82 protein-coding genes, 5 pseudogenes and 1 riboswitch (2 of these 88 only partly in view) are annotated in these 115,343 nt (G+C 71.4%); of the genes and pseudogenes, 25 read left to right on the top strand and 62 right to left on the bottom strand.

The annotated features are described in order from the left end of the window. The 8 genes from SACTE_RS25175 to SACTE_RS25135 all read right to left on the bottom strand — a co-directional run. Positions 1-302: the beginning of a non-ribosomal peptide synthetase gene (locus tag SACTE_RS25175; protein WP_014048831.1), read on the bottom strand. Its footprint begins 7,249 nt before the window's first position; only the first 302 of its 7,551 coding nucleotides appear in the window; its start codon is at positions 300-302; its stop codon lies beyond the left edge, outside the window. Continuing rightward, entirely contained in the window at positions 299-14,698 is a 14,400-nt protein-coding gene (locus SACTE_RS25170; protein ID WP_014048830.1) for a non-ribosomal peptide synthetase, read from the bottom strand. The genes SACTE_RS25175 and SACTE_RS25170 overlap by 4 nt, the downstream gene beginning before the upstream one ends. Positions 14,699-15,115: 417 nt before the next feature. Further along, entirely contained in the window at positions 15,116-15,334 is a 219-nt protein-coding gene (locus SACTE_RS25165; protein WP_014048829.1) for an MbtH family protein, read from the bottom strand. A 563-nt stretch (positions 15,335-15,897) separates the two neighbouring features. Next, positions 15,898-16,503 carry a DUF4126 family protein gene (locus SACTE_RS25160; RefSeq protein WP_014048828.1) on the bottom strand — a complete coding sequence of 202 codons (606 nt, stop codon included), beginning with the start codon at positions 16,501-16,503 and terminating at the stop codon, positions 15,898-15,900. Then, complete coding sequence (locus SACTE_RS25155) at positions 16,500-16,967, bottom strand: hypothetical protein (RefSeq protein WP_014048827.1); 468 nt, start codon at positions 16,965-16,967, stop codon at positions 16,500-16,502. The genes SACTE_RS25160 and SACTE_RS25155 overlap by 4 nt, the downstream gene beginning before the upstream one ends. Positions 16,968-17,279: 312 nt before the next feature. Further along, positions 17,280-17,753: a hypothetical protein gene (locus SACTE_RS25150; protein ID WP_014048826.1), complete on the bottom strand. Its 474-nt coding sequence runs from the start codon at positions 17,751-17,753 to the stop codon at positions 17,280-17,282. Positions 17,754-17,804: 51 nt separating this feature from the next. Next, positions 17,805-18,917 (bottom strand): ABC transporter substrate-binding protein, encoded by a 1,113-nt coding sequence (locus tag SACTE_RS25145; protein WP_014048825.1) that lies wholly within the window; start codon positions 18,915-18,917, stop codon positions 17,805-17,807. 586 nt (positions 18,918-19,503) lie between these two features. Then, a complete protein-coding gene (locus SACTE_RS25135; protein ID WP_014048824.1) occupies positions 19,504-19,926 on the bottom strand; it encodes a helix-turn-helix domain-containing protein in 423 nt (140 codons plus the stop codon). A gap of 85 nt (positions 19,927-20,011) precedes the next feature. On the opposite strand from SACTE_RS25135, the gene SACTE_RS25130 reads away from it, so the two are divergent. The 3 genes and pseudogenes from SACTE_RS25130 to SACTE_RS25120 all read left to right on the top strand — a co-directional run bounded on the left by SACTE_RS25130 (position 20,012) and on the right by SACTE_RS25120 (position 22,822). Next, on the top strand, positions 20,012-20,827 hold the full coding sequence (locus tag SACTE_RS25130) for an NAD(P)H-binding protein (RefSeq protein ID WP_014048823.1): 816 nt from the start codon (positions 20,012-20,014) through the stop codon (positions 20,825-20,827). 5 nt (positions 20,828-20,832) lie between these two features. Further along, positions 20,833-21,684: pseudogene (locus SACTE_RS25125) on the top strand (leucine zipper domain-containing protein). A 247-nt stretch (positions 21,685-21,931) separates the two neighbouring features. Beyond that, the gene (locus SACTE_RS25120) at positions 21,932-22,822 is read left to right on the top strand and encodes a LysR family transcriptional regulator (RefSeq protein ID WP_014048822.1); all 891 of its coding nucleotides are present in this window, start codon (positions 21,932-21,934) and stop codon (positions 22,820-22,822) included. Between the two features lie 205 nt (positions 22,823-23,027). Here the strand turns inward: SACTE_RS25120 and SACTE_RS25115 are convergent, their stop codons facing one another. Further along, on the bottom strand, positions 23,028-24,767 hold the full coding sequence (locus SACTE_RS25115) for a VCBS repeat-containing protein (protein ID WP_106707963.1): 1,740 nt from the start codon (positions 24,765-24,767) through the stop codon (positions 23,028-23,030). A 1,596-nt stretch (positions 24,768-26,363) separates the two neighbouring features. Here SACTE_RS25115 and SACTE_RS35190 point away from each other — a divergent pair. The 4 genes from SACTE_RS35190 to SACTE_RS25095 all read left to right on the top strand — a co-directional run bounded on the left by SACTE_RS35190 (position 26,364) and on the right by SACTE_RS25095 (position 36,118). Further along, positions 26,364-28,412: an FG-GAP-like repeat-containing protein gene (locus tag SACTE_RS35190; protein ID WP_202434920.1), complete on the top strand. Its 2,049-nt coding sequence runs from the start codon at positions 26,364-26,366 to the stop codon at positions 28,410-28,412. A gap of 484 nt (positions 28,413-28,896) precedes the next feature. Then, positions 28,897-34,110 carry a DUF6531 domain-containing protein gene (locus tag SACTE_RS25105; RefSeq protein ID WP_202434950.1) on the top strand — a complete coding sequence of 1,738 codons (5,214 nt, stop codon included), beginning with the start codon at positions 28,897-28,899 and terminating at the stop codon, positions 34,108-34,110. Beyond that, on the top strand, positions 34,110-34,376 hold the full coding sequence (locus SACTE_RS25100; RefSeq protein ID WP_014048818.1) for a hypothetical protein: 267 nt from the start codon (positions 34,110-34,112) through the stop codon (positions 34,374-34,376). Before SACTE_RS25105 ends, SACTE_RS25100 begins: the two co-directional genes overlap by 1 nt. 1,211 nt (positions 34,377-35,587) lie before the next feature. Next, entirely contained in the window at positions 35,588-36,118 is a 531-nt protein-coding gene (locus tag SACTE_RS25095; protein WP_014048817.1) for a hypothetical protein, read from the top strand. 12 nt (positions 36,119-36,130) lie between these two features. Here SACTE_RS25095 and SACTE_RS25090 read toward each other — a convergent pair whose 3' ends face one another. The 4 genes and pseudogenes from SACTE_RS25090 to SACTE_RS25080 all read right to left on the bottom strand — a co-directional run bounded on the left by SACTE_RS25090 (position 36,131) and on the right by SACTE_RS25080 (position 39,121). Further along, positions 36,131-37,336: an erythromycin esterase family protein gene (locus SACTE_RS25090; protein ID WP_014048816.1), complete on the bottom strand. Its 1,206-nt coding sequence runs from the start codon at positions 37,334-37,336 to the stop codon at positions 36,131-36,133. Positions 37,337-37,412: 76 nt separating this feature from the next. After that, positions 37,413-37,814, bottom strand: a complete 402-nt coding sequence (locus tag SACTE_RS35185; RefSeq protein WP_019993309.1) for a hypothetical protein — start codon at positions 37,812-37,814, stop codon at positions 37,413-37,415. 98 nt (positions 37,815-37,912) lie between these two features. Beyond that, positions 37,913-38,338: pseudogene (locus tag SACTE_RS35180) on the bottom strand (LLM class flavin-dependent oxidoreductase); the annotation flags it as partial. Between the two features lie 36 nt (positions 38,339-38,374). Continuing rightward, on the bottom strand, positions 38,375-39,121 hold the full coding sequence (locus SACTE_RS25080; RefSeq protein WP_019993308.1) for an ATP-binding cassette domain-containing protein: 747 nt from the start codon (positions 39,119-39,121) through the stop codon (positions 38,375-38,377). Positions 39,122-39,254: 133 nt separating this feature from the next. On the opposite strand from SACTE_RS25080, the pseudogene SACTE_RS25075 reads away from it, so the two are divergent. Then, a pseudogene (locus tag SACTE_RS25075) lies at positions 39,255-39,857 on the top strand (contact-dependent growth inhibition system immunity protein). 559 nt (positions 39,858-40,416) lie between these two features. Here SACTE_RS25075 and SACTE_RS25070 read toward each other — a convergent pair. After that, positions 40,417-41,760, bottom strand: coding sequence for a TRAM domain-containing protein (locus SACTE_RS25070; RefSeq protein WP_014048815.1), 1,344 nt, complete (start codon positions 41,758-41,760; stop codon positions 40,417-40,419). 208 nt (positions 41,761-41,968) lie between these two features. Beyond that, entirely contained in the window at positions 41,969-44,041 is a 2,073-nt protein-coding gene (locus SACTE_RS25065) for an APC family permease (RefSeq protein ID WP_019993305.1), read from the bottom strand. A gap of 401 nt (positions 44,042-44,442) precedes the next feature. On the opposite strand from SACTE_RS25065, the gene SACTE_RS25060 reads away from it, so the two are divergent. Further along, on the top strand, positions 44,443-45,111 hold the full coding sequence (locus SACTE_RS25060) for a TrkA family potassium uptake protein (RefSeq protein WP_014048813.1): 669 nt from the start codon (positions 44,443-44,445) through the stop codon (positions 45,109-45,111). Then, a complete protein-coding gene (locus SACTE_RS25055; RefSeq protein WP_014048812.1) occupies positions 45,111-45,788 on the top strand; it encodes a TrkA family potassium uptake protein in 678 nt (225 codons plus the stop codon). Before SACTE_RS25060 ends, SACTE_RS25055 begins: the two co-directional genes overlap by 1 nt. An 84-nt stretch (positions 45,789-45,872) precedes the next feature. Here the strand turns inward: SACTE_RS25055 and SACTE_RS25050 are convergent, their stop codons facing one another. From SACTE_RS25050 to SACTE_RS24995, 13 genes are all read right to left on the bottom strand, one after another. Next, a complete protein-coding gene (locus tag SACTE_RS25050) occupies positions 45,873-46,631 on the bottom strand; it encodes a DUF3159 domain-containing protein (protein WP_014048811.1) in 759 nt (252 codons plus the stop codon). A 3-nt stretch (positions 46,632-46,634) separates the two neighbouring features. After that, on the bottom strand, positions 46,635-47,051 hold the full coding sequence (locus SACTE_RS25045) for an OB-fold nucleic acid binding domain-containing protein (RefSeq protein ID WP_078492659.1): 417 nt from the start codon (positions 47,049-47,051) through the stop codon (positions 46,635-46,637). Positions 47,052-47,154: 103 nt separating this feature from the next. Further along, complete coding sequence (locus SACTE_RS25040; protein WP_014048809.1) at positions 47,155-47,847, bottom strand: response regulator; 693 nt, start codon at positions 47,845-47,847, stop codon at positions 47,155-47,157. Between the two features lie 55 nt (positions 47,848-47,902). After that, a complete protein-coding gene (locus SACTE_RS25035) occupies positions 47,903-50,446 on the bottom strand; it encodes a sensor histidine kinase KdpD (RefSeq protein WP_014048808.1) in 2,544 nt (847 codons plus the stop codon). Positions 50,447-50,622: 176 nt separating this feature from the next. Beyond that, positions 50,623-51,357 (bottom strand): ABC transporter ATP-binding protein, encoded by a 735-nt coding sequence (locus SACTE_RS25030; RefSeq protein ID WP_014048807.1) that lies wholly within the window; start codon positions 51,355-51,357, stop codon positions 50,623-50,625. A gap of 170 nt (positions 51,358-51,527) precedes the next feature. Further along, entirely contained in the window at positions 51,528-52,205 is a 678-nt protein-coding gene (locus tag SACTE_RS25025; RefSeq protein WP_014048806.1) for a potassium-transporting ATPase subunit C, read from the bottom strand. 21 nt (positions 52,206-52,226) lie between these two features. Next, positions 52,227-54,365 carry a potassium-transporting ATPase subunit KdpB gene (gene kdpB, locus SACTE_RS25020; protein WP_014048805.1) on the bottom strand — a complete coding sequence of 713 codons (2,139 nt, stop codon included), beginning with the start codon at positions 54,363-54,365 and terminating at the stop codon, positions 52,227-52,229. Continuing rightward, the gene (kdpA, locus tag SACTE_RS25015; protein ID WP_014048804.1) at positions 54,362-56,026 is read right to left on the bottom strand and encodes a potassium-transporting ATPase subunit KdpA; all 1,665 of its coding nucleotides are present in this window, start codon (positions 56,024-56,026) and stop codon (positions 54,362-54,364) included. Before kdpA ends, kdpB begins: the two co-directional genes overlap by 4 nt. A gap of 7 nt (positions 56,027-56,033) precedes the next feature. Then, positions 56,034-56,123: a K(+)-transporting ATPase subunit F gene (kdpF, locus tag SACTE_RS32680; protein ID WP_019993304.1), complete on the bottom strand. Its 90-nt coding sequence runs from the start codon at positions 56,121-56,123 to the stop codon at positions 56,034-56,036. Then, positions 56,120-56,245 (bottom strand): hypothetical protein, encoded by a 126-nt coding sequence (locus tag SACTE_RS35440; RefSeq protein WP_256059231.1) that lies wholly within the window; start codon positions 56,243-56,245, stop codon positions 56,120-56,122. Before SACTE_RS35440 ends, kdpF begins: the two co-directional genes overlap by 4 nt. Positions 56,246-56,489: 244 nt before the next feature. Next, complete coding sequence (locus SACTE_RS25005) at positions 56,490-57,263, bottom strand: DUF3710 domain-containing protein (protein WP_014048803.1); 774 nt, start codon at positions 57,261-57,263, stop codon at positions 56,490-56,492. A 1-nt stretch (position 57,264) separates the two neighbouring features. Then, on the bottom strand, positions 57,265-57,795 hold the full coding sequence (dut, locus tag SACTE_RS25000) for a dUTP diphosphatase (RefSeq protein WP_014048802.1): 531 nt from the start codon (positions 57,793-57,795) through the stop codon (positions 57,265-57,267). Continuing rightward, positions 57,792-58,379: a PaaI family thioesterase gene (locus tag SACTE_RS24995; protein ID WP_026359128.1), complete on the bottom strand. Its 588-nt coding sequence runs from the start codon at positions 58,377-58,379 to the stop codon at positions 57,792-57,794. The genes dut and SACTE_RS24995 overlap by 4 nt, the downstream gene beginning before the upstream one ends. A gap of 58 nt (positions 58,380-58,437) precedes the next feature. Here SACTE_RS24995 and SACTE_RS24990 point away from each other — a divergent pair, with 58 nt between their 5' ends. Beyond that, the gene (locus SACTE_RS24990) at positions 58,438-58,893 is read left to right on the top strand and encodes a DUF3093 domain-containing protein (RefSeq protein ID WP_014048800.1); all 456 of its coding nucleotides are present in this window, start codon (positions 58,438-58,440) and stop codon (positions 58,891-58,893) included. Positions 58,894-58,904: 11 nt separating this feature from the next. On the opposite strand, the gene SACTE_RS24985 is transcribed toward SACTE_RS24990, so the two are convergent. The 4 genes from SACTE_RS24985 to SACTE_RS24970 all read right to left on the bottom strand — a co-directional run bounded on the left by SACTE_RS24985 (position 58,905) and on the right by SACTE_RS24970 (position 62,476). Beyond that, positions 58,905-59,861 (bottom strand): hypothetical protein, encoded by a 957-nt coding sequence (locus SACTE_RS24985; RefSeq protein WP_014048799.1) that lies wholly within the window; start codon positions 59,859-59,861, stop codon positions 58,905-58,907. Positions 59,862-59,873: 12 nt separating this feature from the next. Then, the gene (locus SACTE_RS24980; RefSeq protein WP_003965732.1) at positions 59,874-60,170 is read right to left on the bottom strand and encodes a DUF4193 domain-containing protein; all 297 of its coding nucleotides are present in this window, start codon (positions 60,168-60,170) and stop codon (positions 59,874-59,876) included. A gap of 403 nt (positions 60,171-60,573) precedes the next feature. Beyond that, positions 60,574-61,815: an ATP-binding protein gene (locus SACTE_RS24975; protein WP_014048798.1), complete on the bottom strand. Its 1,242-nt coding sequence runs from the start codon at positions 61,813-61,815 to the stop codon at positions 60,574-60,576. 7 nt (positions 61,816-61,822) lie between these two features. Further along, a complete protein-coding gene (locus SACTE_RS24970) occupies positions 61,823-62,476 on the bottom strand; it encodes a response regulator transcription factor (protein ID WP_014048797.1) in 654 nt (217 codons plus the stop codon). Positions 62,477-62,834: 358 nt separating this feature from the next. On the opposite strand from SACTE_RS24970, the gene SACTE_RS34675 reads away from it, so the two are divergent. Continuing rightward, the gene (locus tag SACTE_RS34675; protein WP_014048796.1) at positions 62,835-63,008 is read left to right on the top strand and encodes a hypothetical protein; all 174 of its coding nucleotides are present in this window, start codon (positions 62,835-62,837) and stop codon (positions 63,006-63,008) included. A 98-nt stretch (positions 63,009-63,106) separates the two neighbouring features. Here SACTE_RS34675 and SACTE_RS24965 read toward each other — a convergent pair whose 3' ends face one another. Both SACTE_RS24965 and SACTE_RS24960 read right to left on the bottom strand, forming a co-directional pair. Then, complete coding sequence (locus tag SACTE_RS24965; RefSeq protein ID WP_014048795.1) at positions 63,107-63,907, bottom strand: inositol monophosphatase family protein; 801 nt, start codon at positions 63,905-63,907, stop codon at positions 63,107-63,109. 79 nt (positions 63,908-63,986) lie between these two features. Further along, positions 63,987-65,114 (bottom strand): ferrochelatase, encoded by a 1,128-nt coding sequence (locus SACTE_RS24960; protein ID WP_014048794.1) that lies wholly within the window; start codon positions 65,112-65,114, stop codon positions 63,987-63,989. 125 nt (positions 65,115-65,239) lie between these two features. Between SACTE_RS24960 and SACTE_RS24955 the strand changes: the two genes are divergently transcribed. Both SACTE_RS24955 and SACTE_RS24950 read left to right on the top strand, forming a co-directional pair. After that, positions 65,240-66,484 carry an MFS transporter gene (locus SACTE_RS24955; protein WP_014048793.1) on the top strand — a complete coding sequence of 415 codons (1,245 nt, stop codon included), beginning with the start codon at positions 65,240-65,242 and terminating at the stop codon, positions 66,482-66,484. Then, positions 66,444-67,763 (top strand): D-arabinono-1,4-lactone oxidase, encoded by a 1,320-nt coding sequence (locus SACTE_RS24950; RefSeq protein WP_014048792.1) that lies wholly within the window; start codon positions 66,444-66,446, stop codon positions 67,761-67,763. Before SACTE_RS24955 ends, SACTE_RS24950 begins: the two co-directional genes overlap by 41 nt. A gap of 34 nt (positions 67,764-67,797) precedes the next feature. Here SACTE_RS24950 and SACTE_RS24945 read toward each other — a convergent pair whose 3' ends face one another. Further along, positions 67,798-68,937 (bottom strand): hypothetical protein, encoded by a 1,140-nt coding sequence (locus SACTE_RS24945; RefSeq protein ID WP_014048791.1) that lies wholly within the window; start codon positions 68,935-68,937, stop codon positions 67,798-67,800. 495 nt (positions 68,938-69,432) lie between these two features. Here SACTE_RS24945 and sepH point away from each other — a divergent pair, with 495 nt between their 5' ends. Beyond that, positions 69,433-70,488, top strand: a complete 1,056-nt coding sequence (gene sepH / locus SACTE_RS24940; RefSeq protein WP_014048790.1) for a septation protein SepH — start codon at positions 69,433-69,435, stop codon at positions 70,486-70,488. Between the two features lie 70 nt (positions 70,489-70,558). Here the strand turns inward: sepH and SACTE_RS24935 are convergent, their stop codons facing one another. Beyond that, positions 70,559-71,386, bottom strand: coding sequence for a sulfurtransferase (locus SACTE_RS24935; protein WP_019993298.1), 828 nt, complete (start codon positions 71,384-71,386; stop codon positions 70,559-70,561). A gap of 264 nt (positions 71,387-71,650) precedes the next feature. Between SACTE_RS24935 and SACTE_RS24930 the strand changes: the two genes are divergently transcribed. Continuing rightward, complete coding sequence (locus tag SACTE_RS24930; protein ID WP_014048788.1) at positions 71,651-72,427, top strand: VOC family protein; 777 nt, start codon at positions 71,651-71,653, stop codon at positions 72,425-72,427. Between the two features lie 63 nt (positions 72,428-72,490). On the opposite strand, the gene SACTE_RS24925 is transcribed toward SACTE_RS24930, so the two are convergent. From SACTE_RS24925 to SACTE_RS24910, 4 genes are all read right to left on the bottom strand, one after another. Further along, on the bottom strand, positions 72,491-73,141 hold the full coding sequence (locus SACTE_RS24925) for a thymidine kinase (RefSeq protein WP_014048787.1): 651 nt from the start codon (positions 73,139-73,141) through the stop codon (positions 72,491-72,493). 49 nt (positions 73,142-73,190) lie between these two features. Further along, on the bottom strand, positions 73,191-74,378 hold the full coding sequence (locus SACTE_RS24920; RefSeq protein ID WP_014048786.1) for a nucleotide pyrophosphatase/phosphodiesterase family protein: 1,188 nt from the start codon (positions 74,376-74,378) through the stop codon (positions 73,191-73,193). Next, a complete protein-coding gene (locus tag SACTE_RS24915) occupies positions 74,378-74,974 on the bottom strand; it encodes a DUF5998 family protein (RefSeq protein WP_014048785.1) in 597 nt (198 codons plus the stop codon). The genes SACTE_RS24920 and SACTE_RS24915 overlap by 1 nt, the downstream gene beginning before the upstream one ends. A gap of 72 nt (positions 74,975-75,046) precedes the next feature. Then, the gene (locus tag SACTE_RS24910; protein ID WP_014048784.1) at positions 75,047-78,016 is read right to left on the bottom strand and encodes a GNAT family N-acetyltransferase; all 2,970 of its coding nucleotides are present in this window, start codon (positions 78,014-78,016) and stop codon (positions 75,047-75,049) included. Between the two features lie 216 nt (positions 78,017-78,232). Here SACTE_RS24910 and SACTE_RS24905 point away from each other — a divergent pair, with 216 nt between their 5' ends. Next, the gene (locus SACTE_RS24905; RefSeq protein ID WP_014048783.1) at positions 78,233-78,514 is read left to right on the top strand and encodes an HPr family phosphocarrier protein; all 282 of its coding nucleotides are present in this window, start codon (positions 78,233-78,235) and stop codon (positions 78,512-78,514) included. A 181-nt stretch (positions 78,515-78,695) separates the two neighbouring features. On the opposite strand, the gene SACTE_RS24900 is transcribed toward SACTE_RS24905, so the two are convergent. The 4 genes from SACTE_RS24900 to SACTE_RS24885 form a co-directional block, all read right to left on the bottom strand. Next, positions 78,696-79,400: a GntR family transcriptional regulator gene (locus SACTE_RS24900; RefSeq protein ID WP_014048782.1), complete on the bottom strand. Its 705-nt coding sequence runs from the start codon at positions 79,398-79,400 to the stop codon at positions 78,696-78,698. Between the two features lie 235 nt (positions 79,401-79,635). Beyond that, entirely contained in the window at positions 79,636-80,427 is a 792-nt protein-coding gene (locus SACTE_RS24895) for a M23 family metallopeptidase (RefSeq protein WP_014048781.1), read from the bottom strand. A 12-nt stretch (positions 80,428-80,439) separates the two neighbouring features. Next, positions 80,440-80,606, bottom strand: a riboswitch (cyclic di-AMP (ydaO/yuaA leader). A 189-nt stretch (positions 80,607-80,795) separates the two neighbouring features. Continuing rightward, the gene (locus SACTE_RS24890; RefSeq protein ID WP_014048780.1) at positions 80,796-82,178 is read right to left on the bottom strand and encodes a pitrilysin family protein; all 1,383 of its coding nucleotides are present in this window, start codon (positions 82,176-82,178) and stop codon (positions 80,796-80,798) included. Positions 82,179-82,204: 26 nt separating this feature from the next. Continuing rightward, positions 82,205-83,584 (bottom strand): pitrilysin family protein, encoded by a 1,380-nt coding sequence (locus SACTE_RS24885; RefSeq protein WP_014048779.1) that lies wholly within the window; start codon positions 83,582-83,584, stop codon positions 82,205-82,207. Between the two features lie 245 nt (positions 83,585-83,829). On the opposite strand from SACTE_RS24885, the gene SACTE_RS24880 reads away from it, so the two are divergent. Further along, positions 83,830-86,286 (top strand): DNA topoisomerase IV subunit A, encoded by a 2,457-nt coding sequence (locus tag SACTE_RS24880; RefSeq protein WP_014048778.1) that lies wholly within the window; start codon positions 83,830-83,832, stop codon positions 86,284-86,286. A gap of 29 nt (positions 86,287-86,315) precedes the next feature. Here the strand turns inward: SACTE_RS24880 and SACTE_RS24875 are convergent, their stop codons facing one another. Continuing rightward, positions 86,316-87,443: a GTP-binding protein gene (locus SACTE_RS24875; RefSeq protein WP_014048777.1), complete on the bottom strand. Its 1,128-nt coding sequence runs from the start codon at positions 87,441-87,443 to the stop codon at positions 86,316-86,318. 21 nt (positions 87,444-87,464) lie between these two features. Further along, complete coding sequence (locus SACTE_RS24870; protein WP_014048776.1) at positions 87,465-88,628, bottom strand: citrate/2-methylcitrate synthase; 1,164 nt, start codon at positions 88,626-88,628, stop codon at positions 87,465-87,467. A gap of 171 nt (positions 88,629-88,799) precedes the next feature. Between SACTE_RS24870 and SACTE_RS24865 the strand changes: the two genes are divergently transcribed. Beyond that, the gene (locus SACTE_RS24865; RefSeq protein WP_019993294.1) at positions 88,800-90,137 is read left to right on the top strand and encodes a citrate synthase; all 1,338 of its coding nucleotides are present in this window, start codon (positions 88,800-88,802) and stop codon (positions 90,135-90,137) included. 53 nt (positions 90,138-90,190) lie between these two features. Here SACTE_RS24865 and SACTE_RS24860 read toward each other — a convergent pair whose 3' ends face one another. The 7 genes from SACTE_RS24860 to SACTE_RS24830 all read right to left on the bottom strand — a co-directional run bounded on the left by SACTE_RS24860 (position 90,191) and on the right by SACTE_RS24830 (position 98,234). Further along, on the bottom strand, positions 90,191-91,201 hold the full coding sequence (locus SACTE_RS24860) for a LacI family DNA-binding transcriptional regulator (protein WP_037759055.1): 1,011 nt from the start codon (positions 91,199-91,201) through the stop codon (positions 90,191-90,193). A 219-nt stretch (positions 91,202-91,420) separates the two neighbouring features. After that, entirely contained in the window at positions 91,421-93,013 is a 1,593-nt protein-coding gene (locus SACTE_RS24855) for a cation acetate symporter (RefSeq protein ID WP_014048773.1), read from the bottom strand. Then, positions 93,010-93,483 (bottom strand): DUF485 domain-containing protein, encoded by a 474-nt coding sequence (locus SACTE_RS24850; RefSeq protein WP_014048772.1) that lies wholly within the window; start codon positions 93,481-93,483, stop codon positions 93,010-93,012. The genes SACTE_RS24855 and SACTE_RS24850 overlap by 4 nt, the downstream gene beginning before the upstream one ends. A 97-nt stretch (positions 93,484-93,580) precedes the next feature. Then, positions 93,581-94,261, bottom strand: a complete 681-nt coding sequence (locus tag SACTE_RS24845; protein ID WP_019993292.1) for a response regulator transcription factor — start codon at positions 94,259-94,261, stop codon at positions 93,581-93,583. Further along, the gene (locus SACTE_RS24840; protein WP_014048770.1) at positions 94,258-95,421 is read right to left on the bottom strand and encodes a histidine kinase; all 1,164 of its coding nucleotides are present in this window, start codon (positions 95,419-95,421) and stop codon (positions 94,258-94,260) included. Before SACTE_RS24840 ends, SACTE_RS24845 begins: the two co-directional genes overlap by 4 nt. Then, positions 95,418-95,957 (bottom strand): DUF1453 family protein, encoded by a 540-nt coding sequence (locus SACTE_RS24835; RefSeq protein WP_014048769.1) that lies wholly within the window; start codon positions 95,955-95,957, stop codon positions 95,418-95,420. Before SACTE_RS24835 ends, SACTE_RS24840 begins: the two co-directional genes overlap by 4 nt. Positions 95,958-96,107: 150 nt before the next feature. Then, a complete protein-coding gene (locus SACTE_RS24830; protein ID WP_014048768.1) occupies positions 96,108-98,234 on the bottom strand; it encodes a DNA topoisomerase IV subunit B in 2,127 nt (708 codons plus the stop codon). A gap of 433 nt (positions 98,235-98,667) precedes the next feature. Between SACTE_RS24830 and SACTE_RS24825 the strand changes: the two genes are divergently transcribed. Beyond that, complete coding sequence (locus tag SACTE_RS24825; protein ID WP_014048767.1) at positions 98,668-98,898, top strand: hypothetical protein; 231 nt, start codon at positions 98,668-98,670, stop codon at positions 98,896-98,898. 102 nt (positions 98,899-99,000) lie between these two features. Here the strand turns inward: SACTE_RS24825 and SACTE_RS24820 are convergent, their stop codons facing one another. The 8 genes and pseudogenes from SACTE_RS24820 to SACTE_RS24785 form a co-directional block, all read right to left on the bottom strand. Continuing rightward, complete coding sequence (locus tag SACTE_RS24820; RefSeq protein WP_014048766.1) at positions 99,001-99,831, bottom strand: serine protease; 831 nt, start codon at positions 99,829-99,831, stop codon at positions 99,001-99,003. 136 nt (positions 99,832-99,967) lie between these two features. Further along, positions 99,968-101,515 carry an RNA polymerase sigma factor gene (locus SACTE_RS24815; RefSeq protein ID WP_014048765.1) on the bottom strand — a complete coding sequence of 516 codons (1,548 nt, stop codon included), beginning with the start codon at positions 101,513-101,515 and terminating at the stop codon, positions 99,968-99,970. Between the two features lie 324 nt (positions 101,516-101,839). Next, complete coding sequence (locus SACTE_RS24810; RefSeq protein ID WP_019993289.1) at positions 101,840-102,706, bottom strand: FadR/GntR family transcriptional regulator; 867 nt, start codon at positions 102,704-102,706, stop codon at positions 101,840-101,842. Between the two features lie 181 nt (positions 102,707-102,887). Further along, a complete protein-coding gene (locus SACTE_RS24805) occupies positions 102,888-104,636 on the bottom strand; it encodes an ABC transporter ATP-binding protein (RefSeq protein WP_014048763.1) in 1,749 nt (582 codons plus the stop codon). A gap of 169 nt (positions 104,637-104,805) precedes the next feature. Beyond that, positions 104,806-105,570 carry an NUDIX domain-containing protein gene (locus SACTE_RS24800; protein WP_014048762.1) on the bottom strand — a complete coding sequence of 255 codons (765 nt, stop codon included), beginning with the start codon at positions 105,568-105,570 and terminating at the stop codon, positions 104,806-104,808. Between the two features lie 190 nt (positions 105,571-105,760). Beyond that, a complete protein-coding gene (locus tag SACTE_RS24795) occupies positions 105,761-107,134 on the bottom strand; it encodes a DUF4192 domain-containing protein (RefSeq protein ID WP_014048761.1) in 1,374 nt (457 codons plus the stop codon). Positions 107,135-107,508: 374 nt separating this feature from the next. Next, positions 107,509-107,937, bottom strand: a pseudogene (locus SACTE_RS24790) (TetR-like C-terminal domain-containing protein); the annotation flags it as partial. Between the two features lie 51 nt (positions 107,938-107,988). Continuing rightward, positions 107,989-110,148, bottom strand: a complete 2,160-nt coding sequence (locus SACTE_RS24785; RefSeq protein WP_019993288.1) for a DEAD/DEAH box helicase — start codon at positions 110,146-110,148, stop codon at positions 107,989-107,991. 358 nt (positions 110,149-110,506) lie between these two features. Here SACTE_RS24785 and eno point away from each other — a divergent pair. Next, a pseudogene (gene eno, locus SACTE_RS35175) lies at positions 110,507-110,743 on the top strand (phosphopyruvate hydratase); the annotation flags it as partial. 66 nt (positions 110,744-110,809) lie between these two features. Here the strand turns inward: eno and SACTE_RS24780 are convergent. Next, positions 110,810-111,853: a sodium:calcium antiporter gene (locus tag SACTE_RS24780; RefSeq protein ID WP_019993286.1), complete on the bottom strand. Its 1,044-nt coding sequence runs from the start codon at positions 111,851-111,853 to the stop codon at positions 110,810-110,812. Between the two features lie 368 nt (positions 111,854-112,221). Here SACTE_RS24780 and SACTE_RS24775 point away from each other — a divergent pair, with 368 nt between their 5' ends. The 4 genes from SACTE_RS24775 to SACTE_RS24760 all read left to right on the top strand — a co-directional run. After that, positions 112,222-113,109, top strand: coding sequence for an SDR family NAD(P)-dependent oxidoreductase (locus SACTE_RS24775; protein ID WP_014048757.1), 888 nt, complete (start codon positions 112,222-112,224; stop codon positions 113,107-113,109). Between the two features lie 277 nt (positions 113,110-113,386). Further along, the gene (locus tag SACTE_RS24770; RefSeq protein ID WP_019993284.1) at positions 113,387-113,986 is read left to right on the top strand and encodes a TetR/AcrR family transcriptional regulator; all 600 of its coding nucleotides are present in this window, start codon (positions 113,387-113,389) and stop codon (positions 113,984-113,986) included. Between the two features lie 38 nt (positions 113,987-114,024). Continuing rightward, on the top strand, positions 114,025-114,699 hold the full coding sequence (locus SACTE_RS24765) for a pyridoxal 5'-phosphate synthase (protein ID WP_014048755.1): 675 nt from the start codon (positions 114,025-114,027) through the stop codon (positions 114,697-114,699). Positions 114,700-114,811: 112 nt separating this feature from the next. Then, positions 114,812-115,343, top strand: the 5' portion of a protein-coding gene (locus SACTE_RS24760) for a molybdopterin-dependent oxidoreductase (RefSeq protein ID WP_014048754.1). 113 nt of this gene lie beyond the right edge of the window; only the first 532 of its 645 coding nucleotides appear in the window; the start codon lies at positions 114,812-114,814; its stop codon lies beyond the right edge, outside the window.

The following is a 115,343-nucleotide window of genomic DNA, read 5'->3' as shown; positions in this document are numbered from 1 at the left end:
CCCTCTCCCGTGGCCCCCGGGCTCAGGTCCAGCTCCTCCAGCGGCACGGGCACCTCGCGTGCGACGGCCTGCACGGGCTCGTCCAGTCCCTCGTGCAGGAAGCCGACCCGCAGATTGGCGTGGCGCCGCAGCAGCCCGGCGACGGCGGCGCGCAGGGCGAGGACGTCGACGGCGCCTTCGAGGTCGAAGACGAACTGCGCGGTGTAGACGTCCACGGCGTGGGAGTCGTACAGCGCGTGGAAGAGCATGCCCGCCTGCAACGGCGTCAGTGGCAGTACGTCCTCCAGCTGGAAGTCGGTCACTTGCGTCCACCCCACTTGTTCTGCAGTCGGTCGATCTGGGTCTGGCTGAGCGAGACCAGAGGAAGGTCGGACGGCGTCCAGCCGCCCGCGTCGGGCCGTTCGGCGAGTTCGGCGACGGCGCGCAGGGCGCGGGTGAAGGCGTCGGCCAGGGCCTGGACGTCCCTCTCCGCCAGGAGTTCGCCGGGCCAGGTCCAGCGGGTCACCAGGCTCGGACCGTCCGGCAGGTCCTCGGTGTGCGCGTTGATGTCGAGGACGTGGTGCACGGGCATGTCCGGGTCCTGGCTGCGCGGCCCGCCGCCGTCGAGCAGTACCTCCCAGTCGGTCCCGTCGTCCGCTCCCGCGCCGGGCGGGGCGGCGTACCGGCCCAGGTAGTTGAAGCCGATCTGGGGCTGGGGCGCCGGGGCGAGCAGCGGGCGGGTCGCCGGGTTGAGGTGGCGCAGCATCCCGTAGCCGACGCCGTGGTCGGGGACGGTCCGCAGGTGCTCCTTGACGCGCTTGAGGGCGCGTTCGACCTGCGCGGTGTCGAAGCGTGACGGATCACGGGGGTCGGCGGGCCCGGGGTCGAGCCGGACCGGGTAGAGGCTGGTGAACCAGCCGACCGTACGGGAGAGGTCGAGGTGGTCGGCGATCTGCTCGCGGCCGTGGCCCTCCAGGTCGAGGAGGACTCCGGTGTCGCCCGGCAGGTGGCCTCCGGTCGTCCCGGTCCGTTCCGCACGCCAGGAGCGGACCGCGAGGGCGAGGGCGGTGAGCAGGACGTCGTCGACCCCGGCGTGGAAGGCGGTGGGGACGGTGGTGAGCAGGTCCTTCGTCCACGCGGAAGGCAGCCGGGTGACCAGGGTGCGTGTCCGGTCGGCGGTGTCCCGTCCCGGGTCGAGCGGGCGGTGGCCCAGCTGCGGGTCGGGTGTTCTCGACGCGGCTTCCCAGAGCGGGAGTTCCGCCTCGCGCGCCGCCTCCCCCGCCTGGGCGGCGAGCAGCCGCGCCCAGTGTCGGTAGAACGTGGGGACCGGGGGCAGCGCCGGTGCCCCCGGCCCGTGGGTGACGGCCTGCCAGGCGGCCGCCAGGTCGTCGGCGAGGATGCGCCAGGAGACGGCGTCGACGGCCAGGTGGTGCACGACGAGCAGCAGCCGCCCGCGGGTGTGCGGTCCGGCGTCGCACCAGACGGCCTCGACTACGTCGCCCTGGGCGGGGCGCAGCCGCCTGCGGGCCTGCTCGCCGGCCTCGGTGAGGGCGGCTCGGACTTCTTCGGGGCGGAGTCCCGCCACGTCGAGGCGGGTGAGGTGGCGGTCGGCCCGTACGGTACCGGCCGGAAGCGCTTCGAGGACCGGGTCGCCCTCGGCCGGGCGGGTGGCCCGCAGGCGGAGCATGTCGTGGTGGTCGATGAGGAGCTGAAGGGCCGCGACGAGGGTTTCCTCGTCGGCACCGGCGGGTGTGCGCAGCACCCCGGACTGGTTGTAGCCGTCGACGGGGCCGGGCCGCCGAAGGAGCCAGGCCGCGATGGGGGTCGGCGGCATCACGCCGGTTCCCTCCCCCGTCCGCGCGGTGGCGGCCTGGTCGAGCGGGGTGGCGACGGCCGCGATGGCCTCGGGGGTGCGGTGGACGAAGACGTCGCGCGGGGTGACGGCGAGACCGGCCTTGCGGACGCGGCTGACGAGCTGGATGGAGAGGATGCTGTCTCCGCCGAGCGCGAAGAAGTCGTCGTCGGTGCGGACGTCGGGGGCGCCGAGGACGGAGGCGAACACGTCACGGACGACGCGTTCCTCCTCGGTGCGCGGCTGCCCGCCCGGCCGGGTGGCGTCGGGGCGCGCGGGAGCGGGCAGGGCCCGCCGGTCGGTCTTGCCGTTGGGCAGCAGCGGCAGGGCGTCCAGGGTGACGAAGTCGGCCGGCACCATGTACGGCGGCAGCGCCGACGTCAGCCGGGCGCGCAGCTCGGCGTCGGACGGGGTCGCGGCACCGCCCCGCTCGGCGGGGACGATGTAGGCGACCAGGCGCCGTTCGCCCGGCCGGTCCTCGCGGACGAGGGCACAGGCCGAGGTGACGGTGCCGAGCGCGGTGAGGGCGGCCTCGATCTCGCCGAGCTCGATCCGGAAGCCGTGCAGCTTGACCTGGTCGTCGGCGCGGGAGACGTAGCTGAGCAGTCCGTCGGCGCCCCGCCGCACCAGGTCGCCGGTGCGGTACATGCGGTCCCCCGCAGGGCCGTACGGGTCGGCGACGAACCGTGCGGCGGTGAGGCCGGGGCGGCCCAGGTAGCCGCGCGCGAGGCCGTCGCCCGCGACGTAGAGCTCACCGGTGACGCCCGGCGGTACCGGCCTCAGGCCCGCGTCCAGGACGTAGGCGCGGGTGTTGTCGACGGGGAGGCCGAGCGGCACGCCGCCGTCCGCCGCCGACGCGTCCGTCTCCTCGGGCCGGTAGCGGTGGGCGGCGGTGTCGATGGTCGCCTCGGTGGGCCCGTACAGGTTGTGCACCTGGGCCCGCCAGTCCCGCCCGGCGCGCGCGGCCAGGGAGCGGGGCAGGGGTTCGCCGCCGCACAGGACGGCCCGCAGTGACGCGGGCGCCTCGTCGGGGCCGGTCTCGGCGAGGACGACCGAGAGGTGCGAGGGCACGAACTGCGCGAGGGTCACGCCCGCCGCACGCATGAGGGACAGCAGGCGGGCGGGGTCGTGGTTGGCGGCGGGTGGCACGGGGCAGGTGGAGCCGCCGTGCAGGAGCGGCAGCCAGGTCTCCCAGACCGAGGCGTCGAAGCTGGGCGAGGTGCGCGCGAGGACCCGGTCGTCGTCGGTGAGGCCGAGGTGCCCGGCCATCCACGCCATGTGGTTGGTCAGGGAGGCGTGGGTGACGACGACGCCCTTGGGGCGTCCGGTGGAGCCCGAGGTGTAGATCACGTACGCGGCGTCGCGCGGGTCGGGGGCGGCCGCGGGCGGCGCCGCGCGTCCGGTGGACCAGGCGGCCCGGTCGTCGAGCTCCAGGCGGGGCACGGACGGGACGTCCCGTGCCCCGCGCCGGGTCAGGAGCAGCGCCGGGCGTGCGTCGTCGAGAACGAAGGCGATCCGCGCCTCGGGGTACTCCAGGTCGAGCGGGAGGCAGACGGCCCCGGCCTTGGCCACCGCGAGCATCGCGACGGCCTGGTCGGCGGTGCCCTCCAGGCCGAGGGCGACGAGGTCACCGCGGCGGACCCCCCGGCTGTGCAGATGGTGCGCCAGGTCGTCGGAGAGCGCGTCGAGTTCGCGGAAGGTGAGGTGCTGGTCGGTCGCCCGCACGGCGACGGCGCCGGGCGTGCGGGCGCACTGGGCACGGAACGCCTCGGGCGCCGTGCGCGCGGTCACGGCCCGGTCCCGGCCGTCCGCGACGTTCCTCAGGCTCTGCCGCTCGGCCGGGTCCAGGACGTCGACGGAGTGGACCCGCACGTCGGGGTCGGCGGTGAGCGAGGCGAGCAGGCGGGTCAGCCGGTCGGCCAGCGCGTGTGCGGTCGCGGGGAGGAAGAGCTCGGTGGAGAACTCCAGGACGCCGTCGAGGCCGGCGGGCCGGCCGGCGCCGTCGAAGGTCTCGGTGAAGGTGAACGTCAGGTCGAACTTGCTGATGCCGGTGTGCACGGGCTGTGCCGCCACCGTGAGACCCGGCAGGTCGATCGTGGTGTCCGCCTGGTTCTGGAGGACGAGCATGGTCTGGAAGAGCGGGTGGTGGTTCTGGGCGCGGGCCGGGCTGAGCAGGTCCACCAGCCGCTCGAACGGCACGTCCTGGTGGGCGTAGGCGGCGAGGTCGAAGTCCCTCACGCGCTCGACGACTTCGCCGAAGGTGGGGTCTCCGGTCAGGTCGGTGCGCAGGACGAGGGTGTTGACGAAGAAGCCCACCAGGTCGTCGAGCGCCTCGTCGGTGCGTCCGGCGACGGCGGTGCCGAGCGGGATGTCCTCACCGGCGCCGTGCCGGGACAGGAGAACCGACAGGGCGGCCTGGAGCACCATGAAGAGGCTGCTTCCGCGGCTGTGGGCCAGCCGGGCGAGGGCCCGGTGGGTGTCCGCGCCGACGGGGAAGGTGAAGGCGTCGCCACGGTAGGCCGTGACGACGGGCCGTGGCCGGTCGCAGGGCAGTGCGAGCAGTTCGGGGGCGCCGGCGAGGGCGGTACGCCAGAAGTCCAGCTGCCGCGCGGCCCGGCTCGCCGGGTCGTCCTCGTCGCCCAGCAGCGCACGCTGCCACAGGGTGTAGTCGGCGTACTGGACGGCGAGTTCCGTCCAGGAGGGCTCCTCGCCCTCGGTACGGGCCCGGTAGGCCTCGCCCAGGTCGCGGGCGAGCGGGGCGAGGGACCAGCCGTCGCCCGCGATGTGGTGGACCAGCAGCACGAGGACGTGCGCCTCGGCGCCGAGCCGCAGCAGTCGTGCCCGTACGGGGAGTTCCGCGCCGACGTCGAAGGGGTGCGCCACCTCGGTGGCCAGGACCTCGTCGAGGCGGTCCGGTTCGGTGTAGCGGGGTGTCAGGTCGAGGTCGGCGCCCTCGGCGTCGCGGACGGCCTGGCGGGCCACTCCGTCGGTGTCCGGGAAGACGGTGCGCAGGCTCTCGTGGCGTTCGATGACGTCGCCGAGGGCGCTCTCCAGGGCACCCGCGTCGAGCGGTCCGTCCAGGCGGAGCACGAGCGGCACGTTGTACGTGGCGCTCGGCCCCTCCAGCCGGGCGAGGAACCACAGCCGCTGCTGGGCGAAGGACAGCGGCAGCGGATCGGGGCGCACGGCGACGCGTTCCAGCCGGGTCCTGGCCTCCTCGGCCCCGTCCAGCGCTGCGGCGAGAGCGGCCGGTGTGGGGTGCTCGAAGAGGGCCTTCACCTGGACCTCCACCCCGAGGACGGTACGGATCCGCGCGGCGAGGCGGGTGGCGAGCAGCGAGTGGCCGCCCAGGGCGAAGAAGTCGTCGTCGGTCCCCGCCCCGTCGAGGCCGAGCACGTCGGCGAAGAGTCCGCACAGGAGCTCCTCGCGGGCGGTACGGGCTCCGCGTCCACGGGCCGGCGCGTGCTGCCCGGGCTCGGGCAGGGCATGCCGGTCGACCTTGCCGTTGACGGTCAGCGGCAGAGCGTCGAGCAGCACGAAGGCGGAGGGGACCATGTAGGCGGGCAGGGACCGGCCGACGGCCCGGGCGAGCTCTGCCGGCTCGGGCCGGGCCCCGGCCGCGGGAACCACGTAGGCGACGAGCCGGCGGTCGCCGGGGACGTCCTCGCGTACGACGGCGAAGGAGTCGGCGACACCGTCGCAGCAGGCCAGCACCCCCTCGATCTCGCCGAGTTCGATGCGGTAGCCGCGCAGCTTCACCTGGCCGTCGGCGCGGGCGACGTAGGCGATCTCGCCGTCGTGGGTCCACCGGACGAGGTCGCCGGTGCGGTACATGCGTCCGCCCGCCGGGTCGAACGGGTCGGCCACGAAGCGGGTGGCGGTCAGTCCCGGAAGCCCGGTGTACCCGCGTGCCACTCCGTGTCCGGCGAGGTACAGCTCGCCCACGACGCCGGGCGGCACGGGACCCAGGGATCCGTCGAGGACGTAGGCGCGCATCCCGTCCAGGGGGCGCCCGACCGGCGGCGGGCCCGCCGGCAGGTCGGCCGCGACCTCGTGCCGGGTGGCGAAGGTGGTGGTCTCGGTGGGCCCGTAGACGTGCAGGACGCGCACCCCGGGGGCGGAGCCCGCGACCCGCTGCATCGCGTCCGGGGAGGCGAGCTCGCCCCCGGCGCAGACCAGTCGGAGACCGGCGAAGGCGCCCGGATCGGTCTCGGCGATCACGTTGAACAGGGCGGTCGTCAGGAAGACGGCGGTCACCCCGTGCTCGTGGACGGCGTCGCCGAGGACACGGGCCTCCAGGACGCCCTCGGGTGCGACCACGACGCGGCCGCCGTTCAGGAGCGGGGCCCAGATCTCGAAGGTGGAGGCGTCGAAGACGTACGCCGAGTGCATCAGCACCGCCTCGGCGGCGCCCCCGCGCCAGGCGGCGTCCGCCGTGAGCGCGGCCACGTCGGCGTGCGTGACCCCGACGCCCTTGGGCAGACCGGTCGAGCCGGAGGTGAACATCACGTAGGCGAGGGCGCGGGGGCCCGGCACGGCGGCCGGGCGGACCGGCTGTCCGGGCGCGCCCCGCAGGACCCGGCCGAGCCGGTCCACGACCACCACCGGTCTGCGGCCGGCGGCCGAGGCCACCCACGGCGAGGCGGCGGCGTCCTCGTCGACGACGAGGACCCGTACGTCGGCCACCCCCGCTACCTGGTCGAGCCGCTCCGTGGGCCAGCGCGCGTCCAGCGGGACGTAGGCGCCCGCCGCGCGGACGGTGCCGAGCGACACCGACACCACGGCCGGCGACCGGCCGAGCAGCACCCCGACGCCGGACTCGGGGCCGACGCCGAGGCCCGCGAGGCAGTGGGCGAGGCCCTCGGAGATCCGGTCGAGCTCGGCGTAGCTGAGGGTGGTGCCGTCGGCGGTGACGGCCGCGGCGTGCGGCGTGCGGTGCGCCTGGGCCGCGAAGAGCGCGGGCAGCGTGGCCTCCACGGCGGTCGCGGGCAGGGGGGCGCCGGTCCCCCGGTGCGTGACGCGGGCCCGTTCGCCCGGTGTCATCACGTCGTAGCCGGCCAGGGGCAGACCGGGATCGGCGGCCACCTGTTCCAGGAGGCGCACGAGACGGTCGGCGACGGTTTCGACGGTGGTCCGGTCGAAGAGGGCCGTGGCGTACTCGATCCCGGCGGTGAGCCCGGCGAGGCCGTCCTCGCCCGGCTCCTCGGTGAAGGCGAAGGTGAGGTCGAACTTGCTCAGGCCGTTGTGGACGAGCCGGTCCTCGACCGTGAGGCCCGGCAGATCGGGGCGGGCCGTCTCCTGGTTCTGCAGGACCAGCATGACCTGGAACAGCGGGTGGTGGTCGCGCGCCCGGACGGGGTTGAGGCTCTCCACCAGACGCTCGAAGGGCACGTCCTGGTGCGCGTAGGCGGCGAGGTCGAACTCGCGCACCCGCGCGAGGAGTTCGCGGAAGGTGGGATTGCCGGAGAGGTCGGTGCGCAGGACGAGGGTGTTGACGAAGAACCCGACCAGGTCCTCCAGCGCCTCGTCCGTGCGCCCGGCGACGGGCGAGCCGAGCGGGATGTCGTCCCCCGCGCCGTGCCGGTGCAGCACGGTGGCCACCGCCGCCTGGAGCACCATGAACAGGGTGCTGCCCGACTCCCTCGCCAGGTCCAGCAGCCGGGCGTACAGCCCGGGCGGGAGTCCGAAGGTGTGGACGGCTCCTCGCGGATCCGCGGCGACCGGACGCGGCCGGTCCAGCGGCAGCTCGGTCAGCCCGGGCATGCCCTCCAGGGCGGTGTGCCAGTGGTCGAGTTGCCGCCGCAGCAGGCTCTGCGGCGCGAGCCCGTCCCCCAGCACCTCGTGCTGCCACAGGGTGTAGTCGGCGTACTGGAGCGGGGAGACGGCCGCCGGTTCGGGTGCCCGCCCCTCGATACGGGCCCGGTAGGCGTCGCCGAGGTGGCGGGCGAGCGGGGCGAGTGACCAGCCGTCGCCCGCGATGTGGTGCAGGACGAGCACCAGGACGTGGTGGGCGGGTGCGGAGCGCAGCAGCAGGGCCCGTAGCGGCAGGTCCTCGACGATGTCGAACGGCTCGCGCACGGCGTCCAGGACCACCGCCTCCAGATCGGCGGGGGCCGTGCCCACGACCGGCAGCCGGGGCGTGGCCGCGTCGGCCGGCAGCACCACCTGGTGGGGGACGCCGTCTCGTTCGGGGAAGAGGGTGCGCAGCGCCTCGTGCCGCTCGACGACGTCGCGCAGCGCCTGCCGCAGGGCGTGGGTGTCCAGGGCGCCGTCGAGTTCCAGGACGAGCGGGATGTTGTAGGCGGAGCCGGGTCCTTCGAGCCGGTTGAGGAACCACAGGCGCTGCTGGGCGTAGGACAGCGGCAGCGGGTCGGGCCGTCGCACCGCGGCGGCGATCGGCGGGCGGGCCCGTCCCGAGGCGTCGAGGACACGGGCGAGACCGGCCGCGGTGGGGTGCTCGAAGAGGGTGCGCACCGCGATCTCGGCCCCCAGGAGGGCGCGGACCCGGCTGACGACGCGCATCGCGAGGAGCGAGTGGCCGCCGAGGTCGAAGAAGCTGTCGTGCGGGCCGGCCAGGGGGCGGTGCAGGACGTCGGCGAAGACACCGGCGAGCAGGTCCTCCTGGAGGGAGCCCCTCCCTGCTCCGCCGGGCGCGCCGGTGTCCCGTTCCGGCTCGGGCAGGGCCCGCCGGTCCACCTTGCCGCTGGGCAGGAGCGGGAGACGCTCCAGGACGACGACGGCACCGGGGACCATGTGGTGCGGCAGGGTCTCGGCGAGGGCGTCGCGGAGGGCCGTGGGGCGCGGGGCCGGGTCGCCGGTGGCGTAGGCGACGAGTTCGCGCCGGCCGGGTACGTCCTCGCGGATCACCGCACAGGCGGCCGTGACACCGGGGCGCGCCAGGAGCGCCGCCTCGACCTCGCCCAGTTCGATGCGGAAGCCGCGCAGTTTGACCTGGTCGTCGGCGCGGGCCACGTAGTCGAGCAGCCCCTGCCCGTTCCACCGTACGAGGTCGCCCGTGCGGTACATGCGGGAACCGGCGCCGTCGAACGGGTCGGCGACGAACCGTGCCGCGGTCAGGCCCGGTCGGTTCAGGTAGCTGCGGGCCAGGTTGGGGCCCGAGAGGTACAACTCGCCGGTGACACCCGGGGGTACGGGCCGCAGCCGGTCGTCGAGGACGTAACCGCGCATGCCGTCGACCGGGCGGCCGATCGGCACGGTCTCGGACGGGGCGCCGGCGGGACCGCCCGCTTCCGGGCCGGGGGCGCGGTGGACGGTCGCGTCGATCGTCGCCTCGGTCGGCCCGTACAGGTTGTGCACCTCGGCACCCCACCGGCGAGCGACGTCGTCGGCGAGGGCGCGCGGCAGCGGTTCGCCGCCGCACAGGACGGCGCGCAGGGCGGACGGCCGTGCGGCGTCCGGCGCCGAGGAGAGGACGAGGTTCAGGTGGGAGGGCACGAACTGGGCGACGGTGACGCCGTACCGGCTCATCCAGGAGACCAGTGCGTCCGGTTCGCGGTTGGCGCCGTGCGGCAGCACACAGACCTGGGCGCCGTGCATCAGCGGGAGCCACAGCTCCCACACGGAGGCGTCGAAGCTGGTGGAGGTGCGGGCGAGGACCCGGTCGTCCGGGGTGACGGCGAGGTGACGTGCCATCCAGGCCATATGACCGGCCAGGGCGCCGTGCGGCACGACCACGCCCTTGGGACGGCCGGTGGAGCCGGAGGTGTAGATGACGTACGCGGGGTCCGCCGGGCGGGGCGCGGCGGAACCGGCCGGGAGCGTGTCCGTGTCGTCGAGCGCGCCGAGGGCGTCGAGGGCCAGCCACGGTACGTCGCAGGGGGGCAGGTCCGCGTGGACGTCCGTGGTGGTGAGCAGCAGCACGGGCCGGGCGTCGTCGAGCATGTGCCGGATGCGGGCGGGCGGGTACTCCGGGTCGACGGGCAGGTAGGCGGCCCCGGCCCGCAGCACGGCCAGCATGGCCACGACGGTGTCCACGGACGGGGGCGCGGCGACGGCCACCCGGTCCTCCCGGCCTGCGCCCCGCTCGCGCAGGGCCTGGGCGAGGGCGTCGGCGCGGGCGTCGAGCGCGGCGTAGGTGAGGCTCGTGTGCGCGTCGCGCACGGCGGTCAGATGCGGTGTGCGGGCGGCCTGCTCCCGCACCGCCTCCGGGACGGAGGGGACGCGGCGGGGCAGCGCGGCGCCGCGTCCCTGGGCCAGGAGGCGGTCCCGCTCGCCCGGCGCGAGCGGGTCGAGGTCGCCGAGCGTCCGGCCGGGGTCGGTGACGGCAAGGGTGAGGACGCGGGCGAAGCGGTCGCACAGGGCGCGGGCGGTGCCGGCGTCGAAGACGTCGGTGGCGTACTCCAGGTATCCGCCGAGCCCGGCCGGGGCGCCGGGGGCCGGGGCCGCCTCGGTGAGCGAGAACGTCAGGTCGAACTTGCTGATCCCGGTGTGGCGGGTCCGGTCGTGGACGGTGACGCCGGGCAGGTCGAGCTGTGCCCGGCGCTGGTTCTGGAGGACCAGCATGGTCTGGAAGAGCGGGTGGTGGTCGCCGGACCGCTCGGGGTTGAGCGCCTCCACGATCCGTTCGAAGGGGAGGTCTCCATGGCTGAACGCGGCGATGCCGAACTCCCGCACACGATCGAGGAGTTCACGGAAGGTCGGGTTCCCGGACAGGTCCGTCCGCAAAACGACGGTGTTGACGAAGAAGCCGACCAGGTCGTCGAGTGCCTCGTCGGTGCGCCCGGCCACCGCCGTGCCGACCGGAACGTCGGTCCCCGCGCCATGGGCGTGCAGCGTCACGGCGAGGGCCGCCTGGAGCACCATGAACGGCGTGCAGCCCGCGGTACGGGCCAGCCGCCCCAGCCCGGCGTACGTGGACGCGGGCAGGGCGAAGGGGACGGTGTCGCCCCGGTGGTCGCGCACCGCGGGCCGGGGCCGGTCCAGGGGCAGGTCGAGCAGTTCGGGCGCCCCGCGCAAGGTCTCGGTCCAGTGGGCGAGCTGACGCGCGGCCAGGCTGTCCGGGTCGCGGGCGTCGCCGAGCAGCCGGCGCTGCCAGAGGGCGTAGTCGGCGTACTGCACGCGCAGGGCGGGCAGGTCGGGCGTCCCCGAGCCCGTGGTCCTGGCGCGGTAGGCGGCGCCGAGGTCTCGGCTGAGCGGGGCGAGGGACCAGCCGTCGGCGACGACGTGGTGGAGGACGAGGACCAGGACGTGCCGGCCGGGGCCGGGGCGGAGGAGGCGGGCCCGGACGGCGATGTCGCCGGTGAGGTCGAAGGGCGCGGCGGTCAGACGGCGTACCGTCTCCTCGGCCCACACGTCGGCGGGTTCCCCGGCCGGGGGCTCCTCTACGGCGAGGGGGACGAGCGTCGGGGCGGCAGCCGCGTCCAGGACGTCCTGCCGGGCGACGCCGTCGTGTTCGGTGAAGACGGTGCGCAGGCTCTCGTGGCGGGCGACCACGTCGGCCAGGGCGCCCCGCAGCGCCTCCGTGTCCAGCGGACCGTCGAGTCCGAGGACGAGCGGGACGTTGTAGGTGTCGCCGTCGCCCTCCGTCCGGTTGAGGAACCAGAGGCGCTGCTGCGCGAAGGACAGCGGTACGGCGCCGGGCCGCCGCTGCGGGGAGAGGACGGGCCGGGCCGCCCCGGTGGAGTCGAGGGCGGCGGCCAGCGAGGCGACCGTCGGGTGGTCGAAGAGCGTACGCAGGGCGAGTTCGGCGCCCAGTGCCGCCCGCACCCGGCCGATGAGGCGGGTGGCGAGCAGGGAGTGGCCGCCCAGGGAGAAGAAGTTGTCGTCGACGCCGACGGCGTCCACGCTCAGGACGTCGGCGAACAGCCCGGCCAGGATCTCCTCGTCGGCCGTGCGCGGGGCGCGGCCCGTGGAGGTCGCCACGCGGGGGGCGGGCAGGGCCTTGCGGTCGACCTTGCCGTTGGCGTTCAGCGGCAGGGCGTCGAGGGGGACGAACACGGACGGAACCATGTAGGCGGGCAGGGCCCGCCCGACGCGTCGGGCCAGCCGGAAGCCGTCCGGCCGGGTGTCCGGGGCGTGCACGACGTAGGCGACCAGTGAGCGGTCACCGGGTGCGTCCTCGCGGACCAGGACGCAGGCGGCGCGCACGTCCGGGTCGGCGAGGAGGACGTTCTCGATCTCGGTGGGCTCGATGCGGTACCCGCGGAGCTTGATCTGCCCGTCCGCGCGGCCTACGTACTCGATGTCACCGCGCGCGGTCCAGCGCACGAGGTCGCCGGTGCGGTACATGCGCCCGCCGTCCGCGTCGAACGGGTCGGCGACGAACCGGGTGGCCGTCAGCGCCGCACGCCCCTGGTAGCCGCGGGCGACGCCGAGGCCGCTGACGTACAGCTCCCCCACGACACCGGCGGGCACCAGGCCGAGTGCCTGGTCGAGGACGTACAGCCGCCTGCCGTCGAGGGCTCGGCCGATGGGCGGTACGCCCGTCGTGTCCGCGTCCACCGGGTGGCGGGTGGCGAAGGTCGTGGTCTCCGTGGGGCCGTACACGTGCAGGACGCGGGTACCGGGCGCGGCGGCCGCGACGCGCCGCATCAGGTCCCCGGTGGCCGCCTCGCCGCCGGCGGCGATCAGCCGCAGTCCGGCGAACGCCGCCGGATCCGCCTCGGCCACCACGTTGAACAGGGCCGTCGTGAGGAACAGCGCGGTCACCCCGTGCCGGTCCACCAGGTCCCGGAGCACCCGGGCCTCCAGCACGCCGTCCGGGGCGACGACCACCCGGCCGCCGTGCAGGAGCGGCACCCAGATCTCGAACGTGGAGGCGTCGAAGACGTAGGCGGAGTGCATCAGGACCGCGTCGGACACACCGCCGGACCAGGTGGTGTCGGCGGTCAGCGCGAGGACGTCGGCGTGGGTGACGCCGACCCCCTTGGGCAGACCGGTGGATCCGGAGGTGAACATCACGTAGGCGAGCCGGTCACCGCGGGACACGCGCGGCAGCGGTCCCGGATTCGGCGGGGCGCCGCGAACGACGCGGCCGATGCGGTCGACGACGATCAGCGGCAGACCGGCGGCCCGCTCCCGCACCCAGGGCCGGGCGGCGGTGGCCTCGTCGGCCACCAGGGCGCGGACACGGGCGACGTCCGCGACACGGCCGAGCCGTTCGGCCGGCCAGGCCGCGTCCATCGGCACGTACGCGGCTCCCGCTCCGACCACGCCGAGGGTGGCGGACACCACGGCCGCCGAGCGGCCCACGAGGACGCCGACACCGTCCTCCGCGCCCACGCCCCAGCCGGCCAGGGCGCCGGACAGCTCCGCGGCCACGCCCGCCAGTTCCCGGTAGGAGAGCGTGGCGGAACCGTCCGTCACCGCCGGGGCGTCCGGCGTCCGGCGCGCCCGCTCGGCGAAGGCCTCCGGCAGGCTCGTCGCCACGGCCGGTGCGGGCAGGGGCGCGCCGCGCCCCTGGGCGAGGAGGGCCCCGGCGGCGGTGTCGTCGACGAACGGCAGGTCGCCGACGAGGGCGTCCGCGTCGGCACCGGCCAGGACGGAGAGGAAGGAGACCACGGCCTGCTGGTGCGGCAGCACGTCCTCGGGGCGGTACAGCTCCGGGTTGGCGTCGAAGCCGATCAACGGCCCGGTGCCCTCGGACCGTTCGGAGACGAAGAGGGACACGTCGTCGACCGGGCCGACGGACAGGACGCGGGAGGCGCCGGGGCTTCCGGCGAAGTCGAGGCCGTAGTCGTAGCCCATGATGTTGACGACGATGCCCGCCAGGCGCGCCGGGTCGTCCGTCATGTTGAGCTCGCGGGCGAGCTGTTCGCGGGAGAAGCGGCGGTGGCGCAGGGCTCCGCGCATCTCGGTGGCGGCCGCGCGCACGAGAGTGCCGACCGTCATGTCCGGGGTGAGGCGCAGGCGTAACGGCAGGATGTTGGCGGTCATGCCGATGATGTGCCTGAGCCCGCCGTGGCGGCCGTTGGAGGCGAGGCCCACCGTGACGTCCCGCGTCCCGGTGGCCCGGCCGACGTAGGCGGCGACCGCGCCGACGAGGACGGCGGTCCAGGTGGTGCGGTGGGCGGCGGCCAGTCTCCGCAGGTCGTCGAGGACGGCGAGGGGCAGCGTTTCGCCGGTGTGCAGGCGCACGTCCGCAGCGTCGGGCGTGCCCGGTGCCGGGGTGTCGGTACGCCGGCGGATCAGCTCCCCGCCACCGCCCGCGTCCTCGACCAGGGCGCCTGCCGGGCCCGCCGGGGGGCCGTCGGCCAGGTCCGCGAACTTGCCGGTCCAGTAGGCGCGGTCGGCCTCGTGGCGCTCCGACGCGCGGTAGGCCGCCTCGTCGGCCATGAGCTCCCGCAGGGGCGCGGCGGGCAGCTCGGCCGTGGCGGGGTCCTCGCCGTGTACGGCACGGGTGTAGAGGTCGGCCACGGTGCGGGCGAAGACGGCACCGCCGAGGCCGTCGATGGCTATGTGGTGATAGCGGACGTACCAGTGGTGCAGATCGGGAGCGAGGCGCAGCAGCGCGAAGTGGTGGTGCGGGGCGTCGAGCCGGTCGACGGCGGCCATGTCGTCGGCCAGGTAGCGCTCGGCGGCGGCGACGGGGTCGTCGGCGCCGGTCAGGTCGACGAGGCGCAGCCTGCCGGCCCCGGCGGACGGACGGCGGACGACCCGTTGGAGGACCGTGTCGCCCTCGGTGACGAACTCGGTGTTGAGGCTGTCGTGCGCGGCGACGGTCCGGTCGACTGCCGCGGCGAACAGTTCCTCGTCGAGGCCGCCACGGATCTCGAAGCACTCCCCGATGTTGTATTTGGGGCTGTCCGGGTCGACCAGTTGCCCGTACCAGACACCCTGCTGGGCAGGGGTCAATTCGAAGAAGTCTTCGGAAACCGCGCGTGAGGGGACGGAGCCGTTTTCGTGCATGCCGATCTACACCTTTGGGGAGAGTTTTCGGGGACGACGAAGAAGGCGGGCGGAGCCGCCCACACCGGTGCAGCAACGATCGCCGACAACGGACCGGCGAGAACTCCGAGGAACGTCGCCGGACCCGCGTCGTCAGGAACTACCGGGCTCCACGGGCACATTCGGCCCGCCGGGAGACCTGCCGAGTAACCTCGTTCTCTTCGTGCACCGAGGACGGGCCACCCGGCAGTCCACAGGTAGCCCATAAGAGGTCGATGAATGGCTCATCGCGGTGAAGTGATCACTCGCGGCCGAAGAAGCAGTCGATTTCCGCTCACGCGTGATTACTTCTGACCGAAACAGACGGAAGTCGATCAGGCCAGAGGCGGCGGCACCTCGCCGACCTGAGGCGACTCCGTTCGCCGGCCCAGGGCGGCCCTAGCCGGCGTCCGCCTCCGTCGCCCGCACCAGACCGGCGGGGCGCATATCGGTCCAGACGCTCTCGACCGCCTCCAGACACTCCTGGCGCGACCCTTCCCGCCCCTCGATACGCCAGCCACCCGGGATGTCGATGTGCGCGGGCCAGAGCGAGTACTGGCCCTCCTCGTTCACCAGGACCACGAACCGCCCCGACTCGTCATCGAAAGGATTGGTCATGACCGTCCCCCACCTGTTCTGTTCCTGCTCTTTTCCACGGCACGTTCATCGATCGTTCACGCGTATCCGCACCGAATTGCTCGGCAGCCTCACCACCGAGCAATCCCCACGTGGTGGGTCTCGACCCCATGGGCGGAGATACGTTACGCCTCCGGATTCGACGGCGCACCGGCGACCGCGCCGGGTTCCTCCCGGCTTCCCCCGTACACGCCAATCACACTAGAGGACCCCAGGCGGCTGTAGATGCGAATTCGCCTGCTTACTTATGAGTACTTAATCGAACACCGAAAAATCAGCCTCGCCGGGGACATATGCCAACCCTTGCCTAAGGGAAACAATCAGCCACCCGATGTCCGCATCATCCCACTATCACCTCATATGAACCATGGCATTCCGGATAACCGCCGGCGTACGCCCGCAGAGAGCGCAGCACACGGAGATCGCCTCGCGCTCCCATGCGCCGGGCGCGTGCGCCCCGCGCACCGGCCGCCTGTGCCACGGACGGGCACCGGCCGCCTGTTTCACGGACGCGAGGCGCGGGGGCGCGAGGCCTTGCCCCGCCGTCAGTCGCCGGGCCGGTCGGGGTACGCCTGCGTCCGCGACGCCTCGGCGCCGTCGGGAGCGTCGTCGACACCGGGAGCACCGGCCCCTACGAGCTCCGAGTCGTCACGGGGGCGGCCGCGGCCGTGCGGCGGGCGGACGGCGTCGGCGCAGGCGGCCCAGGCCAGGGCCGCGGCCAGAACGTCTTCGGCGGCAGCGGCGACGGCGTCGGTGCGGGCACCCGCCGTCCGGCGCCATCGAACTCCGGCCACCGCGAACGCACCGGCCGTGGCGGCCCCGGCCACCGCGGCGGCGATGGGCGGAACGGCCGGGCGCCGGCGCCCGGCCAGCGCCACGCCGGACAGGGCGCCCAGCACCAGACGGGGAATTAGACCTGCGGGAGCGAGACGGCTCGGGGTGCTCGGCGCCTTGTCCGCGACGAACTCCCCGGCGGCGGCGGCCAGCACGGCCCCGCGCACCCACGGCCGGGACAGCAACCGCTGCGCCGCGAAAGGGGTTTCGCCGGGCCGGGCACTCAAGGAGACCGCGGCGATCCCCCACTGGCTGCGCAGGCCGCTGACCGCGCCGATCAGTCCGGCCCTGGCGAGCGCCCCCACCGCCGGGTTCACGACCGGTCCTCCCCGGCCGTCACGACGGCATAGGTCACGAGCCCGTAGACGAGGTGCGGCACGGCGTCCGACACCCAGTCCTTGGCCGACCAGGTCGTCGGGTCACTCACGCGCAGTCCCGCCATGGGCAGGTCCGTCGCGGCCATGGCCAGGGCGCCGGTGACCACGCCGCCCAGCCACCACGGCAGGCGGACGCCCACACGCCGTAGCGCGGAGACGGCCACTCCGGTTCCACAGCCCACGGAGATCCCGGACAGGGCGCCGAGCCCGGTGAGCCGGTTGTCCCGGGTGTCCCCCGAACCGGTGACCGGATGCCCCACAGCCTGGGCGAGCTTCTCCACCACCTGGGCGGGGGCATCGCTGGCACCCCTCCCCCGCCACGCCATGTCGGCGTAGGTGACGGCGTTCAGTACGGTCGTTCCGGCGGCGCCGGCGACGCCACCTCGCACAAGGTTCTGAATCATGCTGGACTCGATTCCCTTGCTGATATGTCTGAAACATGATGATCTGCACCGTCAGGCGCCCATCCGGGGCCGCCCTCCGAGGCCCGCCGGGGAGTGCACACGGCGGTGACGCCGCGGCGGGGCGGTGGTGCCTCCCGCGCGTGCCCCGCCGTACCGGCCCCATGCGGCGGCGCCGGTCAGGGCACCGACCGCGGACGGCGAGGCCGGAGGCCGGCACACCGGGCAGCCGCCACCGCCCGCGTACGACGCGGAAACGACGGAGCCCGGGCGACCTGACCGTGGCCGTACGGACCACGGTTCGCCGGAAGGTGATCAGCGTTCCGGGAAGGCGCCCAGGGCCTGGTCCCACCCGTCGGCCGCCCGAAGCACCGCAGACGTGTCCAGCCGCACGTCCAGGGCGTACTGGTACACGTCCTCGTCCCGCCACCCCGGGGGAGCTGCCGCCAAGGACAGGTGTACGCGAAGCACCGCCCCGTCCTCGGTCCGGTCGACGAGGTCGAACGCCAGGACGGGTTCGAGGAACTCCAGGCCGGGGGAGGACTCCTCACCGTCCTCCGGTCGGGCCACAGCCACCCGTCCCGCTGCGACCGCGCGGAGCCAGTGAGCGATCTCGCGCGCCTCCTGGGTCAGCAGGCAGGGATCGGCGAAGGCCCATCGACCGCCGGGGGTGGTGACCGACCCCGCGATGACCAGCCAGTTGTCGTCGTAGGGGTCACCGCTGGCGGTGGGGAACTGGTAGCGCAGCGGACGAAGGCTGACGCCGTTGACGTGGTCACTCAGTCGCACGGCAGCAGGTTGCCCTCCTCCGGTGCGCCACCGGAAGCCCGGGCTCACCTGTCAGCCGGCGTGGAGGACGCGAAAGCGATCGGGGTCGGCCGGGTCCCGGTCGACGACCTGGACGGGTGCCCAGGCCCATTGCCGTACGCCGACACCCGGCGTACGGGAGAACCGGATCGGCCCACGGGTGCCCTCGACCGCCACGCCGGGCCATGCCGCGGCGACGGCCGAGCGGTCCGTCCCGTGGGACCGCAGTACCGCCGCCATGACGGCGACGGTGTCCCACCCCTCGAAGGCGACGAAGGAGGGCGCCTCGCCCAGCCGTTCGCCCAGCTCCCTCCGGACGCGTTCGCCGAGCGGGCCGAGGCGCTCGGGCAGATAGCGGAGGAACGGGATCCCTGCCCCTTCCCCGCCCAGCGCCGTGAGCCATTCGGTGAGCTCCGGCTGTCCGGCAGGAGCACCGATCAGGATCTTCCCGAGTCGTCGGTCGCCCCGGACGGCCCTGACGATCGGCACCGCCGGTTCCGGATGGCCGACCAGCAGCAGGAGCGCCGTCGCACCGTGGTCGACGAGCGCGTCGCACAAGGCGTCCGGGGTGAGTGCGTTCGCGTCGAGTTCGAGGACGCTGCCGCCGTGGGCGGCGAGGTGGTCCCTCAGGATGCGGGTGCCGGACGCCCAGTAGACGCTCGGCTGGGTCGCCACGGCGATCCGGCGTCGGCCGGCGCCCAGGAGGAAGTCCGCGTAGATCCGCCAGCCGTGGGACTGAGCCGGTGCCAGGCGCGCGACCCACTCGGTCGGTTCCTCGGTGAGCGTGTCGAGCACGGCGGACGAGCAGAGGAACGGCACGCCGAGGGCGTCGGCCCGGGTGGCGGCGGCGCGGGCGACGACGCTGTGGTACTCGCCCACCACCGCGGCCACGCCCAGAGCGGCCAGTTCGTCCACGGCCGCCGCGGCCCGCTCCGGATCTGCCGCGGTGTCCCGGACCACCAGTTCCAGTGGTCTGCCGTCGATCCCGCCGGCGCCGTTGACCTCACGGACGGCCAGGTCGAGTCCCGCGAGGAGGTGTCGGCCCGACTCGGCCCAGCCGGGCCGTGTCAGGGGCGCGAGGGCGCCGAGACGGACGGAGTACCCATCTGCGTGCTCGGCTCCGGACGGCAGCGGTGGCGTGTTCATCGGGCGGCGTCTCCCCTCGGACGATGCGGTCGCGGTCCGCCCGGCTCCGCGCCGGGCGGGGCCGGCGGTTCGCGTCTCCCCCGTCTCACCGAGGCGGACGCGCCCGCGTGATCTCGCCGGTCATTGGACACACCACCACCGCCGACGGGCAACCGGTTATGTGCGAGACGGCCACGACCCGCCCGGTCAGGCTCAGCAAGCCTGCACCCGCTGGTCGGTCCGGCAACTCACCGACCACCTGCGGCGCGACGTCGCCCGTCCGATACAGATCGGCCGCGAGGCCTTGCAGACGCTGCTGGTCCGCCGCGGAACCACCTTCCAGCGCACGAGGAAGGAGTCCACTGCCCCTGGCTTCGACGCCGAGCTGGACCGGACCGAGTACGCGCTACCCCGGCGCCCCGACCGCACCTTCACCTCGACGAGTACGGACCGCTCGGCGTCCCGACCGACCGCCGGCTCCTGCTGGGCCGAGCGGGGCGGCCCGACCGGCTGCCGGCGGCCTTCCACCGCACTCATGGAGTCACCTGCCTCCACGACTCCTGATGAGCCTCGTTGTTGCGGGTCATGACGTTGTTGACGCCGATGGTCATCGGATCTCGTTGTCGGGATGCTGCGCGTCGTAAGCCTGGCGGGCTTGGGCGATGGTGTCTCGGTGCTCGAGTGACCAGTCGGCCAGTGCCTTGACGAGGTGGGTCAGGCTTGCGCCGGTCTCGGTGAGTCGGTAGTCGACCTGGGCAGGCACGGTTGGGTAGACGGTCCGCATCACCAGTCCGTCGCGTTCCAGCCGGCGCACGGTCAGCGTCAGCATCCGCTGGGAGATTCCGTCGATGGCGCGCTGGAGTTGCCGGAAGCGCCGCGCCCCGTTCGCAAGCTCGACGATCACGAGGACCGACCACTTGTCGCCCACGCGGTCGAGAACGTCGCGGATTCCGCAGTCGGGGTGGTCCGGTTGCCCGCACGGTTCCAGCGCTGCGGGGCCAGCGGTTACATCGGTGTGCGTCACTGACATGGAACTGCCTCCTTGTGGGCCGACCGCGGTCGGTTCAGGATCGCCGTAGTTACTGAAGAGAACCACGGTAGGAGATTGAACGACAGTGATCATGGTGACCGGCGCGAACGGACAGCTTGCCTCCCTCACGCTCCAGGAGTTGGCCGACCGGAAGGTGCCCGCTCTGGGCGGCAGCCGAACACCCGCCGTCGGGCAGCGCCGACTGGACTTCGACGACCGGACCAGCCTGGACCTCACCGGTGTCTCGACGCTGGTCTTGGTCTCGGCCGGGTATGCGGAGGACGACCAGGTCATCGCTCGTCACCGGGCCCTTCTTGACGCTGCGGTCCGGGACGGCGTCGCGCACGTGATCTACACCAGCCTGACCGGCGCCGGGGATCATCTTGGGTTCGCGCTCGCCCACCGCGCCACTGAGGACCTGGTCAAGGCCAGCGGTCTCGGATGGACGATCTTGCGCAATGGTCTCTACGCCGAGCTCTTCGGAGGGTTGTTGACGTGGACACCCGATGGCCTGGAGTCAGCTTTTGGTGATGGCGCTCTCTCTGCGGTGGCTCGGGCGGACCTGGCCGCAGCCGCAGCCGTCGTTGCCAGCCACCCGACCGCGCACGTCGACAAGACCTATGACCTGGTCGGCGACCCGATCACCGCCGGTGACGTCGCCGAACGTCTCGACGTCGCCCACCGAGCGATCGGGCTCAGCGAGTACCGCGCCCGGCTCCTCGCGGACGACGCACTGCTGCCGTTCCAGCCGCCGATGCTCGCCTCGATCGCCAGCAGCGTCCGCCATGGGTTCCTCAGCAACTCCAGCCCCGACCTTGTGGGACTGCTCGACCGATCGCCCACCGATGCGCTGGCCGTCGCGGTGGACACCGCGGCTGCGATGCGTCCCGGAGCACGCTGACGCGGATGGTTCATCGCAACGCGCCGCTGTCCCTCGAAGGTCGTCGGCGGCTGGTCGAACGCTGCCGTACCCGTCCCATCACGCATGTGGCCGCCGAGATGGGCATCTCTCGTGCGTGCGCATCGAAGTGGGTCAACCGCCACCGCCAGGACGGGGAGCTCGGCCTCCTGGATCGTTCCTCGGCCCCTCACCGCCAACCGGCAGCAGTCTCTGCGGACGCCGTGGCACGGATCGAGGACCCACGGCGCACGCAGAAGTGGTCAGCCTCCTGATCGCCTTCGAACTCCGAGCCGAGGGCATCAAGGTCAGCTGTCGCACGGTCTCTCGTCACCTTCTCGCTCTCGGGCTGAACCGCCGCAAGTTCATTGACCCGAACGGCTCCTCAAACCGCGACCCACGCAAGATCATCGCTCGGCGGCCAGGCCAAGGCAGCCGAACGTTCCAAGAGGAGGACGAAGCGGGGCGGCAACGTCTACCTGCACTCCGCGGTCGACGGTTACCCCCGACTCGCCTGCACCGAGGCTTTGCCTAACGAGAAAGCAGTTACTGCGATGGCATTCACGCACCGCGCCGAAGCCTTCCCACGGGCGCCGCCCGGCTCGCGTCACCAGCGGATGACGCCTTGCACGCCGCGCCACAACGGGAAGGTGGAGCGCTACGACCGGATCATCTCCGAGGAGTTCCTGTACGCCCGCACCTGGACATCAGAAGACCAACGCCGCGACGCTCTCGGCGTCTGGAACATCCACTACACCTACCACCGGCCCCACACCTCCAGCGGGAACCAGCCCCCGGCGGCTCGACTACGAGACGGCGTAACCAACGTCCTGACCTCGTACACCCAGTCAGCCACCTGAACCTCGTCGGCCTCCCTCTCACGAGGGGGGGGGACGAGGCGAGTGACAACGATGCCGGAAGCGGCCGAGGTTCAGGCTGCCCGCGCTCCCGCCTACGCCGTCGCGGAACGCCCCGCGTCCCCGAGCCGCACCACGCGTCCCTTCGGGCCGGGTGCCGCGACCGGGTGAGGCGAACGTGTGAACACCCGCCGGTTCCGCATGATCAGATAACCGTGGAGTTGTCGGAGGCGGTTGTTGGGGGACGAAAGTGGAGCTGCGCGACATAGAGATCTTCTTGGCGCTGGCCGAGGAACTGCACTTCGGCCGGACCGCGGAACGCCTGCACGTGTCGCAGGCACGCGTGAGCCAGTCCATTGCCAAGCAGGAGCGGCAGATCGGCGCCCCTCTGTTCGCCCGGAGCAGCCGCCGCGTCGAACTGACGCCTATCGGTGCCCGAATGCGCGAAGACCTCAGCGCCGGCTACCAGCGGATACGTGATGGCATCCATGATGCGACCAACGCCGCCCGCAGTGCCGCGACCACACTCACTCTTGGCCTCCACGGTCCCCAAGCACACGACCAGGCCGACCTCTTGAACTTGTTCCGCAACCGCAATCCCGACGTCGAGCTGCGCATACGGGAAATGCTTTTCACCGACCCCTTCGGCCCGCTGCGCGACGGCACCGTTGAAGTCACATCCGCATGGCTGCCCGTCCGAGAGCCCGATCTCACCGTCGGTCCCGTGATCGACGCCGAACCACTGCTGCTCATGGTGGCCACCGATCACCCGCTGGCAGCTCGGGACGAGGTGGGCATGGAGGACCTCGCGGACTGGGTTCTTCCCTACTCCGGACCGCCCACGCCCGAATACTGGCTGCAGACTCTCGTCCCCACCCATACTCCCAGCGGTCGTCCCATCCGACGAGGACCGAAGGTCACCACCTTCCAGGAAGTCGCAGCGGCCGTCGCCGCAGGCCACGCCGTCAGTCTCGTCCACGGCGACGCCGCTCGCTATTACCGCTGGCCCGGCCTGCGCTACCTCCGCCCGTACGACGCACCGACAGGGGAATGGGCCCTGATCTGGCCCACAGCCCAGGAAACCGACGCCATCCGGGCACTGGCACAGGCCGCACGGGATACCGGCCCACGAACCGGCTGACTTGCCCACGAAGGCCCGCCGACACACGACAGCACCCGTCCGGGTGCGCCATGAGCTGTCCCGTAATACCTGGCGGGCGGCACAGGTGAGGTGGTAGATGAGCTATTTCCAGGTACCGCCATCAGACCTGAGCAGTTTGTTTTCAGGAACGGTGAGGTCGAAGGTGCGCAGGCATGTAAACGGTCAACGCTTTCGCGGTGCGGTGTCAGCCGAGTTTTACGTGTTCGCCCCACCATTGCTTGGCGGGAACGTTCCAGCTCTTGACGGGTGCGGCGAATTTGCCAGTGGTGTCCGACTTGAAGGTGAAGAGGGCGGCGCGGGCGTCGTCGTAGCCGTAGAAAGCGGCGACGTCGTCGCGGCCGTTCCCGTCGTAGTCACCCGAGACCAACTGCACGTGTTCCGGGTACCAGTTGCCCGGTGCGGTCTCCCACGACTTCCGGGGCGCGAGGAAGGTGCCGTCGGTGTCGCTGAGCCAGGTGAACATGGCGGCGGAACCGTCCGCGTAGTCATACATGGCGGCAAGGTCATCGCGCCCGTTGCCGTTGTAGTCACCCGAGGTGAGCTTGACACTCTCGAATGTCCAGTTCCCCGGAGAAACCGTCCACGACTTCGTCGGTGCACCGAACCCTCCACTGGAGTTCGCTATCCAGGTGAAGGCAGAAACCGTACCGTCGTCATAGCCGTAGAGAGCAGCCGCATCGGTACGGCCGTCACCATTGAAGTCGCCGCTGGTAAACTTGACGTGCTCGCCCCACCAGTACGCTTCGGGCACATTCCAGCTCTTGACCGGGGCCGAGAAACCACCGCCGGTTGCCGATGTGAAGGTGAACAGGGCGGCACGCCCGTCCGAGTAGCCGTAGAACGCGGCTACATCGTCGCGGCCATTACCGTCGAAATCCCCCGAGGCAAGCTGGACATGCTCGGGATACCAGTTGCCCGGTGCGGTCTCCCAGGACTTCCGGGGCGCCTGGAAAGTGCCGTCGGCATTGCTGGGCCAGGTGAACAGAGCGACAGACCCGTCCGCGTAGTCGTACATCGCCGCCAGTTCGGAACGACCGTCACCGTCGTAGTCACCGGCCGTCATCTTGACGCTCTTGAACGTCCAGTAATTGGGCTGCGACGTCCACGACTTCACCGGAGCCGCGAACCCCCCATCACTCTTGGCCAGAAACGTGAACAACGACACCGTGTGATCGTCATAGCCGTACAGGACCGCGACGTCATCACGCCCGTCACCGTTGAAGTCCGCATGCACCCGCTGCGACGGCTCCGCCACCGACACCTCAGGAACCGGGGCACTGTCGTCGACGATCTTCTTGTACCGCATCGGCTTGAACGTGCCGTAGCCCGAATAGTAGGGATACGGGATGGAGCGGTGATGCACGCCGCTGCCCGTGAACTCGTAGCCGGTGTAGGACGTGTGAGCCGAGTTCTCCCACTTCTCGAAGAGGGCTATGTGCCCGGAGTTACCGGCCGAGTCGTTGTTGAGTGCGTCGCCCGGCTTCAGGTCGTCCTTGGATATCCACTCCCCGTACCCGTTCGGAACGAAGGTGTTCGTGGCCTGCGAGCTCGACAGGCCCCAGGCCATGGAGACGTACCCGGAGCAGTCGGTGCGATAGCCGTCGTGGTACGCACCCTGGTTGTACGGGAGGCCCTTGCCCACCCAGCTCGCGGCGCGCTTGAGCGCCTCACTACGGGTGACCGGGGAATCCGCTGTCGCGCGGCTGCGCGCCCCCTCGTCCTGACGGGGTGTCACGGCTCCCTGGCCGCCGAATCTTCCTGTCCCCGGGTCGCTCTTCTGCGGAGAGTCGGTCATCGGGGCGGCAGTCGTGCCGGCCGGCACCGAAGCCGCAGCCGCAGCGCCGAAGACGACCGTACTCAGTACGGCAGCAACGGGCACGGTGAGGCGCCAGATGAAACGTTTTTCATTCGATCTAGGAGGCATCTTCTCTTTCTTTCCTCATGGCAACCGCATCTTGCTGATGCAATGTCCAGAACATGTCATGCTCCGTAACGGACTGAAGAGCATGCCGAATCAGAAAAGCCAAACGAGCGCTCGACACCGCGCGTGGGCAGGGTTTGGCAAGCGATGGAACGAGACGAGGCCGCCCGGGAAGAGCCGTTCAACCGCCCAGTGAGAACCCACGTCTCGCGCTTTGCCGACGAAACCGCCGATCACGGCGTCCGTAGGTCGGCCGGCGCGAATGGACTGCCGATATGCGCAAGCCGTCCTTGGCGACCAACTCGCCGCCCTGGTGCGCCCCTGCGGTTCCCCGCCCCATCCACATACGCCCTGAGGCAGCGGGGTGCCGGGACGCGGCTGCCGCCCCCTACGGTCCCTGCGTCGCCCAGCTGCCCGGCCGACGCCGCACAGGGCAGGAACGGCCAGTCCGCTCCGGGCGCGTTCGCGCAGATGTCGAACAGCCCGATACGCCGTCCGTCACCCAGAGTCAGCCGACACGTGGCCAGTCGTAGGCACCACCTGAGGAGGTGGTGAGTAACCAGAACTCGACGCTGCGGTGAGCCTGCAGACATGCATTACGAGCACTGTTCCTCCGACTTGTCTTCACATGCAACACAGGATCCGCACGTGGCGCGTGCCCCACGATGCGGCAGCGATCAGGCAGGAACAACAACCAGTTTGTAATAGACAGATAAGTCTGAGGTTATCCACGCAGGCCAGGGGCAACCGGCCGGTGGGCGCGTAGGTGACTGCGGCACTGCCCCGAGCGCGGCAAGGATCTGTCCGACGACACGGAGTCCAGCATCTGACGGCCGATGGAGTCCCGGTCACGCACCGGGGCCAGGGAGCCGTCGACGATCCACAAAACGGTCGCACCAACCGGCGGGCCACGGGCTGGAACGCGAGAAACGGGCCCAGCTTCTGGGCTACGCGACCCACCGCCGAGGACGCGACACCGAAGGGGGCGGCTTCCCCTCCGGTAAGCTTTCTGATCTGGGTCGTTGCTGATCGCGTTGGTTTGCCGGATCGTCGTGCCCACGGTCGGACATCGAGGTGGCGATGGTTTCGCGGCTGGAAGGAGAACGCTCAAGTCGACGCCAGCCCTGGTGGGGGCCGGCTGGTCCGCGAGCTCAGCCAGTGAGGTGACATGTACCACCGTCCAGGCTGGTAGTCGTCGTCGCAGAAGATCTTGGGCAGCGGTACTCTCCGCGCTTCGAGCTGAGTCGCAATCGCCATGACCTCCCACTGAAGTCTCCGGCTCCACGGCGAAGTTCGGGCAGGACTCACCACAGCGTTTGTGCTGCGATGCGGGAGCTGCCCCGTGCCGCAGTCGTCGGTGTCGAGTGCAGTCGCTCTTCGGCCATGGCTATTCGAACGGCCCGATACCGGCTGGTACAGGGTGCCGGGCTAGTGGTCGAATCGGCGCCGGAGTCGTCTCATCGAATATGCGTGCACTTTCTGGGGGTGGGGGCCCCTCACTTGAGGCGGCTGAGCGCAAGCGCGTCCGCGCAACGCGGGCGCGTCCGCTTCGTCGAGTGGCAGAAGCGGCAAGCAGCAACAAGGGGGATGAACAACCGGATGAAAAGACCCACGGGCATAGTCTGCGCCGCTGTCGTGTGCGCCCTGCTCGGTCTGCAGGCGGGTACCGGCAGCGTGAGCGCCCAGGTGCGCGGCGAACCGGTGGCGGTCGCTCCGGCCGGGGCCGCCGAGGACACCGAACTTCCTCAGGTCAGCGGCGTAGCTGCCGGAAGCGCCGACGCGGCGGGCAGTGGGGCACACGTGGCCACCGTGCGGGCAGTTGCCGAGAGGGGCCCCCGTCACGACTACAACCGTGACGGCCGAAGCGACATGGTGGCCTGGTACGACTACTCAGACGGCAGCGACGCCATGCACACCTTCGCAGCCGGCCCCGACGGCAGCCTCTCCGGGCCCCTCAAGGGGTGGGAGGCGACCGAGGGCAACTACTGGGCCGAGCACATGAAGTACGTCACCGGTGACTTCGACGGAGACGGGACGGGTGACGTCGCCGCCTTCTACGGCTACGACGACGGAAAGGTCTCCCTGTTCACCTGGCTCGGCAAGGGGGACGGGAAATTCGGCACCCGCCTCACCTCCTGGACCGTGGCCCCCGGAAACTGGACCTTCGACGCCATCACCGCCGAGGCCGGGGACTTCGACGGTGACGGCCGCGACGACATCGCCGCCTGGTACGACTACCGCAACGGCGACGACAAGCTGTTCACGTTCCTCGCCCGGTCCGACGGCGGCTTCGCCAGCCCCTTCTCGTCCTTCGCGCGCGCTGCAGCGGATGGGTGGGAGGTCGGGCGTATGAAGTTCGCCACCGGCGACTACGACGGCGACGGCCGCGACGACCTGGGTGTGCTGTACGGCTATGCCTCCGGCACCGTTACTCTGATGTCCTTCACGGGCGAGCCCGGAGGCGGGTTCGCCGAGCCGGTCCGCGGCTGGGAGTCCACCACCGGCTGGACGTTCAGCCGGGCGACCGTGCACTCCGGTGACTTCGACGGTGATGGTCGTGACTCCATCGCCGCCTGGTACGACTACGCCGACGGGCACGACGCCCTGATCGGCTTCGACCTCGACACCGAAGGTGAGTTCGGCAATCGCCGCGAAATCCTGAACAGGCCGGCGGGCTGGTACGAACGGTCCCGTATGAAGATGGTCACCGGCGACTACAACGGTGACGGCCGTGACGACCTCGCCACGGTCTACGGCTACACCGACCTCCGGTTGGGCACGGTGAAGACCATCACCTTCACCGCCCAGGCGGACGGAACCCTCACCGGAGACCTGCACGGCTGGGAAACCGAGACAGGCTGGACCTTCGACAGGATGCGTCTGGTCGAGCGCCACTCGGAAGGGCTGCCGATCTGCCCGACGGTCTTCGGACACGGCGGCTATCCGGCAGAAGCGCCGGGGTGGGAGCGGGACCAGATTCGCCAGCCGAACCACCCCACAGGGCTTGCCCAGCAGAAGAGCTGGGGAGCAGCCGGTGTGGAGGCCGACCTTCAGCTCACCAAGGACGGCACCAAGGGCGTGATGTGGCACAACAAGTCGACCAGAGGCCTGACGGGACCGACAGCCGACGCGAACGCGGTCTGGTGGGCCACCGGAGCCGACCAGCTCAAGGACCGGACCATCGACCGAGGCCCGTACAAGGGTGAGACCGTGTACACCTTCCGGGAATGGCTCGACAGCGCCAGAAGCCAGAACATGGCCGCCCTCGTCGAACTCAAGGGTGAGGCCGGGCAGTCACTCCTCAACAGTGACGCCACCATCCGCGAGACCGCATGGAACGAGGTCATCGCCCCCATCAAGCAACGGATCGCCTCCCAGCAGATCATGATCTACACGGGGAGCGACAACGTCGATCTGAAGGCCGCGCTCAAGCAGCGAATCGAGGCGGCGGGCCTTGGCATCACGCTCAGGAACCACCCGCGCTGGGTCGACGGGATCGGCTGGGAGGAGCCCGCCCCGGCGGCCTCCGGCAACTACGCGACGTGGCTGAACAGGCTGAGCCGTTACGGTCTGCCGACCACCTCGGTACCGATGGCCACCACCTGGCCGAAGGAGCTGAAATCCTGGCTGAGCGGCAGATGCGTCTGACACTCGAGGCGCACCTTGACTCCCCCGCCAGTCGCCGCAACCACGCCGGTCTCGGATAGGAAACCCAGGCTTGGCCGGCTGCTCTCCGGGTGTTCAACTACCGCTTCCAGGGCAGGAAGGCGTGTTCACGCCAATCGCTCATCAAGGGACGGCTGGGTGACCATCCGGCCAGGGGACACTCCGGGCGCCGTTCGGTGCGACGCGTCGGGATCCAGCCCCATTCGCTGTCGTGCGTTAGTTCGATCCATTTTTGGATCAAGCATCACCCCGACTCTGTTCACGACCTACTCACGGGTGATGCACGGTGCACACACAAGCACGAAGACTCCTCACCACACTCCTGGCCTTGGCGCTCCTAGCCGTCCCAGGGGCCATCCCCTCCTGGGCCTCCCCCGGAGGCCAACAGGCCTCTGTACCCCCGTCGGCTGCCACAACGACGGCCGCCGTGAGAACCGCGTCGGACCTCCCGAAGCCGCCCAAGGCCATGACGCTGGCCGAGAGACGCCAGCAGGTGAAGCGGGACCGGGGCCAGCTGTCGCCCATGCACAACTACATCGACCCGCGCGCGGAAAAGCCGTCCGGGACACCGCACCCCCGTCCCACCGAGCCCGCCGACCGAGGCCCGGCCGCCAACGGATCGGCAGCTCCGTTCGACGCACAGGCCACAGGGAATCCCTCGTGGGTCAGCGCGTACGCCACTGCTTACCCGGCGATGTTGTCGATCGGCGGGCAGTTGCAGCTGCCGACGGGCACGGCGGCATCCCAGGTGTCCGGGATGTGGCTCTACGTCCGCGACGAGGCGGGGAACTTCGTCCTCCAACAGGAGATCAAGCGCTCCACCGGTGACCCTTCGGGCCGCTATCTCGACAACGGCGCCTGGTGCTACGGATGGTGGCCAGGCAACGCATACCCCGCCGACCAGTGCTTCTGGTGGAGCGGCAGCACGCTCGGGGGGCATCTCGAGGACGGCAAGAAGTACTACGCCTGGATCTTCCTCACCGGCGCGGACGGGTCCTCGAGTCCGGACGGAACCACCTCCCCCCTGGTGGAAGCCTTCTACACGCCTGACATCCCTGGAGCGCAGGCGGGCATCTGCACCTGCTACGCGCAGGCTCACCGTGCGGACCCGGTCAACACGGCGACCGGCATGTTCTTCGAACAGCTCACCGATGCGTCCCTGGTCGGCCCAGGTGTGCCCCTAGCCCTGGAACGCACATACCGTTCCGACTCGACCGCGGCGGGCCTGCTGGGCCGAGGCTGGGCGACACCGTTCGACTCGAAGCTCACAGTCGCGACGGGAAAGGCCACCTACCGGGCGGACGACGGGGCGTCGTTCGTGTTCACGCAGAACGGCGACGGGACGTACAAAACCCCGGCCGGGTCGGCGGCCAAGCTGGTCAAGGGGACCAGTGACTACGTCCTGACCACGCCCGACCACACCAAGCGGACCTTCACCAGCGGTGGTCAGCTCACCTCCGTCGTGGACAAGGCAGGGAAGGGGCTGGGCCTGACGTACGTGTCCGGCAGGCTCGCCTCCGTCAAGGACGCCGCCGGACGCACGACGACGTTCACGGTCGGTGCCGACGGGCTGCTGACCAAGGTGGCCCTGCCGGACACTACATCGGTGTCCTACGGCTACACCGGTGGTCTGCTGACCTCGGTGACCGATCCCGCCGGAAAGACCTCTTCGTACACGTACGACGCGAACAAGCGGCTGTCGTCCTACACCGACCCCGCGGGCGGCAAGGTCAGCAACACCTACGACACCGCAGGCCGGATCGCTTCCCAAACCGACCAGAACACCAAGACGAGCACGTTCACCTGGGACGGCAGCCGCGAGTCGCACACCACGGCGCCCGACGGCGGCGTGTGGACCGACGTCTACTCCGGCAACGTCCTCATGTCGACCATCGACCCGTACGGCAAGAGCATCACCTACGACTACGACCGCAATCTGCGGCCTGTCGGCATCACCGACCAGCGCGGCAACACCACGTCGATGACGTACGACAGCGCCGGCCGCATGCTCACGCGCAGTTCGCCGTCGGGGCTCGGCTACAAGGAGATCTGGACATACGACTCCTCGGGCAACATCACCAGCCACACCGACGGCCGCGGCAACAAGACGACCTACGCGTACAACACGTCCAACCAGCTGACGACCACCACCGACCCGCTCGGCGGCACCACCGCCTACACGTACACGACACTCGGCGCCGTCCAGACGGTGAAGACACCACGCGGCAAGGTCACCACCTACGGCTACGACACAGCCGGTAACCGCACCTCGGTGACCACACCCCTGGGTGAGAAGGCGACGTTCACCTACGACGCGGCCGGGCGGATCCTGACCAAGACGGACCCGCGCGGCAACGTCACCGGCGCCGACGCCACCGCCTACACGACGACGTACGCCTACGACGGGCGCGGGCTGCTCAGCTCGGCCACCGACCCGCTGGGCCGCACCACGGCCTACACCTACAACGGCGCGGAGCAGCTCCTCACCGCGGAGAACCCCGACGGCGAGACCACTGCATTCGCCTACGACGACGCCGGGCACCTGACCAGGACGACAGACGCGGCGGGGAAGTTCGTCACCCGCACCTACAGCGCCGCCGGGTACCTCGCCTCCGAGACGAACGCTGCCGGTAACAAGACCACCTACACCTACGACAAGGTGGGACGCCTGCTCACCAGCGTCTCCCCGCGCGGCAACGTCACAGGCAATGACCCGGCCGCATATACGACGAGCTACGCCTACGACGCCGCAGGCAACAGCACCAAGGCCATCGGTCCCACCGGCGCGTTCACCACCACGACCTACGACGCGATCAACCGGCCGCTGGTGAACACCGACCAGCTGGGCCACACCACCGGCTACACGTACGACGCCAACGACAACGTCACCAAGGTCACCGACGCCGCAGGCAAGACGACTCTGTCCGTCTACGACAAGAACAATCGGCTCTCCAGCAGCACCAACCAGCTGAGCGAAACCAGCACCTACACCTACGACGCCGACGGGAACCTGCTCAGCAGCACCTCGCCCCTGGGCAACAAGGAGAGCTGGACCTACGACGACGACGGCCGCCAAGCCACGGCCGTGGACCCGCGAGGCAACGTCACCGGAGCCTCCCCCGCGCAGTACACCACCACCTACGGCTACGACACGGTCGGCAACGTGACCGCTGTGACCGACCCGCTCGGCAACGTGACCAGAACCGAGTACGACGCCGTCGGAAAACTCACCCGGAGCACGGACGCCGACCAGCGCGCCACCACCTACAGCTACGACAAGCTCGACCAGCTGACCACCGTCACCGCCCCCGGCGGCGCGGCCACCACCTACGGCTACGACACGGTCGGCAACATGACCGGTCGCACCGACGCCAACGGCCACGTCACTTCCTACGGTTACGACGCGGCGCACCGCCTGACATCGGTCACCGACCCGCTGGACCGGGCGACGTCGTACGCGTACGACGCGGACAGCAATCCGGTCAAGGTGACGACGCCCCGCGGCACCACCACCCGGACGTACGACGCCCGCGGTCTGATCACCAAGATCGACTACTCGGACTCCACGCCGGACGTCACCCTCGGCTACGACGACGCCGGGCAGATGACCGCCCGCGCCAACGCGAAGATCTCCGAGGATTTCGTCTACAACGCGGTCGGTGACCTCACCAAGACCCGCGGCTTCGCCTACACCTACGACGCCGCCGGGCAGATGCTCACCCGCAAGTACTCCGACGGCAACACCATCGGCTACACCTACGACAAGGACGGCCGCACCGCCACGATGACGGCCGACGGCACCACCACCACCTACACCTCCGACGCGGCAGGCAACCTCACCAAGACGGCGCTGCCCAACACGGAGACCGAGGAACGCACCTACGACCGAGCGGGCCGCGTCACCGCCGTCACCTCCACCAAGGCGGGCACTACGGTCACCAAGACCGCCCTGACCCTGTCGGCGGCCGGTCTGCCCACCCGCGTCGACGTCACCCGGGCCGGAGTCGGCACCGGCGGCTACGACCAGACCTACGACACCGCCGGCCGCCTGACCTCCGGCTGCTACCCCCAGCCCTGGATCACCGGCTGCGCCGCGACCCGCACCACGTCCTACACCTACGACAAGGTCGGCAACCGCCTGACCTCCACCCTCGGCACCACGTCAACCAACTACGCCTACGACGACGCCGACCAGCTCACCTCCACCACCGCCGGGGCCACCACCACCGCATACGAGTACGACGCGGAAGGCAACCAGACAAAGGCCGGCACCGACACCTTCACCTACGACCTGGCCGGACAGATCTCCTCCGCCACCGTCGCAGGCGCCGACTACGCCTACGACCACGACGCCGGCGGCAATCAGGTCGCCACGCTCCAGGACGGCACGGTCACCAGCCGGACCCAGTGGGACCCCAACGCACCACTGCCGATCCTCGCCACCGAGTACGACAGCGCCTGGACCGTCAAACAGTCCTACCGCTACGACCCCCTCGGCCAGCCCGCCGCCACCAAAACCGGCACGGGCGCGGTCTTCTACTACCACCACGACACCCAGGGCTCCCCGCTCGACGTCACCAGCAGCACCGGCGCCCTCCACCAGCGCTGGGCCTACGACCCCTACGGCACCCGCGTCCTGGGCACCGTCACCACCGGCGCACCCCCAAGCACCCCCACGTACACCGGTGCCCGCTATGAGGCAACCACCGGCAACATCGACCTCCACGCCCGCCAGTACACCCCCGCCACCGGCCGCTTCACCAGCACCGACCCGGCTGCGCGCGGTGCCTCGACTCCCTACGTATCCCCGTACGCCTACGCCGACAACAAGCCCACCGCGCTGACCGACCCGAGCGGCCTTGCTCCGGTTCCGGGCGATGACAACGGCAACGGACACGTCGACAGCCTCGGCGAGGGACTGAAGATCTTCGGCAACGGCTTCCTGCAAGGGCTCAAGATGCCCTTCGAGTTCCTCGGGGACGCCCAGGACGCCTTCACCGGCGCCAATGGAGGCGCCGGGGCGTTCGTCGACAAGTACCTCCCCGTCCGCCCCGCCTACCGCCTCTACCGCGCCGAGTACATGCTCCGCCAACAAGGCTGCGACGCACTCGCCGACCTCTACGCCGAAGCAGCTGACGAACTCACCCAACAGCTCGCCGTCACCGGACTCGGAGGACTGACCGGGTGGCGGCGAGCAGCCGTCGCTCCCGAGGCAACTCCTTTCAAGGTGGGGAACCTTAGATTCGGCCCCGGCGGCGGCGGCGTGACCTTGGGGCATGGGGGCATTCCCTACAAGACCCCCCTCACCCCACAGCTCAAGGCGTTGGTCAATCCGCAGGGCGGCGAGACGAACTGCCGTGCCTGCGCGGTGGCAGTCGATCGTCTGCTCGCCGACGGCGCTCCCTCCTCGGCTCCGGGCAAGCTGGGTGCCGGCTCGACTGCGCCGCTCGAAGCCCTGTACGGAGGGAGACAGTTCAAGTCGTCCACCATCTCCGGCATCGTCAATGAGATCAAAACCGCAGGGGAAGGCGCCAGAGGTATCGTCATGGGTCAGAAGGGCAGACAGGCCCATGTCTTCAACGTGGTAAACGTCAAGGGAGACGTCGTGTTCCTGGACGGCCAGTCGGGACATGCCAGCCTCTCGCCATGGCGGAACTTCTCTCTCCTGAGGACAGACTGATGCTGGACATCGAAGACGCTGCCGTGCTGGCCCAGAACTTTCTGGACCAGCAGGTCAGCCACGAAGGCATGACCTTCGCGCTTGTCGAAGGGGCACGCGCCCAAGTGGGGAACGACTTCTATTTCGACTGCCAGTCAGCTGCCTATCTCCGTGACGGAAACCCCCGGGACATGGCCGTCGGTACGGGCTACCTGCGCGTTGACGGGAAGACCGGAGAATGCCGACTACTGGGTGCAGTCGAGTCTGCGGAGCTCGACCTCTTCTGAACTGACGAGTCAAAGCACCCGCAGAGCGTCGCCAGGCAAGGCCCGTTGGCTGCGGCAATCGTGTGCCGCAGCCAACGGGCCGATGCCTTTGACCCAGCTCCCAAGGTGATCCCGGCTCCGCGTGCTGGCACAGCCGAAGGGGTCCTGCCGACCGGACCTTGGGCAGGGGCAAGGTCTCCGGTGCGAGCGTCCCACTGCACCACTGCACCGCTATGGGCTGTGGAGAAGCGCGGTAGACCTTGGCGAGACGGTCCGCCTGTTCGTTTCGTCATGTGCATCGGCTGTTCTGGATGCGCTCTCTGGGAATGCGGTCAGCCGCCACGCGACTGTGTGGGGAACCGGCAGTCGGCCCGAGGGGGTGCACGGTGGTCCCTGTACCGGCGTGGTTTGCTTCGCCTGCCGGATTCACTACATTCGGCGCTCTGGGGACTCGTCAGGGAGTCGCCAAGCGGCTGTTGCCAACCAGAGAGTGTTCCGGACGGCCAAGGCTTCATATTCAAGCGACAAGCGTCATATGAGCGTCAAGAGCCTCCGACCGAGAACCTTGAAGGCGTCGCCGACGCAAGGGCCTCCCGGTGAATGCGCAGGTCAGGGGCACTGGGGCGATCCGTCCCCTCCACCCGCCGCGCGGAGGGAAACAGGTCGAGCAACCCACCTGCACCACAAAACCTCAGGTCATACGCCCTTCGCCGCCGGCTCCAGGATCGCCACGCACTCCACGTGATGCGTCATCGAAAAGATGTCGGATAGGCCGGATTCCGAAGAACGGCAGGTCAGAGCTAGCTTCTCGGCTCACCAGCCTGCTTGCTGACGTCGAGAGCGTCAGACGAGCGTCACAAAGGACCGTTTCGCCCTCTGCCACGACGTACTCGCATGTGGCCCCTCGTGGGGAGGGATCAGCGGCGCTCCACGCGGCGAACGTCGGCCTGTTCAGCGTGGGGCCCTCTTGTCGAGCAGTGGGACGCGGTGACCGCTGGGCACCGTGTGTGGATGACCGGGGAGAGCGCGGTGGACTTGGAAGCAGCTCGGTGTACCGGCTGAGTCGCGGTGCCCGTTTTGGATACTTGACGCGGGCATTCCCTGGATCAGGTCGCCCAACGCTCTCCCCGGCACATCCGACTCCGTGGCCGAAAAGGATTCCGTCCTCGCAGCCCTCGCGGAGACTCCCGGACGATGATCAACACGGACAACGAGGAGAGGAAAGCGTGCCGATGGAGGCATTCACGTACGAGCCCGCCGCCGATCGGCTCTTCGGAGTGGTCCACATCGCGCTCGACCACGAGGGCGGGACACTGACGGTGAGCGGCGATGGGTTGCCGCGCACCGAGATCCGGCGGAGCGCCGGTACCCCGCCGGAAAGCCATGTGCCGATCGGTACGCGCGAACAGCGGCGGCTTACCCTGAGCGTGGACGGCGCGGACGAGGCCCTGCGCCCTGCGAAGGGCTTCCTGACCCGGCGTTCCTACCGGGTGGAGGTCGAATCCTCGGCGCGGGCACACGGGTATCTGCTGGTGCCGGACTCTCTGGGCACCAGCCGTCTGCTGCGCGACGGCCGTCTCCTTGGCGTCTTCACGTCGACCGGGGACGGGTCGGTCAGCGCCGAGTGGGAGGAGCCGAACAGCGGCGAGCACGCGGAGCCCCACGACGCCGCCGTGGGGTACGCGCTCGCCGCCGCCTTCGGGACGGGGGCCGAGCCGATGTGGAAGCTGACGCTGAACGCCTTGCTGGAGATGTGGCCGTGAGCAGGTCTGCCCTCATTTCTCAGCCTGCGGCAGCGGGTGGGAGCAGGTCGAGCGGGCGACGAAAGCGATGCCGTCGTAGTCCTTCGCCGGTACGAGCGGCGCGGTGTGGAAGCGGTAGGAGAACCGCGGCACGTTGGCGCCGAAGCTGCGCTGTGCCTGCGGCGCGTGCAGCCAGGGGGCGGTGCAGCGCAGGTCGATGTAGTAGTCGCCCTTGAGGGCGTCGGCGAGCCGTGCCTCGATGGACCGGGTTCCGGTGCCGATGCGGTGCCGTACAGGAGGGGCCTGCAGGTGGTCGCCCCTGCGGGCGAGGAAGGAGCCCTTGCCGAAGAGCAGGGCCAGGGCGTAGTAGCGGTCACCGTAACGCTCACGGAGCCTGCTGCCGAGCGCGGTGACCCGGTCCCCGTACGTGCCCTTCGCGAGGTGACCGTTGTGCGCCCAGACCATGACCCGGGCCGCCGGATCGGCGTCCACGAGGCGGGCGACGGCATCGGCCATGGCGCGGTCGCGCACGGCGAAGGCGCTCTCCTCCCGGCCGGACTGGTCAAGCGAGCGGGTCACGAGATCGGCGGCGCGGACAAGGATCCGCGCGTGCTCCACGAGCTCGTCGTCGGCGTCGGCGTGGTCGGCGAGGTGGCGGGCGACGTCCTCGGCGCGCTGCCGGAGCTCCTGTTCGGGGTCGGGGCGCGAGCCGGGGCGGGCGTGGATCAGGACCTCCAGGGCGCGGGCGTCCTCCTCGCGTCCGGGCGCGTGCGCGCGCAGGAAGGACGTCACGACCTCGACCGAGTCGGCACCGCGCTGCGGGTCGATGCCGACGAAGCGGACCCGGCGCTCCTCGGCCAGGTCCCGGTTGTGCGCGTGGAGCCACTCGACGAGGTCGACCATCTCCCGCGTGCGCCAGGTCCAGAAGCCGAGCCGGGCGACGAGCCGCGCCGGGTCTCCGACGCCGTGCCGGACGTAGGCGTCCAGAGCGCGGGCGGCGGACTCGCTGGCCTCCATGGCGAGGGTGGTGAATCCTTCCTCGCGGACCAGGAACTCCATGATCCGGTGCTTGAGCCGGAAGAACTCGGCTGTGCCGTGGGTGGATTCGCCGAGGCCGACGATCCGGGCGCCGCGCAGCGTCTCCCCCAGCGGCTTCAGGTCGTCGGTGGGCGCACCTGGGGTCAGCGTGTCCAGGGGGCGGGCGTGCTCGGTCAGCCAGCGGGCGATCTCGTCGGGCACCGGGGTGCCCCTCCTCCCTGCGTGCGGCGTGGCGTGGCCCCTGCGGCCCGCCCGTGTCGCCGCACGCGATCGTGTATCAGCTCTCGGCCTCACGGCACGCCGTCAGGATCTCCCTGAGGTCTCGTACGGCGTCCTCTCGGCCATGGTCGGAATACACGCCCGCGACGTTGACGACAACTTCGTCCACGCCCGCGCGTCCGTATTCGGCCAGTCCGGCGGCGATCTCGCGGGGGGTGCCGTGCAGGAAGACGCCGGCGTCGACGAGGGCGCGGGCGCGGGCGCCGAGGTTCGGGCGGCTGTGGTGCACGCGCAGCCCGGCGCGGCGGAGCATGTCGGTGTAGTGGCGTCCGGCGAGGTGGGCGCGTGCGGCCGTGTAGGCGAGACGGTACGGGTTGCGGTGCGGGCGATCGACGGCGGCGTGCACAACGGTGACGACCCGCGGCACGGGGCGGCCCGCCTCGGCGGCGCCCTTGGCCATGGCGGGCAGCAGGGTGTCCTGGACGTAGCCGTGCGGGGTCTCCAGCTGATCGCGGCGTCCGCGACCTGCCTGGCGGCGCGTGCGAGCGCGGGACGCAGCACGCCGAGTCCGGTCTTGACGCCGGGGTGCGCCAGTGAGGGGAGCCGGATGGCGCCGTCGTCGTCCTCGGGGCCGAGCAGCCGCCGCACCTCCCGGAGGTAGGCGAGGCAGGCGTCGCGCGGGCTGTCGTACGGCTTGCCGTGCAGTCCCGCGACGAAGTCCGGGGTCGCGGGGCCGAGCCCGAGAACGGTGGGGTGCCCGGTGAGCAGCGCGAGGGAGCGGGACTGGATCGCGGCCTCCATGGGGTGCCGCAGCGGCATCAGGACGACGCTGGTGCCGACCGGGACGCGGTATCCCCGCCCGGCCAGATAGGCGAAGACCTGCTGGGTGTCCGCGCTCAGCGACTGGCCCTGCCAGAGGCGGGCGGCCCCACCGTCGCGGACGAGTGCGGCGAACGGGACGAGGGACTCGGGGTCCGTCGGCATGAGGGGGTACAGGACGGATACGCGCATCGTTCGGCCTCAGGAGGACGCGGCTTCGGTCAGATAGCCCGAAGCCTGGATTCGGAAGAGACGGGCGTAGACGCCGTCGGCTCGCAGCAGGTCCTGGTGGACGCCGTCCTCGATGACCCTCCCGTTCTCCAGGACCACGATCCGGTCGGCCATCCGGACCGTGGAGAAGCGGTGGGCGATGACGAGGGAGGTGGCGCCGCGGGCGACGTCCCGGAGCCGGGAGAAGATCTCGGCTTCGGCCTCGGCGTCGATCGCCGCGGTCGGCTCGTCGAGGACGACGACGGGGGCGCGCCTCATGAAGGCGCGGCTGAGGGCGATCTTCTGCCACTGTCCGCCGGAGAGCTGGTGCCCGTCCTCGAAGTGGCGGCCGAGGACGGTGTCGTGGCCCTGCGGGAGCTCGTCCACGATCGCCGAAGCGCCGCCCGCGCGGGCCGCCTCCGCGATGCGTGCGGTGTCCTCGCGGGCCTCGACGCGGCCGAAGCCGATGTTGTCGCGGACGGGCAGCTCGTAGCGGATGAAGTCCTGGAAGATGACGCCCATGTGGCGTTGCAGATCGTCGAGGTCGTACTCCTCGATGGCCACGTCGTCGACGAGGATCTGCCCGCTCGTCGGTTCGTAGAGGCGCGTGAGGAGCTTGACGAGGGTGGTCTTGCCGGCGCCGTTCTGCCCGACGAGGGCGACGCACTCGCCGGCCGGCAGGGTGAAGCTGACGCCGTCGAGGACGACACGGCCGGTGCCGGGGTAGACGAAGCGCACGTCCCGGAACTCGATGCCTTTGCGGAGCGTGTCCGGGAAGGGCCGGGTGCCGCCCTTGAGCCGGCGTTCGGGCAGGGCGAAGAAGGCGAAGAGGTTGCCGAGGGACCGGCGGTACGGCGAGCTGGACCAGGTGATGCGCGCGTATCTGGGTCAGCCGGCGGACGACACCCCGGAGCGGCGCAGTCGCGCCCTGGACGCGTATCTCCGTCACACCTGGCATACCCGCCCTGCGGCCGTCGCGGAGGCGGAGCGACAGCTGCGCGCGTACAGCCGTAATCCTCCGGGCCGCATCCGGCAGAAGCTGGGCGAGTTCTACTCCATCCCGGACACCGGAAAGCCCCAGTCGGACATCGGTGACTGGCTGATGGTGCTGGCCGACCACCTGAAGAGGAGCATCGAGGAGGGGGACGTTCCGGAGCCATCGCGCCCGCAGACGCACTGGGAGTGACACGCGCGTTTTCCGGAGACCGCGCAACTGCTGGGGGGTTGGTTCTCGCAGGATATCGTCGACGAGTTCCTCGGCCACGACGCCGCGGTCGCCGACTACGCCGACACCACGAACCCGCAGTTGGTCGCCCGCCTCGTGGGTGAACTGCACGAGTTGCTCGCCCTCCCCCTGGACGAGGGGGATTACGCCCTGGCTGCCGCCGAACTCGGCATGGAGGTGGGCCCGCCGGAGCCGTTCTCCCACGGCGCCTGGTTCCAGTCGCTGGCGGCGACACTGTCTGGTGCCTGATTTGGCTGGACTGTCGGGGGACGGGCGCTCCACAGCCACAGGACGGCATGAACGTGGACAGCACCTCAGGGCCGAGCCCTCGCGAGACCCCACCTGAAGGTCCGACCAGCCGGTGACCGCAGCCCTTTGAGAACATCGCCAGGGCCTCAACAGCGCAACCCGGACGAGACGCAGGCGATCCGCAGTCCGAAGGCGGATGTGTCTCAGCGCCCTGACCGCACCGTCCGGGGCCAGGACGGCTACACCGACCTGGCCACCCGGGCGGCCGGATGGCTCGCGGCGGCCAAGAAACCTCTCCGCCATGATGACGCGACGACCCGTACTGCGCCGTGGGTTCGAGGCTCACCTGACGCACCATGAGAACGAGCGTCAGATGAGCGTCGAGCCCGTCGTGCACCCTTCCCAACGAAGGCCGCCGCAGACCGCTTGCCCCTGCACTCTTGGGTGAAACCGCAGGTCAGAGCAGTGTGCCTGGACGGCCGCGCGCTCCACGTCGTGTCCGGTGGGAAACATGTCGAGCGCATCCCGCCGTGCCTGAGAACCCCGGGAACACTGCAGGTCAGCGCCCCTTTTCAGCAGGCTCCAGAATCGCCACGCACTCCACATGATGCGTCATCGGGAACAGGTCGAACGCCCGCAGCGTCCGCACCTTGTATCCCCCGTCCCGGAAGTACGCCAGGTCCCGCGCCAGCGCCGCCGGGTCGCAGGCCACGTACGCGATGCGGCGGGCTCCCAGCCCCGAGAGGTGCTTGACGGTCGCCTTGCCGGCGCCCGCGCGCGGCGGGTCCAGGACGATGAGGTCGCACTCCGTGATGCCCGTACGCGGCAGAACCTGGTCGACCTTGCCGTGCTCGATGCGGACCCGGTCCAGGTCCTTGAGGTTGTGCCGGGCGTCCTCGACCGCGCGCTTGCCGGACTCGATGCCCAGCACCGCGCCCTTCTCGCCGATCCGCTGGCCGATGGCGCCGGCGAACAGCCCGACGCCGCAGTAGAGGTCGAGCGCCATGTCGTTCTTGCGCGGCAGCAGGCCCTGCATGACCGCGCGGACCAGGGTGTCGGCCGCCTGCGGGTGGACCTGCCAGAAGCCGCCGGAGCCGACGCGGTAGGTGCGGTCGTCGGCGCGCTCGCGGACGAAGGCCCGGCCGTGGACGCGGTGGACGCCGCCGTCCTTCTCGTCGACGCGGAGCACGGAGACCGGCTTGTCCAGCTCGACCAGCGGGAGTCGGCCACCCTCACGCGGGGTGAGGATGACCTGGCGGTCGTGGGAGCCGGTGGCGGAGATGGCCTCCACCGTCGCCATCTGCGGCCAGTCCTGCTTCTCGACGCCCAGCTCCGAGACGCCGGGGGCGGCGATCAGGCACTCGTCGATGATCTCGATGTCGTGCGAGCGGTGCTTGCGCAGCCCGACCCGGCCGTCCGCGTCGATCGCGTACTGGACGCGGGTGCGCCACGCCGGGACCTCGCCCGGCGGGAGCTTGTCGCCCTCGGCCGGCATGACCGTGCCGTCCCAGCCGGCCTCCTCCGGGGTGAGGCCCGCGAGGCGCTGGAGCTGTTCGGCGATCACCTCGCCCTTGAGCCGGCGCTGGGCTCCCGGCTTGGCGTGCTGCCAGTCGCAGCCGCCGCACTTGCCGGGGCCGGCGTACGGGCACGGGGCCGCGACCCGGTCCTTGGACGCGTCGAGGACGGTGACGGCGTCGGCGCGCAGGAAGCGCGAGTCGCTCTCTCCCTCGGTGACCCTGGCGACGACCTTCTCACCGGGCAGCGTGTGGCGCACGAAGAGGACCTGGCCCTCCGCCGTACGCGCGATGCAGTGGCCTCCGTGGGCGACGGGGCCGACCTCGACCTCGTACTCCCGGCCGACCAGCGATTCCCCGGCCGGCGACGGGGTGGATTCGTTCTGCATGAGGGGGTGGCTCCAGAGATCGGGAGAAGAAGTACTGCCAAGGGGTACGGCAAAGGCAAACGGCCGGACGACAGCCCACCAGTCTACGTGGGCGGCGGCCGGCCTTTTACCACGGCGAGGGCCCTCACGTCAGCCTTCGCGGTGCTCCCGGTCAGCCCTCGCGGTGCCCCCGCCTGCCCTCTCGATGCCCCTGCCGGCCCCCACGGTGTCAGCCCTTGCCGTGCGGCTCTTTCGGGCGCGCGTCCCGCGGTTCCTTGTGCCGCCGCTCCACCGGTCCCCGCCGCACCGATCCCGGCGCCGTCCAGTTCGCCCGCCTCCTGGCCCGGACCTTCGCCGCCTCCGAGGACTCCAGCTGGTAGGGCACGGAGGTCACCATGACCCCGGGGGTGAACAGCAGTCGTCCCTTCAGGCGCAGGGCGCTCTGGTTGTGCAGCAGGTGTTCGTACCAGTGTCCGACGACGTACTCGGGGATGTAGACGCTGATGACGTCGCGCGGCCGGTCCTTGCGCAGCGTCTTCACGTAGTCGATGACGGGCCGGGTCACCTCGCGGTAGGGCGAGTCGAGGATCTTCAGCGGGATGTCGAGCCCGCGCCGCTCCCAGTCCTCGCGCAGCGCCTTCGTCTCGTCCGGGTCGACGTTGATGGAGAGCGCCTCCAGCTGGTCGGAGCGGACCAGCTTGGCGTAGGCGAGGGCGCGCAGCGTGGGCCGGTGGAGCTTGGAGACCAGGACGATCGAGTGGACCCTGGAGGGCCGGATGTTCTCGTCGGACGGCTCGTCGGAGGCGGCGATCTCCTCGGCGACGCGGTCGTAGTGCTTGCGGATGGCGGTCATCGTGCCGAAGAAGATCACCATGCCGAGCAGCGCGACCCAGGCGCCGTGGCTGAACTTGGTGGCCAGGACGACGACCAGGACCAGGCCCGTGAAGAAGGCGCCGAAGGCGTTGATCGCCCGGGAGCGGACCATGTGGCGGCGCTTGGCCTGGTCGCGCTCGGTCCGCAGGTGGCGGTTCCAGTGCCGCACCATGCCGGTCTGGCTGAGCGTGAAGGCGACGAAGACGCCGACGATGTAGAGCTGGATGAGGCGGGTCGAGTCCGCCCCGTAGATCCACACGAGCAGGATGGCGGCTCCGGCCAGCAGCACGATGCCGTTGGAGAAGGCCAGCCGGTCGCCGCGGGTGTGCAGCTGGCGCGGCAGGTAGCGGTCCTGGGCCAGGATCGAGCCCAGCAGTGGGAAGCCGTTGTATGCGGTGTTGGCGGCCAGGAAGAGCACGAGGGCGGTCGCCGCGGCCAGTACGACGAAGAAGAAGGTGCCGTCCCCGAAGACCGCCGCGGCGACCTGGGAGATCACCGGGTCCTGGACGAAGCCCGCGCCGACCGGGGTGCCGTCGCGGACGAGGTCCTTCGCCGGGTTCTCCGCCATCTTCACGTCGGTGGCCATGGCGAGGGCGATGATGCCGCAGAACATGGTGACGGCCAGCAGGCCCATCGCCGCGAGGGTGGTCGCGGCGTTCTTGCTCTTCGGCTTGCGGAAGGCGGGGACGCCGTTGCTGATCGCCTCGACGCCGGTGAGCGCGGCGCAGCCGGAGGAGAACGCCCGCAGCAGCAGGAAGACGAGCGCGAAACCGGCCAGTCCCTGGTGCTCCGGCCTGACCTCGTAGTCCGAGGTCGGCGCGTGCATGGTGTCCCCGAGGACCAGGCCCCGGAACGCCCCCCACAGGATCATGACGAAGACGCCCGCCACGAACAGGTAGGTCGGGATGGCGAAGAGCTTCCCGGACTCCTTGACCCCGCGCAGGTTCATCAGCGTCAGCAGCACGATGGCGCCGACGGCGCAGAGCAGCTTGTGCTCGACGACGAACGGGATGGCGGAGCCGAGGTTCTCCACCCCGGAGGAGATCGACACGGCGACCGTGAGGACGTAGTCGACGAGGAGGGCGCTGGCGACGGTCAGACCGGCCTTCGGACCGAGGTTGGTGGTGGCGACCTCGTAGTCGCCGCCTCCGCTCGGGTACGCGCGCACGTTCTGCCGGTAGGAGGCGACGACGGTGAACATGAGCACCACGACGGCCACGGCGATCCACGGGCTGAAGTGGTACGCCGACACACCCGCGATGGACAGCACGAGGAGGACTTCTCCTGGTGCGTACGCCACCGAGGAGAGCGGGTCGGACGCGAACACGGGGAGGGCGATGCGCTTGGGGAGGAGCGTCTCCCCGAGCTTGTCGCTGCGCAGCGCCTGGCCGATCAGGATCCGTTTCGGCACGTCGGTCAGTTTGGACACGCTGAGGATCGTAAGCGCTGCGGGGAGGGGCGAATGGGCCACCACCCCCTGAAAGCCCGGAAAACCTTCATAATTACCCGTCGTTGCAGCAAAAGTCCATGGAATCCTTAACGGAATTTTTGCGGGGACGCCGGGTACGGGGCCTCGCGAGGCCCCGCCCGTGGTGTGACGGGGCCCACCACCGCCGCACCGCGTACGGCCTGGGGGCAGACGTAGGCGCGGGCCTCGGACACGGCGTACGGCTACGCGGATGAGGCAGCGGAAGCGCGGCCGCATAAGCTCGTGCCCGGCAGCCCCGAAGGCGGTTGCCCCGTTGTTTTGCCCCGCAAGCTGAGAAAGAAGTGTGAGCAGGGTGTTTTCGCAGGTCATCCGGACGACCAGGACGGCGAGGTAGGCGCGAGGTGCACATCGTCATCATGGGCTGCGGGCGCGTCGGAGCCGCTCTCGCACAGACCCTCGAGGAGCAGGGGCACACGGTCGCCGTGATCGACCAGGACCCCACGGCGTTCCGCCGCCTCGGTTCCGGGTTCGGCGGCCGGCGGGTCAGCGGTGTCGGTTTCGACCAGGACACCCTGCGCGAGGCGGGGATCGAGGAGGCCGGGGCGTTCGCCGCGGTCAGCAGCGGCGACAACTCCAACATCATCGCGGCCCGGGTGGCCCGCGAGATGTTCGGCATCGAGAACGTCGCGGCCCGCATCTACGACCCCCGCCGTGCCGAGGTCTACCAGCGTCTCGGCATCCCCACCGTCGCCACGGTCCGCTGGACGGCGGACCAGATGCTGCGCCGTCTGCTGCCGTCGGGCGCCGAGCCGCTGTGGCGCGACCCGAGCGGGGGTGTGCAGCTCGCGGAGGTGCACACCACGCCGTCCTGGATCGGCCACAAGATCAGCACGCTGCAGGAGGAGACCGGCGTCCGCGTCGCGTTCCTGACGCGGCTGGGCGAGGCCATACTGCCGACGTCGCAGACGGTGCTGCAGGAGGGCGATCTGGTCCACGTGATGATGCGTACGGACGAGATCGTGAAGGTCGAGGAGGCCTTTGCCGAAGGTCCTGAGGAGGGCGGTCACTGATGCGCGTGTCGATTGCCGGGGCGGGTGCGGTGGGTCGTTCCATCGCGGCCGAGCTCCTGGAGAACGGCCACGAGGTGCTGCTCATCGACAAGGCGCCCACCGCCATCTCGGTGGAGCGGGTGCCGATGGCCGAGTGGCTGCTCGCGGACGCCTGTGAGATCACCTCACTCGACGAGGCGGCGCTCCAGCGGTGCAACGTCGTGATCGCCGCGACCGGCGACGACAAGGTCAACCTGGTGGTCTCGCTGCTCGCCAAGACCGAGTACGGCGTTCCACGGGTCGTGGCCCGGGTCAACAACCCGAAGAACGAGTGGCTGTTCAACGAGTCCTGGGGGGTCGATGTCGCGGTCTCCACACCGCGGCTGATGTCCGCCCTGGTGGAGGAGGCGGTGAGCGTCGGCGATCTGGTCCGGCTGCTGCGCTTCAGCCACGGCGACGCCAACCTGGTGGAGCTCACGCTGCCCCCGGAGTCGGCGCTGGCCGGCACCCGGGTCGGCGATGTGGCCTGGCCGGAGGACACCTCGCTGGTCACCATCATCCGCGGGACGCGCGTCCTGACGCCGAGCCCGGAGGAGACCCTGGAGGCCGGTGACGAGCTGCTGTTCGTGGCCGCCCAGGCGCGCGAGGAGCAGCTGGAGGACCTGCTGTCGGTCCGCCGGGAGTCCTCCTCCGGCTGACCGGCCCCGGCGCCCGTACACACGAGAGGGCCCGGACCGTGGGATCACGGTCCGGGCCCTCTCGTACGCGTACGCCGGGGCCGGTCAGCCCTCGCGGGGCTCGGGGGCCTGGGCGGCGGCCTTGCGGGCCTTCTCGGCCTCCTCCTCCGCCTCCATCTCGGCGAAGACGTCGATGGGCGGCGGTGCCTTGGCGAGGAAGACCCAGGTCAGGTACACCGCGAGGAGGAACGGCGGGATCTTGAGGGAGACCAGCACCCAGCCGAGCTGGGTGGTGTCGGCCCACCAGTACAGCGGGAAGAGGATCGCGCACTTGGCGAGGAGGATGAGCCCCCAGGCGTAGCTGGCCTTGGCGTAGGCCTTCTTGCGGCCCGGGTTCCGGGTGCGCCAGGAGAGGTTCTCCTTGAAGACCGGCCCGAGGATGAGGCCGATCAGCGGCATCCCGGCGATCGTGGTGACGAGGTAGGCGAGCGCCAGGCCGAGCGTGTAGAGCATGCCCGGGAGGTAGAAGTCCTTGGCGTTGCCCGTCATCATCGCGAAGACCACACCGAAGGCCACGCCGAAGACGCCGCTGAAGGCGTGCTTGACGGTGTCCCGGCGGATCAGGCGTACGGCGACGAGGACGAGCGACACGGCCAGGGCGGCGATCGCCGAGCCGTGCAGGTTCTTGTTGATCGTGAAGATCGTGACGAAGAGCAGCCCGGGCAGGACTGTCTCCACCATGCCGCGCACACCGCCGAAGGCTTCGAAGAGAGCGGCCTCGGTGACCGCCTTCGCCTCGGCGGTCTGCTGGTCGGTGCGGTGGTGCTGGTCCGTGTCGGACGTCGGCTTGTCGAGAGACGTCACCGGCTACTCCTTGCCGAGCGGTCGGAGTTCGTATTTGGGGTTGAACAGCACCCGGCGCCCGTGACTCATGGCGATACGGCCCGAGGCTATGAGCTTGCGGCCCGGCTCGATGCCGACGATGGATCGCCGTCCCAGCCAGACCACGTCGAGCGGCGCGGTGCCGTCGAAGAGCTCCGCCTCCAGGGCGGGCACTCCGGCCCGCGGGCGCAAGGTGACCGTCCGCAAGGTACCAGTCACCTTGACGATCTGGCGGTCCGTGCATTCGGAGATGCGCGTGCAGCCCGAAGCGTGCGAGTCCTCGCGCAGCTCCTCGGACTCCAGGTCCTCCTGGGAGCTGGAGAGCCGGTCGAGCATGCGGCGGAAGCGGCCGGACGGCCTTTCCGCCCTGCCTGACTTCTCGGATCGGGGAACAGCGCTCATACCCGAAGGGTACCGGTCGTCCGGGGTGCCGGCGGGCTCCCGAGATGTCACCCGGACGAAGGACCCCGGAAGCCGCGGAGAAGGGCTTCCGGGGCGCCCCGCGTCACCCCCGTTCGAAGCGGTACCCCATGCCCGGTTCGGTCACGAAGTGCCGGGGGTGCGACGGGTCGGCCTCCAGCTTGCGGCGGAGCTGGGCCATGTAGACCCGCAGGTAGTTGGTCTCGGTGCCGTACGAGGGGCCCCAGACCTCCTGGAGCAGCTGTTTCTGGCTGACGAGCCGGCCGCCGTTGCGGACGAGCACCTCCAGCAGGTGCCACTCGGTGGGGGTCAGCCGTACGTCACGGCCCTGCCGGTTCACCTTCTTCGCCGCCAGGTCCACGGTGAACCCTTCCGTCTCCACCACCGTGAGGTCGTCGGCGCCGTCCTGGCCGACCGGTTCGGCCCGGCGTACGGCGGCGCGCAGCCTGGCCAGCAGTTCGTCCATCCCGAACGGCTTGGTGACGTAGTCGTCGGCCCCGGCGTCCAGGGCCTCGACCTTCTCGTCGGAGGTGTGCCGGGCGGACAGCACGAGGATCGGTACGCGGGTCCAGCCGCGCAGGCCCCTGATCACCTCGACACCGTCCATGTCCGGCAGCCCCAGGTCCAGGACGACGACGTCGGGATGGCGGGCGGCGGCGAGCTGGAGGGCGGTCGCCCCGTCGGGCGCCGCGTCCACCTCGTAGCGGCGCGCCTTGAGGTTGATCACGAGGGCGCGCACGATCTGCGGCTCGTCGTCGACCACGAGCACCCGGGTCATCGGGGTCCTGCCTTTCCGGAGGAGTGTGTACGGGGTGACGCCGTGTCCCGGGGCCTCATCGGGCGGCCGGTTCCGGGGCCCCGGGGCCGTCCCGTACCCGGCCGGGCACCGCCTTGAGCGTGAGGACCATGGTGAGCCCGCCCCCCGGGGTGTCCTCGGCCCCCAGGGTGCCGCCCATGGACTCAGCGAAACCGCGGGCGACGGCGAGCCCCAGGCCCACTCCCGCGCCGCGCGGTGCGTCGCCGTACCGCTGGAACGGCTCGAAGATGCGGTCCTTGGCCTCGTCGGGGACGCCCCGGCCCCGGTCGGCGACCCGCAGTTCGACCCGTGCGCCCAGCGCGCTGGCGGCGACGGTGACACGCGCCTCGTCGGGGCTGTACTTGACGGCGTTCTCGACGATGTTGGCGACGGCCCGTTCCAGCAGCCCCGGGTCGACAGCGACCATGGGCAGCGTCTCCGGGATGTCCAGCTCGACGCTGCCCTCCGGTACGCCGCCCAGCGCCATGGGCACGACCTCGTCGAGGTCGATCTCCCTGATCAGCGGGGTGACGGTGCCGGTCTGCAACCGGGACATGTCGAGCAGATTGCCCACCAGGTGGTCCAGCCGGTCGGCACCGTCCTCGATCCCGGCCAGGAACTCCGCCTCGTCCTCGTCGGACCAGGCAACGTCGTCGGAGCGCAGGGAGCTGACCGCGGCCTTGATGGCGGCGAGCGGGGTGCGCAGGTCGTGGCTGACGGCGGCGAGCAGCGCGGTCCTGATCCGGTTGCCCTCGGCGAGCCGCCGGGCCGCCTCCGCCTCGTCCACGAGGCGCTGGCGGTCGAGTACGACGGCGGCCTGCGCGGCGAACGCTCCGAGTACCCGTCGGTCCTCGGCGGGCAGCACCCGGCCGGAGAGCGCCAGCGCCATGTGGTCGCCGACCGGCATGTCGACGTCCGCGTCGTCGGGCCGGGCCACCGGTGCGGGGCCGACGGATCCGGCGCGGGTCCAGGGCTCGACCTCGCTCTGCCGCTCCAGCAGGGCGACGGACTCCATGCCGAAGGTCTCGCGGACCCGGTCCAGCAGGGCGTCCAGCGCCGTCTCACCGCGCAGCACGCTGCCGGCCAGGGCGGAGAGGATCTCCGACTCGGCCCGCAGCCGGGCCGCCTGGTGGGTGCGGCGGGCCGCCAGGTCGACCACCGAGGCGACCGCGACCGCCACCGCGAAGAAGATCACGATGGCGACGAAGTTCTCCGGGTCCTGCACGGTCAGGGTGTGGGTGGGCGGGGTGAACCAGTAGTTCAGGAGGAGCGAGCCGACGGCGGCGGAGGCCAGCGCCGGTGCCAGTCCGCCGAGCAGGGCCGCGGCGACGGTCATGAAGAGGAAGAGCAGCACGTCGTTGGCGAGGCCGGGGCCGTTCTCCATGCCGCGCAGGAGCAGCGCCAGCACGGCCGGCCCGCCGACTCCGACCGCCCAGCCCCACAGGATCCGGGTGCGGCCGAGCCGGGCGCCCCGGGCGATGGGCAGTCCGCGGCCCTTGGCGACCTCTTCGTGGGTGACGATGTGGACGTCGAGGTCGGGGCCGGACTCACGGGCCACGGTGGCGCCGACGCCGGGCCCGTAGACGTACTGCCAGGCCTTGCGGCGGCTGGAGCCGAGGACGACCTGGGTGGCGTTGACGCCCCGGGCGAAGGCGAGGAGCGCGGAGGGGATGTCGTCGCCGATGACGTGGTGGAAGGTGCCGCCGAGGTCTTCGACGAGGGTGCGCTGACCGGCCAGCTCCTTGGGCGAGGCGGAGGTCAGTCCGTCGCTGCGGGCGATGTAGACGGCCATGATCTCGCTGCCGGAGCCCTTGGCGGCCATCCGGGAGGCGCGGCGGATGAGCGTACGGCCCTCGGGGCCGCCGGTCAGCCCGACGACGATGCGTTCGCGGGCCTGCCAGGGGGTGCTGATGTCGTGCTCGCCGCGGTACTGCTGGAGGTATTCGTCGACCCGGTCGGCGACCCAGAGGAGGGCCAGTTCCCGCAGGGCGGTGAGGTTGCCGGGGCGGAAGTAGTTGGACAGGGCCGCGTCGACCTGGTCGGACTGGTAGACGTTGCCGTGGGCCATGCGCCGGCGCAGTGCCTGGGGCGACATGTCGACCAGCTCGATCTGGTCGGCCCGGCGGGCCACCTCGTCGGGCACCGTCTCCTGCTGCCGTACGCCGGTTATGGACTCGACGACGTCCCCGAGGGACTCCAGGTGCTGGATGTTGACGGTGGAGATGACGTCGATGCCGGCCCGCAGGAGTTCCTCGACGTCCTGCCAGCGCTTGGCGTTGCGGGACCCGGGGACGTTGGTGTGGGCGAGTTCGTCGACGAGGGCGACGGCGGGGGCGCGTTCCAGGACGGCGTCGACGTCCATCTCGGAGAAGACCGCCGAGCGGTGTTCGATGTCACGGCGGCGTATCTGCTCCAGGCCGTGCAGCAGCACCTCGGTGCGGGGGCGGTCGTGGTGCTCGACGAACGCGACGACGCAGTCCGTGCCGCGCTCCACCCGGCGGTGGGCCTCGGACAGCATCGCGTACGTCTTGCCCACGCCGGGTGCCGCACCCAGGTAGATCCGAAGCTTGCCGCGTCCCATGGCCCCATTGTCTTCTTCCGGGCGGCCGCCGCCGGTGCGGCGTCCCTGGTCGAAGCTACCCCGGCGGGGTGCGGGGCACGGCCCGGGGCGGTGTCCGGGGGGTCCGTATTGACGGGATTCTGACGCGGGCGGGCCCCGCTCGGCCGTGTCCGGCGGCGTGACGCGGGCGGGTTGGCTCAGGCGTGTTCCACGATGTGCCCGTCGCTGAGCTCCAGGACCCGGTCGGCGAATCCGAGCAGCTGGGGGTCGTGGGTGGCGACGAGCGCGGTGACGCCCTCGCCGCGCACCACGGCGCGCAGCAGTTGCATGACCGCGAGGCCGGTCTCCGCGTCGAGCTGCCCGGTGGGTTCGTCGGCGATCAGGAGGGCGGGCCGGTTGGCGAGCGCGCGGGCGATGGCGACGCGCTGCTGCTGGCCGCCGGAGAGCTCGCCGGGCCGCTGCCGGGCGTGGTCGCCGAGGCCGACCAGGGACAGGAGCAGTGCCACCCGCTCCTCGCGCTCACGCGGGTCGGCCTTGCGCAGCCGCAGGGGGACGCCGACGTTCTCCGCGGCGGTCAGGATCGGGATCAGGCCGAACGACTGGAAGATGAAGCCGATGCGGTCCCGGCGCAGCTCCAGCAGCCCGTCCTCGCCGAGGCCGGACAGCTCGGTTCCGGCGACGGTGATACTGCCGCGGTCGGGGGTGTCGAGGCCGCCGACGAGGTTGAGCAGGGTCGTCTTGCCGGATCCGGAGCGGCCCTTGAGCGCGACGAGTTCGCCGCGCGGGATCTCGAAGGACACCCCGCGCAGGGCGTGCACGGCCGCCGCCCCGGTGCCGTACGAGCGGTGCAGGTCCTCGATCCGGACCATGGGCCCGTCCGCGGGGCTCTCGGCCAGGGCCGTGCCGCTCTGTCCGCCGGTGTGCTGTGTCATCGCTCTCCCCCGTGCGTACGCGGCGTGCGTGCCGCTCCCCCGCGTACACCGCCGCGTCGTGCTCCTCGGCCGCGGTCAGTATGGGCGTGCGGTGGCCCCCGGGGCAATGCCCGGGGGCGGGGGCCGGTGCCGGAGCCGCCGGGCAGGGCGGGCCCCGGCACCGGGGCGGCTCAGTGTGCCGAGGCGCTCTCCGCCAGCTCCTTCAGGGCGGTGTTGAGGGCGAGGACGTTGACCCGGGGCTCACCGACGAAGCCCAGGATCCGGCCTTCGGTGTGGTCCCGGACCAGCTCGGCGACCCGGTGGACCGGGAGATCGTTGCGCTCGGCGACACGGCGGACCTGGAGGGCGGCGTACTCCGGTGAGATGTGCGGGTCGAGACCGGACGCGGAGGAGGTGACGGCGTCGGGCGGCACGTCGGCGGGGTCCACCGGGTGTCCGGGTACGGAGTTGTCGGCGACGACGGCCGCCTTGGCGTCGGTGACCCAGTCGATCAGCTCCTCGTTGTCCCCGGAGCGGTTGGTCGCCCCGGAGAGGACGAGTGCGTACTGCGTGTTGACGCTGTTGGTGCCCAGCCCGTTCGAGGGGCGCGGCTGGAACCAGGTGAGGTCGGGCTCCGGGGTCTCCTGGCCGTCCTTCGGCGGCAGGTCGTAGCGCCGGCCGATGAGGTGCGAGCCGACGACCTCGCCGTCGACGGTGACTTCGGAGCCGTTGGCCTTGCCCGGGAGGGTCGCCTGGGCGATGCCGGTGACGGCGAGCGGGTAGAGCACCCCGCACAGGGCGGTCAGGACGAGCAGGGCGCGGAGTCCCGCCCCCAGCAGTCGGGCGGTGGTGCCCGCGGAAGTGTTCATGAGTGTCTGCACGCTCCGGTTTCAGCGCAGTCCGGGGACGAGGGAGAGGGCCAGGTCGATGAGCTTGATCCCGATGAACGGGGCGACGAGTCCGCCGATCCCGTAGACGGTGAGGTTGCGCCGGAGCATCCGGTCGGCCCCGGCCGGCCGGTAGCGCACGCCCTTCAGCGCGAGCGGTACGAGCGCGACGATGATCAGGGCGTTGAAGATCACCGCCGAGAGGATCGCGGTCCGGGGCGAGGACAGGTCCATGATGTTGAGCTTGTCCAGGCCCGGATACACGGCGGCGAACATCGCGGGGATGATCGCGAAGTACTTCGCGACGTCGTTGGCGACGGAGAACGTCGTCAGGGCACCCCGGGTGATCAGCAACTGCTTGCCGATGGCGACGATCTCGATGAGCTTGGTCGGATCGGAGTCCAGGTCCACCATGTTCCCGGCCTCCTTGGCGGCCGAGGTGCCGGTGTTCATGGCGACGCCGACGTCCGCCTGGGCGAGGGCTGGGGCGTCGTTGGTGCCGTCCCCGGTCATCGCGACGAGCCTGCCCCCGGCCTGCTCCCGTTTGATGAGGGCCATCTTGTCCTCGGGCGTGGCCTCGGCGAGGAAGTCGTCGAGGCCCGCCTCCTCGGCGATCGCCTTCGCGGTCAGCGGGTTGTCCCCGGTGATCATGACGGTGCGGATACCCATGCGCCGCAGCTGGGCGAACCGCTCGCGCATCCCGGGTTTGACGACGTCCTTGAGGTGGACCACCCCGAGCACCCGGGCGCCCCGGCCGTCCTCGACGGCCACCAGCAGGGGGGTGCCGCCCGCCTTCGCGACCTGGCCGGTCAGTACCTCGGCGTCGGCGGGCACCGGGCCGCCCCGGCCGGTGACCCAGGCCAGGACGGATCCGGCCGCCCCCTTGCGTATCCGGCGGCCGGCGAGGTCGACGCCGGACATCCGGGTCTGCGCGGTGAACGCCACCCACGCGGCGCCGGACAGCTCTCCTTCGTCGCGTGCGCGCGGGCCGCGGCTCTCCTCGGCCAGCGTCACGATCGAGCGGCCCTCGGGCGTCTCGTCGGCCAGGGACGAGAGCTGGGCGGCCTCGACGAGCTCGGCGTCCGTGACGCCCTCGACCGGCAGGAACCCGGCCGCCTGCCGGCTGCCCAGGGTGATGGTGCCCGTCTTGTCGAGCAGCAGTGTGGAGACGTCGCCCGCCGCCTCGACGGCGCGGCCCGACATGGCGAGCACGTTGCGCTGCACGAGCCGGTCCATGCCCGCGATCCCGATCGCGGAGAGCAGGGCGCCGATGGTCGTCGGGATGAGGCAGACGAGCAGGGCGGTCAGCACGGTCATCGACTGTTCCTGGCCCGCGTAGACGGCGAACGGCTGGAGGGTGACGACCGCGAGCAGGAAGACGACGGTGAGGGACGCCAGCAGGATGTCGAGCGCGATCTCGTTGGGCGTCTTCTGCCGGGCGGCCCCCTCCACGAGGCTGATCATCCGGTCGATGAACGTGTCTCCCGGCCTGGTGGTGATCTTGACGACGATCCGGTCGGAGAGCACCCGCGTGCCGCCCGTGACGGCACTGCGGTCGCCGCCCGACTCCCGGATCACCGGGGCGGACTCCCCGGTGATCGCCGACTCGTCGACGCTCGCCACGCCCTCGACGACGTCGCCGTCTCCGGGCACGAGGTCACCGGCCTCGCAGACCACCAGGTCGCCGACGCGCAGCTCGGTGCCGGGCACGCGTTCCTCGTCCAAACCGATGACGCGGCGCGCGACGGTGCCCGTCCGCGCCTTGCGGAGGGTGTCGGCCTGGGCCTTGCCGCGTCCCTCGGCCACGGCCTCGGCGAGATTGGCGAAGACCGCAGTCAGCCACAGCCAGGCGGTGACCGCCCAGCCGAACAGGTCCGTCGGGTCCAGGGCCGCCAGGACGGTGGTGAGTACAGAGCCGACGAGCACCACGAACATCACCGGGGACTTGACCATGATCCGGGGGTCGAGTTTGCGTATCGCCTCGGGAAGGGACCTGACCAGCTGTGCGGGGTCGAACAGGCCGCCGGCGGGACGGCCGCCACCGGGACCCCGGCCGGAGGGCTCGGGCCGGTGCGGACGGGGAGCGTGGGTGACGGCGGACATCGGGGCCTCCTGCTTCGCGGACTTCGGCAGAGCGGTCATGACGCCAGCCCTTCGGCGAGCGGCCCCAGCGCGAGTGCCGGGAAGTAGGTCAGGCCGGTGACGACCACGACGGTGGCGAGCAGCAGCCCGCTGAAGATCGGTTTCTGCGTACCGAGGGTCCCGGCGGTCACGGGTACGGGGCTCTGCCGGGCCAGCGATCCGGCCAGCGCCAGGACGAACACCATCGGCAGGAAGCGGCCCAGCAGCATCACGATGCCGAGGGTGGTGTTGAACCACTGGGTGTCCGCGTTCAGGCCGGCGAAGGCGGAGCCGTTGTTGTTGGCGCCGGAGGTGTAGGCGTAGAGGATCTCGGAGAAGCCGTGCGCCCCGGTGTTCGTCATGGAGTCGGCGGGGGTGGGCAGGGCCACCGCCGCGGCGGTGAAGCAGAGCACCAGGGCGGGGGTGATCAGGATGTAGCAGGCCGTGAACTTGATCTCGCGGGTGCCGATCCTCTTGCCGAGGTACTCGGGCGTACGGCCCACCATCAGCCCCGCGAGGAACACGGCGACGATCGCCGTGATCAGCATGCCGTAGAGGCCGGAACCGACCCCGCCGGGGGCGATCTCGCCGAGCTGCATGCCCAGCATGGTGATGCCGCCGCCCAGACCTGTGTACGAGGAGTGGAAGGAGTTGACCGCGCCCGTCGACGTCAGGGTGGTGGCCACCGCGAAGACAGACGATCCGGCGATGCCGAACCGGGTCTCCTTGCCCTCCATGGCCCCGCCCGCGAGGTCGAACGCGGGGCCGTGGTGGCTGAACTCGGTCCACATCATCAGGGCGGTGAAGCCCAGCCAGACGGTGGCCATCGTCGCCAGGATCGCGTACCCCTGCTCGGGGGAGCCCACCATCCGCCCGAACGTCCTGGTCATCGCGGAGGGGATGAGGAGGATCAGGAAGATCTCGAAGAGGTTGGACAGCCCGTCGGGGTTCTCGAACGGGTGGGAGGAGTTGGCGTTGAAGTAGCCGCCTCCGTTGGTGCCGAGTTCCTTGATGACCTCCTGGGAGGCGACCGCGCCTCCGTTCCACTGCTGGGTGCCGCCGCCGAACTGGCCGACCTCGTGGATGCCGGAGAAGTTCTGGATGACGCCGGTGGCGACCAGGACGAGCGCGCCGACGACGGAGAGCGGCAGCAGGATGCGCACGGTGCCGCGCACCAGGTCCGCCCAGAAGTTGCCGAGCTCCCCCGTACGCGACCGCGCGAAGCCCCGTACGAGGGCCACGGCGACCGCCATGCCGACCGCGGCCGAGACGAAGTTCTGCACCGCGAGGCCGCCGGTCTGCACGACGTGGCCCATGGCCTGTTCGCCGTAGTACGACTGCCAGTTGGTGTTGGCGACGAAGGAGGCCGCCGTGTTGAACGCCTGGTCGGGGTCGATCGAGGCGAAGCCGAGCGAGCCGGGCAGCGTGCCCTGGAGCCGCTGCAGGGCGTACAGGAACAGGACGCCCACCGCGGAGAAGGCGAGGACGCCGCGCAGGTAGGCGGGCCACCGCATGCCGGTGGCGGGGTCGGCGCCGATCGCCCGGTAGATCCACCGCTCGATCCGCAGATGCTTCGTCGAGGAGTAGACCCGGGCCATGTGGTCGCCGAGCGGGCGGTAGGCCAGTGCCAGCGCCGCGACGAGCGCGAGCATCTGGAGGACACCGGCGAGGACGGGGCTCATGGGGCGCTCAGAACCTCTCCGGGCAAAGGAGGGCGAGGACGAGGTGGCCCAGCAGGGCGACGGCCACGACCAGTCCGGTGATGTTCTCGGCGGTCACAGCTTGGCCACCCCCCGGGCGACGAGGGCCACCAGCGCGAATACCGCGATCGTGGTGACGACGAAGGCCACGTCGGACATCATGTGCTCCTGGTGAGGTCGGATTCGGGACCCCCTGAGCAAACCCCGGCTCCAGGCCCTTCCCGCCGGCCTTGACGGCTTCCCTACGCCCCGGGGCCGCCCCTTGACGCCGCCCGTACGCCCTCGATACACGCCCCTGACGCGCCCCCTCGGCCTCGCGGACGGCGACGGCCGGACACCGGACGCGACCACCACCGTCCGCGCACAGGGCCCACGGCGCACACACGCGAAGGCCGGTGGGCCGCACCCCGTGCGGGTGCGGCCCACCGGCCTTCGTACGAGCGGGTCAGCGCACCTCGGTGATCTCCGGGCCGCGCTGGAGCTGGCCCATGCCACCGGAGAACTTCGAACCGGCCTGCTCCTCCTGCTGCACGCCCTCGGGCACCATCTGGGCGTCGTTGGGAAGCTTGAGGACGATCGGGTCGCGAGGGGCCATCGGACCGTCGCCGCGGACGACCACGGTGTCCCGGAAGACCGTCTCCAGCAGCCCGGCGGCCGCGGGCTGCACCGCGCCCTGGCCGGAGATCACACCGCGCAGGAACCAGCGCGGCCCGTCGACACCGACGAACCGCACCAGCTGGACGCCGTTCGTCCCGTCCGGGAGCTGTACGGGGACCTGGGCGCGCAGCTCCCAGCCCAGCGGGCCCTCGACCTCGTCGATGATCCCGCCCTGCTGGGTGATGCCCGAGGCGATCTCCTCGCGCACCTCACCCCAGATGCCCTCCTTCTTGGGAGCGGCGAAGGCCTGGAGCTGGATCGCGCTGTCCCGCAGCACGACGGTGGCCGCGACGATCGCATCGCCGGCGACCTCGACCCGCAGTTCCATCCCTTCGACGCCGGGCACGAAGATGCCGCCCAGATCCACACGGCCCTCGCCGGGCTCGGTGACCTCGGAGAGGTCCCACGGCCCGTCCGGCCGGGGTGCCGGCGGAAGGTTCGTCCGGCGGCGGCCTTCGCCGGCCGCGTCGGAGTCGTCGAGCTCGTCGACGACCTGCTCGGCCTCGCGCGTCTCGTCCGCCGATTCCTTGGCGGAACCACTGTTCTTGCGACGTCCGAACACGTCACTGTCCTTCCCGGTCGGATACGACCGAAGCGTAGCTGTTCCCACCCTGGGTGTTACCGCCCCTGACGCCGTCCACGGCGGCATGACCACCGGTGGACCCGAAGCCTCCCTCGGCCCTCGCCGAACCGGGGAGTTCCGCCACCTCGTGGAAGCGGACCTTCTCGACCTGCTGGACGACCAGTTGGGCGATCCGGTCGAACCGCTCGAACCGCACGGTCTCGCGAGGATCGAGGTTGACCACGATCACCTTGATCTCCCCACGGTACCCGGCGTCAACCGTCCCCGGGGCATTCACCAGGGCCACTCCGCAGCGGGCCGCGAGGCCGGAACGGGGGTGCACGAAGGCCGCGTAGCCGTCGGGGAGCGCGATCGACACCCCGGTGGGCAGCACCGTCCGCTCACCCGGGGCGAGCTCGGCGGCCTCGGTGGTGACCAGGTCCGCTCCGGCGTCGCCCGGGTGCCCGTAGGCGGGGAGCGGCACGTCCGGGTCCACCCGGCGGATGAGTACGTCGACCGGGGAGCGCGTCACGGGTTCACCTCGAAGGCACGGGCACGGCGGACGGTGTCCGGGTCGGACATGGCCGCGTCGATCTCCTCGGGCCGGCCGTTCTCGATGAAGTGGTCCACCTTGACCTCGACGAACAGGGCCTGTGCGCGGACCGCGACGGGTCCCTCGGGGCCACCGATCCGGCCGGTCGCCCGGCAGTAGATCTTCCGCTTGTGCACCGCCGTGACCTCGGCGTCCAGGAAGAGCACCGTGTCCACCGGCACCGGCCGGAGGTAGTCCGTCTCCAGCCGCCCGGTCACCGCGATGACCCGCAGCAGCCAGCTCAGGGCACCGAGGGTCTCGTCGAGCGCCGTGGCGAGCACACCGCCGTGCGCGAGGCCGGGAGCGCCCTGGTGGGCGGGCTTCACGGTGAATTCGGCGGTGACGCTCACACCCTCCCCCGCGCGGGCCTCCAGGTGGAGCCCGTGCGGCTGGGCGCCGCCACAGCCGAAACAGTGTTCGTAGTGCGAACCGAGGGGTTCGCCGGGCTGTGGAGCGTCGGGGTGCCGGACCGGTCTCACCGCACCGGCGGGGGGTGTCAGACCTTCAGATGATGTTCCACTCACAGGCGCAGACCTTACCCGCGCGGCCGCGTACGGGGCGCTCCGTGCCAAGCTTGGATTCATGCAGCCTTCCGCATCACCTTTCGACGAACGCCTCACCGCGCCCCGATCGTGGTGGTTCATCGCGTTCCTGATCGGCGTCGCCTGCGCCCTGATGTTCCTGCCGCTGGGAACGCTGCCCATGCTGGCGGGCCTGTCCGGCGGCGCGGTCCTGTCCGCGATGGCCGTCAGCAGCTACGGCTCCGTGCGTATCCGGGTCGTGGCGGGAACGCTCGTCGCGGGCGACGCCCGGATCCCGCTCTCGGCGCTCGGCGACGCCGAGGTGCTGGACGCCGAGGAGGCCCGCGCCTGGCGTACGCACAAGGCGGACACCCGTGCGTTCATGCTGTTGCGCAGCTACGTTCCGACGGCGGTGCGGGTGAAGGTCACGGACCCGGCCGACCCGACGCCGTATCTCTATCTGTCGACGCGGGAGCCCGAGGCCCTGGTGGCGGCGCTCGCGGCCGTACCCGCCTGACGGGCGGGCCCTCAGAGGTCCGGGTCGTCGAGCCCCTCGGGCAGTTCCTTCGCGGGGACCTCCGGCTGTTCCAGCGGCGGCAGCTCCGGGAGGCGGTCCCAGGGGATCCGGTCGCGCCGCAGGTCGTTCCTGACCCGGTCGGCGAGCTTGCGGGTGTCGCGGCGGTTCATCAGCGCGCCGACGGCCGCCCCGATCATGAACGGGATCAGGTTCGGCAGGTCGCGCAGCATGCGCTTGCTGATCTGCTGGCGCAGTTCGCGTTTCATCTGGCCGCCCAGCGCCGCGTTGAGCGTGGTGGGCCGGGTGACGTCGATGCCGCGCTCCTGGGTCCAGGACGTGAGGTACGCGGTGGAGCGCTGGGCGATGTTGCCGGACGGGCGCCGGCCGTAGACCTCGTGGAGCTCGGCGACGAGCTTCATCTCGACGGCGGCCACGCCGGTGATCTCGGCGGCGAGCTCGGCCAGCATGGCGGGTGGTACGGGCATCATGGCGGCCGCGCCGATGCCCGCGCCGACGGTGGCGGTGGCGTTGCACGCCCCCGCGACGAGTTTGTCGGCGAGCTCTTCGGGGCCGAGCCCCGGGAACTGTGCGCGCAGGGTCGCCAGGTCCCGCACGGGGACCCGGGGAGCGGTGTCGATGATCCGGTCGGCCAGCCGGCCCGCCATCGCCCGGGCGCTCTCCCCTCCCTTGAGGGCGCTTCGTCCCAGGCTGCGCAGCCGGCCCGACCGGTCGGCGGTCTCGTCAGGGCCTCGTTCTCCGGGCGTCCGCGAAGGATCCGCCGCCCGGACGGCTTCGAGCGAGGCCGATCGGCCTCGCTCGTCGTCGGATGTGCCGGGGGAGGCCGACAGGGCGGCCGGATGGTCGGCAGACGCGCGAGCGCCTTCAGCCGGGCCGGTGCCGCCCTGATGTGCCTCCGACGACTTCGTGCGCCGCAAGCGCCGCTTCCACAACGGTGTGTCGCCTGCCACGGCCGACCGGTCTCAGTCGCAGTCGCGGCAGATGGGCTGGCCGTTCTTCTCGCGTGCCAGCTGGCTGCGGTGGTGCACGAGGAAGCAGCTCATGCAGGTGAACTCGTCGGCCTGCTTGGGCAGCACCCGCACAGCCAGTTCCTCGTTGGACAGGTCTGCGCCGGGCAGCTCCAGTCCCTCTGCCGCGTCGAACTCGTCGACGTCGACGGCGGAGGCCGTCTTGTCGCTCCGACGGGCCTTGAGCTCCTCAAGGCTGTCCTGATCGACGTCGTCGTCGGTCTTCCTTGGGGTGTCGTAATCCGTTGCCATGTCGCTCTCCCCCTCATGGGTGTCTGCGGTGTCTCAGCGCACGTAACGCGTGAGAGGCCGGACTTGTGCCCGACCTGAGGCGGAGATTTTGCCTCACATCAAGGTCTGTTACTCAATCGACACCCAACCGGATCCCTCGGTGGCGATCGGCTTGGGTGGCGATGGGGACCGTACACGGTCCCGTCGGTGCTGTTCACGGGCGCCACCCCGTGTACTTCCCGTGATACCACGCCCCGAAAACTCGGACTTTCCTGGCATCCCGGGAGAGTTGTGGTCACGGAGAGTAGAGCGTCCGGAATTCGCCTCTGTGATCGATCACACAGGGTCGCGCCGGAGGTAAGGCTCTGAAATTCCGCCCAAAGCGAACAGGGCGATCCAATGCCACTTCACGCGGCGAAGCATCTCAGACCGGAAGCGTGACACGCATCACGAGACCACCGCCCTCGCGGGGTTCCGCGATGATACGGCCTCCGTGCGCCCGCGCGACGGACCGCGCGATCGACAGGCCGAGTCCGACCCCCTTGTCGCTGCCCGTGCGCTCCGTCCGCAGCCGCCGGAACGGCTCGAAGAGGTTGTCGATCTCGTAGGCGGGCACCACAGGACCTGTGTTCGAGACCGTCAGCAGCGCCTGTCCGGGCCGCAGCTCGGTGGCGACCTCCACCCAGCCGCCCTCGGCCACGTTGTAGCGCACGGCGTTCTGTACGAGGTTCAGCGCGATCCGCTCCAGCAGGACGCCGTTGCCCTGGACGACCGCGGAGGCCCGCTCCCCGCGGATCTCCACGCCCTTCGTCGCCGCCTCCGACCGGGCCTGGTCGATGGCCCGGTCGGCGACCTCGGCGAGGTCGACCGGTTTCCGCTCGACGATCTGGTTCTCGCTGCGGGCCAGCAGCAGCAGTCCTTCGACCAGCTGCTCGCTGCGCTCGTTGGTGGCCAGCAGGGTCCGGCCCAGCTGGTGGAGCTCCGGCGGGGCCTCCGGGTCGGAGAGGTGGACCTCCAGCAGGGTGCGGTTGATCGCCAGCGGTGTGCGCAGCTCGTGCGAGGCGTTGCCCACGAACCGCTGCTGGGCCGTGAACGCCCGCTCCAGGCGGTCCAGCATCTCGTCGAAGGTGTCCGCGAGCTCCTTCAGCTCGTCGTCCGGGCCGTCCAGCTCGATCCGGCGGGTCAGGTCGGTGCCCGCCACCCTGCGTGCGGTGCGGGTGATCCGGCCGAGCGGGGCCAGGACGCGGCCCGCCATGGCGTAACCGAAGGCGAAGGCGATGATGCTGAGGCCGACCAGGGCGAGCAGCGAGCGGTTCAGCAGGCTGTCCAGGGCGTGCTGCCGCTGGGCGGCGGTGCACTCCTTGATCGCCTCGTTGAGCTGGGTGTTGTTCAGGGCTGAGCTGAGCTGCGGGCAGACGTCGCTGCTGATCTGCACGTTCGTGCCGCGGACCTCGAAGACCAGGCCACCGGCGTCGTTCAGGGCCTGTGCCGCCAGCATGTAGATGATCGAGAGCAGCAGGATGCCCGCGATCAGGAACATGCCGCCGTACAGCAGCGTGAGCCGTATCCGGATGGTCGGGCGGAGCCAGGGGTAGGGGGAATCCTGCGGCTTGGGCTCCCAGGTCGGCTTGGGGGGCGCCTTCACGGGCGCCGGAGAGGCAGCCACGGGGCCCTCAGATCCGGTATCCGGAGCCGGGGACGGTGACGATGACCGGGGGCTCACCGAGCTTGCGGCGCAGGGTCATGACGGTCACCCGCACCACGTTGGTGAAGGGGTCGGTGTTCTCGTCCCAGGCCTTCTCCAGCAGCTGCTCGGCCGAGACGACCGCGCCCTCGCTGCGCATCAGGACCTCCAGGACCGCGAACTCCTTGGGGGCGAGCTGGACCTCCTGGTCGCCCCGGAAGACCTCGCGGCGGTTCGGGTCGAGCCGGATCCCGGCGCGCTCCAGCACGGGCGGCAGCGCGGCCGTGGTCCGTCGGCCCAGGGCCCGGACGCGGGCGGTGAGCTCGCTGAAGGCGAAGGGCTTGGGGAGGTAGTCGTCCGCGCCGAGCTCCAGGCCCTCCACCCGGTCGCTGACGTCGGCGGACGCGGTGAGCATGAGCACCCGGGTGGGCATCCCCAGCTCGACGATCCGCCGGCAGACGTCGTCGCCGTGCACCAGCGGAAGGTCACGGTCCAGGACGACGACGTCGTAGTCGTTGACGCCCACCCGCTCCAGGGCCGCCGCTCCGTCGTAGACGACGTCCACGGCCATCGCCTCCCGGCGCAGTCCGGTGGCCACCGCATCGGCGAGCAGCTGCTCGTCCTCGACGACGAGTACGCGCACGGCGCAGTCCTTCCGTAGTTCTTCGACACATACGTCGAGCGGCCTGGTCCCGGCCGCTCGCTGCACGTCAGCGGCACCGACTGTGCGCGTCCATCCTGCCTGCAACGCGCATAAACCGGCGGTAAGGCGGCGCGGGCCCGGTGGCGGCCCCGGGAATTCGTCATATTCACGGGCCAGTTGAGGTTTCCCCCGCGTCGGCGCCGGGGAAGACGAATGCACACCCGCGATCACGCCCTGCATGTGGCGTACCACAGCCCGCTCTGTTTCCGGCGGGCCGCGTGATCACCCGCACTCCGGCGTCTGCCGGAAAACCCCGGGCACACCCCCGTGCCACCGACCCACGACGAGGGGGCGCTACATGGACGCTTTCACCGCAGGTCTGCTGCAACGGATCAAGACCACCGAGTCCGACCTCACGAGGGCTCGCGAGACGGGCGACGACTTCCTCGCGGACGTCGAGCAGAGCGAGCTGGACGATCTGCGCCGTCTGGCCGCCGAACACGGCGTCGAGATCGGCGCCACCAGCGTCTGAGCCGCGACGAGAGGGCCCCGGAGCGCCGTCACAGGCACCCCGGGGCCCTCTCGTCGTCTCCGGACGCCCCGGAGCGCCGCACGGACGGGCAGCCGCGGTCAGTCGTGCCAGGCTCCCAGCTCCTCCAGCAGCGCCTGGAGCGGCTCGAAGACGCCGGGGGTCGCGGCGACGGTCAGGTCCCGGTCCGGGCGCAGCCCGGGGCGGCCGCCGGTGAGCGCGCCGGCCTCCCGGGCGATCAGGTCGCCCGCCGCCAGGTCCCAGGGGTGCAGCCCGCGCTCGAAGTAGCCGTCGAGCCGGCCCGCGGCCACGTCGCAGAGGTCGACGGCGGCCGATCCCCCGCGCCGGATGTCGCGCAGCCGCGGGATCAGCCGCTGCGCCACCTCGGCCTGGTGGGCGCGCACCTCGGTGACGTAGTTGAAGCCGGTCGAGACGAGCGCCTGGTCCAGCGGTGCGGTCGGGCGGCAGTGCAGCGCCTCGCCGTTCAGATGGGCGCCGGATCCGAGGACCGCGTGGAAGGTCTCGCGGCGCATCGGGGCCTCGACCACGCCGACGACACGCTCGCCGTCGCGCTCGGCGGCGATGGAGACGGCCCAGGTCGGCAGCCCGTAGAGGTAGTTCACCGTGCCGTCGAGCGGGTCGATGACCCACCGGATCCCACTCGTGCCCTCGGAGCTGGCGCCCTCCTCGCCGAGGAAGCCGTCGGTGGGACGGCGGTCGGAGAGGAAACCGGTGATCAGCTTCTCGGCGCCGATGTCCATCTCGGTGACGACGTCGATGGGGCTGGACTTCGTCGCCGCCACGCCCAGGTCGGCGGGGCGGCCGTCGCGGAGCAGGGCTCCGGCGCGGCGGGCGGCCTCCAGGGCGAGGTCGAGCAGTTCGGTCAGGAAGGGGTCGGTCACAACGCTCCAGGGGTCGTGTCCCGGCAGGCCGACGCGCCTGCCGGGACGGTTCGGGGTCCTCTCGGAGCCCGGCAGGCCTTCAGGCGTACGGGCTGTCCGCACCGGCCGCGGCCGGCTTGGGTGCTCGGGCCGGGCAGCAGCCGACGGGGCACAGGTCGTGGGAGGGGCCGAGCTCGCCGAGGGCGCACCGCCGGACCGGGCGCTCCTGCTCCGCCGCCGCGCGCTCCAGCACGAGCTCGCGGACAGCGGCCGCGAACCGGGGGTCGGCCCCGACGGTCGCGGACCGGCGGACGGGCAGGCCCAGCTCGGCGGCCTTGGCGGTGGCCTCCGTGTCGAGGTCGTACAGCACCTCCATGTGGTCGGAGACGAATCCGATGGGGACCATCACGACCGCCGGGGCACCCTCGCCGTGCAGCGTCTCCAGGTGGTCGCAGATGTCGGGCTCCAGCCACGGGATGTGCGGGGCACCGCTGCGCGACTGGTAGACCAGCTCCCACGGGTGGGTGATCCCCGTCTCCTCGCGCACCGCGTCGACGATCACCCGGGCCACGTCCAGGTGCTCGGCGACGTACGAGCCGCCGTCGCCGTGGGTCTCCGCCGGGCCCGAGGTGTCGGCCGCGGAGGTCGGGATGGAGTGTGTGGTGAACGCCAGGTGCGCGCCCGCCCGGGCCTCGTCGGGGAGGTCCGCGAGCGAGGCCAGCACCCCGTCCGCCATGGGTCGCACGAACCCCGGGTGGTTGAAGTAGTGCCGCAGCTTGTCCACACGGGGCACCGGCAGGCCCTCGGCCTCCAGCTCGGCCAGCGACTCGGCGAGGTTCTCGCGGTACTGCCGGCAGCCGGAGTACGAGGCGTAGGCGCTGGTGGCGAGCACGGCGATCCGGCGGCGCCCGTCGGTGACCATCTCACGGAGGGTGTCGGTGAGATACGGCGCCCAGTTGCGGTTGCCCCAGTACACCGGCAGGTCGAGGCCGTGTCCGGCGAAGTCCTTCCGCAGTGCCTCCAGGAGGTCGCGGTTCTGCGCGTTGATCGGGCTGACGCCGCCGAACAGGAAGTAGTGCTTTCCGACTTCCTTCAGCCGTTCCTCGGGGATGCCGCGGCCGCGGGTCACGTTCGCGAGGAACGGGACCACGTCGTCCGGGCCTTCGGGGCCGCCGAAGGAGAGCAGCAGCAGGGCGTCGTAGGGAGCGGGATCACGCAGATCGGACATGCCCCCGATCCTGCCACCCGCCTGTGACAGTGCGGCAACCGACATCCGCCGGTCACCGCTGTCGCCGCGCGCCGTAAGCTGTGTCGGCCCCCTTCACACCTGACACGGCTTCACCGGAGTCCCTCGTGCCCAGCCCCTACCGCGCCGTCTTCACCGCACCGGGAACCCGGGCCTTCTCCGCGGCCGGCTTCCTCGGCCGGATGCCGCTGTCCATGATGGGGATCGGCGTCGTCACGATGGTGTCGCAGATCACCGGGCGGTACGGGCTGGCCGGCGCGCTCTCCGCCACCCTGGCCATGGCGGCGGCCGTGATGGGCCCCCAGGTGTCCCGGCTCGTCGACCGGTACGGCCAGCGCCGGGTGCTGCGGCCGGTGACCCTGGTGGCGGCCGCAGCGGTCGCGGGGCTGCTGGTCTGCGCACAGCAGGGCCTGCCGGAATGGACGCTGTTCGTCTTCGCGGTGGGCGCCGGGTGCGTCCCGAGCATGGGCTCGATGGTCCGTGCGCGGTGGGCGGAGATCTACCGGGGCACGGGGCGGCAGCTGCACACCGCGTACGCCTGGGAGTCGATCGTCGACGAGGTGTGCTTCATCGTCGGCCCGATCGTCTCCATCGGGCTGTCCACCGCCTGGTTCCCGGAGGCCGGCCCCCTGCTGGCCGCCGTGTTCCTGGTCATCGGCGTCTTCTGGCTGACGTCCCAGCGGGCCACCGAACCGCGGCCGCTGCCCGAGGAGCACCACACGGCCGGCTCGGCGCTGCGCTCCCGGGGGCTCCAGGTCCTGGTGGTGACCTTCGTCGCGACGGGGGCGATCTTCGGTGCGGTGGACGTGGTGACGGTGGCCTTCGCCGAGGAGCGCGGCCACAAGGCGGCGGCGAGCCTCGTACTGGCCGTCTACGCGCTGGGGTCGTGTCTCGCGGGGGCCGTCTTCGGCGTGCTCCACCTCAAGGGGAAGCCGTCGTCCCGGTGGCTGCTGGGTGTGTGCGCGATGGCCGTGAGTATGATCCCCCTCCAACTGGCCGGGAGTCTGCCGTTCCTGGCCGTGGCGCTCTTTGTCGCGGGCCTCGCCATCGCACCGACGATGGTCACCACCATGGCCCTCGTCGAACAGCACGTACCGCGTACCCAGCTGACCGAGGGCATGACCTGGACCAGCACCGGGCTGGCGGTCGGGGTGGCGCTCGGCTCCTCCGCCGCGGGCTGGGTGGTGGACGCCTCGGGGGCCCGGGCGGGGTACGTGGTGCCCGCGGTGGCGGGGGCGCTCGCGGCCGCGGTGGCGTTCCTGGGGTACCGCCGGCTCGTGGAGCCGGCACCGACGGGAGGGCGCGGGGAAGATGACCGAGACCTACGCAACTGCGACGAGCACGTGGCGTAACTGGGCGGGCAACGTCACCGCCCGGCCGGTACGGGCCGTGTCCCCCGCCTCCGTGGCGGAGCTGGCCGAGGTGCTGCGGAGGGCGTCCGAGGACGGGCTGCGGGTCAAACCGGCGGGTACGGGGCACTCGTTCACGGCGGCCGCCGCCACCGACGGCGTGCTCATACGCCCGGACCTGCTCACCGGCATCCGGGAGATCGACCGCGCGGCCATGACGGTGACCGTCGAGGCCGGCACCCCGCTGAAGCGCCTGAACACCGCGCTCGCCCGGGAGGGGCTCTCCCTCACGAACATGGGCGACATCATGGACCAGACGGTCGCCGGGGCCACCTCCACCGGCACCCACGGGACCGGCCGCGACTCGGCGTCGATCGCGGCGCAGATACGCGCCCTGGAGCTGGTCACCGCGGACGGCACGGTGCTGCGCTGCTCCCCGGACGAGCACGCCGACGTCTTCGCGGCCGCCCGGATCGGGCTCGGGGCACTCGGCGTGGTCACCGCGATCACCTTCGCGGTGGAGCCGGTCTTCCTGCTGACGGCCCGTGAGGAACCGATGTCCTTCGACCGGGTCACGGCCGACTTCGACCAGCTGGTCGCCGAGAACGAACACTTCGAGTTCTACTGGTTCCCGCACACCGGCAACTGCAACACCAAGCGCAACAACCGCAGCGCCGGCCCGGCGGCTCCGCCCGGCAGGATCAGCGGCTGGGTCGAGGACGAGCTCCTCTCCAACGGGATCTTCCAGGTGGCCTGTTCCGTGGGCCGCGCGCTCCCCGGGACCATTCCGGCGATCGCCGGGATCTCCAGCCGCGCGCTGTCGGCCCGGAGCTACACGGACATCCCTTACAAGGTCTTCACCAGCCCCCGGCGGGTGCGCTTCGTCGAGATGGAGTACGCCGTGCCGCGCGAGGCCGCCGTCGAGGCGCTGCGCGAGGTGCGGGCCATGGTCGACCGCTCGCCGCTGCGGATCAGCTTCCCCGTCGAGGTGCGGACCGCCCCCGGGGACGACATCGCGCTCTCCACGGCCTCGGGCCGGGAGAGCGCGTACATCGCGGTGCACATGTACCGGGGGACGCCGTACCAGGCGTACTTCACGGCGGTCGAGCGGATCATGACGGGCTTCGGCGGCCGTCCGCACTGGGGCAAGATCCACACCCGGGACGCGGCCTACCTGTCGGAGGCCTATCCCCGGTTCGGCGAGTTCACCGCCGTACGCGACCGGCTCGACCCTGACCGGTTGTTCGGCAACGACTACCTGCGCCGCGTCCTGGGCGACTGAGCCCGGCGGCCGGTCACCGGGCGGCGGGTGCCGCTCACCGACCGGTGTCCGGGCCGCCGGTGGCCCCGTTCTCGCCCACCGGGGCGTCGGCGTCACCCGTCGCGGTCGGTTCCGGTGCGGCCGGGGTGGTGTTCTCCGGCGCCGTGGAGCCGGTGGGGGCCGGTGCCGTGCTCCCGCCCGTGGCGGAGGGCGTCGGTTCCGGCCGGGCCGGCGAGGAGGGGTCGCCACCGGTGCCGGGCTCGGAGCTCCGGTCCTGGCCGGGATCCGTCGCGGGGGCCGACGCACTGCCGTCGCCCGGCTCGCCGTCCTCCGTGCCACCGCTCCGCTGCGGGTCCGTACTGGTCGTGGGCGCCGGATCCGTCGTCGCCGGGCCGTGGCCGCCGCGCACCACGGAGCCGACGGTCGTACCGCCGCCGCCGCTGAGGTCGTTGCCGGAGGCCACTTCGAAGGCGGTGATGCCGCCCATCGCCACGGTGAAGACGGCGACGGCCGCGAGCGCCGAGCGCTTCCAGCCGCGGGCCGTGGTGCCGTGCGTGCGAGCCTCCGAGTACGCGTCGTCGGACGTCTCGGCCTGCCCGAACAACTGGGTCCGCTCCGGGTCGTTCATGACCGGCCGCGTCCCCTCCCGGCCGACGGCGCCGAACATCTGGGTCCGCTCGGGGTCCACCGCTCCGAGCTTCCGCGTCTCCTCGGGGTCCACGGCACCGAGCATCTGTGTGCGCTCCGCGTCCACCGTCCCGAGCAGCCTGGTGCGCTCCGGGTCCGGTACTCCGAGCAGCCTGGTGCGCTCCGGGTCGTCGTTGACGGGCTGCGGATGTCCGGGGTCCGGGCGCGTCGCGGGCTCTTCCGCGGTGGCGTCGCCGGCCGGCCGGCGGGCGGCGGGGACCGTGTCCCGGGTGCGAACGGTCACCTGCCGCCCGCCCGGGTGCTTCACATGGACGGTGACTTCGCGGATCTGCTCGCCGGTGCGCCGGAAGAAGTGCTGGAAGACCGGTCCCCCGCTGGTGGCGACCACGCTCATCACGCCCGCGCCGGCGATCGTGCCGTACACACCCAGCTGCGAGGCCATCACCGCGGCCGCGACCGCAGCCAGGGCACTGCCCGCGACCTGAGGGACGCTCAGGTCTATGCGCCTTTCCTTGCGTTCCGCATCGTTCTGCGGTTTCTGAACCATTACCAGCCCCTGCTCGACAACTACCCACCTTGCACCAGTGAGGGACATATGGGCGAAGCGAATAGTTCCGATTCTGCAGATTGTGTGAAGCAGCACACCCATTGGGGGCATTTCACCGACAACTGGGTAGCCCCACTCCAGCGCCCGCCGAGAAGTTCGGCGGCGCGCCGGTCCACCCCGGTGGCCCGAATGGAGTACTGTGACGAGCCCTGGGGCCGGACTCCCGCATGGGTGTCCGGGCCTGCGGAAGGGGGCCGAAGGGCGGCACTCGAACCGGCGGCGCCGCGGCATCGCACGGGCGCCTGCGACACGTCAGGGACCATCCGGTCACTGCGCGCCGCGCACAGGTGACCGTGCCTCCTGGTGATCCAGGGCCGAGGTCCGCTCGCCGGGTAACTTGGCAAGGTTGTGGCAGGCTGAACCCGGGCAGGTCACACTCGACTAGCGGAAGCAGCGACGCACGTGACGTCGGCAGGCACCACCCGGGAGGTTCCCATGCCCGAACTGCGTGTCGTGGCCGTCTCGAACGACGGCACACGACTGGTGCTCAAGGCTGCCGACAGCACGGAGTACACGCTGCCGATCGACGAGCGGCTGCGTGCCGCCGTGCGCAACGACCGCGCCCGGCTCGGCCAGATCGAGATCGAGGTGGAGAGCCACCTCCGCCCCCGTGACATCCAGGCACGTATACGAGCAGGCGCCTCCGCCGAGGAGGTCGCCCAGTTCGCCGGCATCCCCGTCGACCGGGTACGCCGCTTCGAGGGCCCTGTGCTCGCGGAACGCGCCTTCATGGCGGAGCGGGCCCGGAAGACCCCCGTACGCCGACCCGGCGAGAACACCGGCCCCCAGCTCGGCGAGGCCGTCCAGGAGCGTCTGCTGCTGCGCGGTGCCGACCGGGAGACGGTCCAGTGGGACTCCTGGCGCCGGGACGACGGCACCTGGGAGGTCCTCCTCGTCTACCGGGTGGCGGGCGAACCGCACTCGGCGAGCTGGACGTACGACCCGCCGCGCCGTCTGGTGCAGGCCGTGGACGACGAGGCGCGCTCACTGATCGGTGAGACCGACGAGGTGGCCGCCCCCGAGCCCAGCTTCCCGTTCGTGCCCCGGATCGCCCGGCTGCCGCGCGACCGGCCGTTGGACCGTGCGCTCGACCGGCAGATCGAGCGCCCCGCTCCTCCGGCCCCGGAGCCGGAGGAGCGTCTCAGCGGTGTGTCGGCGGACGAGCGTGATTCGCTGACCAGCCTCCTGGAGGCGGTGCCGAGCTTCCGCGGCGACATGGTCGTGCCGGAGCGGCCGTCGCAGCCGGAACCGCCGGCGATCGAGCCGGCCGCCGAGGAGCCGGAGGCCGACGAGCCCCCGGCAGCGGCAGCGGGCGCGGGTTCCGCGTACGCGGACGTGCTGATGCCGCGCGCGGTGGCGGGTCACCGGGACCGGCTGACGGGTACGACGGACCGGCAGGCGGAGGCGGACGGGGTGCGCCCCGGGCGCCGGGCCGCGGTGCCCAGCTGGGACGAGATCGTCTTCGGCACACGCCGGAAGAAGCAGGACTGAGGAGCGCCCTCCTCGTACCGAGGGCCCGTACGCACCGGCGTACGGGCCCTTCGGCGTCGGCGGGGTCAGGTCATCGGGGGTCGGGGCCCGTGGCGACCGGGCGGGACTCGTCCGCGGACCACTCGGACCAGGAACCGGCGTAGAGGGCGGCCCGGTGTCCGGCGATCTCCAGGGCCAGCACCTCATGGGCGCCCGAGACGCCCGACCCGCAGTACACGCCGACCTCGGTGCCGGGGGCGGCCCCCAGCGCGGCGAACCGGGAGGCCAGCGTCCCGGCGGGCAGGAAGCGGCCGTCCTCGGCTACGTTCTCGGCGGTCGGTGCGGAGAGGGCGCCGGGGATGTGGCCGCCGACCCTGTCGATCGGTTCCACGTCGCCCCGGTACCGTTCCGCAGCCCGGGCGTCGAGCAGCAGACCGGACTCGGCGAGTGCGGCGGCGCCGTCCGCGCCCAGCAGCGGCAGTCCGCCGGGCTCGGGCCTGAAGTCGCCCGCGTCGGGCTCGGGGGTCTTCGTGGAGAGGTCACCGGTCCATGCCGCGAGGCCGCCGTCGAGCACCCGGACGTCGGGGTGGCCGGCCCAGCGCAGCAGCCACCAGGCGCGCGCTGCGGCCCAGCCCTGACCGCCGTCGTACACCACCACCGGGGTGTCCCGGGAGACCCCGGCGCGTCGCATGGCGGCGGCGAAGACCTCCAGGTCCGGCAGCGGGTGCCGGCCGCCGCGTCCGGGCGGACCGGCGAGTTCCGCGTCGAGATCGACGAACACCGCGCCGGGGATGTGCCCCGCGTCGTAGTCGGCACGGCCGTGCGGGCCGCCCAGCTGCCAGCGGACGTCCAGGGGCACCGGCGGACGCGCCCCCGTCGCTTCGCTCATGTATTCGGATACGGTGATGATGGGCTTCATAGCCGCCATCTTCGCGCAGCAGCCCCGCACGAGGACGCGATATGGAAAGGGGCGTACCGCAACAAAGCAACCTTCCTTGCGACTTCCCTATGACTTCCTTGCGGACGGAAGCCGAAACGCGGCGCGGCCCGGGTGCCTGGGGAGCCCGGTGGTGCGAGCATCTGCACGGAGCCCGGGGCACGCGTCCGTACCGCTGGACGACGTACCGGCTCCGTTCCGTTTCCCCCGTACGGCCACCCCGATGGTACGAGGAGAGAATAGAAGATGACCGAGGCTGCCGCCCGGCGCGCGCCAGGAGCTCCGTGCTGGGTAAGTCTGATCGTGCACGGACTGAGCGCGACCGAGGAGTTCTACGGCCGCTTGTTCGGCTGGGAGTTCAGGCCGGGCCCCGAGGAACTCGGGCCCTACGTACGCGCGCTGCTGCACGGCAAGGAGGTCGCGGGCATCGGTCAGCTGCCGCCCGGCCGGCACCTCCCGATCGCCTGGACGACCTATCTGGCCTCCGAGGACGCGGATGCGACCGCCGAGGCGATCCGTTCCTGCGGCGGCACGGTGGCCGTCGGACCGATCGACGCGGGCCGGGCGGGCCGCCTCGCGATCGCCTCCGACCCGGGCGGGGCGGTCTTCGGCGTCTGGCAGCCGGGCGAGCACCTCGGCACGGCGCTGGCCGGCACTCCGGGCACACCCGTCTGGAACGAGCTGGTGACCCGGGAGACCTCATCGGTCGCCAAGTTCTACCAGGCGGTCTTCGGTTTCGACACGGAGGCGGTCGTCTCGGCCGACTTCGACTACCAGACCCTGAGCCTGGCGGGCCGGCCGGTCGCCGCCCTGCACGGCGTGGGCCACGGCCTGCCGCGCGACCGTGGGCCGCACTGGATGACGTACTTCGAGGTCGCCGACACCGACGAGGCCGCCGCCCGCGTGGTGGAACTCGGCGGTCAGGTGATCCAGCCGCCCCGGGAGGCCTCCGGCGGCAGGCTGGCCACCGTCGCCGACCCGGAGGGCGCGGTGTTCACGATCCAGCGGACGTCGGAGCACTGACGGCGGCGGTCAGGACCGGATGACCGGCAGCACGTCCGGGAGGCAGGGCCGGCTCGTGCGGGATCAGGGCTGGGTGACCGGCAGCACGTCCGGGGACAGCGGGCCCGCGTGCGCCGAGGCGCTGGTCATCCGCCGTTGATGGTGGCGGCGGCAGAGGACCTCGTAACCGACCTCTTCCTCGGGGCGGTTGACGTCTCCGACGACGACCTGGGCCCCCTCGACCACCATGTGGCCTCCCAGGGTGCGGGCGTTGTGCGTGGCGCGAGCCCCGCACCAGCACAGCGCCTCCACCTGGAGGGCCTCTATCCGGTCGGCCAGTTCGACCAGCCGCTGCGATCCGGGAAAGAGCCGGGTACGGAAGTCGGTGGTGATCCCGAAGGCGAACACGTCGAGTTCGAGGTCGTCCACGACGCGCGCCAGCTGGTCGACCTGCTCGGGGGCCAGGAACTGCGCCTCGTCGACGATCACGTAGTCCACGCGTCCGCCGCGGGAGACGAGACCGACGACGTACTGGTAGAGGTTCATCCCACCGGAGGCCTCGACCGCGTCGGTCACCAGCCCCAGCCGGGAGGAGAGCTTCCCCTCCCCCGCCCTGTCGTCCCGGGTGAAGATCACGCCCTGCAGGCCGCGGGCCGACCGGTTGTGCCCGATCTGAAGGGCGAGTGTGCTCTTCCCGCAGTCCATCGTTCCGGAGAAGAACACAAGCTCGGGCATGAGAGGTCGAGCGCCTTTCGGGTGGTGTACGGGAAGCGGGGGACGCGGGTCACGAGCGTACTTCGAGGAGCGGGACGAGCAGTTCCACGGGGGTCAGCGAACCGTGCATGCCGGCCATGGCGGACTCGTGGGGCTCGTTGACCGACGCGGTGATCACCACGTCGTCGTGGGCGGCGGCCACCACGTCGCCGATCCTGCCGTGGACCCGTGCGTCGATGTGCGGCCCGAACCAGCCCGCGGACACCGCCTCGTCCCTGCTCGCCACCCAGAACTGCTCGCCGAGCACCTCGCGCCAGACGGCCAGCACATCGGCCTCGGCCCCGGGGACGGCGTAGACGTGACGGGCGCGGCCCTCGCCGCCGAGCAGCGCCACTCCGGCGCTCAGCTCCCAGTCCTCGTCGAAGTCGATACGTGACTGCTCGTCGAACGGGATGTCGATCATCCCGTGGTCGGCGGTGATGTAGAGCGCCGAGCGGGGCGGAAGCTGTTCGGCGAGGCGCCGGGCCAGCCCGTCCACGTACATCAGCTGGCCCCGCCAGGCGTCGGAGTCCACGCCGAAGCGGTGCCCCTTCCCGTCGACCTCGCTGTAGTACGTGTAGACGAGGGACCGGTCCCCCGCCGCGAGTCGCTCGGCGGCGAGGTCCATCCGCTCCTCGCCGGAGAGCCTGCCGAGGAAGGACCCACCGCTGAGGGCGACCTTGGTGAGCGGGGTCTGCTCGAACGTGGGGGCGGAGACCTGCGCCGTCCGCACGCCCGCCTCGTGGGCGAGCTGGAAGACGGTGGGATACGGCTGCCAGACGCGCGGCTCGGTCCACGGCTTCCAGCGCAGCTGGTTCATCAGCGCACCGGTCTCCGGGTTCCGGGCGGTGTAGCCGTTCAGACCGTGCTCTCCGGGGGGCCGCCCCGTCCCCACCGAGGCCAGTGAGGTCGCGGTGGTCGAGGGGAAGCCCGCCGTGAGGGGGCGGCCCGTGCCGCCGCGAGAGGTGGGGAGCAGGGAGTGCAGGAACGGCGCCTCGTCCGGGTGCGCCTTGATCTGCTCCCAGCCCAGGCCGTCGATCAGGAAGACGCAGTTCCGGTCGGCGGGTGTGAGCTCGGGGATCACCGCGTCGAAGCCCGGTACGTCCTGTCCGGCGGCGAGCGTCGGCAGCAGGTCGGCGAGCGAGCCGCCGCCGTACTCGGGGACGGGGGCGCTGTCGAGGGCGAGCGGAACGGGCTCCTGCCAGGCCGGCTGGGCCATCAGCGGCCGGTCGCCGCGGTGGCGGCCGTGGCCTCGGAGAGCGACTGGGCGAAGGCGAGCGTCTGGCGCACGGCGTCCGGTCCGTCACCGGCCTCGCTGACGCGCAGGCTCAGGTCGTCGGCCGTGGTGTTCCCGGTGTAGCCGTGGTCGGCCTCGCAGTTGGGGTCGCCGCAGGCGGCGGGCTCCAGGTCGATCCGGGAGACGGCGCCCCAGCCGATGGTCAGGACGACCTCGCGGGGCAGCGTGCCGGGCACGTACTTCTCAGGGTTGGCGACCACGCGGCTGACGACGACGGACGAGATCCGGTCGAGCTTGACCGACTCCGTGGACGTCGTGGCGTACGGAGTCGGCGAACTGGTGTCCGCGGCCTGCTCGTCGGTGTGGCTGACGATGAACCGCGTGTCCGTCAGGACGAGGACCGTGACATGGCGCCGCACCTCGTTGGAGTCGAAGGTGGTCTCCTGGTGCACCAGGTACGACGCGACCGGCTCCCCGCCGACGGCGGCCTCCACCGCCTCGGCCACGAGGGCCGGGTAGTAGCCGCTGCGCTCGATCGCCGCGCGCAGCCCCTGGGTCGTCGTACCGGTCTTTGCCATACCCACCATCCTACGGGGGGCCGCCGACTGCCGGGCACGCCCTGCGGCGGTACGGGGCGGAGGCCGCGCCGGTCAGTAACTGGGGAGCCGACGGGGGCCCAGGTCGTTGCGGGCGGGGGGCGGGGCGAGCCGGATGCTCGCCCCCAGCACGGTCAGCCCGTGGGTGGCGACCACCACGGGCTCCAGGACGACGGAGACCACCTCCGGGTGGTCGTCCACCAGCCGGGAGACCCGCAGCACGAGTTCCTCGAGCGCCGGGGTGTCGGCCGGGGCCGAGCCGCGCCAGCCGAAGAGCAGGGGCGCGGCCCGGATCGAGCGGATCAGCTCGGCGGCGTCCCGGTCGGTGGCCGGGACCAGGCGGTGGGCGGTGTCGCCGAGCAGCTCAGACGGGGCACCCGCCAGGCCGAAGGAGAGGACGGCTCCGGCTGCGGCGTCGATCGAGGCCCGTACGACGGTGTCGACCCCCCGGGGCGCCATCGCCTGGACCACCGGGCGCAGTTCGGCGGGCGTGCCGAGCAGGTCCGTCAGCTCGCCGTAGGCACGGCGCAGCGCGCGCTCGCCCGCGAGGTCGAGCCGGACACCGCCGAGGTCGGGGCGGTGACGCAGATGGGGGGCGGTGGTCTTGAGCGCCACCGGGTAGCCGAGCCGAGCCGCGGCGGCCACGGCGGCCTCCACGTCGGGGGCCGGGAGCCCGGGCCGCACGGTGATGCCGTAGAGGCCGAGCAGGTCGGCGGCCTCCTCCTGGGTGAGGGGGCGGCCCCGGGGGTCGGAGCCGGGGCCGAGCAGCGCGTCGATCCGCGCGGCGGCGGCGTGCTCGTCGATGGTCTCGTCGAGGAACTCGGGCACCTTGCCGGGCGCGGCGGCCTGGCGCCGCCACTGGGCGTACTTCACGGCCTCGGAGAGCGCCCGGACGGCCCGTTCGGCGGCGGGGTAGGCGGGGATGCGGCCCGCCTTCGCGCCCGGGGCGTCGTGCGGCGCGGCCGGTCCTCCGGGGGTGCTGCCCGGCGCCCCGGGCGAACGCGGTGGCACCGCACCGTCCCCGCGCACGCCCCCGGTGCCCTGGCGCGCACTCGTGGGGTGCCCGGAGGGTGCGTGTGCCCCCTGGGGGCGCGTCCGGGCGTGTCCGGCCGGCACCGGGGCCGACGGGTCCTCGGATCGCGGTGGTGCCGCGGTGCTCGTGGCCGCGGCCAGGGCCTGGGCCAGGCCGCCCATCTCCACGTGCACCACCGCCACCGGCTTCGCCGGGCCCGTGGCGGCCGCCTCGCGCAGGGCGGTGGCCAGCACCTCGCCGTCGCCGGTGTGCGCCTCGCCGTTCTCCCCCACCCAGGGGATCGCGGTGACGATCACGGCGTCGCAGGTCGTGTCGGCCAGCGCCTCGGCCAACGCGTCCCGGAAGTCCTGCGGTTCGGCTTCCGTCGTGAGGTCACGGGGCGGGCGCGGGCGCAGTCCCTCCGCCAGACATGCGTCGAACGTGAGGAGCCCGAGCGACTCGGAGTTGCCGAGGATCGCCACCCGGGGGCCGTCCGGCAGGGGCTGGTCGGCGAGGAGCAGGCCGACGTCGACCATCTCCGTCACGGTGTCCACCCGGATGACGCCGGCCTGCCGCATCAGCGCGGAGACCGTCGCGTCGGGGATCCGGCTGACGGGCACCGCGTGCCCCGGCGGGGCGGAGCCGCTGTGCCGGGCCCCCTTGACGACGACCACGGGCTTCACGGCGGCGGTCCGGCGGGCGAGCCGGTGGAACTTGCGCGGGTTGCCGAACGACTCCAGGTAGAGCAGGGCGACATCGGTGGCCTGGTCCTCGAACCAGTACTGCAGGAAGTCGTTGCCGGACAGGTCGGCCCTGTTCCCGGCGGAGATGAACGTCGAGAGTCCCGCGCCCCGCCGGTGCAGGCCCGACAGCACGGCGATCCCGATCGCGCCCGACTGGGTGAACAGTCCGATGCGTCCGGCGGCGGGTGACTCGGGGGCGAGGGAGGCGTTCAGCCGGACCGGGCCGGCGGTGTTGATGACCCCGAAGGCGTTGGGTCCGATGATCCGCATTCCGTACGAACGCGCCTGCCGCACCAGTTCGCGCTGCCGCTCGCGCCCCTCGGCGCCGCGCTCGGCGTAACCGGCGGACAGGACGACCAGGCCGCGGACGCCGTGCTCCCCGCAGTCCGCGACGGCCTCCGGCACCCGCTCGGCCGGGACGGCGACGACCGCAAGGTCGACCCGCTCGCCGATCTCCCCCACCGAGCGGTGCGCGGGCACCCCGTCGAGTGTGGCCAGGTCCGGGGCGAAGGACCGGTTCACGGCGTACGCCCGTCCGGTGAAGCCCGAGCCGAGGAGGTTGCGCAGGACCGTGCGGCCCACGCCTCCGGGAGCCCGTCCCGTACCGACGACGGCGACCGACCCGGGCGCCAGCAGCCGCTGCACGGAACGCGCCTCGGCACGCTGCTCACGGGCGCGCTGGACCGCGAGCGACTCGGCGGTGGGTTCCAGGTCGAGCGTCAGGTGGACGGAGCCGTCCTCGAAGCTGCGTTGCTGGGTGTAGCCGGCGTCCCGGAACACCTTGATCATCTTGTTGTTGGCGGGCAGCACCTCGGCGGCGAACCGGCGGATGCCGCGTTCCCGGGCGACCGCCGCGATGTGCTCCAGGAGCGCGGAGGCCACGCCGCGGCCCTGGTGCGCGTCCTGGACGAGGAAGGCGACCTCCGCCTCGTCGGCGGGTGCCGAGGCGGGCCTGCCCTGCGCGTTGATCCGGTCGTAGCGGACGGTGGCGATGAACTCGCCGCCGATCGTCACGGCCAGTCCCACCCGGTCGACGTAGTCGTGATGGGTGAAGCGGTGCACGTCCTTGGCGGAGAGACGCGGATACGGGGCGAAGAAGCGGTAGTACTTCGACTCGTCGGAGACCTGCTCGTAGAAGTGGACCAGCCGCTCGGCGTCGTCCGTGGTGATGGGCCGGATGCGGGCGGTGCCGCCGTCGCGGAGGACCACGTCCGCTTCCCAGTGGTCGGGGTACGCGTGATGCGGACTCTGCTCCGGCGTGGGCTCCATGGAGAAAGCCTACGGCTCGCCGGACCGGGCGCGGAGGAGGCCGTCGGGCCCGGGCGACCGGCCGGGGAATCCGGGCGCTACGGGAAGGCTGGTGGACGGGACCGGGAGGTGCGCGGCCGGCCGTCGCGGGACCGCGCACGGCAGTGCGCACCGCATGAGAGACTGGTCTAGACAACCATTTGGTCTAGACAACCACTGAACGTGAAGGGCAGAACCATGGCTGAGCGCCGCGTCAACGTCGGTTGGGCCGAGGGCCTGCACGCCCGCCCCGCTTCCATCTTCGTCCGTGCCGCCACGGCGTCGGGCGTCCCCGTCACCATCGCCAAGGCCGACGGCAACCCGGTGAACGCCGCCTCCATGCTCGCGGTGCTCGGCCTGGGCGCCCAGGGCGGCGAGGAGATCGTGCTCGCGTCCGACGCGGACGACTCCGAGGCCGCCCTGGACCGGCTGGCGAAGCTGGTCGCCGAGGGGCTCGAGGAGCTCCCGGAGACGGTCTGACCCGCGCGGGCCGGATCCGGAATCATCTCTGCGGCGAGGCTGCGGTTCCCCACTCGGGAGCCGCAGCCTTTTCGTTTCGAGCAGGCCGACGCAGACCGAAAAGAATGGCCGCACGGAATGGAATGCGGGCAGCGGAAATAAAGCCCTCCTCCCGTCACCTTCTTTGTATACGGCGCCATTGTTAATGCCGGACGCCCGCCGTGTTTACGGCTTGTTGCGAAGCCCTCACCCGGGGCGGGCCCGGCACCGACGCGGGCCTTTCCGGCCGGCGCGGCCGGTGTGCGGCGGCCGCGCGCTCGGCGTGCTGGGCGGCGAGGGCCCGGGCGCGTTCGGCGTCACCGCGCGCCACGGCGTCCACCAGGGCACCGTGCTCGGCCCACGAGTCGGCGGGCAGGGCCGACTGCTCGACCGTGTACATCCAGGCGATCTTGTGCCGGAGCTGGGTGAGCAGCGCGATCAGCGCGGGGCTGCCGGAGGCCTGGGCCAGCGTCTCGTGGAACCAGCCGCCCAGTGACCGCAGATCCTCGCCCTCACCGCGGCGCACCCGCTCCTGACCCAGTCTGACCAGGCCCCGGAGCACCTTGAGGTGCGCCTCCGTGCGGCGCTGCGCGGCGCGTGCGGCGCCGAGCGGCTCCAGCAGCGTCCGGATCTCCAGGAGGTCCGCGGCCTCCTGGTCCGTGGGCTCGGCGACGCAGGCGCCGGCGTGCCGGCGGGTCACGACGAACCCCTCGGACTCCAGGGTGCGCAGTGCCTCGCGCACCGGGACCCGGGAGACTCCGTAGCGACGCGCGAGCACCTCTTCGGTGAGGCGGCTGCCGCGCGCGAAGACACCGGAGACGATGTCGTCACGGATTGCCGTGCATACCGAATGCGCGGGAATGCGCATGTCCGAACCTCCGCCTTAATCCCCGCGAAACGCGGCCGATCGACGCCTGTTCCGTGACTCTATTGCAATCGCTCCGAATTTCCGACGGCGGGGCGGAATCCATGGATATCTTTTGGCCAGGGGGCACTTCGGCGGCGCTTCGGTCCGCGCCCTCGCGTGCCGGCGTACGACGGCACGCCGAAGGCCCCGGCGGTTGCCGGGGCCTTCGGCGGGAGCGGTGCCGCAGGGGGTCCGGTCAGAGCCGGACGCCGTGCGAGCGGAGGTAGGCGACGGGGTCCATGTCCGAGCCGTACTGCGGGGTCGTGCGGGCTTCGAAGTGCAGGTGCGGCCCCGTGGAGTTACCGGTCGACCCGGACAGGCCGATCTGCTGGCCGGAGGAGACGCGCTGGCCGACCTGGACGCCGATCGAGGAGAGGTGGCCGTACTGGGTGTAGGTGCCGTCCGTCATGCGGAGCACGATGTTGTTGCCGTAGGCGCCGCCCCAGCCGGCCTCGACGACCGTGCCGGCGCCGACGGCGACGACGGAGCTGCCGGACGCGGCGCGGAAGTCCACGCCCGAGTGACTGCCGGAGGACCAGAGGGAGCCGCCGGACTTGTAGGCGGTGGTGACGTAGGAGCCGGCGACCGGGAGGCGGAAGGAGTTCAGCCGGGCGCGCTCGGCGGCGCGGGCGGCACGGGCCTCGGCCTTGCGGGTCTCCTCGGCGCGCGCTTCGGCCTTGCGCTTGGCCTCCGCCTTGGCCTTGGCCTTCGCCTCGGCTTCGGCCTTCGCCTTCGCGGCGAGATCGGCCTGGTGCCGCTGGGCCTGCGCCTGGGCCTCGATCTGGGCCGCGAGGCTGCTGCCGATGGCGGTGACCTGGGTCAGCCCGACGGTCTCGACGGTGGCGGCGGAGTCAGCGGCGAGTGCGGGGGAAGCGGTGGCGCCGATGACGCCGGCGGTGGCCAGGGCGGCGATGCCGGCGACCTGGGCGCTCCTGCGCGTCAGGCGGTTCGGGGCACGGTGCTTCCCGGTGGCACGGGTGAACGCCATGGAGAGGCTGGTCCTTTCCTTCCTTCTCGCCTACCGGGTTAGCTGACGGGTTCGGAGCAGGAAGGTCTCCTACGGGCACCTGGCACGCGCGGGCGCAGGTGTCCGATTCACCCCAGGGACTGCATTGGGTCCCCGGCTCCCCAGGCTCGCGCCTGACGGGGACTCGGCGATGACTGCCCGGTGCCACGGATGCGGCACAGGTCTGACGGACAGCCGGGCCGACGCTAGGCCGGAGACCTTTCCCTCACCAAACGGACAAGCCGATTTGTTGCTCATCCCACAGGGTGAAACCCCCATTTGGTTCTGAAACCGGCAAAAGGGAAGCCCCGGCGGGCAGCTGCCCGCCGGGGCCCGGTTCGTCCGTGGCGTCAGCCGCTGACGACCGTCACCTCTCCGATGCCCAGAGCCCTGACGGGCTCCGCGATCCGGGAGGCGTCCCCCACGAGGACGGTGACCAGACGGTCGACCGGGAAGGCGTTCACCACGGCGGCAGTGGCCTCGACCGTGCCGGTCTCGGCCAGACGCGCGTACAGGTGGGCCTGGTAGTCGTCCGGAAGGTGCTGCTCCACCTGGTCGGCCAGGGTCGCCGCGACCGAGGCGGCCGTCTCGAACTTCAGCGGGGCGACACCCACGAGGTTCTGCACGGCGGTCTCGCGCTCCGCGTCGGTGAGCCCTTCGGCCGCCAGGGTGCGCAGGACCTTCCACAGGTCCTCCAGCGCGGGCCCGGTGGACTCGGTGTCCACGGAACCGCTGATGGCGAGCATCGCGGCACCGGTCGTCCCGGAGGAGGACCCGGGCGCCGTCGAGCGCAGCACCTGCCCGAAGGCCCGCACGCCGTAGGTGTAGCCCTTCTCCTCGCGCAGGACACGGTCCAGCCGCGAGGTGAGGGTGCCGCCCAGGCAGTACGTGCCGAGGACCTGGGCGGGCCAGACGCTGTCGTGCCGGTCGGCGCCGATCCGGCCGATCAGCAGCTGGGTCTGCACGGCCCCGGGGCGGTCCACGACGACCACACGGCCCGTGTCGTCCGCGGTGATGGGCGGCACGGGGCGGGCCGGAGCCGTGTTGCCCGACCAGTCGCCGACGGTGTCGGCGAGCAGCGCGTCCAGGTCGACCCCGGTGAGGTCCCCGACGACCACCGCGGTGGCGGTGGACGGGCGGACATGGGCGTCGTAGAACGCCCGTACGGCGGGGGCGTCGATCCGCCGCACCGTCTCCTCGGTGCCCTGGCGCGGCCGGGACATCCGCGCCGTGGCCGGGAAGAGCTCCTTGGAGAGCTGCTTCGCGGCGCGGCGGGCCGGGTTGGCCTGCTCGTGCGGGATCTCGTCGAGCCGGTTGCCCACCAGGCGCTCGATCTCGTCCTCGGCGAAGGCCGGGGCCCGCAGCGCCTCGGCGACGAGGCCGAGGGCCTTGGCCAGCCGGGAGACCGGGACCTCCAGCGACACACGCACCCCGGGGTGGTCGGCGTGCGCGTCGAGCGTGGCGCCGCAGCGCTCCAGCTCGGCAGCGAACTCCTCCGCGGAGTGCTTGTCGGTGCCCTCGGACAGTGCGCGCGCCATGATCGTGGCCACGCCGTCCAGCCCCTCCGGCTCGGCGTCCAGGGGCGCCTGGAGGAAGATCTCCACGGCGACGACCTGCTGTCCGGGCCGGTGGCAGCGCAGCACGGTCAGGCCGTTGGGCAGGGCTCCTCGCTCGGGCGCCGGGAAGGCCCAGGGCCTGGCCTCGCCCGCGGTCGGCTGCGGGTGGTACTCCATCGCTACTCCCGTCACGGCGGCGTCGGTCACTTGTCCGCCCCCTCGTGCGCGTCGGTGCCGGCCGCCTGGGCCGCGTCGCCGGAATCCTCGGTCTCGTCGGCCGGTTCGACGGGCTCGTAGACCAGGACCGCCCGGTTGTCGGGGCGCAGATGCGCCTGGGCGGCCTCCCGCACCTCGTCGGCGGTCACGTCGAGCACCCGCCCCACCGCGGTCAGGGCGAGCTGCGGGTCGCCGAACAGGACGGCGTACCGGCAGAGTTCGTCGGCGCGGCCGGCGACCGTGCCGAGCCGGTCGAGCCACTCGCGTTCCAACTGGGCCTGGGCCCGTTCCATTTCCTCCGGGGTGGGGCCTTCCGCCGCGAAGCGGGCCAGTTCCTCGTCGACGGCCGCCTCGATCCGCGGCACCTCGACGCCGCCGGACGTCTTGACGTCCAGCCAGCCCAGCGAGGGCGCTCCGGCGAGCCTGAGCAGCCCGAATCCCGCGGCCACCGCCGTACGGTCGCGGCGGACCAGGCGGTTGTGCAGCCGGGACGACTCACCGCCGCCGAGCACGGTCAGCGCCAGGTCGGCGGCGTCGCACTCCCGGGTGCCGTCGTGCGGCAGCCGGTAGGCGGCCATCAGCGCGCGTGCCGGGACCTCCTCGTGCACCACCTCACGCAGCTGCTCGCCGATGATGCCGGGGAGCGTGCCGTCACGCGGCGGCTGCTTGCCGTCGTGGGACGGGATGGAGCCGAAGTACTTCTCGATCCAGGCCAGCGTCTGCTCCGGGTCGATGTCGCCGACGACCGAGAGCACCGCGTTGTTGGGCGCGTAGTACGTACGGAAGAACGCGCGGGCGTCCTCCAGCGTCGCGGCGTCCAGATCGGCCATCGAGCCGATCGGGGTGTGGTGGTACGGGTGGCCCTCCGGGTAGGCCAGAGCCGTGAGCTTCTCGAACGCGGTGCCGTAGGGGACGTTGTCGTACCGCTGGCGGCGCTCGTTCTTCACTACGTCGCGCTGGTTCTCCATCGACTCCTCGTCGAGCGCGGCGAGCAGCGAGCCCATCCGGTCCGCCTCGAGCCACAGGGCCAGCTCCAGCTGGTGCGTGGGCATCGTCTCGAAGTAGTTGGTGCGCTCGAAGCTGGTGGTGCCGTTGAGGGATCCGCCGGCGCCCTGCACCAGCTCGAAGTGCCCGTTCCCCTTGACCTGGCCGGAGCCCTGGAACATCAGGTGCTCGAAGAGGTGAGCCAGACCGGTGCGGCCCTTGACCTCGTGGCGGGAGCCGACGTCGTACCAGAGGCAGACCGCCGCGACCGGGGTCAGATGGTCCTCCGAGAGCACCACGCGCAGGCCGTTGGCCAGGCGGTGTTCGGTCGCCGTCAAACCGCCGGAACCGGCCTGGGCTGTGGCCGTGTGACCCATGGGCATGTACGTCCCTTCGATCGGTACAGGATTTCCTGCCGGACCTGCCACTGTAAGCAAGCGCACGGGCACCTGGCGAAGTTCCCGCCGGGTGAATGTTGTCGCGGATTCCCCTGTCGAGGGGGTACAGCGACGTGCGCCCGGGGCACTTCGGACGGGTCGAGGTCGGCGTTGTCAGTCGGGCGGGCCACAATGGTCGGCGTCAGAACCTGAGGTTGCCCGACAGAATCTGTGAAGGAGTCGCAGCCGCGATGGCCCGCCGCAGCACCAAAACCCCGCCGCCGGACGACTTCGAGGAGAAGATCCTCGACATCGACGTCGTCGACGAAATGCAGGGCTCCTTCCTCGAGTACGCGTACTCGGTGATCTACTCCAGGGCGCTGCCCGACGCCCGCGACGGCATGAAGCCCGTGCACCGTCGCATCGTGTCCCAGATGAACGAGATGGGGCTGCGCCCGGACCGCGGCTACGTGAAGTGCGCCCGGGTCGTCGGCGAGGTGATGGGCAAGCTGCACCCGCACGGTGACGCGTCGATCTACGACGCGCTGGTGCGCATGGCCCAGCCGTTCTCCATGCGGCTGCCCCTCGTCGACGGGCACGGCAACTTCGGCTCGCTCGGCAACGACGACCCGCCGGCCGCCATGCGGTACACCGAGTGCCGGATGGCCGACGCCACATCCCTGATGACGGAGTCGATCGACGAGGACACGGTCGACTACCAGTCGAACTACGACGGCCAGGAGCGGGAACCGGTCGTCCTGCCCGCCGCCTACCCGAACCTCCTGGTCAACGGGGCGTCCGGGATCGCCGTCGGCATGGCGACGAATATGCCTCCGCACAACCTCGGCGAGGTGATCGCCGCGGCCCGCCACCTCATCCGGCACCCCAACGCCGACCTCGACGCGCTGATGCGGTTCGTGCCGGGCCCGGACCTGCCGACGGGTGGCAGGATCGTGGGGCTCGGCGGCATCAAGGACGCGTACGCGTCCGGCCGCGGCACCTTCAAGATCCGCGCCACGGTCGCCATAGAGAGCGTCACGGCCCGCCGCAAGGGCCTCGTCGTGACCGAACTCCCCTTCTCCGTCGGGCCGGAGAAGGTCATCGCGAAGATCAAGGATCTCGTCGGTGCGAAGAAGCTCCAGGGCATCGCGGACGTCAAGGACCTCACGGACCGCGAGCACGGTCTGCGGCTGGTGATCGAGGTCAAGAACGGCTTCGTTCCGGAGGCCGTCCTGGAGCAGCTCTACAAGCTGACGCCGATGGAGGAGTCCTTCGGCATCAACAACGTGGCGCTGGTGGACGGTCAGCCGCTCACACTCGGCCTCAAGGAACTCCTGGAGGTCTACCTCGACCACCGGTTCGAGGTGGTGCGCCGGCGCAGCGAGTTCCGCAGGACCAAGCGCCGCGACCGGCTGCACCTGGTCGAGGGCCTGCTCGTCGCCCTGCTGGACATCGACGAGGTCATCCGGCTCATCCGCGACAGCGACAACTCGGCGCAGGCGAAGGAGCGCCTGATGGAGCGCTTCTCGCTGAGCGAGATCCAGACCCAGTACATCCTGGACACCCCGCTGCGCAGGCTCACCCGCTTCGACCGGATCGAGCTGGAGAGCGAGCGGGACCGGCTCAACGACGAGATCGCCGCGCTGACCGCGATCCTGGAGTCGGACGCGGAGCTGCGCAAGCTCGTCTCGTCCGAACTGGCGGCGGTGGCGAAGAAGTTCGGCACCGACCGGCGTACGGTGCTGCTGGAGTCGGCGGGTTCGCAGGTGGCGTCCGTGCCGCTGGAGGTGGCCGACGACCCGTGCCGGGTGCTGCTCTCCTCCACCGGTCTGCTGGCCCGTACCGCCAACGCCGACCCGATCGTCGTGGCCGAGGACACCAAGCGCACCAAGCACGACGTGATCGTCTCGGCGGTCCCGGCGACGGCGCGGGGCGACGTGGGCGCGGTGACGTCCACCGGGCGGCTTCTGCGCCTGTCGGTGATCGATCTGCCACAGCTGCCCGACACGCACACGGCCCCCACCCTGTCGGGAGGGGCGCAGATCTCCGAGTTCCTCACGCTGGAGACGGGTGAGGAGCTGATCTGCCTCAGCACGCTGGAGGAGGAGTCACCGGGCCTGGCCATCGGCACCCTCCAGGGGGTGGTGAAACGCGTGGTGCCCGACTATCCGCCCAACAAGGACGAGTGGGAGATCATCTCGCTGAAGGACGGCGACCGGATCGTCGGCGCCACTCAGCTGCTGACGGGCGAGGAGGACCTGGTCTTCATCACGTCCGACGCGCAACTGCTGCGCTATCCCGCCGCGCAGGTGCGTCCGCAGGGGCGAGCGGCGGGCGGCATGACGGGGATCAAGCTCGGGGCGGACGCCGCCGTCCTCTCGTTCACCGCGGTGGATCCCGCGGCGGACGCCGTGGTGTTCACGGTCGCCGGGTCGCACGGCACGCTGGACGACTCGGAACGCACCTGGAAGCTCACCCCGTTCGACCAGTATCCGCGCAAGGGCAGGGCCACCGGAGGGGTGCGCTGCCAGCGCTTCCTGAAGGGCGAGGACGTCCTGGTGTTCGCCTGGGCCGGCGGTGTCCCGGCGCGTGCCGCGCAGCGGAACGGGACTCCTGCCCAGCTGCCCGCGCCGGATCCGCGCCGTGACGGTTCGGGGACGCCGATGACGAGCCAGGTGGCGGTGGTCGCCGGACCGCTGCCGCTGTAGGGGGCGGAGCTCTCCGGTGGCCGGGAGGCTCAGTCCTCGTCCGGCTGCCGGACGTACCGCAGGACGCCCCACATGCTGCGTTCCAGCTCGTCGATGGCGTCCTGCGGCGCCTCCCCGGTGCCGGACCGTCCGGACTGCGGGCGACCGGTGGGGCCACGGCCGGGTTCAGTCCGGCAGTCGGCCAGTTCCTTGTGCAGCGCGTCCCCGTCGATGCCGGAGCCGATCAGCACCAGCTGGGTGCGGCGTGCTTCGTCCCGGACCCATGGCCTCGGCACGAACCGCAGGAATCCGCCGACGGCGTGCAGGGCGTACGCGTTGCCCCGGTCGCCCGCGCCGAAGTCGGCGAAGCCCTTGATCCGGTACAGCCCCGGGGGCCGGGAGTCCAGGAACGCCATGAAGCGGCGCGGGTCCATCGGCACGTCCGAGGTGAAGGAGACGCTTTCGTACGCCGCGTGCAGATGGTCCGCGTGATCGCCGTCCGCCTCCTGGTCCGCCTCGCGCAGCAGGTCCTCGAAGGTCAGCTGGCGGGCGTGGTCGTCCTCCTCCTGCCGCAGCACGGGGTCGAAGAGCAGCCCGGGGTCGATCCGCCCGTGGACGGCTCCGATGACTGCCGCCCCGCTCCCGGTGGAGGCTACGGCCTCCCGCACGGCGTCCAGCCGCGCTTCGGGCACCCGGTCCGTCTTGTTCAGGACGACGAGGTCGGCGACGGTGAGGTGGCGGTCCATCTCCGGGTGCCGCTCGCGGGTCTCCAGGAACTCGGCGGCGTCGACCACCTCGACCAGCCCCCCGTACCGGACGCGCGGATTGTCGCTCGCCAGCAGCATCCGGACGAGTTCCTGGGGTTCGGCGAGGCCGCTCGCCTCGATGACGATCACGTCGAGGCGGGCGGCCGGTTTGGTCAGCGTGGCGAGGTACACGTCGAGTTCCCCGGCGTCCACCGCACAGCACAGGCACCCGTCGCCCAGTGACACGGTCGAGCCGACCTGGCCGGCGACGGTCATGGCGTCGATCTCGATGGCACCGAAGTCGTTGACGATCACCCCGATCCGGTTGCCGGCGCGGTTGCGCAGCAGGTGGTTGAGCAGGGTCGTCTTACCGGAGCCCAGAAACCCCGCGAGGACGACGACCGGGATCTGCGGGGCGTGGGTCGGGGTCAACGGGGGCCTTCCTCGGGGTGATCAGGGTGCCGGCACGGGCTGGGGCGGCGGGGGCCCGGCATAGCGGGCCGCCGGGCGGATGATCTTGGGGTCCTCCGCCTGTTCCAGGATATTGGCGCTCCATCCGACCACACGTGCCGCGCAGAAGGTGGGGGTGAACATCTCGCGCGGCAGCCCGCACAGCTCCATGACCACTCCGGCGTAGAACTCGACGTTGGTGTGCAGCTCACGTCCCGGCTTGAGCTCGGCGAGTACGGCCTCGACCTGCCGTTCCACCTCCATGGCGAAGTCGACGAGAGGGCCGCCGAATTCCTGTGCGATGGAGCGGAGCATGCGGGAGCGCGGGTCCTCGGTACGGTAGACGGGGTGCCCGAAGCCCATGATCCGGCGGCCGCCGAGGACCTGCTCGCGGATCCAGCCGTCGATGCGGTCGGGGGTGCCGATGGCGTCCAGAGTGTCCAGAGCCCTGCTGGGCGCGCCGCCGTGCAGGGGCCCGGAGAGCGCGCCGACGGCGGCGACGAGGCAGGCGGCCATGTCCGCCCCGGTGGAGGCGACGACTCTGGCGGTGAACGTCGACGCGTTGAAGCCGTGGTCGATGGTCGAGACGAGGTACCGCTCGACGGCGGCGGCGCGTGCGGCGTCCGGTTCGGCGCCGGTGAGCATGTACAGGTAGTTCGCGGCGAACGGCAGGTCGTCGCGGGGAGCGACCGGTTCGAGCCCTTCACCGAGCCGGTACAGGGCGGTGAGCAGGGTGGGGACCGCCGCGCACAGAGCGAGCGCGTCCTCGCGGCGCCGGTCACCGGTGAGGTCGTAGACGGGCCGCAGTCCGGCGGAGGCGCCCAGCAGGGAGAGGGCGGTCCGCAGCCCGGCCAGGGGCCCGGAGACGGTACCGGCGCGTGCGATGCCGGGCAGCGCGGCGCTCACCCCGGCGGGCAGATGCCGCAGACCGGCGGTACGGGCCGCGAAACCGGCGCTCTCGGCCCGGTCGGGAAGCTCTCCGTGGACCATCAGATACCAGACGTCCTCGAAGCTGCGCGTCTGTGCCAGGTCGATCGCCGAGTAGTGGCGGTAGTGGTAGAAGCCCTCGCGACCGCGGACGTCGCCGAGCGCGGTGTCGGTGACGATCACACCGGCCAGGCCGCGGGGTACGTCGAGCGGGGCGGGATCCGTACGCAGAGCGGACATGTCGGGCCACTCCTTTCGTTCCTTCGTTTCGCTTCACCGGTTTCGCTTCCTGGTTCGGGAAGCGCTGGAGCATTGATTTAACTGTTCATGATTGACTGGCAACTCGTCAATATTGATTGAATCAATACACAGGTCTCGATGGATGCGGACGGCTATGGATACGGTGGCCCCATGACGCGAGAGGCAGCACGGGGAACGGGCTCGGACGAAGCTGCGGACACCGGGGCTCCCCCCGCGGGACGGCGGCTCACCACCCGGGAGACGGCGGAGCTGCTGGGTGTGAAGCCCGAGACCGTCTACGCCTATGTGAGCCGGGGGCAGCTCGGCAGTGTGCGGGCCCCGGGCAGCCGGGGCAGCACCTTCGACGCGGACGAGGTGGAGGCGCTGGCGCGGCGTACCGGGCGCAGGGAGCAGCCTCCCACTCCCCCGGCCGGCCAACCGGTCATCCGTACCGGCATCACGCTCATCGAGCAGGACCGGTACTACTTCCGGGGTGTCGACGCGACGGAGCTGGCCCGTCGCTGCGGTTTCGAGGAGGTCGCCGAGTGGATCTGGACGGGTGAGCTCACGGTGGGTGCCCGATTCACCGCGCCGCCCGAGTCCCTGTCGGCCGCACGGCGCGCCGTGGCGGCCCTGCCGCGGCACAGCGGTGCGACGGACCGGCTGCGGGTGGCGGTGGTCGCCGCCGCCTCCGCGGATCCCCTGCGGTTCGATCTCTCGCCGGGCGGGGTGCTGAGCAGCGCGCGCGGCCTGATCCCCACGATGGCGGGCGCGCTGCCGCCGGTCGGCAGGGGACCGTCGCGGGACGGCGAGGGCGGCGGCCCTGAGGTGTCCCTGGCCCACCAGCTGTGGCCGCGCCTGTCGAACGTGCCGGCCGACGGGGCGTCACTGGCCGTACTGGACACGGCACTTTCGCTGCTGGCCGACCATGACCTGGCGGCCTCGACCCTGGCGGCACGAGTGGCCGCGTCCGCTCACGCCCATCCGTACGCCGTGGTCTCCGCCGGTCTCGGGGTGCTGGAGGGGCCGCTGCACGGTGCCGCGAGCGGCCTGGCGCACCGGATGCTGACCGAGGTGGTGGACCGGGGCAGCGCGGCGCCGGTGGTCGCCGACCATCTGCGCACGGGGCGACGAGTACCGGGGCTGGGCCATCGTCTCTACACCGGCGAGGACCCGCGCGCCGAGGTGCTGTTCGGCCTGCTCGCCGAGGTGCCCGAGGCGGCCGCCGCCCTGGAGGCCGCCCGCGACGTGGTCAGCACCACCGCCCGCCACGCGCCGCTGCACGCCAATGTGGACCTGGCGCTGGCCGTCCTGTCGGTGTCCTGCGGCATGCCGGCGGACGCGGGGGAAACGGTGTTCGCGGTGGCCCGCACGGCGGGCTGGATCGCGCACGCGCTGGAGGAGTACGCGGAGCGGCCCCTGCGGATGAGGCCCAGCGGTCAGTACGAAGGCATGCGGCCGCCGCAGCCCTTCCCCGGACCTGCGGAGCGGACCGGCCCCGCAAAATAACAACACGCAGCCGGAAATTCTTCTGGGCGGGGTCCGTCTCCGGTACCGCCCGGTCAGCGGCGGGGCGGCTGGGCCGTCGAGCCCCGCACCACCAGTTCGGGTTCGAAGAGCAGTTCGTCGGAGGGGACCGTACGGCCGCCGATCTGCACCGACAGCAGCTCGACCGCGGCACGACCCATCGCCTCGATGGGCTGGCGCACCGTGGTGAGCGGCGGCTCGGTGCAGTTCATGAAGGCCGAGTCGTCGTACCCGACGACCGACACGTCGGCGGGCACGGACAGTCCCCGGCGGCGTGCGGCGCGCACCGCGCCCAGAGCGAGCGGGTCGCTGGCGCAGATGATGCCGGTGACCCCTTGGTCCAGCAGACGCATGGCGGCGGCCTGACCGCCCTCCAGCGAGAACATGGCGCGGGCCACCCACTCGTCCGGCACCGAACTCCCCGCGCTCTCGGCGAGCGCCCGAGCGGCGGCGAGCTTGCGCTGCGAGGGCACGTGGTCGGAGGGACCGAGGACGAACCCGATCCGTTCGTGGCCCAGTGAAGCGAGGTGGCGCCACGCCTGCTCCACCGCCACCGAGTCGTCGCAGGAGACGCCGGGGAAGCCGAGCCGGGCGATCGCGGCGTTGATCAGCACGACGGGGATCTTCCGGTCCGCGAGCACGCGGTAGTGATCGTGCGGGGCGTCAGCCTGGTGGTACAGGCCGCCCGCGAACACGACACCGGACACCTGCTGCTGCAGGAGGAGTTCGACGTAGTCGGCCTCGGAGACCCCGCCCTTGGTCTGGGTGCAGAGCACGGGGGTCAGGCCCTGCTGGGCCAGCGCGCCGCCGACGACCTCGGCGAAAGCCGGGAAGATCGGGTTCTGCAGTTCGGGCAGGACCAGGCCGACCAGCCGGGCGCGTTCCCCGCGCAGTTGCGTCGGCCGCTCGTAGCCGAGGACGTCGAGGGCGGAGAGGACGGCTTGCCTGGTGGCGTCGGAGACGCCCGGCTTGCCGTTGAGAACCCGGCTGACCGTGGCCTCGCTGACTCCCACTTTCCGGGCAACCTGAGCAAGTCGTCGCGTCATGAACGCAAGATTAGCGCAAGAAACGCAAGGCGATTGCGTTGGCTCGGAAACCATGGAAAGGCTCACAGACGGAGCCGCCGGAGGCAAGAGGCGCCCCGTCTCGTCCCCGCCCGACCCGGCCCGGCCCGGCCCGTCCCGGCTCGTCCCCGCCCGACCCGTCTCGTTCCCGCCCGGCTTGGGACCTGCTTCGATGCCGCCTCCCGGGACCGCGGTGCAGTCCTACACCGCCCCGGCCCCCGTGAGCGCGCGGACCTCCGTCTCGGCGTGCTTGGCCTCGTCGGGCGGTTCCGGAGAGGTGACCGTGCCGATCCAGCCGGCCAGGAAACCGGCGGGGACGGACACCAGTCCGGGGTTCTCCAGGGGGAAGAGCTGGAAGTCCGCACCAGGGAGGAGCGACGCCGGGCTCCCTGACACGACCGGGGAAAGGATGACGAGCAGGACGGCGGGAATCAGTCCCCCGTAGACGGCCCAGACCGCTCCGCGGGTGGTGAAGCCTCGCCAGAACAGCGAGTAGAGCAGCGCCGGGAGGTTCGCGGAGGCCGCGACGGCGAAGGCCAGCCCCACCAGGAACGCGACGTTCAGATCCTGGGCGAGGAGCCCCAGCGCGATGGCCACCACGCCGATGCCCACCGCGGCCGCCCGCGCGACGCCGACCTCGCCGCGCCGCTCCGTACCCGGCCGTCGCCACGAGGCGTACAGGTCGTGGGCGACGGAGGCCGAGGAGGCCAGAGTGATCCCGGCGACGACCGCCAGGATCGTGGCGAAGGCGATGGCCGCGACCACGGCGAACAGCACCGTGCCGCCCGTGGACCCCTCACCGCCGCCCAGGACCGTCGCCAGCAGCGGAACGGCCGTGTTCCCGGAGGCGTTGGACGCGCGTACGTCCGCGGAACCGACCAGCGCGGCCGCCCCGAACCCGAGCACGATCGTCATCAGGTAGAAGCCGCCGATCAGGCCGATCGACCAGACGACGGAACGCCGCGCCGCCCGGGCCGTCGGCACGGTGTAGAAGCGCGACAGGATGTGCGGGAGGCCCGCCGTGCCGAGCACGAGGGCCAGACCGAGGCTGATGAAGTCGAGGCGCGCGGTCCAGGACCCGCCGTAAAGCAGCCCGGGCGACAGGAAGTCGCCGCCTTGCCCGCTGCGTTCGGCGGCGGAGCTGAGGAGGGTGTTGACGTTGCCGTGGAAATGGACGAGGACCAGGACCGTCAACGCCACGGCCCCGGCCATCAGCAGGACGGCCTTGACGATCTGGATCCAGGTCGTGGCCCGCATGCCGCCCAGGGACACGTAGATCACCATGAGGGCTCCGACACCGACCACCGTCCAGGATCGGGCGGTGTCGCCGGTGCCGCCGAGCAGCAACGCGACAAGGCTTCCCGCGCCCACCATCTGCGCCACCAGGTACAGCACGGAGACCGTGACGGACGAGACACCCAGAGCGGTGCGCACCGGGCGCTCAGCCATCCGCGCGGCGACCACGTCGGCAAGGGTGAAGCGGCCGCAGTTGCGTACGAGTTCGGCCACCAGCAGCAGGACGACGAGCCAGGCGACGAGGAAGCCCACGGAGTACAGCATGCCGTCGTAGCCGTAGAGGGCGATCAGTCCCGAGATCCCGAGGAAGGAGGCTGCGGACATGTAGTCCCCGGCGATGGCGAAACCGTTCTCCATGGGCGAGAACAGCCGGCCGCCGGCGTAGAACTCCTCGGCCGAACCTCGCCGTTTCCGGCTCACCCAGGTGGTGATGGCGAGCGTCACAACGACGAACGCGCTGAACAGAAGCAGCGCCAGGGTCTGGTGGCCGCCGCTCACCGCTCGGCCCCTCGCGTCATCTCCTGGGTGTCCCAGCGCAGATCCAGTGCCGCACGGTCGCGGTGCAGCCGTGCGTGCCGGACATATGCCCAGGTCAGCAGGAACGTGGTGAGAAACTGCCCCAGCCCCGCGAGCATGGCCACGTTCATCACACCGGCGACGGGCCGCGCCATCAGACCGTGAGCGGTGGTGGCCGCGACGACGTAGGCCAGATACCACAGGAGGAAGGCGGCTACCGCCGGAACCACGAACCGTCGGTAGCGGCGCCGGACTTCCCGGAAGGCCGCGCTGCGCTGCACCTCCAGGTAGACGTCGGCCGCACTGTGCCCCTGCTCCTCCCGGCGCCCGGTCCGGCTGTCCGGCGCTGCCGCCGCGACGCCGTCCGGCGCGCACCGTCCCGGCGCCGGCACGTCGTACCACGGGTCGTCCGGCCACATCGCTGCGACATCCGGCCCTGCTTCCTTCTCCACCGAACAACTCCCTTGTCCACGAGCCTTTTCGGCCGCGTAGCCAAGAATGGTCAGAGCCAGGGTGATCCTGGCTCTTCATCCGGCGGGCTTCACCATTTCAGGTGAAGGAAGTCCGGGGAGGGCGTGCGAGCCCCCTGCCGTACGCGTACCGCACGGCCTGTGTCCTGTCCCGTGCCCCGGTCTTGGCGAAGAGGTTGTTGATGTGTGTCTTCACCGTCGCCGCGGAGACGTGCAGGGCTCGTGCGATCTCCCTGTTGGAGAGCCCCTCGGCGATCAGCACCAGCACCTCGGCCTCGCGCGGTGTCAGGCCGTCCGGCAGCTCGGAGGGCAGGGCGCAAGGCGCCGGAACCGTCTCGCTGCCCGTGACCCGCTCCAACAGGCGTCTCTGCACCTTCGGAGAGAGCCCCGCCTCGCCCGACATCACCGCGTCGATCGCCTGGACGATCTCCTCTCCCCGTGCGTCCTTGGTGAGGTATCCCCGGGCACCCGCCTGCAGCGCGGTGAAGAGCGAATCGTCGTCCGCGAAGGTCGTCAGGACCACCACCTGGGTACGGGGGTGCTCCTTCCGGATCCGGCGCGTCGCCTCCACCCCGTCGCAGCGGGGCATTCTCAGGTCCATCAGCACCACGTCGGGTGCCTTCTCCGCGACGAGCGCGACCGCTTCGTCCCCGTCCTTCGCGGCCCCGACCACTTCGATGCCGGGGAGCAGGCCCAGCAGCATCACGATTCCCTCGCGCACGATCGCCTGGTCGTCGGCGACCACCACCCGTGCGCTCACGTGGGCACCCGCAGATTCACCACGAACCCCTCCTCGTCCGGTCCTGCCTCCAGCGTCCCGCCGAGCAGTTCGGCGCGTTCCCTCATCCCCAGGAGACCGTATCCGGAGCCACTGACAGCGAGCCCGCCCGCGGCCCGGGAGCCGCCCGAGTCCCGCACCTCCAGCGCCACCGCGTCCGGCAGGTACTCCAGCCGCATCCTCAACCCCGCACCCGGAGCGTGCTTACGGGCATTGGTCAGCGCCTCCTGCGCCACTCTGCGTACCGCCTGGGATGCCTCGGCGGCCAGCGGTCTGCGCTCCCCCGTCACGAGGAGGTCGGCAGGCTCGCCCGCGACCAGCTGCCGCAGGAACTCCTCCACCGGTGTCATCTCACCGCGCAGCGCGGAGAGCGCCTGCCGTGTCTCCGCGAGGCCGTCCTGCGCCATCGAGCGCGCCGCGACCACCCGCTCCAGCACCTGGTCGCGGAAACCCCCGGGCGGCTCGCGCTCGATCAGCAGCCTGGCCGCCTCCAGATGCACCATCTGCGCGGAGAGGCTGTGGGCGAGGACGTCGTGGATCTCGCGGGCGATCCTGGAGCGCTCCGCCAGGGCGGCCGCCCCCGCCTCGGCGGCCCTGGCTGCCCGCTCCTGGGCGAGGAGTCGCTGAGCACTCCCCCGGGCCTCGGCGTCGAGCCGCAGGACGTATCCCCCCAGGCACAGGCCGCCGGTGGTGACCACCGTCGTCAGCCACCCGTCGCTCTTGACGGCGGCGTAGGCCACCAGAGCCACCAGGGTGGGGGGTACGGCGGCGCAGAGCGGAAGCCGCTCCAGAGCCGTGACCGCGCAGCCGCACCACAGCAGCACGGCGAGCGCCCCGGCGCCGGCCTCCTCGGCCCCGTACGCCGCCGCCATCAAGGCCAGCAGCAGCCCGAGGGATGCCCACAGCCGGTGGTCCAGTGTGGTGCGGAAGAAGGCCCGAGCCATCACCCCGCACACGGCCGCGCCGACCAGGCCGACCGCGATCTGCCAGGGTGCGAAGGGCCCGTCGGCGAAGGTTCTCCACAGAAGGCCGATCAGAACCGCGCCCCAGACGAAACTCCTGAGCGCAGCCCGGGCCCTGGTGCTGGGCTCACGCCTCAGAGCCTCTCTGGACGGCCAGCTGGTCCAGGTACCGCGGTTCACACACGCTCCTTCCGCTGGGCCAGGGTGGCGTACGCGGGCCCGCCACCCGAGTCTTCGGCGTCCTGCGCGCCACCCCCCGCGCGTATGCCCAGGGCCCTGCTCGCCAGCACCCCGCCTCGGGCGAGCAGCATCGCCGCCAGTGACATGAGAAGGGGCGCGGCCGACTGGTGCACGCCGGCCAGGACGGCCGCACCGGCCAGAGAGGCCCGAAGCGCCAGCCCCGCCGACCAGACCCAGACCGTGGCCTTGGTGCCGTTGCTCCACACCGAGCCGTCCGGCCCCTGCCACATCCGGGCGGTCCACCCCCATCCGGCGCCGGTGACGAGTCCGACGAGGAGCCCCGCCGCGAGCAGCAGTACGGACAGGGTCCCGTGGCGCGGATCGAGCACCGCGCCGTTCCGTGCGGCGACGAGGAGCAGGACTCCCGGCAGGACCCACCACCGCTGGTCGGCGGTGATCTTCTGTGCCGAGAACTGGCGCACGACGACGAGCGCGATCACCGCGACGATCAGCAGGGTATTGACAAGCTCAGGCATGGCGGTCTCCGGAGTGCGGGAAGGGTCCAGGCCTTCGACGCTACGGAAACGCCGTGGTCAGGGGATCGGCTCACGGGTTGATCGCGGGTGGAGAAGCCCCCTCCACCCGTGGGTGGAGGGGGCTGGGACGGGGCCGGTCAGCGGTTCGGGTCAGACGTCGATACGCGAGCGGTCCAGCGTCGCCGCCGAGCTGGTGATGAACTCCTTGCGGGGCGCCACCTCGTTGCCCATGAGCAGGTCGAAGACCTGCTCGGACGATTCCAGGTCGCCGATGTTGATCCGCCGCAGCGTGCGGTGACGCGGGTCCATCGTCGTCTCCGCGAGCTGGTCCGCGTCCATTTCACCGAGGCCCTTGTAGCGCTGGATCGAGTCCTTGACCCGGACGTTCTTCCGCTGGAGCTCCAGCAGGGTCTGCCGCAGCTCGTTGTCCGAGTAGGTGTAGATGTACTTGTCCTGCCCCTTCTTGGGCTGGACCAGCTCGATCCGGTGCAGCGGGGGCACCGCGGCGAAGACCCGTCCCGCCTCCACCATCGGCCGCATGTAGCGCTGGAAGAGCGTGAGCAGCAGGGTGCGGATGTGGGATCCGTCGACGTCGGCGTCCGTCATCATGATGACCTTGCCGTAACGGGCGGCGTCGATGTCGAAGGTGCGGCCTGACCCCGCTCCTATGACCTGGATGATCGCGCCGCACTCGGCGTTCTTGAGCATGTCCGAGACGGACGACTTCTGGACGTTGAGAATCTTCCCCCGGATGGGGAGCAGCGCCTGGAACTCGCTGTTCCGGGCCAGCTTCGCCGTACCGAGGGCCGAGTCGCCCTCCACGATGAAGAGTTCGCTGCGCTCCACGTCGTCGCTGCGGCAGTCGGCGAGCTTCGCCGGCAGGGACGAGGACTCCAGCGCGGTCTTGCGGCGCTGTGCGTCCTTGTGCTGGCGGGCCGCGATGCGGGTGCGGGCCGCGGCCACCGCCTTGTCCAGCACCGCCCTGGCCTGGGCCTTGGCGTCCCGCTTGGTGGAGGTGAGGAATGCCTTGAGCTCCTTGGCCACCACGTTGGCCACGATCCTGTTGGCCGCCGAGGTGCCCAGCACCTCCTTGGTCTGCCCCTCGAACTGCGGCTCCGCCAGCCGTACGGTCACCACGGCGGTCAGGCCTTCGAGGGCGTCGTCCTTGACGACGTCGTCCTCGGCGACGCGCAGCAGCTTGGTGGAGCGCAGTGCCTCGTTGACCGTCTTCGTGAGCGACCGCTCGAAGCCTGAGACGTGGGTGCCGCCCTTGGGGGTGGCGATGATGTTGACGAAGGACCTGACGGTGGTGTCGTACCCGGTGCCCCAGCGGAGGGCGATGTCCACGCCCAGCTCGCGGGTGACCTCGGTCGCCGTCATGTGGCCGCGGTCGTCCAGGACCGGCACGGTCTCCTTGAACGTGCCGGTGCCGGTCAGGCGCTGGACGTCGCAGACGGCCTTGTCCTGCGCCAGGTACTCGCAGAACTCGCTGATTCCGCCGTCGAAGCGGAACGTCTCCTCCGTCTTGCCCTCGCCGTTGATGCCGCGCTCGTCGCGCACGACGATCGTGAGGCCGGGGACGAGGAACGCGGTCTGGCGGGCCCGCTGGTACAGCGTCTCCAGGTCGAGCTTGGCGTCCTTGAGGAAGATCTGGCGGTCCGCCCAGTACCGCACCCGGGTACCCGTGCGCGTCTTGGGGATCCTCTTCCCCTTGCGCAGGCCGTTGGCGGGGTCGAAGGGGCTGTCGGGCCCCTGCTCCGTGAACATGCCCGGGACACCGCGGCGGAAACTGATCGAGTGGGTCGTGCTGTTGCGGTCGACCTCGACGTCGAGCCGGGCGGAGAGCGCGTTCACGACCGAGGCACCGACACCGTGCAGGCCGCCCGACGCGGCGTACGAGCCGCCGCCGAACTTTCCGCCGGCGTGCAGCTTGGTCATGACGACCTCGACGCCGGAGAGGCCCGTCTTGGGCTCGACGTCGACGGGGATGCCCCGGCCGTTGTCGCGGACCTCGACGGAGGCGTCGTCGTGCAGGATGACCTCGATCGCGTCGCAGTAGCCCCCGAGCGCCTCGTCGACGGAGTTGTCGATGATCTCCCAGAGGCAGTGCATCAGCCCGCGGCTGTCCGTGGAGCCGATGTACATACCGGGGCGCTTGCGGACCGCCTCGAGCCCCTCGAGGACGAGGAGGTGCCGCGCTGTGTAGTTGGAGCTCTCCCTGTCTGCGCCGCCTGCTCCGGTCAGCAGCGCAGTGGACGGCACGGAATCGGCGGTCACGCGGTTCGCTCCTCGCTGAATTTCATCTGGGGTGCCCATGGGGGTCGGGCTCGGCCTCGGTAGCCGCTGAGAGCCTACAGAGGCCTGGTAGAGCGGTTGTGACGCCACCCGGTGGGAATCCTTATGCTAGTGCAGCCTCGCATACACGTTCGATCATTCGTTGGAGTGACGTGCACATCACGTTCCCTTCGAGGCATGAACCATTTAGGCTCCGGGCACGTCCTCATGAACAACCGGCAAGCCAGCCGGCGGACCGGCCCACCCAAGCAACGCGAAACCGTAGCGCTACGCAATACGGCACATTCGCCGCCAACCGGCAACAGACAGCCATCCCGAGAAGAAGTTTCGAAGAAATGCCACGAGCGGGAACGTTTTCGGCCTGGTTGGATGTTGACCCTGGTACGACAGCTCGTCGAGCTAGAGAAGAGGCGACGTGACTACTGTTCTGACCCCCGCGAGCCCGCTGACCGCAGCAGACCGCTGTGACCGTTGCGGCGCCCAGGCCTATCTGCGCGTCGTGCTGATCAGTGGCGGTGAACTGCTCTTCTGCGCCCACCACGGACGCAAGTTCGAGCCGGAACTCAAGAAGATCGCCGCGGAAATACAGGATGAGACGGATCGGCTCACCGCCGCGCAGGCAAGTGCTGCCGACGAGGAACACTGACACCTCGCATCCACGACGAGCACGGGCCCGGTCCATGACCGGCCGACGGGCGGCCTTCCCGGTAGGGAGAGCCGCCCGTTCTCATATGTCCGCGCCGACCGGTCAGGTCCGGTCGGCCATCCACCCGACGGCGGCGGAGATCCGCGTATAGACCCCAGGGTTCCCAGGGCTGCCGCAGCCGCTGCCCCAGGACACCAGGCCGATGAGCCGCCCACGGGCCACCAGAGGGCCTCCGCTGTCGCCCTGGCAGGCGTCCCGCCCTCCGGCCGTGTCACCGGCGCAGAGCATCGACGAGGCGTCGTACGTGCCGTACGTGCCCCCTGGGTAGGCGCGGGCGCACGTGGTGTCCGGCAGTACCCGCACCTGCGTGGCGCGCAGGGCGGACGCGTAGGCGCCGTAACCCGTGGTGTCCCCCCACCCGTACACCGTGGCCCCGTTACCAGGCGTGTACGCCTCGTCCCCCGCCGTGGCCATCGGGATGACGCTGCCCTCGGGCAGCGCCCGCTCCAGGGTGAGCACCGCCAGGTCGCCCGCGTTGGTACGGGAGTCGTAGTCGGGGTTGGACCAGGTGGAGCGGACCGGGATCTCCTGACCACCCGGACCACTCAGTTCGTCGCGTCCGGCGATCACCTTCAGGTCGGGCACCTCGGAGACGTCGCCGCCGAGGACGTCCGGCCGCAGGCAGTGCGCGGCCGTGAGCGCCTTGGTGGGCGCGATCGCCACCGCGCCGCAGAACTGTCCGGCGCGCGTTCCCCCGAACCGGTCACGGCTCGACAGGGCCACGGCCCACGGGCTGTCTGCGACGGCGGCGGGGCTGCCGCCCACGACGATGCTGTCCGCGGCCGCGGGGGCGGACAGGCCGACGGGTATCACCGCCGCCACGGCGGCCAGCGCGAAGGCCAAGGGGAGGGTGCGGACCACGACACGGGGCATGGGAGCTCCTGACTCCGAGGTGAACGATGCCTACTCAGCGTCATTCGCCCGCGTGGCCTCCGCACCCGCACCGCACAGCCCGAGGGCCCGGAACCGACCAGGTTCCGGGCCCTCGGGCTTGTGTTCGCGACGCGATCTAGTCCAGGTAGTCGCGCAGGACCTGGGACCGCGACGGGTGGCGCAGCTTCGACATCGTCTTCGACTCGATCTGACGGATGCGCTCTCGCGTCACGCCGTAGACCTTGCCGATCTCGTCCAGCGTCTTCGGCTGGCCGTCGGTGAGGCCGAAGCGCATCGAGACCACACCCGCCTCGCGCTCGGAGAGCGTGTCGAGGACGGAGTGCAGCTGCTCCTGGAGAAGGGTGAAACTCACTGCGTCGGCCGGAACGACCGCCTCGGAGTCCTCGATCAGGTCTCCGAACTCGCTGTCGCCGTCCTCACCGAGCGGCGTGTGCAGCGAGATCGGCTCACGGCCGTACTTCTGGACCTCGATGACCTTCTCGGGGGTCATGTCGAGCTCCTTGGCGAGCTCCTCCGGGGTGGGCTCACGGCCCAGGTCCTGGAGCATCTGGCGCTGCACCCGGGCGAGCTTGTTGATGACCTCGACCATGTGCACCGGGATACGGATGGTGCGGGCCTGGTCGGCCATGGCGCGGGTGATCGCCTGACGGATCCACCAGGTGGCGTACGTGGAGAACTTGTAGCCCTTGGTGTAGTCGAACTTCTCGACCGCGCGGATCAGGCCGAGGTTGCCTTCCTGGATCAGGTCCAGGAAGAGCATGCCGCGGCCGGTGTAGCGCTTGGCCAGCGAGACCACGAGCCGGAGGTTGGCCTCCAGCAGGTGGTTCTTGGCCCGACGGCCGTCCTCGGCGATGATCTCCAGCTCGCGCTTGAGCTTCGGCGCGAGCTTGTCGGAGTTGGCGAGCTTGTCCTCGGCGAAGAGGCCGGCCTCGATGCGCTTGGCGAGCTCGACCTCCTGCTCGGCGTTGAGGAGCGGGACCTTGCCGATCTGCTTCAGGTAATCCTTGACCGGGTCGGCCGTGGCGCCGGCGACGGCGACCTGCTGCGCGGGCGCGTCGTCCTCGTCGTCGTCGGAGAGGACGAAGCCCTTGTTCTCGCCCTCGCCCTCCTCTTCCTCACCCTTGCCGGCCTTGACGTCCTCGACGGCCTCGTCACCGTCGAGGAGCTCGTCGTCCTGCTTGCCGGACTTCTTGGTGGCCGTCTTCTTGGCCGCCGTCTTCTTCGCGGCGGTCTTCTTGGCGACCGTCTTCTTGGCCGCGGCCTTCTTCGCGGGAGCGGCCGCGGCGGCGTCGTCGGCCGCCGTGCCCGTGCCCTCGGCCGCCGGGGCGGCCGTGGCCGCGACGGTCCGGGTCACGGTCGTCTTGGCCGCGACGGTCTTGGTGGCGGTGCGCTTGACCGGGCTCTTCGCTGCGACGCTCTTGCGGGCGCGCTTCGGCGACTCCGCGGCACTGACCATCAGCGTCACACCCTCTTCCTCGAGGATCTGGTTGAGGCTGCGCAGAACGTTCTTCCACTGGGTTGGCGGAATCTGGTCAGCCTCGAAGGCCCGACGCACGTCATCGCCGGCGATCTGCCCATCAGCCTTTCCCCGCTCGATGAGCGCCATCACAGACTCGGACTCGGCGATCTCCGGCGGGAGCGTACGGGATGTGCTGGCCGACACGAACAACCTCTCGGAACGATGGAAACGGCTTCCGGCCCGGCTCTGGAGAGAGCTAGGACCGACGACCGGCGGCTGGGGATGTCGCCGACGGCGCGGGCTTGGCCTCAGAACTGCACAGCGCACTACGTGGCTGCTGTATTCCTTCCGCGGCGGTCACCTCTTAAGTCATCGCACTGTTTCCAGGAGTGTTACGGCCAATTCGCGTGGCCCGAGTCACACCCCATACGCGACAAACTCAACCAGGTGTCATCTATCCGCACAATTGTGCCGCCGGGCCCGCTGGCCCGGCGGCACACGGTCCGCGCACCCCCGGCCGTACTGTGCTCAGTGCTCGCGGGGCGCCGGGACGACTCGCTCCACGTCCAGATGGACCATGAGCAGCTGCCGCATGGCGGTCTCGGCGCCGGTGGCGTCACCCGAGGCGAGCGCCTCGACGATGCGCGCGTGGTGCCCGAGCGACGCCTCGCCGGGCCGGTCGCAGCCCGTGACGGGCCCCCCGGAGACATGGAGGGCGGCGGACACGATCCCGGAGAGGTGCTCCAGCATGCGGTTGCCGGCGGCCTGGATCAGCAGGGCGTGGAACTCCCCGTCGGCGCGGGAGAACGTGATCGCGTCTCCCTGCCCCATCGCGTGCCCCATGATCTCGATCATGTCCCCGAGGCGCTGCTGGATGTCCTCACGCCCGTGACCGGCCGCGAGCCGCGCGGCGAGCGGTTCGATCGTCCACCGCAGCTCGGTCAGCTCACGGCGCTGATCGTCGCGCTGAGGTCCGAAGGCCCTCCATTCGATGATGTCGGGGTCCAGAAGATTCCAGTCACTGACCGGACGGACCCGGGTACCGACATTGGGGCGGGCGCTGACCAGGCCCTTGGCCTCGAGTACCCGGAGGGACTCCCTGACCACGGTGCGGGAGACCTCGAAGCGCTGGCCGATCTCCTCCGGGACGAGCGGCCGGTCGGCACCGAGATCCCCGGAAACAATCATCTGGCCCAGTTGCTGGACGAGTTGCCCGTGGAGTCCACGGCCGCGGCCGGCTGCGCCGCGTCGGCCGGCCCGCCCCAGCTCGGAATCGGTACCGCCCCAGGAGCGCAGGGCGGCGTGCTCGCCGGCCGGCGACTCCGTGTACGGGTAGCGGTCGATTTCGCCCGGTCCGGCGAGGCCGGAATCGGCGGAGCGGGCGGCGGTCATCATGGTGTGCGCAAGGGTACTCACGCATCCTTTGTCGGCGTGGCTCACCCGCCCCTTGAGGTCTTTGCTGAAAAGCACACGAAAGGGTGATCGGCACTCGCCCCGCAATTGACGCGTTATCGGGATAAATCGCGCATCATCCAGGGAGTTGCGATCCGATCATCACTCTGTCGGATCGATGCGGTCACCAACGGGCTCTCCCTCGAAGGCCGGTGAACACGTACGCACAGATCAGGACCGACAACGACAGGGAGAGCGCCACCCCCACCGGCTGCGCCACGACGCGCACCGCCGCCATGGCCCACCGGTCCACCTCGTACGGCCACTGCAGCCAGGTGAGTTCACGCAGCCTGGCCGGAAGCCCGACGATCGAACGCGCGGACGGCCCGGCGAGCAGTTTCTGCACCAGCGGAACCATGAGGACGGGTACGGCGAGGACGGCGGCGACGCCGGCCGCCGCCATGCGGAAGACTCCTGCGGCGAGCAGCCCCGCCCAGGCGCAGCCCACCGAGAGGCCGATCCAACTCATCGCCAGGGGAAGCGCGTTGTCCGGAACTCCGACGACGCCCTTTCCGTATACGAGGCGCAGCGCCTCGGCGTCGGCGAGCACCGAGAGCAGTGCCAGCAACAGGGCGACACCGCTGGAGACGGTCAGTTTCGCCAGCAGCAGCCCGAGACGTCGGGGGACGGTCCCCCGCCCGGCGGCGAGCGCCGGGTACCGGTACTCGTCGCCGAAGGAGAGTGCGCCGATCAGGCCGGCCCCGAACGCGGCGGGCGGCAGGGGCAGCAGATCCGGCCACGCGACCAGGAGGTCGGGCAGCGACGCCCGCCCGGAACGGGCCAGCAGGACGGAGATACCGCCCGAGAGCAGCAGAACGGTGGCGATGACGAGGGTGGTTGTCCGGACGCCGAAGAGGCGGCGCAGTTCGTAACGGAGCGGACGCAGCGGGCCACGGGCGGGGCGCACGGTGATCGGGGGCGGGAGCTTCGAGATCGCCACGGCCGACGCCGGCCTCGGTGCAGCTCTGCCCGGGATGCGCGCGGCGGGGACGGCTACGGGCCCCGCGTCTCCGATCTCGTCCGCGAGTTGGTGCACGGGGACGCCGTGCCGGTATGCGGCGTCCCCGATCTCCGCGCAGCTGCTGCCGTAGACCGACAGACGACTACCGTCCTCGGCGACCACTTCCACGGGCCGACGGGCGGCCCGCGCTTCCCGGCTGACCACGGCGGCCAGCCGGGCGGCGTGCGGTGTGCGCACAGCGACACGAGGACGCAGCCGGGTCCGGGAGAAGTCGGCAACCGCCTGATCGGCGACCAGGCGTCCGCCGTCGATGGTGACCACCCGGTCGGCCGTGACGGCGGCCTCCTTGGGGTCGCTGGTGGTGTGCAGGACGGTGCCACCCTCGGCCGCGTGGGCACGCAGCAGCCCGTGCATCCAGCTCCTCTCCCTGGGGGAGAGCCCCTTGGCGGGTTCGTCGAGCAGAAGAGTGTGCGGATCGCCCAGGAGGGCTGACGCGAGCCCGAGCCGTCGGTCCATGCCGGCCGAGAGGGTTCCGATGCGCTGGTCACCGAGTCCGGCCAGCCCGACGACCTCGAGGAGTTCGTCGGCGCGTACGGCGGGAACCCCGGCGGCCGCGCAGAGCATGCGGAGCTGGCCGCGGACGGTACGCGCCGGGTGGCCCGGCACGTCTCCGAGCAGCACGCCGACTTCGCGAGCGGGATGGCCGATGCGGTGCAGGGGCCGCCCCCGGAAGTAGGTGACGCCGCGCCCGGATTCGAGCTCGAGCATCAGCCGGAGAGCGGTGGTCTTGCCGGAACCGGGCGCGCCGAGGAGCACGGTGACGCGGCCGGGAGGGGCTTCGAAGGTCAAGTCGTCCACGACGGGGGGCCGGTCGCGGCCGGGGGCGCTGGTGAGTCCGATGGCCTGGAGCATCGCTTCTCTCGCGGAGGGTGAGACCGCTCGGCGGCAGGGCGGGGTACCTCTGCAAGATAACGCGACATTTCGGACTTTTGTTGCAGCTTTGCTTCTACGGGCGTTCCGTTGCCTGATCGCCGTACGCGGTACGGCCATTCAGCCAGGGCCCGCACTGAAAGTCGGACAATCAGACTTCAGGGCGCAGCATCGGAGGGTTGAGTACGGTGGCGGAGCCCGCCCTGAACAACTGCGCCGGACGACCGCCCTGCCGTGTGGTGGTCCCGCCGGACGGCACCAGGAAGCCCGGCGTGCCGGTGACCTTGCGGTGGAAGTTCCGCGGGTCCAGGACGACACCCCACACCGCCTCGTAGACCCGTCGCAGCTCGCCGACGGTGAACTCGGGCGGGCAGAACGCCGTGGCCAGCGAGGAGTATTCGATCTTCGAGCGGGCGCGTTCCACTCCGTCGTCGAGAATGCGGGCATGGTCGAACGCCAGCGGGGCCGGCGCTTCGCCGTCCCGGCCGATGCCGCCTTCCGGGCCGAGAAGATCCCCGACGGGCGCCCAGCGCGCACTGTTCGCGTCGCCACCGGCGCGGGGTGCGGGCAGATCGGGGGCCAGCGCGAGGTGCGCGACACTGACAACCCGCATCCTGGGGTCGCGCCCGGGGTCGCCGTATGTGGCCAACTGCTCGAGGTGAGCCCCGTTTCCCACGGCGGGGGCAGCCGGATCGTGCGCGCAGAGCCCGGTCTCCTCGGCGAGTTCCCTCGCGGCGGCCGCTCCGAGGTCCTCGTCGGTTCTGACGAATCCACCCGGCAGTGCCCATCTCCCTTGGAAGGGCGACTCACCGCGGCGTACGACCAGTGCGCAGAGCGCGTGACGACGCACCGTGAGCACAACCAGGTCGACGGTGACGGCGAAGGGCGGGAAGGTCGACGGGTCGTAGGGCGGCATGCCGAAATCATAGTCGTCTTCCTGACGATAAACACTCCCTTCGCGATCTCTGCCTCGCCGCGTGCCACCCGCCCGACCTGGCTGTCGCTCCCCCGCTTTCGCCCGGCCGCCCCGCTTCGCCTCTCGCCTCCGCTCGCCACGCCGTGCCCGTCACCTCCGCTTCACCTGCCCGGGCGGCCCTCCCCTGTCCTCAGCGGCCGTTCCGCATGGGCCGTCGGCTCTGCACCCGATATCCACGGGTCCGCCTCCGGGTCGCGGGCGACCGCGGGTGGGAGGTGCCCGGGCCGGACGCGGCCGGGACGGACGCCGGGGCCGTCTCCCGGGCCACCCTCTTCTCCCGCGCGGCCGGAACGCGTGCCGTTCGTCGGCGGGGAAGTGGAGGTCGAGCGGGCTGCCCAGAGCCGACGGGTCCCTCGAGAGCACTGTCACCGCGAGCGGCCCGCAGACCGCGCTCACCACGCAAGCAGCGGCGCAGTGTCTCGGCATCCAGCCCTTCGTTGCACGCCTGGTGCAGCAGCTGCGCGAAGGTGTAGTCGGGGTCCGCCCGGAGCGCCAGACCCAGCGCGACCCGGGCGCCGGGCTCGTCACCGGTGGACCAGGAGACCCAGCCCGCCAGGGCGAGCGGTGCGGCGGAGTGCTCCACGTACGGGCCGACACATCGGCGGGCGAGTGCGCGCCAGAGTCGCAGGGCGCCCACCGCTTCGCTCCCCTCCATCCATTCGGCCGCCCTGTCCCTGGTCTCCCGGTCCTGGAGGCCGAGGATGACCGCGGCGGCCTCGTCCGCCTCGATGAGCCGGTCGTCCCCGGCGTCCGACTCCCCCGGCCGGGCCGCCGGTGCCTGCGCGAGGCGTTCGATGAGCTTGCGTGCCAGCGCGAGGGTCTCCTCGGCCACGTGGCGCCGGCCTTGGACGTCGAGGATCTGGGAGACCAGTCTGGCCCCCGCCGAGTCGAGTGCCCGCTCCTGCTCCTGTGCCGCAGGGGTGCCCAAGGGCTCGAGGCGCGCCTCCATGTCGCGCAGTGACCCGCGCACCTGAATGCCCGCGTAGGCGGCCGCTGCGGCCATGACGGTGGTGCCGGGCAGCGCCAGCGGATTCCCCTCGGCGGGGCAGCAGCGCTCGTCGGGGCAGCAGTAGGACCAGTAGCGGCCGTCGGAGATGCAGAGCGCTTCGAGCACGGGCACGTCACGTGCTCCGCAGGCCGTGCGCAGGCTCTGTGCGAACGGCCGCAGGCGTTCCATGACCTGACTGGGGCTCTCGCCCTCGGCGGGATCCTGACAGAGGAAAGCGATGATCGCGTCGGGGCGCGAGTCGCGCCGCTCGCTGCCCGAGATGAGGCATTGGGCGAGCTGATCCGCGACCGGTGCCCACTCGGCCGGCACCGGGGGGATGCCCACCCTCAGCCGCCCGCCGAAGCGGCCCCGGCCGCCGTGCAGAGCCACCATGACCACGCTGTCGTTCGGGTGAAAACCCATCAGGTACGGGAGGGCGTCGGCCAGTTCGGCGGGACCTCGCAGGGTGATTTGGTGCTCGTCGGTCGGTTCGGCGGATTCAGGATGCTTGTTCATGGGATGACCGTCCCGCGAGCCGCCGATTTCCGCGACCCCTGTGGATAACGTTATCCACAGGCAGAGGCGGTCGCTGGCGGTTCACCGCCGACAACGGGTTGCATGGGGGCATGACCGAAACAGAGCGTACCGAGCACAGGTGGCGGCCCGTCGAAGTCCGTTTCGCAGGCCGGCGAAGGGCGTCATCGGCCCCGCTCCGAGGCCTGCTGGAGCGCTTATTACGGCGATCACGCCCTCCGCGGGAAGCCGGGCGGCGTCGCCGGACAGGACGGCTGCTCCCTGTCGACCGGCCTGAGACGTGGCGCGCCGAGGCAGTGGAGCGGGCACCCGTCGACGTGGCCCTGGCCCTCGTCCGAACAGGGCTCGCGCGTCCGTCAGGTCCGGGCGAGGGCGTTCGCCACGAGTTCGCGTGCGTACTCGGCGTCCAGTCGCCCGGGGCGGAAGAGGATGCCGTACACCATCGGCGCCACGACCCGGTCGATCACCCTCTCCGTGTCGGGCACCGCCTCTCCACGCCGCACCGCGCGGTTCAGTACGGCATCGATCTGTTCCGCGGCGTAGGCGGAGCACTGCCTGGCGTTGGTGCCGTCCGGATCACCGAGGAGTGCGTCCCTGATGTACGCGTGTCCGGGCGGAGAGGACATCTCGTCGAGGAACTGCTCCGCCCACGTGTCGAGGTCGGCCCGCAGGCTGCCGAGGTCGGCGGGATCCGTCTCCGGGCGCAGCCGTTCGACCGCGACGTCGGACAGGAGTTCCTGGAGGTCGCCCCAGCGGCGATAGATCGTGGACGGTGTCACACCGGCGTGGGCCCAGCAGGCCAGGCGCCAGCCCGGCCGGCGTCTGCCGGATACGCCTCAGCCCGCCGCGGCGAGGACCAGCGGAAGAACCTGCTCTGCGCCTGCCTGCCGGAGCAGACGGGCAGCGACGGCGAGGGTCCAGCCGGAGTCGGTGAGGTCGTCCACGAGCAGCACCGGTCCGGGAGTACGGGCCAGGGCTCCGGACAGCTCCTCGGGGACAGCGAAGGCGCCGGACAGCGCCTTGAGGCGCTGGGCGGAGTTGCTGCGGCGTGCCGCGTGCGCGCCGTCAGGGCCGGTGTACGTCAGGGCGCCCAGGTAAGGAAGCCGACCGACGGAAGCGATTCCCTGAGCGAGGGTCCCGACAAGATGCGGTCGGGTCAGGGACGGTACGGCGACGACCCCTACCGGCCGGGCCGAGGCGTCCGCGGCTCCGGACGCCCAACCGCCCGCGGAGCGCGCCCAGTCGGCGAGGACCGCCACGGCGGCGTCCAGGACGTCGTCGGGGACCGGCCCGTCCGGTGCGTTGTCGGCCAGCAGCGGGCGCAGCCGGTTGCCCCAGCCGATGTCCGAGAGCCGTCCCAGCGCACGTCCGGTGGAGCACTGCTCCTTGACCGGAATACGCCCCTTGAGGTCGATGCCCAGGGCGGGCATGCCAGTAGGCCACATGCGGCGCGGCTCGACCTCCACCCCGGGGCGGTCCAGCTCCTTCGTCGCGCCCGTCAGCGTCTCCGCCGAGACGGAGGGATCCGCCCACGGCCCCGCGCAGTTGTCGCAACGGCCGCACGGGGCCGCGCCCTCGTCGTCCAGCTGGCGGCGCAGGAATTCCATCCGGCACCCGGTCGTGCTCGCGTAGTCGCGCATGGCCTGCTGTTCGGCGGCCCGCTGCCGGGCCACCCACGCGTAGCGCTCGCCCTCGTAGATCCACTCGGCTCCCGTGGCCGCCCAACCGCCCTTCACCCGCCTGACGGCGCCATCGACGTCGAGCACCTTCAGCATCGACTCCAGCCGGCTGCGCCGAAGATCCACCGCCGCCTCCAGGGCCGGAACCGACAGCGGGCGTCCCGCCTCGGCCAGCGCCGCGAGCGTCTGCCTGACCTGTGCCTCGGGCGGGAACGCGGTATCGGCGAAGTAGCGCCAGATGGCCTCGTCCTCCTTGCCGGGCAGCAGGAGTACATCGGCATGGGCCACACCGCGCCCCGCACGCCCCACCTGCTGGTAGTAGGCGATCGGCGAGGACGGCGAGCCCAGGTGCACCACGAATCCCAGGTCCGGCTTGTCGTATCCCATGCCCAGCGCCGATGTCGCCACCAGGGCCTTGACCCGGTTCTCCCGCAGGTCGACCTCGGCCTGCAACCGGTCGGCGTTCTCCGTCTTCCCGGTGTACGAGGCCACCCGGAAGCCCCGCTGCCGCAGGAAGGCGGTGGCCTCCTCGGCCGCTGCGACGGTGAGGGTGTACACGATGCCCGATCCCGGCAGCTCGTCGAGGTGTTCGGCGAGCCAGGCCAGGCGGTGCGCGGCGTCCGGCAGTCGCACCACACCCAGGCGCAGGCTCTCCCTCTCCAGCGGCCCGCGCAGCACCAGTGCCTCCCCGGCGCCCGTACCCAGCTGCTCGGCCACGTCCGCGGTGACCCGGGCGTTGGCGGTCGCCGTCGTGGCCAGCACCGGCACACCGGCGGGAAGCTCGGCCAGCATCGCGCGCAGCCGCCGGTAGTCGGGGCGGAAGTCATGTCCCCAGTCGGAAATGCAGTGCGCCTCGTCCACCACCAGCAGACCCGTCGTCGCCGCGAGCTTGGGCAGTACCTGGTCACGGAAATCGACGGAGTTGAGGCGTTCGGGACTGACGAGGAGCACGTCGGTCTCGCCGCGCTCGACCTCCCCGTAGATGGTGTCCCACTCCTCCGGGTTGGCCGAGTTGATGGTGCGCGCCTGGATACCGGCCCGCGCCGCCGACTCGACCTGGTTGCGCATCAGCGCCAGCAGCGGCGAGATGATCACCGTCGGGCCCGCACCCCTCCGGCGCAGCAGAGCGGTGGCGACGAAGTACACCGCCGACTTCCCCCAGCCGGTGCGCTGCACCACCAAAGCGCGCCGGCGCTCCTGCACCAGGGCGGCCACCGCCTGCCACTGGTCCTCGCGCAGCCGAGCCTTTCCTCCCGGGTCACCGACGAGCTCGGCGAGGATGGCGTCGGCTTCGGTTCGGAGCTCCAGGTTGTCCATGCCCCCATGCAACCCGATGGCACCGACAATCGACGACTTCACCCCGCGTGACAACCGACTCAACGGCAGCCTCCGGCCACGCGCCGGTCCAGGGACGACCGGTCCGACAGCCGGGGCAACCTCACCGTCGAGGTGGACGCCGAACTCTCGGACGGGTCGACCGGCCGTGCCGCCGTACCGACTCCGCGGGCGAGGGCATATGCCGCTCGCCCCGCGGAGCACGTCGCCCGTCTCGCCGAACTCGTCACCCACTCTCCCGTGGCCAGATCGAGGACCCGAGGGCCGAGGACGATCTCGACGACTGGCGGCTGGCGGCTGGCGGCTGCTCATGAGCCGGCTCGGGGACCGGTCTGTGCCCACCGAGACCCTCGGCACCGTCGGCACCGCGACCGGGCGGGCTACACCGTGGTGATGTCGCACCGCTCGGGCGAGACGGAGGACGCCACCCTCGCCGACCTCGCGGTGACCACCGGTTGTGGGCAGATCGAGACCGGGTCACTGCCCCGGTCGGACCGGACCCTGTAGTACGACCGACTCCTGCGCGATTGCGGAGAAGCTCGGCGCCCGGGCCCGGTACGCGGGCAGGGACACCCTCGGCCTGCCCGGGGAGACCGCAAAGGCGCCCGGGCCACCGACGGCCGTTCCGGTACGAAGGGCGCCGTCAGGCCAGGAGCGGGATGAGTCCCAGAGCGAAGGCGACGTAGAAGAGGGCCGCCACGGCCAGCCGCCCGGGGGTGAGCCTGTGGGCGCGCATCGTCGTCAGCAGATAGACGATCGCGGCCATGGTGACCAGTCCGGCCCAGAGCAGGGCGTGGTCGAAGCTCCAGCTGGTGAACAGCAGACCGAGGCCGCTGGGGACGGTCGCCTGGATCATCATCGCGCCCGAGATGTTCGCCAGGGCGAGCCGGGTTTTTCCCTGGCGGACCCAGATGATCGCGTTCATGATCTCGGGCAGCTCCGTCGCGATCGGCGAGAGGAGCAGCGCGGTGACGGCGGTCGAGAGGCCGAGCATCGGGCCGATCGCGTCGAGCTGCCGGACGAACAGCTGGGACGCGAGGAAGATCACGACCAGCGTGGCCAGGGTCTGGGCCGCGACCGCCCAGGTGGGCGGCGTGACCGATCGGGGCCGGAGTTTCAGCGGCTCCAGCTCCTCGTCCTCCTCTCCGTCGTCGCCGCTGCGGATCTCGCGCCAGAAGTAGACGGCGTAGACACCGAAGAACAGCAGGCCCAGGACGGGCTTGAAGGCGAAGGCGACGAGGCCGAGGGCGACCTTGACGACGAAGACGGGCAGGAACCACTGCTGGTCCTTGGCCAGCCGCTTCATGTCCTTCTCGCCGCCCAGCGCCTCGGCACGGGGGCCGGCGCCCGGCGCGCCTGCGGTGTCGGGGACCGCGCGGCGCTGCTCGCGGCGCTTGAGCAGCAGCATCGCGCCGGTCACGCCGTAGGCGACCGTGGACAGCGCCAGCGGGCCGCCCATCGCCGCGCCGACGCCGATGTTCCTGGCCTCCTCGGTGGCGCCCGTGGTGACCGCGACGAGGGTGACCACCGATTCGGGCAGCGCGGTCCCGAACGCGGCCAGGATCGTGCCGACCGCCATCTTCCCGACGTCCAGACGCCGCCCCAGCCACTCCACCGCGTTGACGAACCACTCGCACGAGAGATAGATCGCCACCGCGCACACGACGAGCAGAACGACGTGGATCACACCGACCGCCCCACTCTCCCGCACCGCATGCACCGGGGCGGCAGCACCCGGCGTACGCCCGCGGCGCCTCGGTGGCCACGCGTCGTCGGCGAAAAGCCGCAGGTCTCGCCCACCCGACGGATTCTGCACGAGCCCGCCGGCCAGGAGCCGCAAGGACTCCCGCATGTCGACGGCCCGTGCGTAGTACGGCCGCGCCGACGCCCGCCCCGGCGGCGGGGCGTCAGCACACCCAGGCGGAGGCGGACCGGCACGGTCCGCGCCGGCGGACCGTGTCTCGCAGCACCACCACCCCAAACGGATAGACCATCCGTTTATGCTACGGTGACGTCAACCGGATAAATAATCCATATAGCTGGAACGGGCATGCCATGAAGCGGACAGCGGTAGTCACGGCGGGAACGGCGGGAATCGGGTGGGAGACCGCTGTGGGCCTGGCCGCCACCGGCCTCGCGGTCACGGTCGTCGGGCGCGACGCCGAACGCGGTACCCAGGCCGTCGAGCGGATCAACGCCACGGCACCGGCGCACCCCGCCCGGTTCCTGTCCACCGACCTCGCCTCGCTCGACGCGGTCCGTGTCCTGGCCGACCGGATCGCCGCCGACGGTCCGCTGACGGTGCTGGTCAACAACGTCGGGGCGATGTTCCCCGACCGGCAGAGCTCGGCGGACGGCATCGAGGCGTCGTTCGCCGTCAACCACCTCTCGCCGTACCTGCTGACCGAACTGCTGCTGCCCTCACTGCGGGCCGGGGCGCCGAGCCGGATCGTGAACGTCACCTCGGGTGCGATCGTCGCCGCCCGGCGCACCTTCGACGCCGTCGACCCACCGGGCGGCTACTACGGCTTCCACTGGTACGGCCGCGCCAAGCTGGCCAACCTCGCCTACACGCTGGAACTGGCCGACCGGCTGGAGGACACAGGAGTCTCCGTCTTCGCTGCGGACCCCGGCGGCGCCGCGACGGAGATGACCAACGGCACCATGCTCGACCCGAAAATCGTCTCGCCGGGGCTGCGGCTGTTCTGGCCGCTGGTCAGGCGGAAGTTCGAACGCTCGACCTCGGGCCCGGCGTCCGTGGCGGCCAAGCCCTCCGTCTTCGCCGCGACCGACGGCTCGCTGACCGGCCGGACCGGTCTCGTCATAGGGCCCCAGGCGTATCCGGTCGCCCCCTCCCGTTCGGCGACCGACCCCCGGGTCGCCGAAGCGGTCCGCCGCCTGAGCGAACGCCTCGCACCGATCAGGACCGACAGCGGGGCCTGAAGCAGGGCCCGGCACGACCGGGCCGGGCCGGGCAGGGCCGGTGCCGGCGCACCACCCCGCTCACGCCCGCGGACCACGAACGTCGGCGCGTCGCGGCGAGAAGGGCGAGAGCCCGTCTGCGCACCACAGTGATGCGGATGCCCCATGCGCACCACAGTGATGCGGATGCCCCATGCGCACCACAGTGATGCGGATGCCCCATGCGCACTACAGTGATCGCAGATGCCCCATGCGTACGGCAGTGATGCGGATGACCCATCCGATTAAACTCGCCCCCATGACGACCGCACCCCTGCGCAAGGACGCCGCCCGGAACTGGGAACGGATCGTCGCCGTGGCCCGTGGTCTCGTGGACGAGGGCACACCCCTCCAGCTGAACGACGTCGCCCGGCGGGCCCAGCTGGGCGTCGGCACCGTATACCGCCACTTCCCCACCGCCGAGGCGCTGCTGGAGACCGTCGCCACCCCGTGTCTGGAGGAACTCACCGCCCAAGGCGAGCAGGCTCTGGCCGCCGAGGACCCCGGACGAGCCTTCGTCGGCTTCCTGACCCGCACCGTCGAGGCTCAGGTCACCGACGCCTCCCTGTCGATGGTCACCTCCGCCCCCACGGACACCCTGCCGCGCACCACCGAACTGAAGCAGTCCCTGTGGTCGGTAGGCGGGCGGCTGCTCGACCGGGCCCGCGACGCCGGGGTGGTGCGCGCCGACCTGACCTCCGGCGACCTGGTCCCGCTCATGTGCGGAATCGCCTACGCCGCGAGTGTCCACGGCGGCGACCCGGCCGTCCGCGCCGATACCGCTCGCCGCTATCTGACCGCGCTGCTGGAAGGCCTGTGCGAGCGGCGCACCCCTCAGGACCCGTACCCGGCCCGCTAGGGTCGCACCGACAAGGGCGCCGGGACACGGAGGACGCGGTGGGCGACAGCACTGCACGAGACGTACGGGCGTGGTTGAGGGGCCTGGAGGTCTTCGCCGGCCCACTCGCCGCGTTCGACCCCGGCGCCGCACCGGACGACCCGGTGGACCTCTTTCTCTCCTGGCTGACCGAGGCGGTCGAGGCACGGCTGCCCGACCCCCACGCGATGACGGTCTCCACGGTGGACGAGCACGGAGACCCCTGGGCCCGGGTGCTGATCCTCAAGAACGTCGACGCGGACGGCTGGCAGTTCGCGGCGCACGCCGACAGCCCCAAGGGGCGGCAGCTGGCCGCACGGCCGAGTGCGGCCCTCACCTTCTACTGGCCCGCTCTCGGACGCCAGGTCAGAGTGCGCGGCCCCGTGATCGCCGAGCCGGCCGAGCGCGGCGCCGCGGACTTCCTCGCGCGCTCCGCCTCGGCACGGGCCGAGTCCCTGGTGGGCCGCCAGAGCCGGCACCTCGACGACGTCGCCGAAAGGGACCGTGCCGTCAAGGAGTCGCTGAGCCGCGTGGAGAAGGACCCCACCCTGGTCGCGAAGGCCTGGACTTTGCACACGCTCGTCCCGGTGACGGTCGAGTTCTGGCAGGCGGACGCGAGCCGCGTCCACACCCGCCTGCGGTACGAACGCGACGCGGCCGGCGCCCCCTGGGAGCGGCACCTGCTGTGGCCATAAGGCGGTTGCGGAAGAATGCCCGTCCGAGATGCGTCCCAGCTCCCGCCTCGCCCGCCAACCCGTGAAGTGCGTTCCGCACCCGCCGTACCACCCGCAGGGAGTTGATCGTTCCGTGGGAAGTGACCGTCCGGACCAGCCCCCGCCCCCGCTGCGGGCGTCCGGCCAACTACCGCCGGGGCAGCGCAGGGTGGCGGGCTGGCCGGTCTCCCACTACGGGCCGGTGCCCCGGTTCCGTCCCGACCGCTGGGACCTGAAGGTCTTCGGTGCCACGGCACGGGCGGCCGCCTACAGCTGGAGCTGGGACGAGGTCACCGCGCTGCCGCGTACGACGGTCGTCGCCGATCTGCACTGCGCGACGGGGACCACCTCGACCGGCCACGAATGGTTCGGCGTCCCGGCCGGCACGCTTCTCCGGCTGGCACCTCCGGCCCCCGGTGTCACGCACGTGATGGTCTGGGCCGAGTACGGCTACAGCGCCAACCTGCGGCTCCGCGACTTCACCGCCGCCACGACCCTCCTCGCCACGCATCGCGGCGGCGAACCCCTCACCGCCGAACACGGCTCCCCGCTCCGCATGGTCGTCCCGCACCTCTACGGCTACAAGAGCGCCAAATGGCTCCGCGGCATCGAGTACCTGACCGCGG

The organism is Streptomyces sp. SirexAA-E, from assembly GCF_000177195.2.
Classification (GTDB): domain Bacteria; phylum Actinomycetota; class Actinomycetes; order Streptomycetales; family Streptomycetaceae; genus Streptomyces; species Streptomyces flavovirens.
Note: the sequence above shows the minus strand (reverse complement) of the source record. Positions and strands in the feature narration are given on the sequence as shown.

Excerpts from the sequence above, each read along its gene's own strand:
- SACTE_RS25170 (WP_014048830.1), bottom strand. The coding sequence starts at position 14,698 with ATGCACGAAAACGGCTCCGTCCCCTCACGCGCGGTTTCCGAAGACTTC.
- SACTE_RS25165 (WP_014048829.1), bottom strand. The coding sequence starts at position 15,334 with ATGACCAATCCTTTCGATGACGAGTCGGGGCGGTTCGTGGTCCTGGTG.
- SACTE_RS25155 (WP_014048827.1), bottom strand. The coding sequence starts at position 16,967 with ATGATTCAGAACCTTGTGCGAGGTGGCGTCGCCGGCGCCGCCGGAACG.
- SACTE_RS25145 (WP_014048825.1), bottom strand. The coding sequence starts at position 18,917 with ATGAACACGCCACCGCTGCCGTCCGGAGCCGAGCACGCAGATGGGTAC.
- SACTE_RS25135 (WP_014048824.1), bottom strand. The coding sequence starts at position 19,926 with ATGTCAGTGACGCACACCGATGTAACCGCTGGCCCCGCAGCGCTGGAA.
- SACTE_RS25115 (WP_106707963.1), bottom strand. The coding sequence starts at position 24,767 with ATGCCTCCTAGATCGAATGAAAAACGTTTCATCTGGCGCCTCACCGTG.
- SACTE_RS35190 (WP_202434920.1), top strand. The coding sequence starts at position 26,364 with ATGAAAAGACCCACGGGCATAGTCTGCGCCGCTGTCGTGTGCGCCCTG.
- SACTE_RS25105 (WP_202434950.1), top strand. The coding sequence starts at position 28,897 with ATGACGCTGGCCGAGAGACGCCAGCAGGTGAAGCGGGACCGGGGCCAG.
- SACTE_RS25100 (WP_014048818.1), top strand. The coding sequence starts at position 34,110 with ATGCTGGACATCGAAGACGCTGCCGTGCTGGCCCAGAACTTTCTGGAC.
- SACTE_RS25095 (WP_014048817.1), top strand. The coding sequence starts at position 35,588 with ATGGAGGCATTCACGTACGAGCCCGCCGCCGATCGGCTCTTCGGAGTG.
- SACTE_RS35185 (WP_019993309.1), bottom strand. The coding sequence starts at position 37,814 with ATGGCCAAGGGCGCCGCCGAGGCGGGCCGCCCCGTGCCGCGGGTCGTC.
- SACTE_RS25070 (WP_014048815.1), bottom strand. The coding sequence starts at position 41,760 with ATGCAGAACGAATCCACCCCGTCGCCGGCCGGGGAATCGCTGGTCGGC.
- SACTE_RS25055 (WP_014048812.1), top strand. The coding sequence starts at position 45,111 with ATGCGCGTGTCGATTGCCGGGGCGGGTGCGGTGGGTCGTTCCATCGCG.
- SACTE_RS25045 (WP_078492659.1), bottom strand. The coding sequence starts at position 47,051 with ATGAGCGCTGTTCCCCGATCCGAGAAGTCAGGCAGGGCGGAAAGGCCG.
- SACTE_RS25040 (WP_014048809.1), bottom strand. The coding sequence starts at position 47,847 with ATGACCCGGGTGCTCGTGGTCGACGACGAGCCGCAGATCGTGCGCGCC.
- SACTE_RS25035 (WP_014048808.1), bottom strand. The coding sequence starts at position 50,446 with ATGGGACGCGGCAAGCTTCGGATCTACCTGGGTGCGGCACCCGGCGTG.
- SACTE_RS25030 (WP_014048807.1), bottom strand. The coding sequence starts at position 51,357 with ATGACACAGCACACCGGCGGACAGAGCGGCACGGCCCTGGCCGAGAGC.
- SACTE_RS25025 (WP_014048806.1), bottom strand. The coding sequence starts at position 52,205 with ATGAACACTTCCGCGGGCACCACCGCCCGACTGCTGGGGGCGGGACTC.
- kdpB (WP_014048805.1), bottom strand. The coding sequence starts at position 54,365 with ATGACCGCTCTGCCGAAGTCCGCGAAGCAGGAGGCCCCGATGTCCGCC.
- kdpA (WP_014048804.1), bottom strand. The coding sequence starts at position 56,026 with ATGAGCCCCGTCCTCGCCGGTGTCCTCCAGATGCTCGCGCTCGTCGCG.
- SACTE_RS24990 (WP_014048800.1), top strand. The coding sequence starts at position 58,438 with ATGCAGCCTTCCGCATCACCTTTCGACGAACGCCTCACCGCGCCCCGA.
- SACTE_RS24980 (WP_003965732.1), bottom strand. The coding sequence starts at position 60,170 with ATGGCAACGGATTACGACACCCCAAGGAAGACCGACGACGACGTCGAT.
- SACTE_RS34675 (WP_014048796.1), top strand. The coding sequence starts at position 62,835 with ATGGACGCTTTCACCGCAGGTCTGCTGCAACGGATCAAGACCACCGAG.
- SACTE_RS24960 (WP_014048794.1), bottom strand. The coding sequence starts at position 65,114 with ATGTCCGATCTGCGTGATCCCGCTCCCTACGACGCCCTGCTGCTGCTC.
- SACTE_RS24950 (WP_014048792.1), top strand. The coding sequence starts at position 66,444 with ATGACCGAGACCTACGCAACTGCGACGAGCACGTGGCGTAACTGGGCG.
- SACTE_RS24945 (WP_014048791.1), bottom strand. The coding sequence starts at position 68,937 with ATGGTTCAGAAACCGCAGAACGATGCGGAACGCAAGGAAAGGCGCATA.
- sepH (WP_014048790.1), top strand. The coding sequence starts at position 69,433 with ATGCCCGAACTGCGTGTCGTGGCCGTCTCGAACGACGGCACACGACTG.
- SACTE_RS24935 (WP_019993298.1), bottom strand. The coding sequence starts at position 71,386 with ATGAAGCCCATCATCACCGTATCCGAATACATGAGCGAAGCGACGGGG.
- SACTE_RS24930 (WP_014048788.1), top strand. The coding sequence starts at position 71,651 with ATGACCGAGGCTGCCGCCCGGCGCGCGCCAGGAGCTCCGTGCTGGGTA.
- SACTE_RS24925 (WP_014048787.1), bottom strand. The coding sequence starts at position 73,141 with ATGCCCGAGCTTGTGTTCTTCTCCGGAACGATGGACTGCGGGAAGAGC.
- SACTE_RS24920 (WP_014048786.1), bottom strand. The coding sequence starts at position 74,378 with ATGGCCCAGCCGGCCTGGCAGGAGCCCGTTCCGCTCGCCCTCGACAGC.
- SACTE_RS24915 (WP_014048785.1), bottom strand. The coding sequence starts at position 74,974 with ATGGCAAAGACCGGTACGACGACCCAGGGGCTGCGCGCGGCGATCGAG.
- SACTE_RS24910 (WP_014048784.1), bottom strand. The coding sequence starts at position 78,016 with ATGGAGCCCACGCCGGAGCAGAGTCCGCATCACGCGTACCCCGACCAC.
- SACTE_RS24905 (WP_014048783.1), top strand. The coding sequence starts at position 78,233 with ATGGCTGAGCGCCGCGTCAACGTCGGTTGGGCCGAGGGCCTGCACGCC.
- SACTE_RS24900 (WP_014048782.1), bottom strand. The coding sequence starts at position 79,400 with ATGCGCATTCCCGCGCATTCGGTATGCACGGCAATCCGTGACGACATC.
- SACTE_RS24895 (WP_014048781.1), bottom strand. The coding sequence starts at position 80,427 with ATGGCGTTCACCCGTGCCACCGGGAAGCACCGTGCCCCGAACCGCCTG.
- SACTE_RS24890 (WP_014048780.1), bottom strand. The coding sequence starts at position 82,178 with ATGGAGTACCACCCGCAGCCGACCGCGGGCGAGGCCAGGCCCTGGGCC.
- SACTE_RS24885 (WP_014048779.1), bottom strand. The coding sequence starts at position 83,584 with ATGCCCATGGGTCACACGGCCACAGCCCAGGCCGGTTCCGGCGGTTTG.
- SACTE_RS24880 (WP_014048778.1), top strand. The coding sequence starts at position 83,830 with ATGGCCCGCCGCAGCACCAAAACCCCGCCGCCGGACGACTTCGAGGAG.
- SACTE_RS24870 (WP_014048776.1), bottom strand. The coding sequence starts at position 88,628 with ATGTCCGCTCTGCGTACGGATCCCGCCCCGCTCGACGTACCCCGCGGC.
- SACTE_RS24865 (WP_019993294.1), top strand. The coding sequence starts at position 88,800 with ATGACGCGAGAGGCAGCACGGGGAACGGGCTCGGACGAAGCTGCGGAC.
- SACTE_RS24860 (WP_037759055.1), bottom strand. The coding sequence starts at position 91,201 with ATGACGCGACGACTTGCTCAGGTTGCCCGGAAAGTGGGAGTCAGCGAG.
- SACTE_RS24835 (WP_014048769.1), bottom strand. The coding sequence starts at position 95,957 with ATGCCTGAGCTTGTCAATACCCTGCTGATCGTCGCGGTGATCGCGCTC.
- SACTE_RS24820 (WP_014048766.1), bottom strand. The coding sequence starts at position 99,831 with ATGCCCCGTGTCGTGGTCCGCACCCTCCCCTTGGCCTTCGCGCTGGCC.
- SACTE_RS24810 (WP_019993289.1), bottom strand. The coding sequence starts at position 102,706 with ATGATGACCGCCGCCCGCTCCGCCGATTCCGGCCTCGCCGGACCGGGC.
- SACTE_RS24805 (WP_014048763.1), bottom strand. The coding sequence starts at position 104,636 with ATGCTCCAGGCCATCGGACTCACCAGCGCCCCCGGCCGCGACCGGCCC.
- SACTE_RS24800 (WP_014048762.1), bottom strand. The coding sequence starts at position 105,570 with ATGCCGCCCTACGACCCGTCGACCTTCCCGCCCTTCGCCGTCACCGTC.
- SACTE_RS24795 (WP_014048761.1), bottom strand. The coding sequence starts at position 107,134 with ATGAACAAGCATCCTGAATCCGCCGAACCGACCGACGAGCACCAAATC.
- SACTE_RS24785 (WP_019993288.1), bottom strand. The coding sequence starts at position 110,148 with ATGGACAACCTGGAGCTCCGAACCGAAGCCGACGCCATCCTCGCCGAG.
- SACTE_RS24775 (WP_014048757.1), top strand. The coding sequence starts at position 112,222 with ATGAAGCGGACAGCGGTAGTCACGGCGGGAACGGCGGGAATCGGGTGG.
- SACTE_RS24770 (WP_019993284.1), top strand. The coding sequence starts at position 113,387 with ATGACGACCGCACCCCTGCGCAAGGACGCCGCCCGGAACTGGGAACGG.